Annotated in this window: 104 protein-coding genes, 2 tRNA genes, 1 pseudogene and 1 riboswitch (2 of these 108 cut by a window edge); of the genes and pseudogenes, 35 read left to right on the forward strand and 72 right to left on the reverse strand. The window is 64.9% G+C overall.

Translation table 11 applies throughout. The features are described from left to right. Positions 1-99 carry the 3' end of a 30S ribosomal protein S21 gene (gene rpsU, locus AC2IR1_RS21660; protein WP_005614280.1) on the forward strand. It extends 108 nt beyond the left edge of the window, so only the last 99 of its 207 coding nucleotides appear in the window; the start codon falls outside the window, past its left edge; its stop codon occupies positions 97-99. Between the two features lie 157 nt (positions 100-256). Here rpsU and AC2IR1_RS21665 read toward each other — a convergent pair whose 3' ends face one another. Together AC2IR1_RS21665 and AC2IR1_RS21670 are read right to left on the reverse strand one after the other, a co-directional pair. After that, the gene (locus AC2IR1_RS21665) at positions 257-730 is read right to left on the reverse strand and encodes a hypothetical protein (RefSeq protein ID WP_486474046.1); all 474 of its coding nucleotides are present in this window, start codon (positions 728-730) and stop codon (positions 257-259) included. Between the two features lie 239 nt (positions 731-969). Next, complete coding sequence (locus tag AC2IR1_RS21670; protein WP_486474047.1) at positions 970-1521, reverse strand: flavodoxin family protein; 552 nt, start codon at positions 1519-1521, stop codon at positions 970-972. Positions 1522-1728: 207 nt separating this feature from the next. Here AC2IR1_RS21670 and AC2IR1_RS21675 point away from each other — a divergent pair, with 207 nt between their 5' ends. After that, a complete protein-coding gene (locus AC2IR1_RS21675) occupies positions 1729-2454 on the forward strand; it encodes a hypothetical protein (protein ID WP_486474048.1) in 726 nt (241 codons plus the stop codon). Between the two features lie 184 nt (positions 2455-2638). Here AC2IR1_RS21675 and AC2IR1_RS21680 read toward each other — a convergent pair whose 3' ends face one another. Together AC2IR1_RS21680 and mscL are read right to left on the reverse strand one after the other, a co-directional pair. Next, positions 2639-3094: an Lrp/AsnC family transcriptional regulator gene (locus AC2IR1_RS21680; RefSeq protein ID WP_486474049.1), complete on the reverse strand. Its 456-nt coding sequence runs from the start codon at positions 3092-3094 to the stop codon at positions 2639-2641. Between the two features lie 111 nt (positions 3095-3205). Then, positions 3206-3643 carry a large conductance mechanosensitive channel protein MscL gene (mscL, locus tag AC2IR1_RS21685; RefSeq protein ID WP_486474050.1) on the reverse strand — a complete coding sequence of 146 codons (438 nt, stop codon included), beginning with the start codon at positions 3641-3643 and terminating at the stop codon, positions 3206-3208. Positions 3644-3809: 166 nt separating this feature from the next. Here mscL and AC2IR1_RS21690 point away from each other — a divergent pair, with 166 nt between their 5' ends. Then, entirely contained in the window at positions 3810-4499 is a 690-nt protein-coding gene (locus AC2IR1_RS21690; protein ID WP_486474051.1) for a glutathione S-transferase family protein, read from the forward strand. Positions 4500-4805: 306 nt separating this feature from the next. On the opposite strand, the gene AC2IR1_RS21695 is transcribed toward AC2IR1_RS21690, so the two are convergent. The 11 genes from AC2IR1_RS21695 to pyk form a co-directional block, all read right to left on the reverse strand. Further along, the gene (locus AC2IR1_RS21695; protein WP_486474052.1) at positions 4806-5252 is read right to left on the reverse strand and encodes a YtoQ family protein; all 447 of its coding nucleotides are present in this window, start codon (positions 5250-5252) and stop codon (positions 4806-4808) included. Between the two features lie 4 nt (positions 5253-5256). Continuing rightward, on the reverse strand, positions 5257-5550 hold the full coding sequence (locus AC2IR1_RS21700; RefSeq protein ID WP_486474053.1) for an alkylphosphonate utilization protein: 294 nt from the start codon (positions 5548-5550) through the stop codon (positions 5257-5259). Positions 5551-5746: 196 nt separating this feature from the next. Next, positions 5747-8146 carry a phenylalanine--tRNA ligase subunit beta gene (gene pheT / locus AC2IR1_RS21705; RefSeq protein WP_486474054.1) on the reverse strand — a complete coding sequence of 800 codons (2400 nt, stop codon included), beginning with the start codon at positions 8144-8146 and terminating at the stop codon, positions 5747-5749. Positions 8147-8245: 99 nt separating this feature from the next. Beyond that, positions 8246-9124 carry an ATP-grasp domain-containing protein gene (locus AC2IR1_RS21710; RefSeq protein ID WP_486474055.1) on the reverse strand — a complete coding sequence of 293 codons (879 nt, stop codon included), beginning with the start codon at positions 9122-9124 and terminating at the stop codon, positions 8246-8248. A gap of 256 nt (positions 9125-9380) precedes the next feature. Further along, positions 9381-9662 (reverse strand): YrhK family protein, encoded by a 282-nt coding sequence (locus tag AC2IR1_RS21715; protein ID WP_486474056.1) that lies wholly within the window; start codon positions 9660-9662, stop codon positions 9381-9383. A gap of 3 nt (positions 9663-9665) precedes the next feature. Continuing rightward, complete coding sequence (locus AC2IR1_RS21720; protein ID WP_486474057.1) at positions 9666-10142, reverse strand: hypothetical protein; 477 nt, start codon at positions 10140-10142, stop codon at positions 9666-9668. Further along, positions 10142-11206, reverse strand: a complete 1065-nt coding sequence (gene pheS / locus AC2IR1_RS21725; protein WP_486474058.1) for a phenylalanine--tRNA ligase subunit alpha — start codon at positions 11204-11206, stop codon at positions 10142-10144. The genes AC2IR1_RS21720 and pheS overlap by 1 nt, the downstream gene beginning before the upstream one ends. Before the next feature lie 272 nt (positions 11207-11478). Then, positions 11479-11844 (reverse strand): 50S ribosomal protein L20, encoded by a 366-nt coding sequence (gene rplT, locus AC2IR1_RS21730; RefSeq protein ID WP_486474059.1) that lies wholly within the window; start codon positions 11842-11844, stop codon positions 11479-11481. A gap of 12 nt (positions 11845-11856) precedes the next feature. Beyond that, positions 11857-12066 (reverse strand): 50S ribosomal protein L35, encoded by a 210-nt coding sequence (gene rpmI / locus AC2IR1_RS21735; protein ID WP_486474060.1) that lies wholly within the window; start codon positions 12064-12066, stop codon positions 11857-11859. A gap of 210 nt (positions 12067-12276) precedes the next feature. After that, positions 12277-12507 carry a hypothetical protein gene (locus tag AC2IR1_RS21740; protein ID WP_486474061.1) on the reverse strand — a complete coding sequence of 77 codons (231 nt, stop codon included), beginning with the start codon at positions 12505-12507 and terminating at the stop codon, positions 12277-12279. 39 nt (positions 12508-12546) lie between these two features. Further along, entirely contained in the window at positions 12547-13998 is a 1452-nt protein-coding gene (gene pyk, locus AC2IR1_RS21745; protein ID WP_486474062.1) for a pyruvate kinase, read from the reverse strand. A gap of 120 nt (positions 13999-14118) precedes the next feature. Between pyk and AC2IR1_RS21750 the strand changes: the two genes are divergently transcribed. The 4 genes from AC2IR1_RS21750 to nhaA all read left to right on the forward strand — a co-directional run bounded on the left by AC2IR1_RS21750 (position 14119) and on the right by nhaA (position 16936). Further along, positions 14119-14859 (forward strand): N-formylglutamate amidohydrolase, encoded by a 741-nt coding sequence (locus tag AC2IR1_RS21750; protein ID WP_486474063.1) that lies wholly within the window; start codon positions 14119-14121, stop codon positions 14857-14859. Between the two features lie 82 nt (positions 14860-14941). Next, a complete protein-coding gene (locus AC2IR1_RS21755; protein WP_486474064.1) occupies positions 14942-15283 on the forward strand; it encodes a 5-carboxymethyl-2-hydroxymuconate Delta-isomerase in 342 nt (113 codons plus the stop codon). A gap of 13 nt (positions 15284-15296) precedes the next feature. Beyond that, complete coding sequence (locus AC2IR1_RS21760) at positions 15297-15614, forward strand: DUF1244 domain-containing protein (protein ID WP_486474065.1); 318 nt, start codon at positions 15297-15299, stop codon at positions 15612-15614. Between the two features lie 125 nt (positions 15615-15739). Next, positions 15740-16936 carry a Na+/H+ antiporter NhaA gene (gene nhaA / locus AC2IR1_RS21765; protein ID WP_486474066.1) on the forward strand — a complete coding sequence of 399 codons (1197 nt, stop codon included), beginning with the start codon at positions 15740-15742 and terminating at the stop codon, positions 16934-16936. Between the two features lie 92 nt (positions 16937-17028). Here the strand turns inward: nhaA and AC2IR1_RS21770 are convergent, their stop codons facing one another. The 4 genes from AC2IR1_RS21770 to dgcN form a co-directional block, all read right to left on the reverse strand. Then, on the reverse strand, positions 17029-17772 hold the full coding sequence (locus AC2IR1_RS21770; RefSeq protein ID WP_486474067.1) for a hypothetical protein: 744 nt from the start codon (positions 17770-17772) through the stop codon (positions 17029-17031). Between the two features lie 318 nt (positions 17773-18090). Further along, positions 18091-18954 (reverse strand): D-amino-acid transaminase, encoded by an 864-nt coding sequence (locus AC2IR1_RS21775; RefSeq protein ID WP_486474068.1) that lies wholly within the window; start codon positions 18952-18954, stop codon positions 18091-18093. A 430-nt stretch (positions 18955-19384) separates the two neighbouring features. After that, positions 19385-20350, reverse strand: a complete 966-nt coding sequence (gene dgcA / locus AC2IR1_RS21780; RefSeq protein WP_486474069.1) for an N-acetyl-D-Glu racemase DgcA — start codon at positions 20348-20350, stop codon at positions 19385-19387. Positions 20351-20414: 64 nt separating this feature from the next. After that, on the reverse strand, positions 20415-21413 hold the full coding sequence (dgcN, locus tag AC2IR1_RS21785; RefSeq protein ID WP_486474070.1) for an N-acetyltransferase DgcN: 999 nt from the start codon (positions 21411-21413) through the stop codon (positions 20415-20417). A gap of 243 nt (positions 21414-21656) precedes the next feature. Here dgcN and AC2IR1_RS21790 point away from each other — a divergent pair, with 243 nt between their 5' ends. Both AC2IR1_RS21790 and AC2IR1_RS21795 read left to right on the forward strand, forming a co-directional pair. Continuing rightward, complete coding sequence (locus tag AC2IR1_RS21790; protein ID WP_486474071.1) at positions 21657-22619, forward strand: L-malyl-CoA/beta-methylmalyl-CoA lyase; 963 nt, start codon at positions 21657-21659, stop codon at positions 22617-22619. 272 nt (positions 22620-22891) lie between these two features. Continuing rightward, positions 22892-23476, forward strand: coding sequence for a hypothetical protein (locus AC2IR1_RS21795; RefSeq protein WP_486474072.1), 585 nt, complete (start codon positions 22892-22894; stop codon positions 23474-23476). Positions 23477-23534: 58 nt separating this feature from the next. Here AC2IR1_RS21795 and AC2IR1_RS21800 read toward each other — a convergent pair whose 3' ends face one another. Continuing rightward, positions 23535-23987 carry an Lrp/AsnC family transcriptional regulator gene (locus tag AC2IR1_RS21800; RefSeq protein ID WP_486474073.1) on the reverse strand — a complete coding sequence of 151 codons (453 nt, stop codon included), beginning with the start codon at positions 23985-23987 and terminating at the stop codon, positions 23535-23537. Positions 23988-24081: 94 nt separating this feature from the next. On the opposite strand from AC2IR1_RS21800, the gene AC2IR1_RS21805 reads away from it, so the two are divergent. Both AC2IR1_RS21805 and AC2IR1_RS21810 read left to right on the forward strand, forming a co-directional pair. After that, positions 24082-24675: a LysE family translocator gene (locus AC2IR1_RS21805; protein ID WP_486474074.1), complete on the forward strand. Its 594-nt coding sequence runs from the start codon at positions 24082-24084 to the stop codon at positions 24673-24675. 3 nt (positions 24676-24678) lie between these two features. Further along, on the forward strand, positions 24679-25275 hold the full coding sequence (locus AC2IR1_RS21810; protein WP_486474075.1) for a hypothetical protein: 597 nt from the start codon (positions 24679-24681) through the stop codon (positions 25273-25275). On the opposite strand, the gene AC2IR1_RS21815 is transcribed toward AC2IR1_RS21810, so the two are convergent. Next, positions 25272-26126: an AraC family transcriptional regulator gene (locus AC2IR1_RS21815; RefSeq protein ID WP_486474076.1), complete on the reverse strand. Its 855-nt coding sequence runs from the start codon at positions 26124-26126 to the stop codon at positions 25272-25274. The two genes, AC2IR1_RS21810 and AC2IR1_RS21815, sit on opposite strands and share 4 nt — an antisense overlap. Before the next feature lie 111 nt (positions 26127-26237). Here AC2IR1_RS21815 and AC2IR1_RS21820 point away from each other — a divergent pair, with 111 nt between their 5' ends. Together AC2IR1_RS21820 and AC2IR1_RS21825 are read left to right on the forward strand one after the other, a co-directional pair. Then, a complete protein-coding gene (locus tag AC2IR1_RS21820) occupies positions 26238-27200 on the forward strand; it encodes an acetyl-CoA carboxylase carboxyltransferase subunit alpha (RefSeq protein ID WP_486474077.1) in 963 nt (320 codons plus the stop codon). A gap of 234 nt (positions 27201-27434) precedes the next feature. Beyond that, positions 27435-29246, forward strand: a complete 1812-nt coding sequence (locus tag AC2IR1_RS21825) for a PHA/PHB synthase family protein (RefSeq protein WP_486474078.1) — start codon at positions 27435-27437, stop codon at positions 29244-29246. On the opposite strand, the gene AC2IR1_RS21830 is transcribed toward AC2IR1_RS21825, so the two are convergent. From AC2IR1_RS21830 to AC2IR1_RS21840, 3 genes are all read right to left on the reverse strand, one after another. Next, complete coding sequence (locus AC2IR1_RS21830) at positions 29130-30110, reverse strand: tyrosine-type recombinase/integrase (RefSeq protein WP_486474079.1); 981 nt, start codon at positions 30108-30110, stop codon at positions 29130-29132. The genes AC2IR1_RS21825 and AC2IR1_RS21830 overlap by 117 nt on opposite strands. Beyond that, complete coding sequence (locus tag AC2IR1_RS21835) at positions 30053-30466, reverse strand: hypothetical protein (protein WP_486474080.1); 414 nt, start codon at positions 30464-30466, stop codon at positions 30053-30055. Before AC2IR1_RS21835 ends, AC2IR1_RS21830 begins: the two co-directional genes overlap by 58 nt. Positions 30467-30731: 265 nt before the next feature. Then, positions 30732-30974, reverse strand: a complete 243-nt coding sequence (locus AC2IR1_RS21840) for a DNA-binding domain-containing protein (RefSeq protein WP_486474081.1) — start codon at positions 30972-30974, stop codon at positions 30732-30734. Positions 30975-31265: 291 nt separating this feature from the next. Here AC2IR1_RS21840 and AC2IR1_RS21845 point away from each other — a divergent pair, with 291 nt between their 5' ends. Continuing rightward, positions 31266-32198, forward strand: coding sequence for an IS5 family transposase (locus AC2IR1_RS21845; RefSeq protein WP_486474082.1), 933 nt, complete (start codon positions 31266-31268; stop codon positions 32196-32198). 274 nt (positions 32199-32472) lie between these two features. Continuing rightward, positions 32473-34329, forward strand: coding sequence for an endonuclease NucS domain-containing protein (locus AC2IR1_RS21850; RefSeq protein ID WP_486474083.1), 1857 nt, complete (start codon positions 32473-32475; stop codon positions 34327-34329). Between the two features lie 343 nt (positions 34330-34672). Here the strand turns inward: AC2IR1_RS21850 and AC2IR1_RS21855 are convergent, their stop codons facing one another. From AC2IR1_RS21855 to dcm, 3 genes are read right to left on the reverse strand one after another with little or no spacing between them, the layout of a single operon-like run. Further along, on the reverse strand, positions 34673-35917 hold the full coding sequence (locus tag AC2IR1_RS21855; RefSeq protein WP_486474084.1) for a type II restriction endonuclease: 1245 nt from the start codon (positions 35915-35917) through the stop codon (positions 34673-34675). 50 nt (positions 35918-35967) lie between these two features. After that, positions 35968-36438, reverse strand: a complete 471-nt coding sequence (locus AC2IR1_RS21860) for a very short patch repair endonuclease (protein WP_486474085.1) — start codon at positions 36436-36438, stop codon at positions 35968-35970. Further along, positions 36431-37657: a DNA (cytosine-5-)-methyltransferase gene (dcm, locus tag AC2IR1_RS21865; RefSeq protein WP_486474086.1), complete on the reverse strand. Its 1227-nt coding sequence runs from the start codon at positions 37655-37657 to the stop codon at positions 36431-36433. Before dcm ends, AC2IR1_RS21860 begins: the two co-directional genes overlap by 8 nt. 351 nt (positions 37658-38008) lie before the next feature. On the opposite strand from dcm, the pseudogene AC2IR1_RS21870 reads away from it, so the two are divergent. Then, positions 38009-38200 (forward strand): annotated as a pseudogene (locus AC2IR1_RS21870) (transposase); the annotation flags it as partial. Positions 38201-38332: 132 nt separating this feature from the next. On the opposite strand, the gene AC2IR1_RS21875 reads toward AC2IR1_RS21870, so the two are convergent. The 4 genes from AC2IR1_RS21875 to AC2IR1_RS21890 all read right to left on the reverse strand — a co-directional run bounded on the left by AC2IR1_RS21875 (position 38333) and on the right by AC2IR1_RS21890 (position 42051). Next, complete coding sequence (locus AC2IR1_RS21875; RefSeq protein ID WP_486474087.1) at positions 38333-39889, reverse strand: relaxase family protein; 1557 nt, start codon at positions 39887-39889, stop codon at positions 38333-38335. Beyond that, positions 39886-40230: a MobC family plasmid mobilization relaxosome protein gene (locus tag AC2IR1_RS21880; RefSeq protein ID WP_486474088.1), complete on the reverse strand. Its 345-nt coding sequence runs from the start codon at positions 40228-40230 to the stop codon at positions 39886-39888. The genes AC2IR1_RS21875 and AC2IR1_RS21880 overlap by 4 nt, the downstream gene beginning before the upstream one ends. 173 nt (positions 40231-40403) lie before the next feature. Beyond that, positions 40404-41672 (reverse strand): helix-turn-helix domain-containing protein, encoded by a 1269-nt coding sequence (locus AC2IR1_RS21885; protein ID WP_486474089.1) that lies wholly within the window; start codon positions 41670-41672, stop codon positions 40404-40406. A 302-nt stretch (positions 41673-41974) separates the two neighbouring features. Then, positions 41975-42051 (reverse strand) — tRNA-Arg (locus AC2IR1_RS21890). A 232-nt stretch (positions 42052-42283) separates the two neighbouring features. On the opposite strand from AC2IR1_RS21890, the gene AC2IR1_RS21895 reads away from it, so the two are divergent. The 3 genes from AC2IR1_RS21895 (at position 42284) to AC2IR1_RS21905 (ending at position 47160) form a co-directional block, all read left to right on the forward strand. After that, positions 42284-44647, forward strand: coding sequence for a methyl-accepting chemotaxis protein (locus tag AC2IR1_RS21895; RefSeq protein ID WP_486474090.1), 2364 nt, complete (start codon positions 42284-42286; stop codon positions 44645-44647). Between the two features lie 288 nt (positions 44648-44935). Further along, a complete protein-coding gene (locus AC2IR1_RS21900; protein ID WP_486474091.1) occupies positions 44936-45961 on the forward strand; it encodes a LacI family DNA-binding transcriptional regulator in 1026 nt (341 codons plus the stop codon). After that, the gene (locus AC2IR1_RS21905; RefSeq protein ID WP_486474092.1) at positions 45961-47160 is read left to right on the forward strand and encodes a winged helix-turn-helix domain-containing protein; all 1200 of its coding nucleotides are present in this window, start codon (positions 45961-45963) and stop codon (positions 47158-47160) included. Before AC2IR1_RS21900 ends, AC2IR1_RS21905 begins: the two co-directional genes overlap by 1 nt. Before the next feature lie 15 nt (positions 47161-47175). On the opposite strand, the gene AC2IR1_RS21910 is transcribed toward AC2IR1_RS21905, so the two are convergent. After that, entirely contained in the window at positions 47176-47967 is a 792-nt protein-coding gene (locus AC2IR1_RS21910; RefSeq protein ID WP_486474093.1) for an FAD binding domain-containing protein, read from the reverse strand. 422 nt (positions 47968-48389) lie between these two features. Between AC2IR1_RS21910 and AC2IR1_RS21915 the strand changes: the two genes are divergently transcribed. From AC2IR1_RS21915 to AC2IR1_RS21925, 3 genes are all read left to right on the forward strand, one after another. Then, entirely contained in the window at positions 48390-49070 is a 681-nt protein-coding gene (locus AC2IR1_RS21915; protein ID WP_486474094.1) for a response regulator, read from the forward strand. 96 nt (positions 49071-49166) lie between these two features. After that, the gene (locus AC2IR1_RS21920) at positions 49167-50309 is read left to right on the forward strand and encodes an FIST signal transduction protein (RefSeq protein WP_486474095.1); all 1143 of its coding nucleotides are present in this window, start codon (positions 49167-49169) and stop codon (positions 50307-50309) included. After that, positions 50296-52086, forward strand: coding sequence for a sensor histidine kinase (locus tag AC2IR1_RS21925; RefSeq protein WP_486474096.1), 1791 nt, complete (start codon positions 50296-50298; stop codon positions 52084-52086). Before AC2IR1_RS21920 ends, AC2IR1_RS21925 begins: the two co-directional genes overlap by 14 nt. Before the next feature lie 84 nt (positions 52087-52170). On the opposite strand, the gene AC2IR1_RS21930 is transcribed toward AC2IR1_RS21925, so the two are convergent. Together AC2IR1_RS21930 and AC2IR1_RS21935 are read right to left on the reverse strand one after the other, a co-directional pair. Beyond that, positions 52171-53481, reverse strand: a complete 1311-nt coding sequence (locus AC2IR1_RS21930) for a glycosyltransferase family 4 protein (protein WP_486474097.1) — start codon at positions 53479-53481, stop codon at positions 52171-52173. Beyond that, complete coding sequence (locus tag AC2IR1_RS21935; protein ID WP_486474098.1) at positions 53468-54439, reverse strand: glycosyltransferase; 972 nt, start codon at positions 54437-54439, stop codon at positions 53468-53470. Before AC2IR1_RS21935 ends, AC2IR1_RS21930 begins: the two co-directional genes overlap by 14 nt. Before the next feature lie 132 nt (positions 54440-54571). Here AC2IR1_RS21935 and AC2IR1_RS21940 point away from each other — a divergent pair, with 132 nt between their 5' ends. Both AC2IR1_RS21940 and AC2IR1_RS21945 read left to right on the forward strand, forming a co-directional pair. Then, positions 54572-55861, forward strand: a complete 1290-nt coding sequence (locus tag AC2IR1_RS21940; protein ID WP_486474099.1) for a glycosyltransferase — start codon at positions 54572-54574, stop codon at positions 55859-55861. Then, the gene (locus AC2IR1_RS21945; protein WP_486474100.1) at positions 55858-57126 is read left to right on the forward strand and encodes a glycosyltransferase; all 1269 of its coding nucleotides are present in this window, start codon (positions 55858-55860) and stop codon (positions 57124-57126) included. The genes AC2IR1_RS21940 and AC2IR1_RS21945 overlap by 4 nt, the downstream gene beginning before the upstream one ends. A gap of 23 nt (positions 57127-57149) precedes the next feature. Here AC2IR1_RS21945 and AC2IR1_RS21950 read toward each other — a convergent pair whose 3' ends face one another. Continuing rightward, entirely contained in the window at positions 57150-58031 is an 882-nt protein-coding gene (locus tag AC2IR1_RS21950; RefSeq protein WP_486474101.1) for a sulfotransferase family protein, read from the reverse strand. A 565-nt stretch (positions 58032-58596) separates the two neighbouring features. On the opposite strand from AC2IR1_RS21950, the gene AC2IR1_RS21955 reads away from it, so the two are divergent. After that, entirely contained in the window at positions 58597-61602 is a 3006-nt protein-coding gene (locus tag AC2IR1_RS21955; protein WP_486474102.1) for a S8 family serine peptidase, read from the forward strand. A gap of 7 nt (positions 61603-61609) precedes the next feature. Here AC2IR1_RS21955 and AC2IR1_RS21960 read toward each other — a convergent pair whose 3' ends face one another. After that, on the reverse strand, positions 61610-63790 hold the full coding sequence (locus AC2IR1_RS21960) for a CheR family methyltransferase (RefSeq protein ID WP_486474103.1): 2181 nt from the start codon (positions 63788-63790) through the stop codon (positions 61610-61612). Between the two features lie 84 nt (positions 63791-63874). On the opposite strand from AC2IR1_RS21960, the gene AC2IR1_RS21965 reads away from it, so the two are divergent. Continuing rightward, positions 63875-64267, forward strand: a complete 393-nt coding sequence (locus AC2IR1_RS21965; RefSeq protein ID WP_486474104.1) for a response regulator — start codon at positions 63875-63877, stop codon at positions 64265-64267. After that, on the forward strand, positions 64264-64860 hold the full coding sequence (locus AC2IR1_RS21970) for a response regulator (protein WP_486474105.1): 597 nt from the start codon (positions 64264-64266) through the stop codon (positions 64858-64860). Before AC2IR1_RS21965 ends, AC2IR1_RS21970 begins: the two co-directional genes overlap by 4 nt. On the opposite strand, the gene AC2IR1_RS21975 is transcribed toward AC2IR1_RS21970, so the two are convergent. The 12 genes from AC2IR1_RS21975 to AC2IR1_RS22030 all read right to left on the reverse strand — a co-directional run bounded on the left by AC2IR1_RS21975 (position 64857) and on the right by AC2IR1_RS22030 (position 78600). Continuing rightward, positions 64857-66812: a putative bifunctional diguanylate cyclase/phosphodiesterase gene (locus AC2IR1_RS21975; RefSeq protein WP_486474106.1), complete on the reverse strand. Its 1956-nt coding sequence runs from the start codon at positions 66810-66812 to the stop codon at positions 64857-64859. The genes AC2IR1_RS21970 and AC2IR1_RS21975 overlap by 4 nt on opposite strands. Before the next feature lie 281 nt (positions 66813-67093). Further along, positions 67094-68068, reverse strand: a complete 975-nt coding sequence (gene nrdF, locus AC2IR1_RS21980; RefSeq protein ID WP_486474107.1) for a class 1b ribonucleoside-diphosphate reductase subunit beta — start codon at positions 68066-68068, stop codon at positions 67094-67096. A 234-nt stretch (positions 68069-68302) separates the two neighbouring features. After that, positions 68303-70444, reverse strand: a complete 2142-nt coding sequence (nrdE, locus tag AC2IR1_RS21985; RefSeq protein ID WP_486474108.1) for a class 1b ribonucleoside-diphosphate reductase subunit alpha — start codon at positions 70442-70444, stop codon at positions 68303-68305. Then, a complete protein-coding gene (gene nrdI, locus AC2IR1_RS21990; protein WP_486474109.1) occupies positions 70420-70842 on the reverse strand; it encodes a class Ib ribonucleoside-diphosphate reductase assembly flavoprotein NrdI in 423 nt (140 codons plus the stop codon). The genes nrdE and nrdI overlap by 25 nt, the downstream gene beginning before the upstream one ends. A gap of 15 nt (positions 70843-70857) precedes the next feature. After that, the gene (nrdH, locus tag AC2IR1_RS21995; protein ID WP_486474110.1) at positions 70858-71079 is read right to left on the reverse strand and encodes a glutaredoxin-like protein NrdH; all 222 of its coding nucleotides are present in this window, start codon (positions 71077-71079) and stop codon (positions 70858-70860) included. Positions 71080-71173: 94 nt separating this feature from the next. Next, positions 71174-71364: riboswitch (cobalamin riboswitch) on the reverse strand. Between the two features lie 99 nt (positions 71365-71463). Then, positions 71464-72834 (reverse strand): FGGY-family carbohydrate kinase, encoded by a 1371-nt coding sequence (locus AC2IR1_RS22000; protein ID WP_486474111.1) that lies wholly within the window; start codon positions 72832-72834, stop codon positions 71464-71466. A 10-nt stretch (positions 72835-72844) separates the two neighbouring features. Continuing rightward, the gene (locus AC2IR1_RS22005; protein WP_486474112.1) at positions 72845-73159 is read right to left on the reverse strand and encodes an L-rhamnose mutarotase; all 315 of its coding nucleotides are present in this window, start codon (positions 73157-73159) and stop codon (positions 72845-72847) included. Next, complete coding sequence (locus AC2IR1_RS22010; RefSeq protein ID WP_486474113.1) at positions 73159-74187, reverse strand: ABC transporter permease; 1029 nt, start codon at positions 74185-74187, stop codon at positions 73159-73161. The genes AC2IR1_RS22005 and AC2IR1_RS22010 overlap by 1 nt, the downstream gene beginning before the upstream one ends. Next, the gene (locus tag AC2IR1_RS22015; RefSeq protein ID WP_486476453.1) at positions 74184-75161 is read right to left on the reverse strand and encodes an ABC transporter permease; all 978 of its coding nucleotides are present in this window, start codon (positions 75159-75161) and stop codon (positions 74184-74186) included. Before AC2IR1_RS22015 ends, AC2IR1_RS22010 begins: the two co-directional genes overlap by 4 nt. Then, complete coding sequence (locus tag AC2IR1_RS22020; protein WP_486474114.1) at positions 75161-76699, reverse strand: sugar ABC transporter ATP-binding protein; 1539 nt, start codon at positions 76697-76699, stop codon at positions 75161-75163. The genes AC2IR1_RS22015 and AC2IR1_RS22020 overlap by 1 nt, the downstream gene beginning before the upstream one ends. Before the next feature lie 68 nt (positions 76700-76767). Then, a complete protein-coding gene (gene rhaS / locus AC2IR1_RS22025; protein ID WP_486476454.1) occupies positions 76768-77739 on the reverse strand; it encodes a rhamnose ABC transporter substrate-binding protein in 972 nt (323 codons plus the stop codon). 57 nt (positions 77740-77796) lie between these two features. Then, positions 77797-78600, reverse strand: coding sequence for a DeoR/GlpR family DNA-binding transcription regulator (locus AC2IR1_RS22030; RefSeq protein WP_486474115.1), 804 nt, complete (start codon positions 78598-78600; stop codon positions 77797-77799). 182 nt (positions 78601-78782) lie between these two features. Here AC2IR1_RS22030 and AC2IR1_RS22035 point away from each other — a divergent pair, with 182 nt between their 5' ends. Both AC2IR1_RS22035 and rhaI read left to right on the forward strand, forming a co-directional pair. Then, entirely contained in the window at positions 78783-80891 is a 2109-nt protein-coding gene (locus AC2IR1_RS22035; protein ID WP_486474116.1) for a bifunctional rhamnulose-1-phosphate aldolase/short-chain dehydrogenase, read from the forward strand. Between the two features lie 150 nt (positions 80892-81041). Further along, on the forward strand, positions 81042-82310 hold the full coding sequence (rhaI, locus tag AC2IR1_RS22040) for an L-rhamnose catabolism isomerase (RefSeq protein WP_486474117.1): 1269 nt from the start codon (positions 81042-81044) through the stop codon (positions 82308-82310). 260 nt (positions 82311-82570) lie between these two features. Here rhaI and AC2IR1_RS22045 read toward each other — a convergent pair. Beyond that, a tRNA-Ala gene (locus AC2IR1_RS22045) sits at positions 82571-82646 on the reverse strand. A gap of 217 nt (positions 82647-82863) precedes the next feature. Continuing rightward, positions 82864-83190, reverse strand: coding sequence for a TIGR02300 family protein (locus AC2IR1_RS22050; RefSeq protein WP_486474118.1), 327 nt, complete (start codon positions 83188-83190; stop codon positions 82864-82866). 117 nt (positions 83191-83307) lie between these two features. On the opposite strand from AC2IR1_RS22050, the gene AC2IR1_RS22055 reads away from it, so the two are divergent. Both AC2IR1_RS22055 and AC2IR1_RS22060 read left to right on the forward strand, forming a co-directional pair. Further along, positions 83308-83994 (forward strand): M48 family metallopeptidase, encoded by a 687-nt coding sequence (locus AC2IR1_RS22055; protein ID WP_486474119.1) that lies wholly within the window; start codon positions 83308-83310, stop codon positions 83992-83994. A 71-nt stretch (positions 83995-84065) separates the two neighbouring features. Next, positions 84066-84713 (forward strand): GntR family transcriptional regulator, encoded by a 648-nt coding sequence (locus AC2IR1_RS22060; protein WP_486474120.1) that lies wholly within the window; start codon positions 84066-84068, stop codon positions 84711-84713. A gap of 6 nt (positions 84714-84719) precedes the next feature. Here the strand turns inward: AC2IR1_RS22060 and AC2IR1_RS22065 are convergent, their stop codons facing one another. From AC2IR1_RS22065 to AC2IR1_RS22115, 11 genes are all read right to left on the reverse strand, one after another. Beyond that, positions 84720-85994, reverse strand: coding sequence for a glycerate kinase type-2 family protein (locus tag AC2IR1_RS22065; protein WP_486474121.1), 1275 nt, complete (start codon positions 85992-85994; stop codon positions 84720-84722). Between the two features lie 480 nt (positions 85995-86474). Then, a complete protein-coding gene (locus tag AC2IR1_RS22070) occupies positions 86475-87314 on the reverse strand; it encodes a metallophosphoesterase family protein (RefSeq protein ID WP_486474122.1) in 840 nt (279 codons plus the stop codon). A gap of 46 nt (positions 87315-87360) precedes the next feature. After that, the gene (locus AC2IR1_RS22075; protein ID WP_486474123.1) at positions 87361-88329 is read right to left on the reverse strand and encodes a diacylglycerol/lipid kinase family protein; all 969 of its coding nucleotides are present in this window, start codon (positions 88327-88329) and stop codon (positions 87361-87363) included. A gap of 323 nt (positions 88330-88652) precedes the next feature. Next, the gene (locus AC2IR1_RS22080) at positions 88653-89282 is read right to left on the reverse strand and encodes a DUF1523 family protein (protein WP_486474124.1); all 630 of its coding nucleotides are present in this window, start codon (positions 89280-89282) and stop codon (positions 88653-88655) included. Between the two features lie 11 nt (positions 89283-89293). After that, a complete protein-coding gene (locus AC2IR1_RS22085; protein WP_486474125.1) occupies positions 89294-89563 on the reverse strand; it encodes a hypothetical protein in 270 nt (89 codons plus the stop codon). Position 89564: 1 nt separating this feature from the next. After that, a complete protein-coding gene (locus AC2IR1_RS22090) occupies positions 89565-90974 on the reverse strand; it encodes a DUF6638 family protein (RefSeq protein WP_486474126.1) in 1410 nt (469 codons plus the stop codon). Continuing rightward, positions 90971-91687 (reverse strand): hypothetical protein, encoded by a 717-nt coding sequence (locus tag AC2IR1_RS22095; protein WP_486474127.1) that lies wholly within the window; start codon positions 91685-91687, stop codon positions 90971-90973. Before AC2IR1_RS22095 ends, AC2IR1_RS22090 begins: the two co-directional genes overlap by 4 nt. 481 nt (positions 91688-92168) lie before the next feature. Next, positions 92169-92591 carry a hypothetical protein gene (locus AC2IR1_RS22100; protein WP_486474128.1) on the reverse strand — a complete coding sequence of 141 codons (423 nt, stop codon included), beginning with the start codon at positions 92589-92591 and terminating at the stop codon, positions 92169-92171. Continuing rightward, positions 92588-94534 (reverse strand): ATP-binding protein, encoded by a 1947-nt coding sequence (locus AC2IR1_RS22105; RefSeq protein ID WP_486474129.1) that lies wholly within the window; start codon positions 94532-94534, stop codon positions 92588-92590. The genes AC2IR1_RS22100 and AC2IR1_RS22105 overlap by 4 nt, the downstream gene beginning before the upstream one ends. 45 nt (positions 94535-94579) lie before the next feature. Beyond that, a complete protein-coding gene (locus tag AC2IR1_RS22110) occupies positions 94580-95716 on the reverse strand; it encodes a hypothetical protein (protein WP_486474130.1) in 1137 nt (378 codons plus the stop codon). 154 nt (positions 95717-95870) lie between these two features. Further along, positions 95871-96947 (reverse strand): hypothetical protein, encoded by a 1077-nt coding sequence (locus AC2IR1_RS22115; RefSeq protein WP_486474131.1) that lies wholly within the window; start codon positions 96945-96947, stop codon positions 95871-95873. 211 nt (positions 96948-97158) lie between these two features. On the opposite strand from AC2IR1_RS22115, the gene AC2IR1_RS22120 reads away from it, so the two are divergent. Further along, positions 97159-98139: a P1 family peptidase gene (locus AC2IR1_RS22120; protein WP_486474132.1), complete on the forward strand. Its 981-nt coding sequence runs from the start codon at positions 97159-97161 to the stop codon at positions 98137-98139. An 80-nt stretch (positions 98140-98219) separates the two neighbouring features. Here AC2IR1_RS22120 and AC2IR1_RS22125 read toward each other — a convergent pair whose 3' ends face one another. The 3 genes from AC2IR1_RS22125 to AC2IR1_RS22135 all read right to left on the reverse strand — a co-directional run bounded on the left by AC2IR1_RS22125 (position 98220) and on the right by AC2IR1_RS22135 (position 100994). Next, positions 98220-98783 carry an ester cyclase gene (locus tag AC2IR1_RS22125; RefSeq protein WP_486474133.1) on the reverse strand — a complete coding sequence of 188 codons (564 nt, stop codon included), beginning with the start codon at positions 98781-98783 and terminating at the stop codon, positions 98220-98222. A 337-nt stretch (positions 98784-99120) separates the two neighbouring features. Next, the gene (gene rlmN, locus AC2IR1_RS22130; RefSeq protein ID WP_486474134.1) at positions 99121-100311 is read right to left on the reverse strand and encodes a dual-specificity RNA methyltransferase RlmN; all 1191 of its coding nucleotides are present in this window, start codon (positions 100309-100311) and stop codon (positions 99121-99123) included. Between the two features lie 161 nt (positions 100312-100472). After that, positions 100473-100994 carry an invasion associated locus B family protein gene (locus AC2IR1_RS22135; protein WP_486474135.1) on the reverse strand — a complete coding sequence of 174 codons (522 nt, stop codon included), beginning with the start codon at positions 100992-100994 and terminating at the stop codon, positions 100473-100475. Between the two features lie 176 nt (positions 100995-101170). Between AC2IR1_RS22135 and AC2IR1_RS22140 the strand changes: the two genes are divergently transcribed. Continuing rightward, entirely contained in the window at positions 101171-102217 is a 1047-nt protein-coding gene (locus tag AC2IR1_RS22140) for an asparaginase (protein ID WP_486474136.1), read from the forward strand. 119 nt (positions 102218-102336) lie between these two features. Here AC2IR1_RS22140 and polA read toward each other — a convergent pair whose 3' ends face one another. From polA to AC2IR1_RS22160, 4 genes are all read right to left on the reverse strand, one after another. Next, the gene (polA, locus tag AC2IR1_RS22145) at positions 102337-105147 is read right to left on the reverse strand and encodes a DNA polymerase I (protein WP_486474137.1); all 2811 of its coding nucleotides are present in this window, start codon (positions 105145-105147) and stop codon (positions 102337-102339) included. 237 nt (positions 105148-105384) lie between these two features. Further along, positions 105385-105570 (reverse strand): zinc-finger domain-containing protein, encoded by a 186-nt coding sequence (locus AC2IR1_RS22150; protein WP_486474138.1) that lies wholly within the window; start codon positions 105568-105570, stop codon positions 105385-105387. Positions 105571-105676: 106 nt separating this feature from the next. Next, positions 105677-106057 (reverse strand): HIT domain-containing protein, encoded by a 381-nt coding sequence (locus AC2IR1_RS22155; RefSeq protein WP_486474139.1) that lies wholly within the window; start codon positions 106055-106057, stop codon positions 105677-105679. A gap of 8 nt (positions 106058-106065) precedes the next feature. Then, positions 106066-107643 carry a DUF5928 domain-containing protein gene (locus AC2IR1_RS22160; protein ID WP_486474140.1) on the reverse strand — a complete coding sequence of 526 codons (1578 nt, stop codon included), beginning with the start codon at positions 107641-107643 and terminating at the stop codon, positions 106066-106068. A gap of 158 nt (positions 107644-107801) precedes the next feature. On the opposite strand from AC2IR1_RS22160, the gene AC2IR1_RS22165 reads away from it, so the two are divergent. Then, a complete protein-coding gene (locus AC2IR1_RS22165) occupies positions 107802-108620 on the forward strand; it encodes a sulfotransferase family protein (RefSeq protein WP_486474141.1) in 819 nt (272 codons plus the stop codon). Position 108621: 1 nt separating this feature from the next. On the opposite strand, the gene AC2IR1_RS22170 is transcribed toward AC2IR1_RS22165, so the two are convergent. Then, complete coding sequence (locus AC2IR1_RS22170; protein WP_486474142.1) at positions 108622-109284, reverse strand: TetR/AcrR family transcriptional regulator; 663 nt, start codon at positions 109282-109284, stop codon at positions 108622-108624. A gap of 37 nt (positions 109285-109321) precedes the next feature. Here AC2IR1_RS22170 and AC2IR1_RS22175 point away from each other — a divergent pair, with 37 nt between their 5' ends. Then, positions 109322-109630 carry a darcynin family protein gene (locus AC2IR1_RS22175; protein WP_486474143.1) on the forward strand — a complete coding sequence of 103 codons (309 nt, stop codon included), beginning with the start codon at positions 109322-109324 and terminating at the stop codon, positions 109628-109630. Between the two features lie 62 nt (positions 109631-109692). Here the strand turns inward: AC2IR1_RS22175 and AC2IR1_RS22180 are convergent, their stop codons facing one another. The 3 genes from AC2IR1_RS22180 to AC2IR1_RS22190 all read right to left on the reverse strand — a co-directional run. Then, complete coding sequence (locus AC2IR1_RS22180) at positions 109693-110793, reverse strand: DNA methyltransferase (protein ID WP_486474144.1); 1101 nt, start codon at positions 110791-110793, stop codon at positions 109693-109695. Between the two features lie 100 nt (positions 110794-110893). Next, positions 110894-111520, reverse strand: a complete 627-nt coding sequence (locus tag AC2IR1_RS22185; RefSeq protein ID WP_486474145.1) for a ribonuclease HII — start codon at positions 111518-111520, stop codon at positions 110894-110896. 78 nt (positions 111521-111598) lie between these two features. After that, a protein-coding gene (locus tag AC2IR1_RS22190; protein WP_486474146.1) for a hypothetical protein crosses the window boundary here: on the reverse strand, positions 111599-111887 show its 3' portion. The gene runs 257 nt beyond the window's last position; 289 of the gene's 546 nt are visible here — the last part of the coding sequence; its start codon lies beyond the right edge, outside the window; its stop codon occupies positions 111599-111601.

Genomic DNA, 111887 nt, shown 5'->3' on the forward strand with positions numbered 1-111887 from the left:
GAGAAGCCGTCCGAGAAGAAAGCGCGCGAGAAGGCTGAAGCGATCCGCCGCGCCCGCAAGCTGGCGCGCAAGAAGGCGCAACGCGAAGGTCTCCTCTAAGAGGCTTTTCTTCCTCACGGAAGACCCGACACGAAAAGACGACCCCCGCGGCCCCGCCCCGGGGGTTTGTCGTTTTGGGGAGGTGCTGATGGTGCGGTGGGACCCCGCCTCTGCCCCCTGTAAGGCATTCGGGCCCTGCAAGGACTTCTGGCCGGCGTTACCAGGCAGCCCGGCCTTCCGGGGTCGCCGCCCCGTCCGGAGGCGAGGCCAGGGCGCCCGTGTTGCCGGAGGTATTGCCGGGCGCGACAGGGGCCGTGGCGCCCAGGCCCGGGGCGCGGGGCCCGCCGATGGCCATGCGATCAAGATAGCTGCGCCCGGATGTGAGGAAACTGTCCGCCGGGATCCGGCCAGACCGCCGCATCTGTTCCACCAGGGGGACCTGGCTGTCATCGAAGAGCCCCGCCGTCACCGCGTAGAACCCCGACCGGTCATGGAAGATCGACACATCCTCGAACCCCCTTTCGCGCAGCTGCCAGGCCTGCCGCCGGGCGAGGGTCAGCTCCGGCAGGGCGAAGACCTGCAGGTAGCGGGGGCCGTTGTCCTGAAGCGGTGGCGCAAGATCCGCACGGGCGAAACGGGGGGCAGAGACGGGTGCGGCCAGCAGGGCCAGGGCGGCGAGCCCGCGCAGCACAGCGCGGCGGCTGCGGGCAGGGTCTTGGTAACGGGAATGATCAGCAGCACTGTCATCGGGGAGAACGCCCCCGGGGCAGGCGGAACACGGGGGCTGATCTGGCTGGTGCGTGGGCATGAAAGCTCCTTCATCGGCGAATGGCTTTGCCGATGATAGAAGAGCCGCCCGCCCGGACCCCAGTGACGAAAGCCGTCATGGGAAGCCCCGGATATGCCCGGGGCGCCCTGCCCATCCAGCGGTCAGCCGCCCCAGCGGGCCAGCGCGGTCGCGAAGCGATCCCCGAACAGCCGGGCCGAGGCGGCATCGCCCGGGTCCAGCTGCCCGTCCACGGCGGAGCCGATCGCCAGCCCGAGGAAGGTGCCCGAGGCATTCAGCCCGGCGTTTTCAGGCAGGACCGGGGCGCCGATCACTTCCTGCCCGACCCAGATCATGCCGTGCTGTGCCGCGAAGACCACCATGGATTTCAGGCTCGCCAGCTTGTCCCCGGCCTGCTGGATCCCGCAGGTGAAACCGCCCGCCAGCTTGTCCTTCCAGCGCCGCGCCGTCCAGGTGTCGTGGCCGGTTTCATCCATGAAGGCCTTCATCCCCGCCGCGACGCCGCCCATGTAGGTCGGCGCCCCGAAGAGGATGCCGTCGGCCCGGTCGAGCAAGGCCCAGTCGACGTCTTCGGGATGCAGGACATCGACCAGGTAGACCTCTGCCCCGGCGGCAGCCGCCGCGCCTGAGATGGCCCGGGCCGCGAGGGTGATCGTGCCCGAACCGGACCAATAGGCGATTGCAAGAACGGCCATGTCTTTTCCCGCTGCTGATTGTGCAGGCGCAGAATGCCGCGCCCGGAAGCAGGTCGCAAGCACCCCACCGCCGGCCCCGCCGCCTGCAGGAAACCTGTTTGCGTAACGGATTTATGACGTATAGGTGTCGAATTGAACTGACGAGTTCAGATTCGCACACCGCAGCCAGCCCTCCGGCCCGCCAGCGGACCAGATCCGGAGTTCGAGATGTACAGCCAGACCCAAGCCCCCCAGAGCCATGCCGCCCGGTCGGCAGTGCCCGCCCGACAGGCGACACTGCCGCTTTACGCCCTGTTTATCCTGGGCCATGCCATCGCCCTGCCCTTCGCCTGGTTCGCCCCGGACTATTTCGCGACGGTGCTGATGATCGAGGATGGCCCCTACGAGTACCTGACGGCGCTGTTCCTGCTGATGGCGGGGATCGTGCTGATCTGGCGCGCGACGCAGCTGAAGCGGCTGGACCACCGGGCGCTGGCGGTGCTGACACTGGTCTATGCGGCGCTGTTCATCTTCGTCGCGGGCGAGGAGGTTTCCTGGGGTCAGCGGATCTTTGGCTGGCAGTCGGGGGAATATTTCATCGACAACAACTTCCAGGGTGAAACCAACGTGCACAACCTGGTGGTCGGCCACACGCAGCTGGCCACGTCGCTGTTCGGCAGCTGGCTGACCATCGTGCTTCTGCTCTACCTGCTGGTGCTGCCGCTGCTTTACCCGCGCACGGCCTGGGTGCGGCGCTTCTGCACCCTGCTGGCCGTGCCGGTCCCGCGCCCGCGCCACGCGGTCCTGGCCCTTGCGGCATCGGTGGCCCTGCTGCTGTGCGGAGAGGCCAACCGCCGGTTCGAGATGTACGAGTTCGCCTTCGGCATCATGGCCACGCTGATCTTCCTGGAGCCGCGCAACGGCACGCTTTACGGCGCGCGCGAAGAGGACTGACACGGAGAGGATCGGCTCCGACCGGATCAGGTGTTTCGAGGGCGGCGCGGGAAACCGGGCCGCCTTTTGCGTATTCCGGTCAGGGACGGCAATGCCGGGGCCTGCGAGGGGAGGCCGTGTGAGATCGGGGCCGTTTCAGACTGATGCGCGCTCAGACCGGCACCCTTCTCAGACTGGCCCCTTCTCAGACTGGCAGGGCCGTGGTCTTGAAGACGGTGCGCAGGGCGAAGGAGGATTGCATCCGCTGCACGCCGGGCAGGCGCGCCAGCGACTGGCGGTGGATGCGCGCGAAGTCTTCGGAGCTTTCGGCGATGACCTTCAGGATGTAGTCCGCCGTGCCGGCCATGAGGTGGCATTCCAGCACCTCCGGCACGCGGGAGACGGCGGTTTCGAATGCTTCGAGCAGTTCGTCCGCCTGCCCCGAGAGGCCGATTTCCACGAAGACCGTGGTGGAGAGCTGCATCTTGCGGGCATTGAGCAGGGCGACGTAGTCGCGGATGTAGCCCTCGGCCTCCAGCCGCTGGACGCGACGGTGACAGGCGGATTGCGACAGGCCGACCTTCTCCGCCAGCTCCGCGTTGGAGATGCGGCCCGTGCGCTGCAGCTGGCGCAGGATGGAACGGTCAAGCTGGTCGAGCATCGAAGAACCTCGCGTCATTCCGGCGGCATTTCGCAGAAATCACCGCCGGAAGCCAGAGTTTTCGCAGGTCCCGGTGGCCCGGCCCACAGGCCACCACCGCCGGGCGCGCGATCAGGACTTTTTCAGGGAGTCGCGGATTTCGAGCAGCACGTCGAGCTCGGTCGGGCCGGCGGGCTTTTCCTCGGCCGGGGTTTCGGGCGCTTCCTCTGCCATGATGCGTTCCTTGGCCTTGTTGACGTAGCGCACCAGGAGAAAGACCACGAAGGCGATGATCAGGAAGTTGATCACGGCGGAGAAGAAGGCGCCGTAGGCAAAGACGGCGGCGCCGGCGTCACGGGCGGCGGTCAGGCTGTCGTAGCTGGCATCGCCCGAGAGGACGAAGAAGTTGTTGGAGAAGTCCAGCCCGCCGGTGATCAGCCCGAGGATCGGGTTCAGCAGGTCGGAGACCATGGATTTGACGATGGCCGTGAAGGCCGCGCCGATGATGATGCCGACGGCCATGTCCATGACATTGCCCTTGGCGATGAAAGCCTGAAATTCCTTGAGCATTCCGATCCTGTCCTTCCGATTGCCCCCTGATGTTGTGCTTTTGACGGGGCAGAGCGGCCCCATTTTGCGCCTGTGCCGGAAGAAAGCCAGCCGCTTTCGGGGCCGGGCCGTTCATTTCATGCCCGCAGGGCGTATATCGGGGGCAACACGCAACAGGAGGTGACCCATGTTTCCCGAAGGCTACCTGATCAACGACAAATGGCCGGCCCAGAACCCCGAGATCATCCAGCTTTATTCCTTCCCGACGCCGAATGGTGTGAAGGTGTCCATCGCGCTGGAAGAGATGGGCCTGCCCTACGAGGCGCATCGCGTTCCGCTGGGGGACGAATTCGTCCGCAGCCCGGAATTCCTGTCGCTGTCGCCCAACAACAAGATCCCCGCGATCATCGACCCGAACGGGCCGGACGGCGAGGTGGTCGAACTGTTCGAGAGCGGCGCGATCCTGATCTACCTGGCCGAGAAGTCCGGCAAGCTGCTGCCGCAAGGCGCGGGCAAGTACGAGGTGATCAAGTGGCTGATGTGGCAGATGGGCGGGCTGGGCCCGATGCTGGGCCAGCTGGGCTATTTCTACAAGTTCGCCGGCAAGGAGATCGAGGACCCGCGCCCTGTGGAGCGTTTCATCAACGAGGGCAAGCGGCTGCTCAACGTGATCAACACCCGGCTTGAGGGCAGGGACTGGGTCACGGGCGAATTCTCCATCGCCGATATCGCCATCGCACCCTGGCTGAATGCGACCGAGTTCTACGGCGCCAAGGAAGTGCTGGAGTGGGAGAGCTTCGCCAACCTGCAGCCCTATGTCGACCGGTTCCATGCCCGTCCGGCGGTGGAGAAGGCCAAGAACATCCCGCCACGCTGAACGGCGCGCCCGGCCCCTGTCCAAAGGCCAGGGGCGGCGCGTCGCCGCCCTTGCCGCACCTTCGAACTCCCGGTCCGCGCCCGCCCTGCACCGGCACACGGGCGGAGAGCGTAGGCCAGGATGTTCGAAAAGGGGCTGGGTCAGCTCCGCCCCGCTGCCGGAGGCACGCCGCCCTTCCCCATTCGATGGCCGGAAATACTCCCGCCGGAGGCCCAGGCCATCCACCCGCGCATCGGCCCCCATTGCGGAGACCACGCAGGCAAAGTCAGGCCCGTACCATCAGGCGGTACCATCAGGCGGGCACTGTCAGGCGGGCAGCTTGCCCGTCAGCACGTAGCGCAGGATCTCGACCACCTGTTCCGGGGTTTCGGCCACGGCGAGGGCGGCGGCATCGACCTCTTTCAGGGCGTGGCGGTGATCGGGGCCGTGCAGCACGATCAGCGACTTGCCGAGCGCCGCCGCATAGCCCGCGTCGAAGGCCGCGTTCCACTGCTTGTACTTGTCCCCGAAGCGGACGACGACGACATCGGCCTGCTCGATCCCCATGCGGGTGCGGATCGCGTTGACCTTTGCGCCCTTGTTGTCATGCCAGAAGGGATTTTCCTCTGCCCCCAGGATCGCCACGCCGCAGTCGTCTGAAGCGCCGTGATCCGTCACCGGGGCGGAGAAGGCGATCGCGAGGTCCGAGGCGCCTTCGGTGATGCGTTCACGCCAGTCGGTGTGGATTTCACCGGAAAGATAGACGGAGAGCATGGGCTTACCTCTTCTTCACGAATTCGGTGCGCAGGACGAGGCCGCGGATCTCGGGGTGGCGGCAGTCGATCTCCTCGGGGTTGTCGGTGAGGCGGATCGTCTTGATCACCGTGCCCTGCTTGAGCGTGGTGCCGGCGCCCTTCACCTTCAGATCCTTCACGAGGACGACGGAATCGCCGTCGGCCAAGGGCGTGCCCTGGGCATCCACCACCTGCACCGCATTGCGCGCGGCCAGTTCGGAGGCGGGCATCCATTCGCCGCTTGCCTCGTCGTAGACGTATTCGTCATCATCGCTCATCGGGAGCCTCCTGAAAGCTGGTCCATACCGCCCCGGCGGTAGAGCATGCGCGCCGGAAAGGCAAACGGCGCGCCCGGGTCGTGACCCATGGACGCGCCGTCGTGGCAGGTAAATGCGGGACGCCACATATGGGACGCCACATATGGGACGGCGGGCGGGGCGTCTTCGCCCCCGGGGCGAAGCGCGCCGCGTGTCGTCAGCCGCGCAGGGTGCCGCCGGTGGCCTTCTGCACCTTCTCGACGATCTTGGCGGAGATCGCCTCGATCTCCTTTTCCTTCAGCGTCGCATCGGTGGGCTGCAGGCGCACGGTCACCGCCAGGCTCTTCTTGCCCTCACCCAGGGCGCCGCCGATGAACTCGTCGAACACCCGGACCTCTTCGATCAGCGCCTTGTCGGCACCGGCCGCGGCATTGACCAGGGTCAGCGCCTCGACCTGCGCATCGACGACGAAGGCGAAGTCGCGTTCGACCGCCTGCAGGTCATTGAGCGCCACCGCCCCGCGGGAGGCATCCTTGTTGCGCGGCAGCGGCACTTCGGCGGGCCAGATGGTGAAGCCCACGGCGGGGCCCTTCACATCCATGGCCGCCAGGACCTTGGGGTGGATTTCCCCGAAGACCGCCAGCATCTTCTTGGGACCCAGGCAGATGCGGCCATGACGGCCGGGGTGCCACCATTCGCGGGCCTCGCGCAGGATCTGCACCTTGGACGGGGCGCCGATGGCCGACAGGATCGCCTCGCAATCGGCCTTGGCATCGAAGACATCCACCGGGCGGGCCGCGCCATGCACGTCCTTGGGCCCGGTCTGGCCCACGAGGATCCCCGCGACCTGCAGGTGCTGCTGCCCCGGTTCGCCGCCCTGGAAGGCCGCGCCCACTTCGAAGAGCGCCATGTCGGACATGCCGCGCGCCTGGTTGCGCGAGGCCGCCTGTAGCAGGCCGGGCAGAAGCGCCGGGCGCAGGTGCGACATCTCGGAGGAGATCGGGTTGGCGACCATGGTCGCGTCATCGCCGCCACGGAAGAGCTCCGCACTGGCCTTGTCGATGAAGCTGTAGGTGACGCATTCGTTGTAGCCGAGCGCCGCCGCGGTGCGGCGCGCCACCTGTTCACGCTTCTGCATCGGGGTCAGCACGGGCTTGGGCACGCCGGGCTGGATGCGGGCCATGGGCTTGGGCTCCAGCTTGGTGAGGGAGGCGACGCGGGCCACCTCTTCCACCAGGTCGGCGCCGCCCTGCACATCGGGGCGCCAGGAGGGAACCCGGGCCATGTCGCCGTCCATCACGAAGCCCAGCCGTTCCAGCGTGGCGCGCTGTTCCGCCGCCGGGATGTCCATGCCCACGAGGGAGGAGCAGCGGTCGGTGTCGAGCTTGTAGGCGCGGGAGACGTCTGGGACCTCTCCGGCGACGACCACGTCGGACACTTCGCCGCCGCAGAGGTCGACGATCATGGCGCAGGCGCGATCCAGGGCTTCCATGTTGAAGCCCGGGTCGATGCCGCGTTCATTGCGGTAGCGCGCGTCCGAGTTGATCTTCAGCGCGCGGCCGCCGTGCGCGATGGAGATGAAATCCCAGAAGGCCGCCTCGACGAAGACGTCGGTGGTTGCCTCGGTGCAGCCCGACTCCTCGCCGCCCATGATGCCGCCGATCGATTCGACGCCCTTGTCGTCGGAGATGATCAGCACGCCTTCGGGCAGGGTGTAGCTCTTCTCGTCCAGCGCCAGCAGTTCCTCGCCGCCCTGAGAGCGGGAGATCTTCAGATCGCCGGTGATGGTGCCGGCGTCGAAGACGTGCAGCGGGCGGTTCATGTCGTAGGTGAAGTAGTTGGTCACATCGACCAGGGCAGAGATCGGGCGCAGGCCGATGGCGCGCAGCTTGTCCTGCATCCACTCGGGCGAGGGGCCGTTCTTCACGCCCTTGATGACGCGGCCGGCGAAGACCAGGCAGCCGTCCCTGGCGCTGTCGTCGATGGTCACGCCCACCGGGCAGGCGCCGGCGGTGGCATTCAGGGTGTAGTCGGGCAGCGGTTTGAGCGTGCCCAGCCCACGGGCCGCGAGGTCACGCGCCACGCCGTGCACGCCAAGCGCATCGGGGCGGTTGGGCGTGATCGCGATCTCGATCACCGGGTCGACCTTCACCGGGTTGTTCTTTGCCAGCCAGTCGGCGAATTCCTGTCCGACCTCGCCGTTCTCCAGCTCGATGATGCCGTTGTGTTCGTCCGACAGCTCCAGCTCCCGCTCGGAGGCCATCATGCCGTGGCTTTCGATGCCGCGGATCTTGCCGACGGAGATGGTGATGTCGAGGCCGGGGATGTACATGCCGGGCTTGGCCAGCACGGCGGTGATGCCCGCGCGCGCGTTCGGCGCGCCGCAGACGATCTGCGTCTCGCCCTCGTCCGTCAGGACCTTGCAGACGCGCAGCTTGTCGGCGTCGGGGTGCTGTTCGGCCTCCAGGACCTTGACCAGCTTGAAGCCCTTCAGCTTCGACGCCGGATCTTCGACCCCTTCGACTTCGAGGCCGAGGTCGGTCAGCGCCTCCAGGATCTCGTCCAGGGTCGCCTGGGTGTCGAGGTGTTCCTTGAGCCAGGAAAGCGTGAACTTCATCGGAGATCCCCTTCGTGCCTTGCGCGCATCAACGAAGGGCTTGTTGCGCATCGGGGCGGATTTGTCGAGGGGGCGGGCGGCCGGAAGCGGCCTGCGGGATCAGGCCGGGGCCCTTTGCCGCGTGAGCCGCGCGAGCCGCGCCATGAGGTCCCCCGTCAGGTTGCGCTGCGACACTGCGGCGGGCCAGTGGATCGGCGGCCAACCCGCCGTGAGCTCCGGACGCAGCGCGCGACAATAGGACAGGCCAAGCGCCCCCGGCATCCGCACGAGCGAACCACCGGGCCGCGCGTTCAGTTCAAGGACCTGCGGGCGGCCGTCCTCCACGAAGTAGTCGAAGCAGCAGAAGCCGCGATAGCCGATGGCGCGCAGCATGTTCGCGAAGACCGCCCGATGCGCGTGGGGGATGTCCACCGGCACGCCGGATCCGTCCCGCAGGCCGCGGCGCATGACCTCGGGCCCGTGGTCATATCGGATTGCCTTGCTCAGCATGATGTCGCCCCGGGCGTTCACCAGGAAATGCCCGGCGTATTCCGCATCCGCGCAAAGCCGCCGCTGGTAGATCCAGGAGCGCGAGAGCAGCGCCTGTTCCTCGGGGTCGGGCCAGGGTTCGGCCCGCACCATCGCCCCGCCATTGCCGACGCGCGGCTTGCGCACCACGTCTTCGCCGCTGCGGGGCAGCGGGATGTTCTCGCCAAACCCCTCCTGCAGGAGTCGCTGGAACAGCGCCTGCTTGTCCTCGCACAGGGCAAAGGTGGCGGGCCCGGGGGCCAGGTACTTCACATCGGCATACTGGGGATAGACGGTGTTCAGGTAGCAGGTGTCGTAGCCCGTGAGGGGCAGGACGATATCCGCCTCCTCCATCCGGACGGACCCGAAGGCCCCGATGCTGACCGATGCGCCGGCCTGTTCCAGGTAGCGGGCGATCTGGCGCGCCCTGCCCCGCCTCTGACCCGCGATCAGAACCTTCAATCGTGCCATATGCCGTCCCCGTGGTGCATGGCGCGTCCCCCGATGATCGGTAGGTGTCCCCCGAACCATGCGGGACCGTACTATTCCGCCAAGGTGCCATCGCGCAAAGGAAAAATCACGCGGCGACCCAAGGTCATGCGCATCGTGGCATCTGTGCCGATGACCGGACTGCAGAGGGCGCATCGCGGCCGGACCTGCGCCGGAACCGGATCTGCCCGGACCGGCAGGTGATCCGTGGCTGAGGCCGGCCTTTGCCCCGCCCGCGTCAGTCTTCGAGCCGTTTTGCGACGTCTTCGGCGTCACCCATCGAGACCAGCTTCACCTCCCGCACCAGGCGCAGGGTCGGCTTGACCGCGAAGAGCACCGAACCCACGAGGAAGAGCCAGGTGCCCGCGCGCATCAGACTGTCATAGAAGAAGAGCACGGAACCCGTCACGAAACAGATCGCCGCCCCGAAATCCACCAGGGTATGAGCGAGTTCGAAGGCCGCGTAGACGCGTTTCGTATCCTCGTTCAGATCCCGGTTTTCGTGGCGAAAGAGGGGCATCCGTCAGGCGGCGTCGCCCAGCCGGTTCTGGCCTTCGCCCTTGGAAAGGACGGCGTTCAGCACGGCGTCGACTTCCTTTTCGAACAGCGCCTTCCAGCCACCTTCGGGCGCGAAGCGCGATTCGAAGGGCTGGGCTTCGCCACCGGGCAGACCCTGGGCCATGCGGTGGCGCCGCTGTTCCTCGACCACGCCGCCGTAGATGACCGACAGCGCCTCGTTCGCGGCGACCAGGGTCTTTTGCTGCTTGCGGCGCAGCACCTTCTGCGAGGCCAGCGTATCCGCGGCCTCATGCGCCTGATCCAGGATCTTGCGCAGCCCGTCGATCACCCGCCGCTCCTCCGGAGAGAGCGCCGACCAGTTGGCGCGCAGACCCGAGAGCAGGAATTCTGCAGCCGCCGCATTCTGATAGAGCAGGCGAATCTGCAGCCTACGCTGCTTGTGCTCGATCTCGCGCACGGACTGGAGAAGGGATCGCAACATTAAACGCCTCCGCGGATGGTCGGAACCTGCAGCGCCGAGAAACCGTAGTGACGGAGCCAGCGAAGATCGCTGTCGAAGAAGGCGCGCAGGTCGGGAATGCCGTACTTTAGCATCGCGATGCGGTCGATCCCCATGCCGAATGCGAAACCCTGCCATTCGTCTGGGTCGATGCCGCCGGCCTGCAGAACCTTGGGGTGCACCATGCCGGAGCCCAGAACTTCGAGCCAACCGTCGCCTTCGCCGACCTTGACGGTGCCGTTTTCCCAGGAGCACTGGATGTCCACTTCGGCCGAGGGTTCGGTGAAGGGGAAGTGGGAGGCGCGGAAGCGGGTCTTCACCTTGGTGCCGAAATAGGCGGAGAAGAATTCCTCCAGCACCCACTTGAGGTTCGCCATGGAGATGTCGCGGTCGATGGCGAGGCCTTCGACCTGGTGGAACATCGGCGTGTGGGTCTGGTCGTAGTCGGCGCGGTAGACGCGGCCGGGGCAGATGATCCGCGTCGGCGCGCCGGTTGCCTCCATCGAGCGGATCTGCACGGGCGAGGTATGGGTGCGCAGCACGTGGGGCGGGCGATCGTCGCCTTCGGCCCGGTGCATGTAGAAGGTGTCCATCTCTGCCCGGGCGGGGTGGTGGCCGGGGATGTTCAGCGCATCGAAGTTGTACCAGTCGGTTTCCACCTGCGGCCCTTCGGCCACCGAAAAGCCCATGTCGGCGAAGATGGCGGTGCATTCTTCCCAGACCTGGGACACGGGGTGGATCGTGCCGGTGCGCTGCGGGCGGACAGGCAGCGTGACGTCGAGCCATTCGGCCTTCAGGCGTTCATCCAGGGCAGCATCGGCCAGGGCGGCCTTCTTGGCGGCGAGGGCGGCGTTGACCTCATCCTTCAGGGCGTTGAGCCGGGGGCCCATGACCTGGCGCTCTTCCGGGGTCATCTTGCCCAGTTCGCGCATCTTGAGGGAGATTTCGCCTTTCTTGCCGACGGCCTGCACGCGAAGTTCCTCGAGCGCGGCTTCGGAGCCTGCCCCGGAAATCAGTTCGAAATATTTCGCTTTCAGATCGTCCATTGCCGCCTCCGTTCGCAGACGGGCAGGGGTTACCACAGGTGCGACGGATTGCAAGCCGAAGCGGCCCGGAGGCCGCCATGCAAGGGCTGGAAGCCCCCCCTCCTGCTCCCCTGCCCGGGGCCGTCACGCCATGTCCCGTGCCCGCGCCGCTTCCGACGTTCACGCGCATGCGGGGCCAAACGCGCATGGGGGCCGGATGGGTCCACCCCTGAACGGAAAAACCCCGCTCCGGGTGGAGCGGGGTTCCAGAGGTCTTTCGGTGCTGGCTGCGATCAGGCGGCCAGTGCGGCCTTTGCCTGGTCGACGATGGCAGCGAAGGCTGCCGGCTCGTTGACGGCCAGGTCGGCCAGAACCTTGCGGTCCACTTCGATCCCGGCCAGCGACAGGCCGTTGATGAAGCGGGAGTAGGTCATCTGCTCGTCGTGAGCGCGCACACCTGCGTTGATCCGCTGGATCCACAGCGCGCGGAAATTGCGCTTGCGGGCCTTGCGGTCGCGGGTTGCGTACTGGTTGGCCTTGTCGACGGCCTGACGGGCAACCTTGAAGGTATTCTTGCGGCGGCCGTAGTAACCTTTGGCGGCCTTGATCACCTTCTTGTGGCGGGCGTGGGTCGTGGTACCACCTTTAACGCGGGACATTGTACGGCCTCCTTATTTCTTTTTCTTGGCGTAGGGCATCATCGGCATGATGATCTGCTCGTCCGCCTTGGACAGGGTGGTCGTGCCGCGCGCGTTGCGGATGAACTTGGTGGTCCGCTTGATCATACCGTGGCGCTTGCCGGCCTGGCCGGTAATGATCTTGCCGTTGGCCGAAACCTTGAAGCGCTTCTTGGCGCTCGATTTCGTCTTCATCTTGGGCATTTTCGTCTCCTCTTTGAGAGTTCACACGCGACTCGGCATGCCTCTACCGGCCGGCCGCGCAGGTCGAGTTGCGGCGTATAGGAGGGGAATCGCCATTTGGCAAGAGAAGAGTGCAGGCTTCGGTCGATGACGGCCTGATCCCTGCAAACACAGGGGCAACCACTGGGCCCGAACCGCCGCCCGGCGCATCGGCTGCGGCGGCGCCGGGTGTCAGATGACGCGCATGGCCTCCGCGAAGACGCGGATGAAGACGTGCGGCACTTCGGAGAAGGTGTAGCGCTGCGGATCGTTGACCCAGGCATAGATGCCCAGCGACAGCCCGCTGATCAGCGCGAAGACCGAGGCCGAGGGGACCCGGTGATCCGCCCAGGCGGAAACGAGGGCGGGAACGGCAAGGACGCATAAAAGGGCGCCGCACACGAAGATGACATCAAGGCTCATACCTCGGCCATACTCCGAAATGCGGCGCCCGCGAAGGGATTATTCGGGGTCAGCCGCGAAGATCAGGCGTTCTTCGCAGGGCGCGACCCGCAGGATGTTCGTGGTGCCGGTGGTGTTGAAGGGCACACCGGCGGTGACCACGATCGAATCCGTCTCGGTCGCGAGCCCGGTGGTGCGGGCGCCACGGGCAGCATTCACCACGGCCTGCTTGAAGCGCGACAGTTCCCCCGTCACCAGGCAGAGCACGCCCCAGCTGAGCGCCAGGCGCCGCGCCGTGCCACGCTGAGAGGACATGGCCAGGATCGGAACCCGGGGCTTTTCGCGGCTGATCAGCAGGGCGGTGTTGCCCGTCTGGGTGAAGCAGCAGATGGCGGCGATATCCGTCTTCTCCGCGATTTCGCGAGAGGCGGCCACGATCCCTTCGGCCACGGAACCCACGCCGGAGACGAAGGAGCGCTGCTGTTCGATGACTTCGCGGTAGAGCCGGTCGCCTTCGACTTCCTTGGCGACGTTGTCCATCGTCTGCACCGCCTCGATCGGGAAGGAGCCGGCGGCAGATTCGGCGGAAAGCATGACCGCGTCGGTGCCTTCGTAGATGGCGGCGGCGACGTCGGAGACCTCTGCCCGGGTGGGCATCGGGCTTTCGATCATCGATTCGAGCATCTGGGTGGCGACGATCACCGGCTTGGCGGCGGCGCGGCACTTGCGGATCAGGCGCTTCTGGATCGGCGGGACGGAGTGGACGGGCAGTTCGACGCCCAGGTCACCCCGGGCGACCATGATGCCGTCGGAAACCGCGAGGATGTCGTCAAAGGCCTTCACCGCGGCGGGCTTTTCGATCTTGGCGAGGACGGCCGCGCGGCCATCGACGAGGCTGCGCGCCTCTTCCATGTCGGCGGGACGCTGCACGAAGGAGAGCGCGATCCAGTCGACCCCCAGCTGGCAGGTGAATTCCAGGTCCTTGCGGTCCTTTTCCGACAGGGCGGCCAGCGGCAGCACCACGTCGGGCACGTTCACGCCCTTGCGGTTGGAGATGACGCCGCCGACGGTGACTTCGCAATCGGCGAAATCGTCGCCGCAGTCCTTTACCTTCAGGCGGATCTTGCCGTCGTTGACCAGCAGCGAGGCGCCGGGTTCGAGGGCGGCAAAGATTTCGGGGTGGGGCAGGTTCACGCGGGTGCTGTCGCCCGGCGTCGTATCGAGGTCGAGGCGGAAATCCTGACCGACGGAAAGTTCTTCGCTGTCGCCGGAGAAGACCCCCACGCGCAGTTTCGGCCCCTGCAGGTCGGCCAGGATGCCGATGACGGTGTCCATGTCGCGTTCGATGCGGCGGATGATGCGGTGCCGCTCGCGGATCTCGTCATGGCTGCCGTGGGACATGTTCAGGCGGAAGACATCCGCCCCGGCTTCGTAAAGCGCGCGGATCGTCTCGTAATCGGAGGACGCAGGTCCCAGGGTGGCGACGATTTTCGTGTTGCGCTGGCGTCTCATTAAGGTCATCCCCGTTGTCGCAGCCCGGAAATACCGGGATGTTAGCGTTCACATTTCACCTTAGGGCGCATTTCGGTGAATGCCAATGGCGCCCAGATGCCGAACAGAGGTGACACGGCGATGACATACGCCCCCTACCAGATCATCGGAGAGGACCGCCCGTCCCGCTGGCTTGTCACCTGCGATCATGCTGCGAACACCGTACCCAATTTCGTCGGCGGCGGTAGCCTCGGCTTGCCGGAAAGTGAAATGGCCCGGCATATCGCCTACGATCCCGGCGCCGCCGGGGTGACCCGCTTCCTGGGCGAGGCGCTGGATGCGCCCGCGATCCTGTCCAACTTCTCCCGCCTGGTGATCGACCCGAACCGGGGCGAAGACGACCCGACGCTGCTGATGAAGCTTTACGACGGGACGATCATCCCGGGGAACCGGCATGCGGGCCCGGCGGAGCTGGAGGCTCGGCTGGAGCAGTGCTATCGCCCCTATCACGCGGCCCTGGCGGGGCTGGTGGCGGCGCGGGCGGACCGGGCCGACCTGTCGATCCATTCCTACACGCCGCAGCTGAAGGGGCGCCCGCCCCGGCCCTGGCACATCGGCGTCCTGTTTGCGCGGGACGAGCGCCTGTCGGCACCGCTGATCGCACGGCTGGAGCAGGAGGAGGACCTGTGCGTGGGCGCCAACGAACCCTATGGCGGGCATCTGCCCGGCGACGCGGTGGACACCCACGCCATCGCCCATGGCCTGCCCAACGTGCTGATCGAGATCCGCAACGACCTGATCGCCACGGAAAACCAGCAGCGCGCCTGGGCCAGCCGGCTGGCCCCGATCCTGGAAGAGGTCCTGGCGGCGACCGGGCTGTAGGCCCCTGGGGCGCCGGCCTGGACATCGCCGGGACGTAGCGCCCACAAGACTGGCCCCCATACTGGCCTGAATAGGAGATCCCATGCCTCATATCGTCCTGGAATTCGGCGGGCTGACCCTGCCAGAGGCCCTGCCCGACGCGCTGACCGCGGCCATGGCCGCCCATCCGGCGATCCCCGAAAGCGGGGTGAAGCTGCGCGCCTACGAGGCAACGGCCTTTCGCCTGCTGTCGGGGGAACCTGCCTTCGTCAACGCCACGATCCGCCTGATGGACACCCGGCCCGAGTCCCAGCATGTCGAGCTGGCCGATACGGTCATGGCCGTGCTGGAGGCGCATCTGCCCGCCAGCTGCGCCATCGGGGTGGAAACCGCCCGCATCCCCAAACCTTCCTTCCGCAAGCGCAACGGCCTATCTGAAGGCTGAAGAGGAGCACGCCATGGACGACCAGACCCGTATCGAGCTTGAAGCTGCCGCCTTCCGCGCGCTGCAGAAGCACCTGATGGAAGAGCGCACGGACGTGCAGAACATCGACCTGATGAACCTGGCCGGTTTCTGCCGCAACTGCCTGAGCCGGTGGTACATGGAGGCCGCGCAGGCGCGGGGTATCGAGATGACCCAGTCCGAAGCGCGGGAGACCTTCTACGGCATGCCCTACGACCAGTGGAAGGCGCAGAACCAGGTCGAGGCCAGCCCGGAGCAGAAGGCCGCCTTCGACACCGCGTTTCGCGAGAACGTCGTCGAAAAGAAAAGCTGACGTTCATCTTTTGACAGGCAGCCTCTTGCGCGGCGGCGCAGGGTTCCCCATTTCGTTCACGATGCCTTGAGGTGCGCCCCCGAGGCCAAAAGCATGTTCAGAACCCAAGTAACGAGGAGACAGGTATGGGCCTAAGACGTGAATTGGACAAGTTTTTCTCGAGCGATGCCTCTGGCGGGATCTTCCTGATCCTGGCCACCGTGCTGGCCCTGATCGTCGCCAATTCAAGCCTGGGTCCTGCCTATGACGACTGGCTGCATACCTACCTGAAGATTTCCTTCGGGGAGAGCGAGCTGAAGAACAGCCTGCTGCACTGGATCAATGACGGGCTGATGGCGATCTTCTTCTTCCTCGTCGGGCTCGAGCTGAAGTACGAGCTGCTGGAAGGCAAGCTGAAGAACCCCAGCGACGTGCTGATGCCCGGCATGGCGGCGGTGGCGGGCATGGCCTGCCCGGCGATCGTCTATGTCGCGCTGAACTTCTCCAACCCGGAGACGATCAACGGCTGGGCGATCCCGGCGGCGACCGACATCGCCTTTGCCCTGGGCGTGCTGGCCCTGGTCGGGCCCAAGGTGCCGTCGTCGCTGAAGATCTTCCTGCTGACGCTGGCGATCCTGGACGACATGGGTGCCATCGTGGTGATCGCGCTGTTCTACACCGCCGACCTGCAGATCGATTACCTGTTCCTGTCGCTGATCCCGCTGGCCGCGATGTTCGTGCTGCACAAGCGCAAGACGCACCGCGTGGCGCCGATCCTTCTGCTGGGCGTGCTGCTGTGGTTCTTCGTGCTGAAGTCGGGCGTCCACGCGACCCTGGCCGGCGTGCTCACGGCCTTCTTCATCCCGATCAAGGACAAGTACGGCAAATCGCCCCTGCACGCGCTGGAACATGGCCTGTCGCCCTACGTGCTGTTCTTCATCGTGCCGCTGTTCGCCTTCGGCAACGCGGGCGTGAACCTGACCGGGCTGACCTTTGCCGACCTGCTGGATCCCCTCGCGCTTGGCATTGCGGGCGGGCTGGTGATCGGCAAGCAGGTGGGCGTCTTCGCCGTGGTCTGGATCATGGTGAAATCGGGCCTGGCCAAGATGCCGGCCGGCGCCAACTGGATGCATATCTACGGCATCGCCTGCCTCGCCGGGATCGGCTTCACCATGTCGCTCTTCATCGGGACGCTGAGCTTCACCAATGTCGAGCTGATGAATTCGGTCCGGCTGGGCGTGCTGACCGGCTCGGCCATCTCTGCCGTGCTGGGCTTCACGGTGCTGAAGATGGCCTCGCGCGGCGAGCCCCGGAAGGTGGAGGCCCCCGCCGAGGCGGCCTGACCGACACCGGAAATCGCGAAACGGCCCGGGCAGCGCCCGGGCCGTTTTCGTTTGGCCAACCGGCTCAGCCCACTCGTGTCAGCCCACCCGGGTCAATCTGCCGGGGAAGTCGTAAGGGGTGTTGCCTGGCCCTGCGTTGCCGCCTCGTCGGTGGTCTCTTCCGTCGCCTCATCCTCATCATCCGGCAGGGGGGCGACCTCCACCTCCGGCAGGGGGGCGGGGCCTTCGGGCACTTCGAGCAGGTGATCTTCGTCCGAGCGGATCAGCGTCTCTGCCGGCAGGCGGTAGGTGACCTTGCCGATCACCCGGTTGCGGCCCAGCCCGCGCTGGCGCAGCTCACCATCCACGATTTCCAACCGGGAGACATCGTAGTCGCGCGCGCCGCCCTGCCCGTCGCCGAGGCGGAGCACGGCCTGATCCGGCCCCTTGTCAGCATCCAGCACGGTGAAATAGGCCGGGTCGGCCTCTTCCGCCATGGCGACCAGCACATCCAGCACCGCCTCGCTGTCGGTCCGGCGGCCTTCGCGCAGGGAACAGAAGCCTTCGAAGGCGGTGATGCCCACGACACCGGCCGCGACGGAGACCGGCGCGGAAAAGGCCGCGACGACCACGCCCGAGACTTCCTTGATGCGGTTCTTGTCCTTCTCGGGGTTCAGCAGGTTCGCCCCCGACACGACATCGGAAAGGTCAAAGCCGAGACCGCTGTTGATGGCGTCCCCCAGAGCGGAATCGTCGACGTCCTTCAGCACCTTCTGGGGGCGCCAGCTGCAAAGATCGGCCGAGGCCGGCGCGGCGGCGCAGAGCGACAGGAGGGCGATGAGGACTGCGTGGCGCATGGGAGATCTCGGGGAAGGTGGCGCGAGAGATTGCGGAAGAGACTTCGGGGACAGCTCGGGCCGGGGCGGAAAACCGGGGGCGAATCGTGCCTTTGATCCCATGATCTGACACGGGCCGCGCCGTTTTCCCAGCCCCCGGCAGAAAGGCGGGTGCAACCGGCGAGGCGGCGCGGAACGCGCCCTGCCCCATGCGCCCTGCCCCGCCATGCGCCGACGGAAAAGGGCGCACCCCGACCGGGATGCGCCCTGAATGTAGTTGCTGCATGTGGTTCCGGATCCGCGCGATCACGCGGACCGGGCGCCGGGATCAGCCCGCGATCAGACGGCCAGCTTCTTCATCTCTTCCAGGTAGAGTTCGCGCAGGCGGGGCGCGACGGTGCCGGGGGTGCCATCGCCCAGCTTCACGCCGTCGATTTCCACGACGGGCATGACGAAGGCGGAGGCGGAGGTGGTGAAGGCCTCATCCGCTTCCTTGGCTTCCTCGATCGTGAAGTTGCGCTCCTCGACCTCGTACTGGGCCTCAGAGGCGAAGCGCAGGACGGCGGCACGGGTGATGCCGTGCAGGATGTCGTTGGACAGGGCGCGGGTGATGATCTTGTTGCCCTTGACGATATAGGCGTTGTTGGAGGAGCCCTCGGTCACGAAGCCGTCCTCGATCAGCCACGCGTCATCGGCACCGGCCTTCTTGGCCATCATCTTGGCCATGGAGGGGTAGAGCAGCTGGACGGTCTTGATGTCGCGGCGGTGCCAGCGGATGTCCGGCACGGAGATGACCTTGGTGCCCTTCTTGGCCTTGGGATCGACGTCGAGGCCCGGCTTGGACTGGGTGAAGAGGACCAGCGTGGGCTTCACCACCTCGGGATCGGGGAAGACGAAGTCGCGGTCGCCGGCGGAGCCGCGGGTGACCTGCAGGTAGACCAGACCGTCGGTGATCTCGTTCTTGGCGACCAGTTCGCGGTGGATCTCCAGAAGCTCGTCCATGGTGACGGGCTCTGCCATGTCCAGCTCGGACAGGGAGCGCGCGAGACGCTTGGCGTGGCCGTCGAAATCGATCAGCTTGCCGCCGAGGACCGAGGTCACCTCGTAAACGCCATCGCCCATCAGGAAGGCGCGGTCGAAGATCGAGACCTTTGCTTCTTCCTCGGGGAGGTATTCACCATTCAAGTAGACGATGCGGCTCATGGGCCATTCTCCTGTCTGTCGCGGGCGGGGCCCGCATAACCGTCAGGCGCTTCCTAGACCCGCGCGGGGGCGGAAGGCCAGAAATTTGAATGCCAGTCAGTCTGGTTGCCGGGATCCGGCCGCCCGCGCCGGCGCGGGGCAGTCAGGGGGGTGGCAGGCAGGCCGCCGGAAGGGAAGTCGGCGGCCTGCCGGGGATGCCGGGGCTCTGGCGGAATGTGCCCCGGCAAAACGATGTCGGGCGGCGCGAAGGGCCGCGGGAGCGGTGGGGGAAACCCCACCATACGGGGTGCGCCCGGTGGGGCGGTTGGGGCGGTGGATTGGCATCCACCCTACGCGGTTGGGCCGGGAGATGGGGGTTCATCCCACCGCCTTCCGGCGCGCCACCGACCGTAGGGTGGATGCAATCCACCTTCCGGAGCCCACCCGGACCTCAGCCCCAGAGGGCCGGGGTCGAAGGGTGCACACCCGCCTCGTCGTATTGCAGCGCGGCGTCGCGGTCCTTCGCCAGAAGCAGCGGGCCGTCCAGGTCGGTGACCATCGCCCCCTGTGCGACCAGCACCGCAGGCGCCATGGCAAGCGAGGACCCGACCATGCAGCCGACCATCACCTTGTAGCCTTCGGCCAGGGCCGCATCGCGCAGCAACAGCGCTTCGGTCAGGCCGCCGGTCTTGTCGAGCTTGATGTTCACCACGTCGTACTTGCCCTTCAGCTTGGGCAGGGAGGCGCGGTCGTGGCAGCTTTCGTCGGCGCAGACGGGCACCGGGCGATCCATGCCGATCAGCGCATCGTCGAGGCCTGCGGGCAGCGGCTGTTCCACCAGAGCCACGCCGAGGCGGACGAGGTGGGAGGCAAGCTCGGCATAGACCTCGGCCGACCAGCCCTCGTTGGCGTCGATGATGATCTTCGAGTTGGGCGCGCCACGGCGGACGGCCTCCAGCCGGGGCATGTCATCTGGGGTGCCCAGCTTGATCTTCAGCAGCGGGCGGAAGGCATTCTTGCGCGCCTGCTCTTCCATCGCGGCGGGTTCGTCCAGCGACAGGGTGTAGGCGGTGATTTCGGGTTTGGGCGCGGGCAGCCCGGCCAGTTCCCAGACCCGCTTGCCGGCCTTCTTCGCCTCCAGGTCCCAAAGCGCGCAGTCGACCGCGTTGCGGGCGGCGCCGGCTTCGAGGATGTCCTGCAGGCCCTTGCGGGTGATGTCCGGCGGAAGCGCCGCAATCTGCGCTTCAACCGAGGCGAGCGTTTCGTTGTAGCGGGCGTAGGGCACGCATTCGCCGGTGCCGGTATGGGTGCCATCCGTCACGGTGACGGTCAGCACTTCCGACTCGGTCCGGGCCCCGCGGCTGATGCGGAACACCTGGGCCAGCGGGAAGGTGTCACGGGTCACGTCGATCTTCACGTCGAACCCCTCCTCGTCTTCTCATGAGTGGTCCCGCCGGGGTTGCCCCCGGCGGGAGATCGGATCAGGCGATCAGCGCGTCGACCAGCTTGCCCGCGCCGTAGCGGTAGGGATCGGTGGCCGGCATGCCCATTTCGGCCTCGACCTTGGCGAGGTAGGCCTGTGCATCCTCTTCGGACATGTGCTGGGTGTTGACCGAGATGCCCACGACCTTGACGTCGGGGTTCACCCAGGAGGCGAGCGTCATGGCGACGTCACGGACGGCTTCCAGCGAGGGCAGCTGGTAGTCCGGCAGGCCGCGCATGTGGTCGCGGGTGGGCTCGTGGCAGATCACCAGGGCGTCGGGCTGACCGCCGTGGACCAGTGCCATGGTCACGCCGGAGTAGGAAGCGTGGAACAGGGAGCCCTGGCCTTCGATCATGTCCCAGTGGTCATCATCGTTGTCCGGGGTCAGATATTCGATGGAGCCTGCCATGAAGTCGGCGATGACGGCGTCCAGCGGCACACCGTCGCCGGTGATCAGGATGCCGGTCTGGCCGGTGGCGCGGAAGGAGGACTTCAGCCCGCGTTCCTTCATTTCCTTGTCCATGCACAGCGCGGTGTACATCTTGCCGACGGAGCAATCGGTGCCGACGGCCAGGCAACGCTTGCCCTTGCGCTTGACGCCCGAGGCGATCGGGTACTGGACGGAGGGGATGCGCACGTCATGCAGGGTGCGGCCGGTGGCCTTGGCCACGGCAGCCAGATCTTCTTCGTTGCGCAGCAGGTTGTGCAGGCCGGAGGCGATGTCGAAGCCTTCTTCCAGCGCTTCGATCAGGACCTTCTTCCAGGCGGGGGAGATCACGCCACCACGGTTGGCCACGCCGATGACCAGCGTCTTGGCGCCGGCGGCCTTGGCTTCTGCCAGGGTCATGTCCGACAGCTTCATGTCGGCCTTGCAGCCTTCCATGCGGAATTGGCCAACGCAGTTTTCCGGGCGCCAGTCCTTGATGCCCTGGGCCACCTTGGCCGCGAGGGGGTCGGGGGCGTCGCCGAGGAACAGAAGGTACGGGGTCTCGATCATGTCAGAAGATCTCCTGAAGAGTGTTTCCACCAGATTGAGCGTTTTCTACGTAAAGGTGTTTGCGAATTCGGCGCGCGAGACGTGTAATGCGCGCATCTCTCCCGGATTTTGCATTATTGTTCGAAGATCCTTCGATGCAGCCGCGAATCCATGCTGCAGCGCAAAATGCGGGTTGTAATTGATCGCGCAATTTTCTAACCATCACAGCAATGCAATCGTAATTTCATTACCCGGAGAACCGAGATGTCCTTCCGCGTCCAGCCTCAGCCCCCGGCCCGTCCGAATCGCTGCCAGCTCTTCGGTCCGGGATCGAACACCAAGCTCTTCGCCAAGATGGCGGCCTCTGCCGCCGACGTGATCAACCTGGACCTGGAAGATGCCGTCGCCCCCGACGACAAGGAGCAGGCCCGCGCCAACATCATCCAGGCGATCGGGGAGGTCGACTGGGGCAACAAGACCCTGTCGGTGCGAATCAACGGGCTGGATACGCCCTGGTGGTATCGCGATGTCGTGGACCTTCTGGAGCAATGCGGCGACCGGCTGGACCAGATCATGATTCCGAAAGTGGGCTGCGCCGGGGACATCTACGCGGTCGATGCGCTGGTCAGCGCGATCGAGGTCGCGAAGGGCCGGACGAAGCGGATCGGCTTCGAGGTGATCATCGAATCCGCGGCGGGCATTGCCCATGTCGAGGAGATCGCCGCGGCCTCCCCCAGGATGCAGGCGATGAGCCTTGGCGCGGCGGATTTCGCGGCCTCCATGGGGATGCAGACGACGGGGATCGGCGGCACCCAGGAAGACTACTACATGCTGCGGGAGGGCAATAAATACTGGTCCGATCCGTGGCATTGGGCCCAGACGGCCATTGTCGCCGCCTGCCGGACGCACGGCCTGCTGCCGGTTGACGGCCCCTTCGGAGACTTCTCGGACGACGAGGGATATCGCGCCCAGGCACTGCGGTCCGCGACGCTTGGCATGGTGGGCAAATGGGCCATCCACCCGAAGCAGATCGCCCTGGCGAACGAGGTCTTCACCCCCTCCGAAACCAAGGTCACGGAGGCCCGGGAAATCCTGGCGGCGATGGAAGAAGCGAAGCGTACGGGGGCCGGCGCGACGGTCTACAAGGGAAGACTTGTTGACATCGCATCTATTAAACAGGCAGAAGTAATCGTGAGACAAGCCGAGCTGATCGCTTCGGGGGTTTAAGCCCCGAAGTTCGCCCGGCAGAGCGCCCGCGTGAGGAGGACTCGCGGGCGCTTTCATTTTTCCAGGCACCGCGTTCCGACGTGACGGAGGATTTGATCCGTCTACGGACTATTCAATGCACCGGGCGCGCTGCGCGCACCATGCGACGGAACCACGCAGGGGAACCACTCGGGGGAGCCACGCTGGCCATCACGAGTTCGTCGCCCCTCTTGGCTTTCGCGAAAACCGGGATAGTTTTGCCCGAAATGACCCCGCACCGGAGCAGAAACGCGATGCGCACTTTCCTTGCCACCCCCCTTTCCGCCCTCGCCACCTGCGCGCTTTGCGCGACGCTGGGCCTGTCCGCCGTGAGCCTGTCCGCCGGCCCGCTGGCCGCGCAGGACGTGGTGGAGAACGACGTCGCGAAGGTGTTCAACGGCGCCTGGATGCAGAGCAAGGAAGCCGACAAGAACGGCATGCTCATGTACCTGACGCAGGAACGCGCGATGACCGGGGACTATTTCTCGATTCGCTGCGAGGGCCCCGCGCGGTCGGTTCGCCTGGGATTCGGGACGAAGCTGCCGGGCGTCGATGGCCCCGAAGGCCGCGGCGAGACCTACCAGGCCGAGGTCAGCTTCAGCATCGACGGCGCACCGCAGGCCTACCGCGTGGAATACACCGGAAAGACCCCGGACCCGGCGATTTCGGGCGGCGACATCCATGCCTACCGTGTGCTCTTCGCCGACGACGCGGCGCGCGACAGCTTCCTGGCGGCCCTGCGCAGCGGCAACGAGCTGCGCATTTCCGGCCAGGAGGAGCCGGTGAACCTGGCCGGGTCGGGCCAGGCGATCGAGGAACAGCTGGGCTACTGCAAGTAAGTAAGCCCGCGGCCTGCCTTAAAGTCCCGGCGTCGGACCCTGAAATCAGGCCCTGAAATCAGGCCCTGTCGTCCTTGGGGGAGCCCATGACCACGTAGGTGGTCAGGGCCGAGACATGGGGCAAGGTGCCCAGCACCTCCGTATGGAAGCGCTTGTAGGCGGCGAGGCTTTCGGCCTCGATCCGCAGCAGGTATTCGCGTGACCCGGTGATGTTGTGGCATTCCCGGCATTCGGGCGCCTGCTGCATCGCGGCCTCGAAGGCTTCCTGCGAGGCCTTGGTGTGTTCAGACAGACCGACGGAGGCATAGGCCACGAACCCTGCCCCCATGGCTTCGGGATCCAGCACTGCCCTGTAGCCGAGGATGACGCCCGCGCGCTCCAGCTCCTGCACGCGGCGCAGGCAGGCGGAGGGCGAAAGGCCCACGCGCTCGGCCAGGTCGAGATTCGACACGCGGCCATCGCGGCTCAGCTCCCGCAAGATCCTGCGGTTGATGTCATCCAGCTTCGCCATTTGTTGCAAAACCTCCCCTTGAGCGCGAAAGATCGCAACCTCTGACCGCATGATACCGCATAGGATTGTTCCTCATGCAAGCCATGGGTGCCACATGACCGTTCAATTCCTGACTGCCGTCTTCCTTTTCTGCTTCGTCTCCTCCGTCACGCCGGGGCCCAACAACCTGATGGTCATGGCCTCCGGCGCGAACTTCGGCTACCGGCGCACGGTGCCGCACATGCTGGGCATCGGGGTGGGCTTTTCCGTCATGGTGGCCCTGGTGGGGCTTGGCCTGATGGGGCTGTTCGACCTCTACCCGCTGGTGCGACAGGTGCTGATGGTGGCCTGCGCGATCTACCTCCTCTACCTCGCATGGAAGATCGCGACGGCGGCAGCCCCCGAGGGACGGGCGGCCTCCGGTCGGCCCATGTCCTTTTTGCAGGCGGCGGCCTTCCAGTGGGTGAATCCCAAGGCCTGGGTCATGGCGATGAGCGCGATCACCCTCTATGCGCCGGAGCGCAACCTTGGGGCGGTCCTGCTGATCGCCGCCATGTTCGGGCTGGTCTGCGTGCCGGCGAACTCCGTCTGGATCCTGCTGGGGCAGGAGCTGCGCCGGCTGATGCGGCGGCCCGGCCTGCTGCGCGCCTTCAACTGGACCATGGCGGTTCTGCTGGTGGCTTCGCTGGTGCCGGTCGTCTACCACTGAGGCATGACACCGCTGCTGCTGCACACCGCCGAGGCCCACGTGGCCACCTTCGACCGCCTGCGCGACGAGATCGCGCCGGGGCTGCCCCTGCGCCACGAGGTGCGGGAGGCCTGGCTGGAGGACGCGCGGGCGGGCGGAGACCTGCGGGCGCGCCTGGCGGAGCTGGCGGCAGAGGCGGAGGGGCCGTTCCTGTGCACCTGCACGACGCTCGGCCCGCTGGCGGAGGAGCTGGGCGGGCTGCGGGTGGACCGGCCGATGATGCGCGACGCGGCGCGGATCGGCGGGCGGGTCCTGATGGCCCATGCGCTGGAAAGCACGAAGGCCCCCAGCCGTGCCCTGTTCGAAGAGCTGGCCGATGACCGCGCCGACCTGCGGATGCTGGACGTGACCGGGGCCTGGCCCCTGTTCGAAGCGGGAGAGACGGCGCGTTTCCACAACTGGATCGCCGGAGCCATCCGCGCCGCCCTGGCGGAACGCGGCGCGGAGGTCGTCGTCCTGGCGCAGGCCAGCATGGCCGGTGCGGCGGAACTGTTGCAGGACTGCGGCGTGCCCGTCCTGAGCTCTCCGCGACAGGCGATGCTGGCCCTGGCGGCTGGTTAGGCCTGCAACCCGATGCAGATCTCCGTCAGCAGGTCGTCGGGCGCCGTGTCCATGGGCGAATTCAGGTAGACCTCGTAGGGCGGTTGATCCAGCAGATCACGGCCCGAGTCAGGCAGCCATGTCCGGTATATGTACTGGTAGGCCTCGTGCAGCCCTGCATAGGGCCCCTTGAAGGTCAGCACCGCGGTTTCGGCGGGTTCGAGGCGTTCTTCCTGCAGCCCCTCCGGCAGGGGCATGTCTTCGGGGATCTGGACCGCGGCGAAGCTGCGCAGCTGGTCTTCGGGCACGGCGCTGACGTCATCGTAGTAGAGCGCCACCATGGGCCCCACGAGGTGCCAGACCTCACGCGCGGCAAGGATGGACCCCAGCCGCGAATAGGCTTCGGAAATCGTGAAGTAGCTGCCGCGATGTGGCAAGCCTGCAAGCCTGCGGGCGGGGGTCCGGCGCAGGTCGACGGGATAGAGGGTGGTTTCGGTCGTCATCGGGTTCTCCTTCAGCAAGGGATCGAGTTTCGGACGAAAGGGTGCCTCATCCCGGAAGCGGTGCGGGGTGTGCCCGTATTGCGCGGCAAAGGCGCGGGCGAAGCTGTCCGGATCGGGGTAGCCGACAGAGGCCGCGATCTGCTCCACCGGGGTCTGGCCACGGGCGAGTTCGCAGGCGGCGAGGTGCATGCGGATGCGCCGCACCGCCTGTGCGCAGGTCTCCCCCGTCATTGCCCGGAAGACGCGGTGCCAGTGGAAACGGCTCATCGCCGCGACCTCTGCTAGGGCATCAAGGGACAGGTCCCCGGCCGGGTTGGCGTGAATGTGATCCATGACGCGCAGCAGCCGCGCTTCGTAAGGTCCGGTCATCAGGCATCCTTTCGCGCTTCTGTCTGCCGCAGGGGCGCCCGGCAAATCTTGCCTTATTGCACTTCGGCGCCGCGACCTTCATATAACGGCCAACCCTAGCGGAGGCGCCAGATGACGAATTACCTCGATTTCGAACGTCCCCTTGCCGAGATCGAAGGCAAGGCCGAGGAACTGCGGGCAATGGCCCGGCAGAACGACGAGATGGATATCGAGGCCGAAGCGGCGGCCTTGGACAAGAAGGCGGCCGATATGCTGGTCGACCTTTATGCCAAGCTGACGCCCTGGCGGAAGTGCCAGGTGGCGCGCCATCCCGACCGGCCCCATTGCAAAGACTACATCAGCGCGCTGTTCACCGAGTTCACGCCGCTGGCAGGCGACCGCAACTTTGCCGAGGACCTGGCCGTCATGGGCGGGTTGGCACGCCTGGGCGACCGCCCCGTCGTCGTGATCGGCCACGAGAAGGGCAATGACACCAAGTCCCGCATCGAGCGGAACTTCGGCATGGCCCGGCCCGAAGGCTACCGCAAGGCGATCCGCCTGATGGAGCTGGCCGACAAGTTCAACCTGCCCGTCATCAGCCTGGTCGATACCGCCGGCGCCTACCCCGGCAAGGGCGCGGAAGAACGCGGCCAGTCCGAGGCCATCGCGCGGTCGACCGAGAAATGCCTGCAGATCGGCGTTCCGATGATCTCCGTCGTGATCGGCGAAGGCGGCTCCGGCGGGGCTGTTGCCATCGCGGCGGCCAACAAGGTCGCCATGCTGGAGCATTCGATCTACTCCGTGATCTCCCCCGAGGGCTGCGCCTCGATCCTGTGGAAGAACGCCGAGAAGATGCGCGAGGCGGCCGAAGCCATGCGCCTGACCGCGCAGGACCTGCATTACCTGGGCGTGATCGACCGGATCATCAGCGAACCCACCGGCGGCGCGCACCGCGATGCGCCGGGTGCCATGGCCTCTGTCGGGCGGGCGCTGGAAGCGATGCTGCAGGACATGGACGGCATGGACCGCAAGGCACTGATCGACGCACGGCGCCGGAAGTTCCTCGACATGGGCGCACGCGGCCTAGCTGCCTGATCCGGGCTGCCTGATACGAGACCACCTGATCCAGGGCGGGCGGGCATTCCCGCCACACCCCCCGCGCCTCTGCCGCCGCGCTGCGGCAGAGAGACGCTCTTCCCCCACCCTGACCTCAAAAGAGCTTGCCCGGCGCGCGCCGGCGCGGTTCTGTACGGATAAGTCTGGTTCGGCCGGCAGGTCCGGCCACGACAGGGCCAGCCAATACAGGGCCGTCATCAGGTGGAGGACCGCATGGCATCCGATCGCAAGGTCATCGCACTGAAATCCGCAGACCGGACCGACGCGCCCCCCAAGGCCGCACCGGAGGCCCCCGGCCCGGCCGAAGCACACCCCTTTCAGGACCTTGACCGGCTGACCCGTGCGACCATTGCCGGGATGACCGGCGGCATGTCGCCCTTTTCGACCCTGCAGGCCTGGAGCGACTGGGCGATGAACCTGGCCGCCGCGCCCGGACGGCAGGCCGAACTGGCGCAGACCGCCGCGCAGAACACCGCCGCCGTGGCGGATTATGCCCTGCGACGCAATTCCGACGACGGGGCCGAACCGCCCTTCAGGCCCAGAGCCTACGATCACCGCTTCACCTACGAAGGCTGGCAGCGCATGCCCTGGACCCTGTGGGAACAGAGCTTCCTTGCCTGCCAGGACTGGTGGGATCACGCGACGGATGCGCTGCACGGGCTGAGCGGGGCAGAGAGCGACCGCGTGGGTTTCATGGTTCGCCAGACGCTGGACATGATGGCCCCCTCGAACTTCCCCGCGACCAACCCCGAAATCCTGGACGAGACGCTGAAGCGGCGGGGCGCGAACCTGACCGAGGGCGCCCGCCTTTTCGCCGATGACATGACCCGCGCCCTGACCGGCGCCGAGGCCGCGCCCGCCGAGGACATGCAGGTGGGCCGTGACCTGGCCTGCACGCCCGGGCAGGTGATCTTCCGCAACGACCTTTTCGAACTGATCCAGTACAGCCCGACGACCGAGACCGTGCAGGCAGAGCCGGTGCTGATCGTGCCGGCCTGGATCATGAAATACTACATCCTGGACCTGGCCCCGCAGCATTCGCTGATCCGCTACCTGGTTGGGCAGGGCTTCACCGTCTTCGCGATTTCCTGGGTAAACCCCCAGGCGGACCAGTCTGACCTTTCGCTGGAAGACTACCGCAAGCGGGGCGTGATGCAGGCCCTGGACATCCTGGGCACGGTCGTGCCCGATCAGAAGATCCACGCCGCCGGCTACTGCCTGGGCGGGACGATCCTGTCCATCGCCGCCGCGACGATGGCGCGGGACGGCGACACGCGCCTGGCCTCGATGACCCTCTTCGCCGCGCAGGTGGATTTCTCTGAGGCGGGGGAGCTTCTGCTTTTCGTGGATGAAAGCCAGGTCGCCTTCCTGGAAGACATGATGTGGGCGCGCGGGTACCTGGACAGCACCCAGATGGCGGGAACATTCCGGGCCATGCGGGCGGAGGACCTGATCCACAGCCGGGCCGTGCAGCGGTATTTCCTGGGCCGGCAGGACATGACCTCCGACATGACCGCGTGGAATGCCGACGCGACGCGCATGCCCGCCCGCATGCATTCGGAGTACCTGCGCGGGCTGTTTCTTGAAAACCGGCTGAGCGCGGGTCGTTTCGCCGTGGAAGGCCGGGTGATCGCCCTGAAGGATATCGCGGTGCCGGTCTTCGTCGTCGGCACCGAGAAGGACCATATCGCGCCCTGGAAATCGGTCTACAAGCTGCGCCTGTTCAGCGACTGCGATCTGACCTTCGTGCTGGCCAGCGGTGGCCACAACGGTGGCATCGTCAGCCCCCCGGGCCGCCCGCACGCGCGGTACCGCATTGGCCACCGCCCCGAGGGCGCCCACTACGAGGATCCCGACAGTTGGTTCGCCGGCCGGACGCCCCGGGACGGCAGCTGGTGGCCCGCCTGGTCAGGCTGGCTCGAGGAGCACTCCTCCGCACCGACCGCACCGCCGGAGATGGGCGCCGCCGCCAGGGGCATCACCCCCCTGGACCCGGCGCCGGGGCTTTACGTTCTGCAGCATTGAACGGAGGGCAGGCGACATTGCCCACGGCATGTTCCGGCATCTGCGCCCTGATGTCGTGAAAGTGGTGACCCCGGCAGGATTCGAACCTGCAACCTGCCCCTTAGGAGGGGGCTGCTCATCATCGCTTTCTCCTTTTTCTTTCAGATTGTTATCATCTTCCGATGCATCCGTCTGTACAGACCTTGTACGAAAACGCGCCCGGATGTCCGCCTCGTCGGCCTCCGGGTGGGCGTAGATGCTCATCGGCAGATTGGCATCTGACCACCGCCCCGCCCTCGCCGCCGTCACGGGATCCACGCCCTGACGGATGACCAGCTCGGTGAAGAAGCCATGCCGACCAGCGGCATGGGCCGAGAGGTATGGAATGCCGGCACGGCGGCAGATCGTCTTCCAACGACTGTTGTAGCCGGTCGAACTGGCATACCCGAATATCCGCGGCGGCAGGAGAGCACCAGTTCTGCGGTTGCGGGGGCGTTTGGGGCGCAGATCCAGCAGCTCCTGCATCATTTCTGGCGAAACCGTGATCCAGCTTTCCGGATGTCCCTTCTGAGCTTTCACGCGGACCCGGCATGCCTCCGGTTGCAGGTCGTCCTGCATCAGGGAAACAGCCTGATCGATCCTGGCGGCTGTTTCGAACATGAAGCGCACCATGGCAGCATTGTAGGGATCGGCTTCCGCACAGAAGGCCTCGATCCATTCCCGGGTTGCAGGAACACGCTCCTTCCGGCTGGCCTTGCCCCGGCGCTTGTCCTGGGCGTTGCGCTCGAACTGATCGTAGCGACGGACGCGCAGCAGTGGCGTCCCCTTCAGCTCGTGTGCATTGTTTTGATGACCGCCCGCGCGGGGGTGACGATTTCCCGCCACCAGGTGTCGGTGGACGCGTTCGGACGTAGTTTCGAGCCAAGGTTCTTCAGCAGGCGACCGGTGATCTCCGCGAGCGGCAGATGACCGATCTCGTCGAGGATCGGCAGCAACTGGCGGGCGGCTCTGGTGTCGGGCTGATAGAGCTCGATTGCATCCGCAAAGCGAAGCGCCCGCTCTTCCCCGACGATGTGCTTGCGGATCTGAAGATCGGTTTCCTCGTTTATCCAGTCCCGCGCGCCAGCTTCCGAAGACGCTCGCGAGCTTTGTCGATATGGGCCGGCGATCGGGCGGCCATTGTATTCGACCCAGCCTTTGACCCAGTAGACGTTGCCTCTGCGGTGCGGTTCGAGCGGCATGTCGGTGCCTCCATCAAGATCTGATCCATATGAGCGGGGGTGATGAGCGTGGCGTTGCCAAGCTTGCAGCAGGCGCCGATGCGGTTCGCCCGTTCCCGCAGCGTGCGTTCGCGGATTGCAATCCCGCGACCGGCCAGCCACGCACTCCACTCTGCCAGCGTCTTCCCGGTGTCGAGCACTTCCGATCCGGTCTTTCCCGTAGCTGCCATGCCCTGGCCTCCTTGTTTTGTCTCTCGTGCGCCGTACTCGGCGTGCTGCGTTGATTTCAGGCGGCGCCGCCTGGCCGCCGCGTCGAGCGCTCCGGCGTTACCTGGTTCCGCTCTGCTTCGAGCAGGAGGATCTCATCCATCTGGTCCGGAGTGATCAGCGTGGTGCGACCAAGTGAAAAGTACTGCCCATGTGTGCGCGCCTTCGCCCTCAGCATTCTTGCGGAGAGGGAGATGCCGCGTGCTCGCATGGCTTCCACCCATTCCTCCGGCGTTCGTCCCAGATCGAAGATTTTCGACATCTGCCGCCTCCTTCTGGTACCATTAGGCATCAGCCGCCATGCGCCAATCAAGCCATTGATAAAAAATAATATTCCAGAGGGTAGAAAGTGCAGGAAGTTGCACATTCCTAGGAAATCAGGGCCCTATGCGATGAATAAGGACGGATCCGAGCCGCGAATCGACATCCCTTTCGAGGAAGATGTGGACTGGTCTGCGTACCCAGAAGACCCGGTCGAGGACTATAGGCGGCCTTGTTGCACATATCAGTGCTGAGGATTCACTGCGCGAATCCAGAGCGTTAGTTCGGGGCCATGCCGAAGCCCACTCCCACCCGCTATCGTACGACGAACTGGTCCGAATATAATGCGGCGCTGCGCCAGCGGGGATCGCTCTCGATCTGGTTCGACCCAACGACGACTTGGCACGCCGGAAAGACCGGCAAACGGGGGCGGCCCGAGACGTTCTCGGATGCCGCGATCCAAACCTGCCTGACGCTGAAGGTCCTCTTCGGCCTTCCACTGCGGCAGACGGTCGGGCTGGTCGAGAGCCTGATCCGGATGGCGGGGCTCGACTGGCCAGCTCCGGACTATTCGACGCTGTGCCGACGGCAAGCGCGGATCGGGGTGCAGCTCCCCTATCGCCGCTCGGGCAAGCCCTTGAACCTGCTTATCGACAGCACGGGGGTGAAGTTCCGTGGCGATGGCGAATGGCTGGCCCGGAAGCATGGCTCCTCCCGCCGGAGGCAATGGCGCAAGGTTCACATCGCCATGGACACGGAGACCGGCGACATACGCGCGGTCGAGTTCACGTCAAGCCGCCAAGGCGACAGCCCCCTGCTGCCAGACCTGCTGTCGCAAATTCCCGAGGGCGAGGAGATCGCCACGGTCACCACCGATGGCGCATACGACACACGCCGATGCCACACCGCCATCATCGAGCGCGGCGCCGATGCCGTCATACCGATCCGCCGGAACGGCCGCGCCTGGAAAGAAGACTGCTCCGCAGCATTGGCGCGAAACGAGATCTTGCGCGCGACGCGTCACCTCGGCAGGGCACTCTGGAAGAAGTGGGCCGGCTACCATGTCCGAAGTCGGGTCGAGGCACAGATGAACCGGCTGAAGCTCTTCGGCGAACGGATCATGTCCCGAGACCCCGACCGCCAAACCGCCGAAATCCAGATCCGCATCGCCATCATGAACCGCTTCTCGGCCCTCGGCAGGGCCGAGATCAAAGCCGTGGTCTGAAGCCGGCGGGGAGAGGGGCTCCTCGTCAGGTCAGTCGAATAGCGCAACAAGCCCTCGTGTAGTACACACTGATGGTTGGCAAGATCGGCTTACGAAGCTGCTTCACGATAAGCTCTTCGAGCGTGGCCTACGGCGACGGCGGAGTGGCTATCGCTCGAAGCGTCGTCGTCGCTGATCTGTTGGAAGAAATGTGGCAGTTTTGAGCTTACCGGGGGCGCGACGCTCACCCTTTTTGACAACATTGGCTCGCGACAAGAGTGATAAATAGTCCAACATGAACAAGCCAAAGTACACTGAAGCGACTATCCGCAATCATATCGCTGCCCATCTCGACATGGTTGAACGAGGCTTGTTGCTGGTCGACATCGAATCTTATCTTCCGAACCAGCAGGGCGCTTCGGGCTTCCTCGACATCTTTGCGCGTGACGCGGCTGGCAAGCTCGTGATCATAGAGATTAAGCGGACCGACGCGGCAGCGCGCGAAGCGATCCAAGAGCTCTACAAATATGTGCCACTTCTGCGCGAGAAATTCTTAGTAAAAAACACTGATATCCGCCTTATTCTGCTATCTGTGGAGTGGCACGAACTCGGTACGCCCTATGCCGAGTTTGCCGCATCAGCTCCATTCGAGGTGACCGCCGGCGCGATCACTCTCGATGTGGACGGCATACCGTACGAGATCGAGCCCATGACGCAGGCCGCGCTCTCAAGCGAGCGTAAGATCGGGGTCCGACATTTTCGCTGGGGTTTTCCGGACGAAGCGACTGCTGCCAAGGCGGTAGCGGTTATTGCGCAGCGGGTGCAACGTTTCGGCCTCACCGATTTCGTGCTTATCCAGAGCCGCGCAACCAAGCCGGTCTTGGGCGGCCGCTCCTTTCTCTATTTCGCACAACGCGAGTTGCACTTCGAAGAGTATATGGCGCTGATCGAAGCCAGTTTCGACGAAGGCCAGCTCGAGGAATTCCGCGAGCACATTGCCGATCTCACCGAACTTGAAGATCGAGTAGCCGAGGCATCTGATGCAGTGTGGCACCTCCACGGCGGGGTGCCCTATCGCCACATCGGCGCCGACAACGCTGAAATCGCTCATCCTGAAAAGGGCGCTAGATGGTTTCAGGATGGCGCACAGGAAGATATCGTCGTCCATCGCTTCGGTCGGTTCGTCGATCCTTGGCTCGAGGACCAGACCATCATCGATGAAATTCGCGGTGAAGGCGGCGAATCTGATGTCCGACTGCGCTATTCAGCACATACGGATTCGCCGCCGCAGATGGCGGCGCTACGTCAGAGGATTGAGAATATCTTCTTCTACAACGAAGAGTGGCTCGGCGCCGTCACACAGCTCATTCGGTATGCCGAACGCAAGGGGGGACCTGTACGCATCACTCTCGTTGCCTACAGCCTGGAGGATATCCCGCGCACGATCGCTGCTTCCGCGTTTGGTTTTCCCGGCTATGTCCCGACTTTTAGGCTCGACATTGAGCACGATGGCGCAGTCGAGCGCTTCATTGGTTTGCCCGAATGGGATGGATCGCCTCCAGACTTCAACAAATTGATCGCCGATCATTTCTCAGGTAACAGCTTTTCCTATTTTCTCGCCTGCCACCTCGGCGAAAATAGGTCGATGAACCACGATATTATGACTGATTTGGGCATGCGGTACGCGGTGTTTCGTGAGAGCGAGTGTGGTCTCGAACGAGTCCGTGTCCAGGGGGCATCGATAATTCCAGTGAAAGGTGCCGTTCGTTCGATAAACCTTATGATCCATGAGCACCAAGAAGAGGTCGGTAAGCTCGTTGAGATTTTCATGACCACCGATCAGGGTTTTGCTGAAACGATCCGGGCCTTCCTCAATAGCGACCATAATATTGCCGAGCGGCAGCTTGCAAACATGCTCGAGAATGAAACCCCTCCTGCCGAAGAAGTGTATTGGTGTGGCGACATCACCGATTGCGATCTTTGCGGTCAGCCCTTCGCGCCGATGCATTTCATGATCGACGCCATCTTCCGGGGTGGTGTGGGCGCCAATGTCTGCGCGCTATGCTTCCTAAAGGAGGGGGCTGGCATGGGCACCGGGCGCGGTCAAATCTACCAGGCAGACGAGAAAGGCTGGCGACACATTGCGGGCTGATTGACCGCCGCGTTTGCCGCAAAGCTGACCTTGATGGCGTTCGCAGCGAATGTCTTCTCGCCGCCCCTAGCGCCAGGGTGGCCCCCTTGGCACTTCGAACACGTTTGGCCATTTCGGTCATTCGTCAGGCTGGGCGCGACTGCGGCGCAGCTTCCCGATACCAGATACAGTGCATGGTGCAGCATGGACTGACAGCCCAAAGTCAGCAGTGCGGAAGAACTCGCCATTCACCGTACGCGCTCGATTTGTGCTGCGGTCGCGACGGGCCCGAAAGCAGGGGCAACTTCGGCCAGTTGCATCCGCGCATATCGAGACGAAGGGAGAATGGATCCGACGGCTGAACTTATTCCCACTTCGCCTGCTTTGCCCTGACCTCGCTGACAAAATTCTTCACATCCATGAGCCATTCTTGCTGCATGCGAGTGAAGGAGCTGAAGATCGGATTTGGCACCACGAGTTGCAGGCGTTCGGTCTGCATTTCAGCGGTTTGCGTTTCTGATATGCTTGGCTGAAGCGTTATCAGGTGCTTTTCGGTGATTCGGTTTGCTTCTGCCAATACCTGCCGCCACCGGTCCTTGCAGCTTGTCTTGGCAGCAAGCATTGTCAGAATTTCGGGATCAGTGGTGTCATCATGATACTCAGCTTCACCCGGAAACAGAAAATCCGGACCATTACGTTTTTCGGTGGTTGCCTCTCGCTTATGCCTGATGTCGTGGGCTTGGAGGATGGTTTCAATGTGATGACCAAACGCCCATCCGGCCCGGGATTTCCTTCGGTTCTGGACGCCGAGTGAAAACTTGAGGAAGCCGTCAACATCGACTTCTGAGCCATCAGCAAAGCCTTTTCGCAGGCGGTCGGCAACTATGTGGCGTTCAAGATGCCGAAACAGAACCTCTTCGTGGTCCATCCATTCCGTGAGTGCGCGGTCTGGATCGTCGAGTGGGTGAGGTGCATCCGCAGTATCGCGCGCAAATTGCGAGAACTCGGCTGTGCGGGGAAAGCCCAGACCAAAGCGGTCGATGAGAAGCTCCAGGGCATCTGGTTCTGGTTCCTCCGGTTCTATTCCCAAACCTTCTAGAATTGCTCTCGCAGCGAAGCCGAGGCGAATGCTCTCTTCCGGGGCGAAAACCTTCGCGTTCGCGCGCGTTCCGACGAGGTCGAGACCAAAAAGCCAGAGCAGCTGATGTGCAATCGTTGTGTCGGCCGGGCACAGAATAAGAAGCAGGGAGTCATCATGCTTCTGTCTGGCGACGAGAAGGAGATCGCCGGCGTGCGCCTGATGCACAACCGCTTCAGATTCTGCGGCATAGTAAAGATGAAACTCAGCGGAGCGGGTAGGATTATTCCTGCGAACGTCACTCCAAGTGCAGAACGCTTCCACCGTCAGAGGTTCTTCGTCGTCTTCTCCTGTCAGCCAGAAGAAGGTTGCGTGATAGGTCTTCTTTTCGGCTGGCGTACCCAGGAAAGTACGAAATCCGCTGACGCCTTGGAATTCATGCTGATTTGATCGTGCCTTGTTGACCTCAACCTCAGTCAGATACTTGGCGCCGGCGCCTTCGAAGTGGTCTGCCAGTATTCCGAACTTCATGCCATCCCCTCAATTGCATGCTCGTCGCTGACGAGCAATTCAGGGCAGCTTCAGGTGTCTGCACCTGCTCTTTCGCCCTCGAGCGTTAGCTCTGCAGCGTCAGAACATATCCATGCGGCCAGTGAGTCAATGATCGCGTCCAGGGACAGCCTGCCGCGCCCTTTCAGCGCACATTCCCAGACTATTGCCACACGCCAGCCTGCCTCGAGGAGCGCGGCACTGTTGCGCGCATCCCGATCAGCATTCCCTAAGATTTTTTCACGCCAAAACGCCTGCCTTGTGGAAGGCCAGTGAAACAGCGCACAGTCGTGACCATGCCAGAAGCAGCCATTCACAAAGATCACTGCATGATATTTCGGCAAAACAAGGTCAGGTTTCCCGGGCAGGCTGCGGTTGTGCAGCCCATAGCGATACCCACGGGCATGCAGCCCACGGCGGATCTGCATCTCGGGTCTGGTGTCCCTGTGCCGGATCGCCGCCATGTTGCGGCTCCGGGTGCTTTTGTCGTGAACGTCAGCCAACTTTCCTGAAATTCTCGGCGTCGATAAGAGCCAGGATATGCGGCGCCATGGTCCTCGCGACTTCGGCGAAGACAGGCACAGCCACCGAGTTACCAAACTGTCTGTATGCCTGAGTATCTGACACAGGAATTTTGAAGTCGTCGGGATAGCCCATCAGGCGTGCGCACTCGCGCGGCGTAAGCCGGCGGGGGTTGTTTCCTTCGCCGCGGCTGACGAGGATTTCGGAACCATCTTTGTAATACCGGGCAGAAAGTGTGCGGGAGATACTGTCACCATCAACCATGCCAAAGCCGAACCCGTTCCCCTTGGCTTTGTGCTTTTTGGCGTAGTTCTGCAGATAGGCCCAGAGCTTGTCGGTCAGAGTATATTTGTCGCTGACCATGGCATCCGGCCCGACGGTGAAGTGCCCCTCTGGCTCCTCTGTGCCGTTTTCTGGATGCAGAATGTTCCGCATGCGTTTCGCCCCGTACGACGGGAGATGCATATCATCAAAACTGAAGCCGGTTTCCTCCCGAAAGCCAACCATTACAATCCGTTCACGGTGCTGGGGAACGAAATGCCCTGCATCGATGATCCGGGTGTCAAGGGTGTAGCCCAGCTCTTCTGTAAGCTTACGGCGTATCACGTCAAATGTACGACCTTTGTCGTGGCTTTTCAGGTTCTTCACGTTCTCCAGCAGGAACGCGGCTGGCCGGTGATGCTGGAGGATCCGCAGGACGTCGAAGAACAGCGTTCCCTGCGTTTCATCCTCGAAGCCATGCTTGCGGCCGAGGGCGTTCTTCTTCGATACACCGGCAATGGAGAACGGCTGGCAGGGGAACCCTGCGACCAGCACATCATGGTCGGGAATATCACCTGCATCGACTTCCCGAATGTCTCCCTCTGGCAGGCGGTTGTCAGGAAAGTTCGCCATGTAGGTTTTCTGTGAGTACTTGTCCCATTCGGACGTGAAGACACAGTGGCCGCCGACGCTTTCCATCGCGCGCCGGAGCCCGCCAATCCCGGCGAAGAGATCTATGAATTTGAAGGTCTTCCCGGGGACAGCATCATTGCGCCGCTTCTCAATTTCCATTTTCAGCAGGCGGACAACGCTCTCACGGGGGATTTCTTCTCCACGTTTCCAGCGATAGATGTGGCCTTCCGAATAGCCAAGAACACGCGCCGCCTCAGGTACGGTGTATCCGGCCTGCGCCAGAAGCGTGGAGAAGTCAGCCTGCATTTTTCGCTCATCCATCTGGGAATTTTTTTGACACATTGTCTGAGTGTGTCACGAAATTCAAGAACAAAAGGTGCATCTTCCAAGTTGACCAAGAAAAGTCATAGCCGGCTCACCCAGCCCGCCTCAACGAGTTTCAACACCTCACCTGTACCCGGACGCATCGGGCGCGGGCTGGCACCAGACCTATCGCGTATACGGTTAAGGACTGCTACATCCTGTCAGCGCATCGCTGTAATTGATGAGCCGCGCAGCGAACGCTCGGTTCCCGCCCATGCAGTTGAAAACTGTCTTTGTTGCGGAGCGGCAAGTCTTTCGTTTCACTCAACTTTGAGGGGATGGGCGGATTTCGCGATGATGGGCAGGCAGGAAGCACCGGCGCAGCTGTTTTACGACTTCGATCTGGAGCGGCACGCCCCAGCCAATCACATGCAGTGAGAGATCGATCTGTTCTTTGACGGTGACAGCTTTCGGGATGCGCTGCGCCCATTCTACAGCCACCTCGTCCGCCCCTCCATCGATCCCGAGTTAATCACTCGGATGCTGGGTCATGGCTGAGCACCTAAGCACCTAAGCACCTAAGCACCTAAGCACCTAAGCACCTAAGCACCTAAGCACCTAAGCACCTAAGCACCTAAGCACCTAAGCACCTAAGCACCTAGAATTGTGCTTCCCCCATCAAAGCGACAAGCCCTTCCCGCGTCGGGGGCGGTCGGAGCCCGATCGGCTCATGGTCTCCGGGACAGCCCCCTGAACTCGGCCCGCAAGAGCAGCAGCTCCTGCTCCAGCTTGCTCAATCGCTCGTCCAAGGAGATCGGCAAAGCGCTCCCGAAGTGCTGCAGATCTTCGGCCACAGAGGCGAGCGAGCGTTCCAAGTCGGTCGAGACGGCTTCTGCGTCCTTCGATATGCCCACCAACTCCTCGACGTACTTCAGCAATTCTTGCTCCAAAGGGGTCAGGCTGTTCATTGATCAGGGCCTCCAACTGGATGGGTATGCGGGCGCTGGCAACGCCCACGCTCTCGACGGCGCTACGCTTCTGCGCGAAAGGAGCGGCGCTGGCCGGGGGCTCCGAAGAATTGGACGCGGCACCGGGCTCAGGGGCGTCGACGATCCCTTCCCCCTCCCCTTCCGGCGAGTGCAGAAGGTCGCCTTCGGATTGATCCATCCGGGGCGAAGTCTGAAGACCCCGCGATGCAGTGTCCCCGGCCTTATCAGGGCCCGGCACCTCCACAGTCTCCTCCATGTCGCGGATGCGCCGTCCGTACCGCTCTCGGTTCGAGACAGCTCGCCGTTCGATGACCGAAGACAGATTCTGGCGCAGCGCAGCCACCTCTTCGCGACTCCTGGAGGCACCACCTGCCGGAGCAGATCCGTCGGCATGCGCCCCTGTCCCGAAATATTCCTCGGCGGTCCAGTCCTCGTGAAAGATCCGGTCCTCGAAACGATAGACCTCGCGGCTGTCTTTGGCCCCGACCCTGCGCAGGGTGATCCTCGTTGCAGGGCGCGACACCTTGCCGGCAGCGAGCTGCCTTTCCCGTCGCTCCCTCTGACGGTCGCTCTGCGGCTTGATCTCCAACCCGTACCGCCCAAGCCCGGCCAGGGCTGTCAGAACGTCATGGTGCGAACGGATCGTCCCCGCCTTGATCTCATCGAGCACGAAGGACTTGATCACCGCCTTCACCTCTGCCCGTTCGCCCTTCTCGATCACGGGACGCAGGTCCCTGCGGCGTGCGGGATCCCTCGGGTCGGCCCAACCCTTTCGTGCGTTCCAGTAGTCCCGGAATGCATTGAAGTAGCGCTCGGAGCCCGGAGGCGCCGGGTTGAAGGCGCGCCCCTGATGCAGCTCCGTCCTGGGGATGAGGAAGTGCAGCTCCACATTCCCCGCGTGCGTGCGGCGCACCCAGAGAATGTCCCGCTGATCCTCTTCGAGCCCCGCGAAGGCGGCCTCCTCGAAGCCGGCCCGCACCTCGGCCTGCTCGGTATCACTTGGCACATCGGAGGCGGCAAAGGCGATGACACCAGAGGTATAGCGCCATTTTCGCGGACTGGAGTCGATCAGCTGACGGGTGCGCTCCGGCTCTCCCCCAAGCACCTCGGGCAAGACGGCGCGGCGAACACGCTGCCCCGGCAGCGGGCGCCGATCCGCGTCGAAAGCGTTCACCTCGGCGGCGATCAGATACCCGACTGCCGAACCACCGTCCCCATCCCCGTGCGCGAAAAAGCGGATGATCATCGCCGATGCTCCCCCAGAACCGCGCGCAGGGTGCGGTCGATGGCAACCAGCTGCGCCAGCAGATGCAGCCTGTCGACCGGCTGCCCGATCCGGTTCGCCGCATTCAGCGCGCGGGCGATCTGGTTCAGGTTGTTCCCCGCCCGTGCGACCTGGACCAGCAGCTGATGATCGACCGGCGGAGGCGCGCGACGGCGACCGGAAGGCGCGCCATCCAGAGCCTGGCGGAGGTAATCCGACAGCGGCAATTGGTGCGCCGCCGCCTTCGCCTTCCATCGCGCACGATCCCCCTCCGAGCAGCGTACATGCAGCGAGCACATCGAATCCGTCGTTCTCTGTCTCATGCGCCTCCCCTTTTTTTCGATAGCGGGGTTGGGGTCGAGGGGAAGGGTATCCCTTCCCTCGCAAGGTGCGTTGGCGTAGCCAAAAGCGTAACCTTGCTTCCGGCACGCCGCGCAGGAGTAGTCTACGTTAGCCCAAAGTAGCCTACGGCAGGAGATGCTCTTCATAACGGCTTTCACCTCTGGCCAAGGGCTGGGAATGATCGACGCTCTGCGACCATCACTCCCTCCCCAGCCCATCCGGAAACGCCCCCAGTTCCCTCCGGGAGCCGCCGCTGGCGGCTGCGAAGCGGTGGCTCGCCTGCTGTGTGGAAGGCGATCTCACCACCACTCCGCGGCGCCTGACCGGAGGCGTCGGACGTCTTACCGCCGGCGTGCAATTGACGCCGCAAGCCTTGGAGCTCTCCGACCAAACCGTGAAGTGCGGAACCACGCGCAGCGGTGTTGCGCGCCAGGCCCAGGAACGCGCGGCGAAGGTCATCGACCTGATGCACACTGCCGACCCGCTCTGCATTTCGATCTGCGACGAGAAGACAGATGGCCGCCTTCTCCGGACCGAGGCAGTCGACCTGCCGCTGCCAGAGACCAACCGGGATGCCCCGTACCTGCGCCCAATCCTTTGCCGCGGCGGGGATCGTGCGCCAATCCGGCGGCGCACCGGGGGGCGCGTACTGTCGAACCGCATCTTCGAAGCCTGGGCTTGCGAGAATGCAGAACTGCGCCGGGGTCAGCCGGGGTTCGGGCTGCCCGCTGCTACTTCTTTTTGAGTTTGTTTTTCTACCTTCCCTGGGTGCGACATCCGCGTCGCACCGGTCGGACATTTCCACTGCCACAGACGCGTCGGTGAACGTCTCGATCAACGCCTCCAGCGCGTCGGCGATCTCCTTCAGCCGCGCATAGCGCCAGATGCGGGAGGGGCGGCGAGATGGCAGGATCACCTCCGCGGCCTCTTCGGCGGAAGCGTCTCCGGAGGTTCGGACCCGCTCCAACAGCTTGGGGATATGAAGGCGCAGGCGCTTGGCCTCTTCCTTCTCGAAGCAAACCTTCCGCGCGGCGGCCTCGATCTCGCGGGCCCGATCCACGAGCGGGGCGAGGTTGATGCCGAAAGCGTAGCGGATGACGTTTTCCGACCTGACGCCGTATCGGCGGCACCGTGCTGCGCTGGATTTCACGATGAAGCCCAGCTCCGCCAAGCGCGCCTCGGCCCGGGCAATCTGGCGCGGGTCCGCCTCCAGCTGCGATGCGGTTTCCGAGACCGAGGGCCACAAGGCGCAGATCCTGCCTGCGGCATAATCCTGATCCTGTGTTCGGGAGATCGCAAAGCGCAGGTACTTCAGCATCGTATCGGTCAGGCCGAAGTGCTTCGCCGCCTTGAGCAGGAGGCCGTAGAGGTCCCAGCGGGTCATCCCGTCCGGCAGACCGCGGTGCGTCAACACATGCGTCATGCGAACCTCCCATCGGGACAGTCGGCCCGCAGGATTTTCGTTGTGACAGGGCGGCTCGATGCGCTATACTTGGGGAAGCAGACTTTCGTGCCTGCTTTTGAATTTGCCTCGGTTTCGGTTGCCGCCGGACCGAGGTTTTTCTTTGCCCATCTCCCAGCTGAATCAGAGCCAGCCCGGTCCGATTGTACCGTTTTTGTACGGGATGCTCCCGATCCAGGGCCGAAAACCGCCGGAAAATCCTGCAAGAAGCTGCAGGATGCGCGCATCCAAGGCGCGCAAGTGTTTGATATAAAGATGAAAAGTGGTGACCCCGACAGGATTCGAACCTGTAACCTGCCCCTTAGGAGGGGGCTGCTCTATCCAGTTGAGCCACGGGGCCGCCAAGCCCCTCTTAGCCGCTTGCGGCGGGGTTGTCATGACCCGATTCGCGCGCCGATGCCGCGGCTGCCGATAGAAAACGAGGACAACTCGAAAGATGCAGAGCGGGCTTAAGCTGTCCTTAAAGTCGCGATGCCATAGCTTCTGTCGATTTCCCGAAGCCGGGCCTGTCGGACACGACCTGTCTCTGCCTGCTCGCTTGACGGACAACCGAGATCACAGAGGTTGACGACATGACCGCATTTGACCGCTTCGGCCCTGGAAGCCCCGCAAAAGGGCCTTCCTTCTCGATCCTGGGGAACCTTCGACTTTCGCTGAAGCTGCCCCTGATCCTGACGGTCTTCGGCCTTATCGTCGCCAGCGTGCTGACCTTCACCGCCTACCGCGATTCCCGTCGGATCGTCGAAGAGCAGCTGGAACAGACCTTCCTGATCGCGGCGCACAGCCGGGCGCGCCAGGTCGAAAGGCTGCTGCAGGAGACCGAGAGCCTTCTGGTGGCGATGTCGCACAACCCGACGGTCAATGCCTCGATGAACTCCTTCATGTTGGCCTGGTCGGCCATGCTGAACGGGCCGACCTTCCAACTGCAGAAATCCTACATCCATGACAGCCCCTTCGAGAGAGGCAGCCGGCAGAACCTGAACGAGGCCCCGGATGGGCGTCAGTACGACCTCGTCCATGCGAAATACCACCCCTACCTGCGGGAGTTCGCGCAGGCCCGCGGCCTGCAGGACCTCTACCTGATCGACCAGGAGGGGAACGTCATCTACTCGGTCAACAAGGAAAGCGATTTCGCAACCAACATCGAGACCGGCCCCTATAGCGACGCGGGACTTGCCGCCGCTTTCCGCGAAGCGATGAGCGGTGATGGCGAGGGGACCGGTTTCAGCGATTTCGCCGCCTATGCCCCCGCCAACGGCGATCCCGCCAGTTTCGTCGCACGGGCGGTAATGGGGCGGAACGGCAAGCCGATGGGCGTTCTGGTCTTCAACCTGCCCGCCTCGCGCATCAACATCCTCATGAACGATGCCCAGGGCCTTGGCGAAACGGGGGAGGCCTATCTGGTTGGCACCGACCGAGTGCTGCGCAGCAATTCCCGCTTCGCGGATGGCCCCAGGATGCTGGAGCAGGTGCCGGAAAACGACCGCCTGCGTGAGACCGTGGTCAGCGGTCAGGAAGAGATCATCAGCGGGATCGGCCTGCGGGGAACCGAAGTCGACATGCTGGGCGCCCTGCTGACCTACCATGATGCGACCTGGGCGGTTCTGGTCGAGCAATCGAGGGACGAACTGCATGCACCGGTGACGAAGTTGCGCAACCAGCTGCTGATGCAGGCTGGCGGGCTGATGCTGGTCCTGACGCTGATCGGTCTGCTGATTGCCAAGTCGATTTCCCGCCCATTCGAACGTATCGGCCAGTCGATCGCCCGCGTGGCAGACGGCGATCTGGCAACCGAAATCCCGATGACGGAACGCCGAGACGACGTGGGCGACCTTGCCACCCACCTCGAAAACCTGAGAGGCAAGCTGTCCGGGGCCGCTGACCTGCGCAAACGGCAGGAACGACAGGCCCAGGAGCAGCATGCCGTGGTCGAGCATCTGACCGGCGCCATTGCGCAGCTGGCAGAAGGCAACCTGACGGCGGTCATCCAGCAGGAGTTCGCGCAGGACTACGAGGGGCTGCGCCACGGGTTCAACGCGGCCATGCTGAAGCTGAACGAGTCGATTTCCGGGCTGGTCAACTCCTCCAGGGAGATCGACGGTTCCGCGCATGATGTGGAAAATGCTTCCAACGACCTGAGCCAGCGCGCAATTGAACAGGCCGCAAACCTGGAGCAGACAGCCGCAGCCATCACCCAGCTGTCCGCCTCGGTCCGGTCGACCGCCGACAGCGCGGGGGAGGCCGACAACATCATGAACCGCGCCAAGGAAGGTGCACAGAAGAGCGGACAGGTGGTGACGCAGGCCATGGTCGCCATGGACAAGATCGCAGGGTCGTCCCAGAAGATCACCCAGGTTACCTCGGTGATCGAGGATCTCGCCTTCCAGACAAACCTGCTTGCCCTGAACGCGGGGGTCGAGGCCGCCCGTGCCGGGGAAGCCGGGCGCGGATTTGCCGTGGTCGCCTCCGAGGTGCGCGCCCTGGCGCAGCGCAGCTCCGAGGCCGCGAAGGAGATCAACCTGCTGATCCAGGAAGCCGCGGAGAATGTCACCGGCGGCGTGGAAATGGTCGAACGGGCCGGCAACAGCTTCGAAGCGCTCATCGGTGAATTCGACAAGGTTTCCGCCTCCGTCTCCTCCATCGCGGCGGCGGCCCGCGAACAGTCAGTCGGCCTGGAAGAAATCAATACCGCGGTCGACCAGCTGGATCAGGTCACTCAGAAGAACGCGGCGGTCGCCTCCTCCGTGCATGGCACCGGCAAGCTGATGGTCGGGGAAGCGGCGAAGCTGAACCAGATCGCGGCGAGCTTCCGCGTCGACGACCGGCAAGTGCGACGCGCCATTCAGGAGCCGGTACAGCCGGTCGCCCAGGTGCGCGCTGTCGCCAACGCGCCGGCGCCCTCGGCCCACAGCGACGACGAATGGGCAGAATTCTGATCCCGCATGCGGCATGCGAGGATGCCTTTCGGAGGGGGCGACCCTCGCCAAAGTGAGGAGGCCGTTCAACGGAGCGGCAAACAGGCGGCAATTTTCGGGCCTTGGACGTTTCCCGCCCCGGAAGATCCCGAATAGCGCGGAAGTTTCGAAGTGGCCCGGAAATTCCCAAATAGCCGGAAATTCCCAAATAGATTGTCTTCTTGATGAGTGGCACGAGCCCGGGATAGTCTCGACCCACCAAGGTCGGGACCCTGACGGCTACCCGGCACGAGAGACAGGATCCCGCCCGTGACCAGACCAACGAACCGCCCGCTGACCCTTCGCGATGTATCCGAGGCGTCCGGCGTTTCGGAAATGACGGTCAGCCGGGTGCTGAGGAACCGGGGCGATGTATCCGAAGCGACGCGGCAAAAGGTGCTGCTGGCCGCAAAACGGATGGGCTACGTGCCCAACAAGATCGCCGGCGCGCTTGCCAGTCAGCGGGTCAATCTTGTCGCGGTGATCATTCCCTCAATGTCCAACATGGTCTTCCCCGAAGTGATGACCGGGATTTCCAAGGTGCTGGAAACCTCTCCGCTTCAGCCGGTGGTCGGCGTCACCGATTACCAGCCGGAGAAAGAAGAGAAGGTCCTTTACGAGATGCTGTCCTGGCGTCCGTCCGGCGTGATCATCGCAGGGCTGGAACATTCCGACCCCTCTCGGGCCATGCTGAAGGCTTCGGGCATCCCGGTGGTCGAGATCATGGATACCGACGGCACCCCGATCGACAGTGCGGTCGGCATTTCCCACCGTCGCGCAGGGCGCGAAATGGGCCGCGCGATCCTGCGCGCAGGCTATCGCAAGATCGGGTTCCTGGGCACCAAGCTGGGCGCGGACCACCGCGCACGCAAACGGTTCGAAGGCTTCACCGAAGCGCTGGCCAAGACCGGGATCGAAATCTCGGATACCGAATTCTATTCCCAGGGCTCCGGCCTCGGCAAAGGGCGCGAGATGACCGAAGCCATGCTGGCGCGCCGCCCGGATCTGGATTGTCTCTATTATTCCAATGACATCGTCGGGGCCGGTGGCCTTCTTTGGATGATGGAACAGGGCTACGACATTCCCGGCCGCATCGGCCTGGCCGGCTTCAACGATGTCGAGTTGCTGAAAGGGCTGCCGAAAAAGCTGGCCACGATGGACTCCTGCCGGGAGGAGATTGGGCGCCGCGCAGCGGAGATCATCCTGGATAGGGTCGAAGCCCCCGACTCCCCGCCTGCCGGGAAGGTGGAGCTCAGCCCGAAAATCAACTTCGGCGATACGCTGCGGATGGGCTGATGCCCCTCCCCATCCTGACGAACCAGGCCGCACGGCGGATCTTCCTGCACCGGCATGCGCTTGGCGACATGCCGAAAGGGACGGCGACGGGGGCGGACCTGTTGGGTCTGATCCGCAGGATCGGTTTCGTCCAGGTCGACTCCATCAACACGCTCGGCCGCGCGCATGACATGATCCTTCGCGCCAGGCGCCCGGCCTATCGTCCCGCGAATCTGTCCCGCCTGCTGGAACGTGACCGCAGCCTCTTCGAACACTGGACCCATGACGCATCGGTCATCCCGACCGAATACCTGCCGCACTGGCAATTGCGTTTCGCCCGCGACGCAAAGCGTTTGCGCGCAGGCTGGCCACGCTGGCAGGGCGATGCCTTCCTGTCCGAACTCAGACAGGTACGCGACCATGTGGAAGCCCATGGGGAAGTCTGTTCCGCAGACCTCAAGTCCGCGGAGGCAGAAAAATCGACAGGCTGGTGGGACTGGCATCCATCAAAGGCAGCGCTGGAATACCTGTGGCGCAGTGGAGAGCTGGCGATTTCCCGCAGGCAGGGATTCCGGAAGTACTATGACCTTTCCCACCGCGTCCTGGGGCAGCCCGCATGCCCGGCCCCGGAAGAGACACTGACCTGGCTGATGAATGGCGCGCTTGACCGGCTAGGTTTTGCGACGAGCGGAGAGTTGGCCGCGTTCTGGGATATCGCCACGCCCGCAGAGGCAGCGCATTGGGTCCGGGCAGAGCTGAAGGCCGGGCGGGTTGAAGAGATCCAGGTCACCGGGGCGAATGGCGCCCTTCGACGCAGCATTGCCCGGCCGGGACTGACGCAGGAGGCCACCGACCTTGCGCCCGCGCCCCGGCGCCTGCGGGTCCTTAGCCCCTTCGACCCCGCACTTCGCGATCGCAAGCGGGCTGAACGGCTGTTTGGATTTCACTACCGGATCGAGATCTTCGTCCCCGCCCCGAAGCGCATCTACGGGTACTATGTCTTCCCCCTGCTGGAGGGGGAGGCCCTGGTTGGCCGGATCGACATGAAAGCGGAGCGGGACAGCGGGACCCTGCAGGTCACGCGCCTTTGGCCCGAACGCGGTGTGCGGTTCGGAAAGGGACGGATCAGCCTGCTGGAGGCGGAACTGGACCGGATCGCTCGCTTTGCCGCACTGGACAGGGTGACCTTCGGGCCGGACTGGCTGTCAGAGCCGAAGTAGCCCTTAGGACAGCCCCTAGGACAGGGCCGCCTTGACCGCCCGCCCCGCCAGAACACCGACCAGATGCGCACGGTAGTCTGCCCCGGCGTGCAGATCCGACATGACGCCCTCCGGATCCAGCGACAGGCCAGAGAGCGCGGCGACGGAGAACGCCTCCGACAGGGCAGATCCGGCCTCTTCCCACAGGAAAACACCGTCTTCCGACACGCCGGTCACCGCCACCCGCGCCTCGGCGGGATACTTCGCGACGAAGACCCCAGCCAGTGCGAAGCGGGACGCGGGCTGTTCGAACTTGATGTATGCGGCCGCTTCGGGGATCGGGAAACGCACTGCGGTAATGACTTCGCCTTCTTCCAGAGCGGTCGCGAACATGCCTTCGAAGAATTCGGCGGCCGGGATCTCCCTCCCGTTGGTGATGATCGTTGCGCCACAGGCCAGGGCGGCCGCGGGGTAGCAGGCCGCGGGGTCGTTGTTGGCGAGGCTGCCACCGATGGTCCCGCGATTGCGCACTGCGGGATCTCCGATTCCACCGGCCAGCGCCGACAGGGCGGGGAAGGCTTCGGCAGTCTCTGCCGCCACGATTGCATGGGTGGTCGCCGCTCCGATGGTCACCTGTCCTGCCTCGACAGTGACACCTTTCAGCGCGTCCAGCCCCAGCAGGCTGACGAGCGTGGAGGGCGCATTGAGGCGCTGCTTCATCGAGGGGATCAGGGTCTGCCCACCGGAAAGCGGCTGAGCCTCCTCATCGGCGAGAAGCGCGAGCGCCTCTTCCAGCGTCGCAGGCTTGGCGAATTCGAAATTGTACATGGGCGCGCTCCTCCCTGGTTGGCACGGGCCTCATTGGCACGGGTAAATTGCCCCGATGGCCCAGCCGTGCTGCTACCGCAGACTCTGGCGGGACGGAGCGCCGTGTCAACCTTTCGCTGGATCCAGGCTTTGACCGTGGCAGAGAGTGTCAGCCAGGCCCTTCCTGCCCACAACCAGACGATGGACGCATCGGTATACAGTTTGAATGCGACGTCATGAAATCCGCTCACCTTCCGGACGCCGAAATAACAGGCGCTGACCAGTGAAATGGCACTCCATCTACGACCAAGGTCGTATTGGCCAATCGACGATCCGCTGAGACCCACGCTGTTGCGTATGGGTTCCCGTCGCGAGGAACGGCTTTCATTTCGCGACGGGGCGTTTTCATGTAAGCTTTGGTCATTAGGGCGGAGGGACACGCCATGGATCATTTCAGGATGGAGACAGCGCTTGTTGTCGATGATCATCCCCTATTTTGCGACGCGCTGACACTGACCTTGCGAAGCGTGGCAGGGATTGCCGAGGTCCGACAGGCCGCCACCTTGCAGGATGCGCTTGAGAACGTTCAGGCGAAAGGTTCACCCGATATCGTCGTCCTTGACCTCAATCTGCCGGATGTGACGGGGCTCGACGGGCTGATCCGCATGCGCAATCAATCGGGGGCGCCGGTGGTCATCGTGTCTTCCATGTCGGAAGAACGTCTGGTTTCATCGGCATTGCAGGCCGGGGCCGCAGGTTACATCCCCAAGCACAGCGAGCGGGAGGTTTTTCGCACCGCCTTCGCAACCATGCGCCGCGGAGAGGTCTTCGTGCCCGAGGGCTGCCTGACCGGCGGCGACGGGTTCGATGACAGCGGATCCCTGGAACGGGATGAGGCGCTTGCCCGCATGTCGACCCTGACAAACCAGCAGGCGCGGATCCTGGACCTGATCAAGGCGGGCAAGCTGAACAAGCAGATCGCCTTCGAACTGTCGATCGCGGAAACCACGGTAAAGGCACATGTCACCGCGATCATGCGCAAGCTGGGCGTCCAGAGCCGGACCCAGGCGGCGCTTCTCGCCAGCGAGGCGAGCTTTGGACATGTCTTGATGAAGGAGCGCTGACGCAGCGTGAAAGTCAGGAAGCGGACACTGGACGATCTGTCGTCACGGCCCTTGGCAAAAGCGCTTTCAAGAGGGGCCCCGCCGTCGCGACCGCTGGTGCCCCATGCCTTTGTCCGGGTCGATGATCCCCATGCGGCCGACACCCTCGCAGCCGCCCTGCCCCCCGCGGAACTGGATTGCGCCCTGTTTTTCGTCACGCCGGAAACCGCAGACGCAGACCTGCCGCCAGAGCTGCTGGCACCTTTCAGCGGGACCCGTTACCTGGGATCCCTTGCCTGCAGCGAAATCGGCCAGATGCGCAAGGATGACCGCAGGCTTCTTGGCATCGGCCTGCCGCGCCGGCACTTCCGCAGCCGGGTCGTTTCCTTCACCACCGAGGAAACCCGCTCGACCAAGACATTGGCCCGCAAGCTACTGGCGACGCGAAAGTCGCTGGCGCGGGAGGTTCCGGACTGGCCCCACGAGTTTGCGATCCTGCTGCTGAATGCCGCGATGCTGCAGGAAGAGACGACGACGGGCCGCATCAGCTCTGCCCTGGGTACCACCGTGATCGCAGGCGGCGCCCTGTGCCTGCCGCACGACAATGCCGAAAACACCCTGTTCGGAAGTCACGGAACACAGACCGCCGCCGCGTTGCTTGTCCAGGTTCGCAGCCAGTGCCCGGTTGCCGACCTGCGACTGGACAATTTCACCCCGGGGCCGCAACGCATGATCGTCACCGAAGCCGATCCATCCCGCAGGCTGGTGATGGCGCTGAATGGAGCGCCCGCCGCGCAGGAGTACCGCCGAATACTCGCCTCGGAGGAGACCGACCCGACCCCGACCGATTTCGCGGCCCATCCCCTGCTGACCCGCGTGGGTCAGGATCACTGCGTCCAGTCGATCAACGCGGAAACCCCGGACGGCGCGCTGCAGTTTCAGGCCGCGATCAGCACCGGCACCGTGCTTCGCAAGGCCGAGCGCCTGGACATGCTATCGCACCTGGACCAATCGCTTGCCCAGCTGTCAATGCCTGCCGCGCCGGAGGTGATCATCGGTTTCAACTCCCACCTCCGCCAGGCAGCCGCGATCAGCGCGGGACACCAGGCCGCCATTGCACAGACGCTCTCCCGCCGGAACGTGATCGGCATCACCACATGGGGAGAGGTCCAGGGAAGCCTCTATCTGCACAACACGCTGACAGGTCTGGCGATCTACCCCCCCGATATGACGGACGGAGGACAAGATGCCGGTCAGTGACCTTATCGACGGCTCCATCCCCGAGGCGCAGCAGATCATGCGGCTCGTCGCGATTGCCGAAGCCCTGATCGAACGGTCGGAGCAACCGCCCGAAAGCTCTGCCGCGCTGGCGCAGTTTCAGAGAGCGGCCCTGCTGGAGCAGGAGATCCAGAACCGCACGAGCGAGCTGGAACAGACGCTTGATCTGCTGAATGCCTCGAACGAACGACTGGCCGCCGCCTATCGGGAGAAGGAGTCGGCCCGCGCCAACCTGATCAATGCCATCGAGGCGGTTCAGGGGGGATTTGCCCTGTTCAGCCGCGATGACGAACTCATCCTGTGCAACTCCCGGTTCGGCATGCACATGCCCGACCTGCGCGCGGCCCTTGTTCCCGGGCTGTCCTATGACGAATACGTGGACCAGGTCAGCCGCTCCCCCCATCTGACCCTGCCGCCCGGTGACACGCGCGAAGAATGGCGGCGCCGGCGGCTTGCACGACATCAGGACAAGAACGTCCTGCTGAACGTCCGACTGAACTGGAACCGTTGGGTGCAGATCAGCGAACATCGCACCCCGGACGGTGGCGTGGTGATCCTGCAGACCGATGTCACCGACATCATGCGGATCGAACGCCAGGAACGCGAACGCATGCTGGACGACCAGGCCCGGCTGATCCGCGCGACGCTGGAACACCTGGACCAGGGTGTCTGCATCTTCGACCGCCAATCGCGTCTTGTCGGCTGGAACCGCCGCGTGGGGGAGATGCTCGCCTTCCCCCTGCGCATGTTCTACATGGGCATCCACGCCGAAAAGCTGGTCGACTGGATGACCGACAGTTTCACCTTCCGGCAGGATATAGACGGCGACGCCCTACGGGACTGGACGCGCAGGCAGGACGGCCGGCCACCCCTGAACTTCGAACTGACCCGGGATGCAGAGGTGACCCTTTCGGTCTCCGCGCAGGAGATGCCGGACCGAGGCTTCGTCATAAGTTTCGCCGACATCAGCAACGAAAGATCCGCGGTCCGGGCCCTCAGCCTGCTGAACGAGGAGCTGGAAGCGCGGGTGTCCGAACGAACAGAGGAACTGGAGGCCGCGCTGGAAGAAGCCGCACTGGCCAATGCGACCAAATCCCGCTTTGTCGCCGCCGCCAGTCATGACCTTCTGCAGCCGCTCTCTGCCGCGAAGCTGTTCCTCGCATCGGCGGAGGACGAAGCCACAGGGGAAGCGGCGCCGATCCTGGGCAAGGCACGGCGGGCACTGGAAAGCGTCGAACACCTGATGGATGCGCTGGTCGATATCTCCCGCCTCGATTCCGGGCGGACAGAGGTGCACGTCGGCAGTGTCACCCTATCCCGGCTGATGCGGCAACTGGCAGATGAACTGACCCCGGAAGCGCGCAACAAGGGGCTGCGCCTGCGGGTCCTTCCATCCTCCGCCATCGTGGCCAGCGACCCGACCTACCTGCGCAGGATCCTGCAGAACCTTCTGACGAATGCGGTGCGCTACACCGAAAAGGGGACCGTGCTGATGGGCGCGCGGCGACGGGGCAACAAGATCCATGTACAGGTGATCGATACCGGGCCCGGCATTCCGGCGGACCGAATGCGCGATGTCTTTCGGGAATTCCAGCGGCTGGACAATTCGGCCAGCCCGTCACACGGGATGGGCCTGGGCCTTGCCATTGTCGAAAGAGCCTGCACCCTGCTCGATCACGAGCTTTCGGTAACGTCCGTCGTCGGCAAGGGAACCCAGTTTTCCGTCTCCCTCCCGGTCGTGCGGTTCCAGCCCAAGTAAGCGCATACCGTCGTCACGCGCGCATCGTGACATGCGCATCATGAAAAGCGCATCGCCACAGGGCACGCCGCCACTTGGCTCGCGTCATGCACGATTTTCCGGTGTCGTGTCAGAGGTGCCCCTTTCTGCTCGTGCCGGGAAAGGGATCACGGGGTCGGGGTTCTGCACTCGGGGCCGGTCTTCGGGGACTGCCGCGGGGATGTTTTCGGCCACGGCCCGCTGCCCAAGGAGGTCCGCCAGGAGCGCCGACATGCGCCCCGACCAGGCCGAGAACCCGTGATGCCTTGCCCAGCTTGCGTTTATCTCCTCCCGCTGGCGACGGCGTCGGCGCGCATGCGCTTCGGCCAGCGCGATCAGCCGCAAGGCGTCCTCCACCGCACCGTCCCGCCCCTGCGATGCATCGGTCAGCGCAGACGCATGTGGATGCGTCGCCAGGAGAGAGCGACACCCCGCGATGTCTGGCAACAGCAACGGCAGGCCAGCTTCGTAGGCCTCCAGCGCGCCAATCGGCTCCCCCTCGTAGCGCGACGTCAGAAGGTAGCAGTCGGCTTTTGCCATCCAGGGCCCAAGGTCTTCGATCTCTCCTGCGAAATCGACGCGGCGCAGGGCCTGATCGCCAAGGATCCGCCGTGCCCGCCGTCGGAACTCATGCCGGTCGGTGCCAGCCCCTGCCAGCAGAAGCCGATAGGTGCCGGGAAGTTCGGCGAAAATTCTGAGAGCCCGGGAGAGATTCTTTTGCCGCGCATCCCGCGCGGTCATCAGAACGAAGCGTTCGGTTGTCTGCTCCTGTGCCAGGGGCACGGGGCCAAACGCGGAACTGTTCGGCAGCACGACCATGTCGTGCCTTGCGCAGGGCCGATGGCCAACCGCCGACCGGAAACGGGCCATCGCCTCCACCGACAGGAAGACAAGGCACCGTGCAGGACCGCGCGCCAGTGCCCTCCGCTCGACCCAGAGGGTGATCACGGAGAGCAGCTTCCGGTGACCCGGACCAAAGGGAAGACCGTGGTAGGTGACCGCGATCGAAGGCGCCTGCCCCCGAGGCCAGCCGGCAAGAATGAGAAGCTGGAGGAGCAGGATCGCCATGCGCGAATGTGCCCAGATCAGAGCGGGCCGTTCGCGCCCCACCAATCGGCCAAGACGCCGCGCCGCCATGAGGATCTGCAGGGGACGTAAGCGTGAGGTAAGACCGGGCAGGCAGATGTGACGCGCGTCACTGCGCGCGACGAAGCCATAGCCACCGCGATCCCGATCCGACAGGACGATGAAGCGGGCCTGGCTCGAACAGGCGCGCAGCAGATGTTCGATGTGCCGTGGAACGCCAGAGCGGCCGCCATCCCCGCCCAGCAGCATGACCTTTGGGCTCTGCCCCCTCTCTTCCTCAAATCTTGCCAAGAACCGCCGCCCCCCAGAACCCGAGATCCCCCGACGCCCGCTGGCGATAGACACCCGCATGGCGCAGTTTCTTCAGCCGCCGCAGCAGCCGAGCCTCCCGCGCGGCGATGAAATGCTTCAAAATGGCACGGTTTTCCGGAAGCAACATATCCTCGCACCGGGTAAGCGCCTGAAGCTGCGCACCGATCCGCAGGGCATAGAGCCCCTGCAGAACCTGCCACTTGCGCTGTGCCCAGGCGCCCGCACCGGAAGCAGCGCCGATCACGTTCTGCCCGTGTTGCCGGTACAAAAGAGCGGGTTTCTCCTCACGCAGGCACAGGGCACCGGCGCCGGTCAGCACCTGGTAGAGGAACCAGTCATGAGCGTAGATGCCCCTGGCCCGCTGCGCGGCGGCGCGGGCGATCCGGGCCGCCGCCGGGTTCATGACGATGGTATTGCCGTAGGCCACGTTCTCCACCAGGGCATTGGCGAAAGTCGGGCGGCGACGCAGGGGGCGTGTCGGGACCATGCGACCGGTTTCCGGGTTCCAGTCCAGCCGGCGGGCGCAGGTGAAGGCAGGAACGGTACCCGGTACCCGTTTCAGCAACCTGTCTGCGGCTGCCAGCCGGTCGGGCAGCCAGATGTCATCCTGGTCCGCAAGGGCAACGTGGCCGGTGAGGTCCGGCAAATCTGCGATCAATTTCATGTAGTTTGCCGCAAACCCGCGGCGCGGACCGTCGGAAACCTGCACGCGGCGGGGGCCCTGCGCCCGGGCGGCCGCGAAACGTTCGACAATCTTCAAGCTATCGTCAGAGGAACCGTCGTCGCTGATCCGAAGCTCCCACGCCCCCAAACCGCACTCGCAAAGGCTGTCCAGCTGAGCTTGTAGATGGCGTGCCCCATTGAACACCCCCATGAGGATCAACATTGCCGCCTGCCTCCGCCCTCGATCACCCCGTGTCACCCGAATCCCGGCCATCGTGCAGGCCCTCTCGTTAATATGGCGTAATCACGCACGAAGCCCGGCCCCAGGCCCGGCAGAAGCCATACACGCTTCCTTCACCGTCCTCCCGTTAAGACCGGCGGAATGATCCAGAAGGGACGGGGCCGAATGCGAAACCTTGTACTATGCCTGCGCCTGGCGCAGCGCTTCGCCTACTTCCTGCGGGAAGAGGGGGCTTGGGCGACCCTGCGGCGCAGCCGTGCCTGGCTGCATCGGCAATGGCAGCAGCCCGAAGCCGTCGGCACGCCGCCCGTCGGCCCCGGTGGCTGGGACGTCCAGTCCTTCTGGGCCGAAAGTGCTCGCCAGTCCGCCTTTCGGGTCGCCACACCGCCGCGCCTGACGCAGCGGCGCAAGGTGGCCATGATCGGTGATCTGAACCTGCCCCAATGTCGCAAGTACCGCGTCGAACAGCTGTCAGAGATCCTGCGCGAAGCCGGAATCGACTACGCGTTTTCGCATTACGAGGACCTGCCACGCTGCATGGACATCCTGCAGGACGCGACGCACCTTTTCCTGTATCGGCTGCGCAGCACCCCCGCCGTCACCCGGCACCTGTACGAGGCGCACCGGCTGCGCCTGCCGATCCTCTACGACATCGATGACCCGCTCTTTTCGGTACCGGCCTATGCCGGCTACCAGAACATGACCGCCCTGCCCCCCGAACTGCAGCAGCATTTCATGAACGAGGCCCCGTTTTTCGCGGACGTCATGAACCAGGCCGACGTGGTCTCCGTTTCCACCCCGGGGCTGCGGGATCATGCGCAGGGCTTCACCTCTCGCCCTGTCTTCCTGCGCCGGAATTTCGCCGATGAAACAACCCTTGCGGTCCGGGGCGCCGACAAAAGCGCGAACCGCCCCGGTTTCCGGGTCTGTTTTGCAAGCGGCTCCCGGGGGCACGAGGTCGACTTTGCAATGATCGAACGGGATGTCCTGCACTTCCTCGAACGCGACCCCGGGCGCAGGCTGGTGATCCTGGGGCACTTCGACAAGGCGCGCCTGCCCGAAGCCCTGCACCAACAGGTAGAGACCCATCCGTTTACCGACTATCGCGGCTACCTGGACCTGCTGGCTGCCTGCGACGTGGCGCTGATGCCGCTGGTCGATGACCTTTTCAATCGCTGCAAGAGCGGGGTGCGTGTGATCGATGCCGCCTCTGTTTCCGTGCCCAGTATCGTGGGCACGGTGTCGGACATGCCCGCACTTGTGCGCAACGACGAGACCGGGCGGGTCCTGCCCGAATGCGCCAGCTGGGGCCAGGCGCTTGAAGACATGGCTAGCTCCACCGGCGGGGCGCAGGCTATGGGGCGTCAGGCCCGGCTGGAGCTGGAGCAACACTGGACTGCGCGGCTGGATGATCCCGTCGTGGATCCGGAACTGATCCGTTGGGTGACCGCATGAACGGTCCGCACGTCCTTGTCGCCAACGTACACTTTGCCCCCTACACCTACGGCGGCGCGACCATCGTCGCCGAGCAGGTCGCGCGCGCCCTTCAGGCACACCATGGCTGGCAGGTCAGCGCCCTCTCCGCGATCTGCAGGCCGGATCTTCCGCCCTATGCCCTGCGCAGACTGCAGGCGGGCGAGGTCAGCAGCTACGTGGTGAACCTGCCTGCGGAACGGGCCTATGCGGAGCGCTACTCGAACCCCCATGTGACGGAGGTCGCCGACAGGCTCTTGCAACAGCTGCAACCGGACCTGCTGCACCTGCATTGCATGCAGGACCTTGGCATCGGCCTGATCGGCGCCGCCCGGGAACGCGGCGTGCCGACGGTTCTTTCGGTGCATGACTTCTGGTGGCTGTGCGAGCGACAATTCATGGTCCGGCCGGATGGCCGCTACTGCGGTCAGTTCCCTGTCCGGGTAGAAGCCTGCGGAAGCTGCGTACTGGACCACAACCGGGCACGCACGCGGGCAAACCAACTGGCGGATATGCTTGGCCGGGCGGATCTGGTGACCTACCCGTCGCAATTCGCCCGCAGCCTGTCACGCGCCTCGGGCCTGATCGCACCGAACGACCGCGTCTGGCATAATGGTGTCACCCTGCCCCGGCCCTCCTTCTTCGACGAGCAGGCGCGCCGCCGCAGGGAGGATGGCACATTGGTCTTCGCCTATTGCGGAGGTCCGTCCGACATCAAGGGCTGGCCCCTTTTGAAACGGGCCCTGGAGGGGTTCGGCCCTCAGGACTTCCGCCTGCTGCTGGTCGATGGCGCCATGGAGGCCGGATGGTGGAGCAGGACGGACCTGACCTCCCTCGGCGGCGATTGTCGCATCGTCCCGCGCTTCGCTCAGGACGAGATGGACCGTTTCTGGGCCGGGGTCGACGTTCTGCTGTTTCCCTCCCAGTGGAAGGAAACCTTCGGCCTGACAATCCGGGAGGCGCTTTGTCGAGGTATCCGCGTCATTCAGACCGACAGCGGCGGCACAATCGAACATGACGGGCCAGATCGCGAAAGGGCCTTCCCCATCGGGGCCGGGCCCGATGTCCTGCACCAGGAATTGCAGCACGCCATCGACCGGGCCGACAGATATGCGCCCCCGGTGGCCGTTTCGAGTTTCCTGGATCAGGCGGCTGCGTTCGTCACGATGACGGAGCCCCTCATCGAACCGAGGGTAACCTGGTCGCGGGCGTCCCGGCAGGGCACCACCCTGCCCCGGCGCGCCTAGGACAAGGCCGGTTCGCACACGCGTCAGAGGTTCCAGCTGTCCGGAAGCGTCAGGCCCGTGGCGCGCAGCTCCGCACAGATCCGCGCAACGTCGTCTGCGACCAGATCCGGGAAGTAGGACGGCATCGGAAGCGCGGCAGAAGCATTGATCTTTCGGCTGATCAGGCCCTCGGGATAAGAGGCCGGATCAAGCCCCAGGAAGGCCTCGACCCGGCGCAGGCTACCGATCGGATCCGTGCGCATGTCTTCGTAGAAGATCGGAAGCAGGCAGTCCTTCGGCAGAGCCGAACGCATGCGCGCCCAGATGGCACCGTATTCGGCATTGGACCAGATGAACTCCTGCTTGAGGAACCTATGCAGTTCCGCCGGTGTCCAGGTTTCGAGCTTCGATAGTTGCCCAGTGACCTGCAGGTGAAACTTCACATGGCTCCAAAGCCGCTTGACCGGATCGCGCATGGTGTAAACCACGCGCAATCGCCCGCAGTCAGTTTCGATCCTTTGCCAGGCTTCTTTGGGCAGATGCGCATTCAGGTTGGAGAAGTCACAGGCGTAAAGAGCGCCGGGAGGCTTGTTGAACAAGCCCCGAAACCAGAGGTCATCGACAGGTCGCGAGAGGTAGGCAACCACCCACTGCAGGTTCAGACGAACCCGATCCGGATTTGCCTGGGCGGGATCGAATTTTTCCAGGTAGCGGTCCCTGGCCAGACGCAACCGGTTCCGATCCGACAGCTGCCGGTCGTCAACGTAGCGATGATAGAAGTAATGCAGTTCCTTCTCGGGGGAGAAGTGCAGCTGCGGGTGTCTTTCCAGCACAGAATAGAGCCACGTCGTGCCGGCTTTCATTGCCCCGGCACTGAGGAAAAGATCCCCGAACAGGGTCGGGCCTTCTGTCCCGCTCATGCGCATGCCTCCTTCGGACCATGTGCAGACGGTCTAGTGGTATTTCCTCTAGCAATGGTTTATCCGCGTCAGCTGCTTCGCCCCACCCCGGGTCTGGAAGCAGGATATCGTTCACCACGTGGAACGGCGCGCAGGTCCAGAAATTGCGAGCGATTGTCCGAGATTTGAATGCTTTCAGTCTACCCCGGTTCGTGTCGGCCGATGGAATTGCCCCCCAAGCGGACGGGGGATCCGTGCTTGTCCAAATGACTGTTGGGGCGGATTGCACCGCAGCGGATAAGGACCGCGAGAGACAGGGCAACGTCAACTCTCTGTCTTCGTGAACAAAAAACAGCAAGTTCCCTGCGCCGAACTCCTCACCCCAAGGGGTGTTTTGGCGGAAAGACCTACGGCCGAGAGGTGGCGGATACAGGGCATTTCCCCAGCATTCGGGACAAATCACCGGCAAGATTCCGAAAAGGTAAACCAAGCCACTAAAGGGCTTCGCATCGAACACCTGCAGATTAACCACCCGGTTTGACGGCGCGCTCTATCCCGACGGCGTTTCTCCCGCCTGACAGAGGTGCACCCGATGCCGATCACCCCAGTTTCGCAACCCTTCGACAGCCTTCCAATCGCGCCCGGCGACACCGGTCCGGAAAACATCGGAATGAGCGGGGAGAAGCCCGGAACGAACACCGGCCAGTCCGGGGGCACCCTGCCGATTGCCCCCAACCCCGTCACCCCCGGTGACGACCCGCTCTATTCCTCCCAATGGCATCTGGGCCTGATCGGCGATCTTTTCGCGGTCTGGGAAGACTACACCGGGGAGGGCATCGCCGTTGCGGTCTACGACGACGGGGTGGAGGCTGCTCATCCCGACTTGCAGGCCAACTATGATGCCGCCAGCGAGCTGCAGTTGGTCGACGGGGCCCCCAACAGCTCCGGCGATGGTCATGGCACCTCCGTTGCGGGCCTGATCGCCGGCTCGGACAACGCCGTGGGCGGTGTCGGCGTGGCCTATGGCGCGTGGATCACGGGGGTCGATTACCTCAACGACGCCTTCCAGCTGAGCTATTCGGACTACCTCGGCGTGCTGGAAGCCGGGGCCAACTTCGACATCATCAACAACTCCTGGGGCAGCATTCCCGTCTTCAACGAGTACACCGACGTGGGCGAAGCCAACCTGCAGGCCGGCAAGGAACGGGAGGCCATCGCCTACACCGCCGAAGAGGGGCGGGACGGGTTGGGTACGGTCTGGGTCAAGGCGGCCGGCAACTATGCCAATGACGAGGAATCCCAGTCGATGAACATCATGGGCAATGCCCATGGCGACGGGTTGAACAACCTGCATGAGATGATCACGGTCGCCGCGACCGGATCCACCGGGTTCGTAGCCTCCTACTCCAACTGGGGTCACTGCCTGCTGATCGCCGCACCAGCCGGGTCCGTTACCACGGACAGGACCAGCAGCGCGGGCTACGACAGTGGCGATTACACCTACAGCTTCGGCGGCACCTCCGCCGCGACACCGATCGTGACCGGCGTGATCGCCCTGATGCTGGAGGCGAACCCGGATCTGCATTGGCGCGATGTACAGAACATCCTTGCGGCTTCGGCCGCGCAGACCGGCTCGACCTTTGGCGACAATGCCTCTGGCTACGAGATGTCGACCTGGGAGGCAAATGACGCGCACAGCTGGAACGGAGGGGGAATGTCCTACTCCATGAGCTACGGCTACGGCATGGTCGATGCACGCGCCGCCGTCCGCATGGCGGAGCTCTGGACGCGCATCCACCCGGATACCGCCAACCAGCTGATCAGCCGCAGCGCCTCCAACACGACGGCCGTGGCCATCGCGGATGAAGCCACCACCGACATGACCGTCACGCTGGACGGTGACAGCATGCTGATCGACCACCTCTACGTCACTATCGACTATGACCATAGCTGGGACACCGACCTGACGCTTTCCGTCGTGACCCCCGACGGCATGGTGATCCCGCTGAAAATCAACGATGGGTTTGGCTACTACGATGCTGACTGGACCTACGGCATCAGCTCCCTTCGCGGCATGTCCGATGGCGGCACCTGGACCCTGCGGCTAGTCGATGACGCCGAAGCCGACGTAGGCACGCTGCGCAGCGTCCGGTTCGACTTCGAAGGGCAGAGCCTGGGCCTGGATGATGTCTACACCTTCACCGACGATTTCCTGGAGCTCGCCTCTGCCGAAAGTGCGCGTACGCAGGTCACCGACGGGAACGGTGGCACCGACTGGATCAACGCAGCGGCCCTGACCGGCTCCGCCTTGATCGACCTGCGCAGCAGCACCGCGACGATGCGCGTGGACGGCACCCGGTGGCTCAGCTTCGACGGGACGCTGGAAAACGTCGCGGGGGGCGACGGGGACGACACCATAAGCGGCAACATGGCAGCCAACCTGCTGCTCGGCGCCCGGGGGGATGACATCATCGGCGGCGAAGCCGGCGCCGATACGCTGGAAGGGGGACGCGGCAACGACGATCTGACGGGGGACTCGGGTGATGACTCCCTCTTGGGCGGCTCCGGCGATGACGTGATCAGTGGGGGCACCGGCGCAGACACCCTCCGTGGCGCCGAGGGTAGCGACACGATCTGGGGGAATTCCGGCGATGACATCATAGGCGCCAGCTTCGGTGACGACATTGCCTACGGTGGCGCGGGCGTGGACCTGATCACCAGCGACTCCGGCTTCGACACCATCTATGGCGGCGCAGGCAACGACGTTCTGAACGGCGGCGGGAATGCCGATGAAGTCTTCGGGGACAGCGGTGACGACCTGTTGGTCGGGGAGCTGGGCACGGATCACCTGCACGGCGACGGCGGTGCGGACCGACTGCGCGGGAATGCGCAGAACGACTACCTCTACGGCGGCAGCGGCGATGACGAACTGGTCGGGGGCACGGAGGAAGATCGCCTGTTTGGCGGGATTGGCAGCGACACGCTCCTTGGCGAAGGCGGTTTCGACCGGCTGGAGGGGGACGCGGGAAATGACCTGCTGTACGGGGGAAGGCAGGCGGACAACCTTTATGGCGGGACCGGTGTCGATACCCTGATCGGAGAAGACGGGCTGGACCGGCTGTTCGGCGGTTCCGGGGATGACCTGCTTTACGGGGGGAAGATTGGCGATGGCCTCTTCGGGGGCGCCGGGGCAGACCATTGTCAAAGTGACAGTGGCGACGACCGGATTTTCGGCGGATCAGGCGATGATGTGATCTACGCCGGAAGCGGTACCGACACGATCTATGGCAACTCGGGGTTCGACACCATCGACTCCGGCGCCGGGAATGACTGGATCCACGGAGGCTTCAACGCAGATACCTTCGTGTTCGAAGGCGCCTTCGGCAATGACACCATCGCCGACTTCGACGCCAACAACGACCTGGAGGTGATCCGCCTGCAGACAGGTGGCGCAATCGGGAGCTATGCCGACCTCATGGCGTCTCATGCAAACCAGGCTGGATCGGATGTCCTGATCGACGACCTGCAGGGAAATTCGATCCTGCTGGCGGGTGTCGCCCTGGCGGATCTGCACGAGGTCGACTTCATCTTTGCCTGACCTGCGGTCAGTCCGCCGATCCCCCTTCGACCGAAAGAACCAGAATGGCACCGCCCCGTCGCCCGGTTTGCGTGGCAGTGGACTGGGATGGCAACGCCCGGATCGTCAGGGCAGCCCCCTCGTAAACGCGCGTCCGTTCCTCCGGCGCGCACCGCTGCGACACCCGATCCGCAAGCTCTGCCAGGTCGGGCAGGTCCAGACGCGCACCGATGTCTTCGACGCGGGAATAGATATCCTGTCGCTTCAGGCCCAGCATCCTTGCGCCCAAAGGGCTGAAACGGCAAAGGCGCAGATCCTCATCCAGGACCAGAAGCCCGACCTGCAGACCTCCCAAGGCCTGGTCCAGTTCCCGGTTGAGCTCCGACAGCGTCTCGATCCGCCGCTCATGCTCCGCCGTGACCGCAACGAGCTCCTGATTGACCGCGTGCAGGTCCTGGTTCGTGCGGGTCAGATCCAGGTTCATCGCCCGCAGTTCGGCACTCGCACCGCGATGGCCGTCCCGTTGCGGGGAAGGCGAAGCCATGTCAGACGGCAGGCCCGCTCCCGTCTGATTGCCCGTATCGTCCGGCCCGCTCTCCTCGGTTGCGGGAGCAGGTCTTCGCGTCAGAAGGACCTGCAATGTCTGACCTTCCGCGCGCGGATCAAGGGGTTCCATCCTGAGGGACAGGACCTGTCGTGCCCCGGATGGCAAGGGCACTTCGGCCACCCCTTCCCAGCTTTCCCGCCCCTCTGAAAGGATCGCCGAAAGCCCCTCCCTCAACGGGGCATGCAGCGCGGGGTGCAACCCCTGCTCCAATGGCGTGCCCGGCCCCGGGACGAGCGCGTTCACATAAGCCTCCGCTGCTCCGAACCAGCGCAGGACACCGCCGCGGGCATCCAGGACAAATGAGGGCGGCATATGCCGCTGCAACAGGGTTTCGTAGAGGTCCTGCAACCTGTCGCTCGACGGCTCCTTGGGTTCGGCAAGCGCGCCCTTTCTGCGCGATGACACTCCGCCATCAGCCCGGTCGCCAAGCGGCGGCGACGCCGGAGTGACCTTGCGATACAGTCCACCCCTGGCATCCAGCACTTCGAACCCGGGGGCCTGCCTGCCCAGTTCAACAGGCACGCCAAGCAGCAATCCACCCCCGGCGCGCAGGGCGAAGAGAAACATCGAGATCACACGCGACCGCGCTTCTTCGTCCAGACCGGAAAACAACCTGCGGCAAGAGATCAGATCCAGATGCAGGAACGGCGGATCCCGAAGTACATCGTGCCTTGAAAAGATCAGGTTCCTCCTCAGCGCGGGATCCACGATGTAGCGGTCTCCCGAGCGCAGGAAGTAGCGGTCGCGACGCTCTGCCGTGAAGGATGTCAGCGACTTGGCGGAAAATACCCCTGCAGAGGCGGATTCGATCGCCTCAAGCCGGAGGTCTGTCGCGATGACCCGGAACTTGCGGTCGATCCCCTTCTCCCGCAGGATTTCCGACAGTTCGATCGCGATCCTGTAGGCCTCGTCCCCGCTGTCGCAGCCGGGCACCCAGATGCGTAGGGACCGGTCAACAGGCAGCTCTGTCACGAGGGGGCGCAAGACGTCCCGGGAGAGGGCCGCGAAAAGGGCGCCATCATCCCCGGGTGGCGGAGGTCCCGCGCCCGGCCATTGCTCCAGCACGGCAAGGATGGAGGATGGGATGCGTGCCGGCGGTAGCTGCCGGTCTTCCGGCGACCCTGCCGACAGCTGCAACCCGACCCGTCCGGCGGCCTGCGCTCCCGCTGACCTTGCCCGGAAAACCACACCTCCGGCCGCTTCGAATGCCCGCGCCTCTGCCATACCGGACAGCACCACCCCGACCGGGCGCAACCGCGCGTCTTCCAGAAGCGACAGCAGAAAAGCGTCGACAGGGCTGTCCCCGTCACTTTCCCCTGTCAGGCAGAAGACACCATCCCGCATACGGAGGCCCTGCCCGAGAGCCGCGAGGTAGACCGTGCCAGGTCGTGCCAGCTCCCCGCCCTGCACGGGACGGACCTCAAGTGCGCTGTTCAGCTGATCGGCGGGGACGGCGGAAAGGATGGCAAAGGCCCAGTCCACACCGGCAGGAACCGCCTGCAGGAAACGGTTCAGATCATCCCAATCTGAAGGCCTGTCGCCGACCGCCAACACGACCATCGGCGTGGCAGGATCGGCTCCACCCGGCTCGTCCGTACCCATAATACCACTACCACTAATCTCACGTTCATCTAAGTCCGTTTACAGTCAGGACGCAACCATCGCGGGAATGCCGGAGGGAACGTTTTGGCACGCATACTGATCGTTGATGATGACCCGGATTACATCTCCGCCTTTCGCGATGCGCTGCGTTCCCTCGGGCATGAGGTCACCACCTGCACTGTCGGGGACGGCCTGGGCCCCGCGCTGGAAAAGAACGGTTACGACATTGTTTTTCTGGATATTTTCATGGACGGCGGGGGCGCAATCACCTTGATCGACACGGTCATCGGACATGACCCCACCCTGCCCGTCATCGTCATCACCGGACAGGCCGGCGCTGTCACCTCTCCGATACTTGCGGAGCAGCTGAAAAGGGCACGGGCTGTCATACTAAAGTCGTCCACCCTGAGGGAGATAGAACGCCACGTGATCGAGCTGACGGGCGGCATCGTACCGACGGAGGATACCGGCAGGTGACCATCAAGCCGCAAGCGACCGCGCTGCCGGACATCGCGCATGAGCTTTGCAATCGGCTCGGCTCCATACGCCTGCGCGCGGAATTGCTCCTTGCAGATTTGGATGGTGCCGGTCGTGAAAGAAACCTCCTTGCCCTGATCGAAGCCTGTGACCGTGCGCTACAGCTGACGGAAGACATCTCTGCGGGTCCGCCGCCGGAACCCATTGCCCCGCCCCCGACAGACAGCACAGGCCTGTCAGGTCTCCACTTGCTGCTGATCGAGGATGATCCCTTGCTGGCAGAGGTCCTGTGCGAAACCCTGCGCGGCCTTGGCGCCATCACGATCCCCGCGACAACGCAGGAACACGCACTGTCTCACCTGCAACGGGGTACCGCGTTCGATCTGGTGCTGGTGGATCTGGGCATGACAACGGGTGATGGCGGCGCAGGCCTCCAACGGCATCTGTCGGCCCGGGCAGACAGTTTGCCGACGCTCTACATGTCCGGCCGTCCGGTTGCAGAACAGAACAGCGCAATCCCAGTTCTTCATAAGCCCGTAGCCCTGAACATCCTGATCTCGGAAATCTCTCGGCAGGTAGGGCGCGCGCCCTAGCTGTCCTGCGAACCGCCGACCCCCGCCATGAAGCGGACAGGACTGCGCGCCTTCATGTCATGCGCCTCCCCCGGTGGGGACTTCTGCAACAGGAGGGCGGGCCACTCGGCAGAGGCCGCTGCAGCCGCCTCCAGCAGGGATTGCGGCGTCATTGGCCGACCGAGCCCATAGCCCTGTCCCAGATCACACCCCATGTCCGACAACAGCTGCGCCTGCTCCGCATTCTCGACCCCTTCTGCCACCACCCTGAAGCCAAGATCCTGGGAAAGCTGCAGGATGGAGCTGACGATCGCCCGGTCTCTCTGCTCGGTGCAGATATTCTCCACGAAGGCGCGATCAATCTTCAGCATGTCGACCGGCCAGTTGCGCAGGTGTTTCAGCGCCGCAAAGCCCGTACCGTAGTCATCCAGCGCAATTTCCGCCCCTCTGCGCCGCAGCTCCGAAAGGGACCGGAAGACCTGGCCGTTGTCTTCATCCATCGCGACGGTTTCCTGCACCTCCAGCACGATTTCCCCCCATTCGACCCGACATTCCGTCATCATGGTCTGCAGATCGAAAACGAACTCCCGATCCATCAGGTCGAAGTAGGTCAGGTTCAGAGAAAGCTTGGCACCATGGGCCAGACCGGGCCGCGCCTCGGTGAAGACCTTCAGCGACTCCCGCGCCATGTGGCGTGTCAGATGCGTCGCGAATTCATGGTCGGAGAAGATCGAAGAGAAGGTCTCGGGCGCCATGAGGCCATGCCTGGGATTGTCCCAACGGCAGAGCACCTCGTAGACAAGGGCCTGACCGCTTTCCAGATCCACCATGGGCTGGAAGAAAGGCACGACCTGCCCCGCCTCACAGGCAGCGCGGAAATTCTTCGCCAGTTCGGAGTAGTCGTATCGTTCCCCCACTGCGGCACTGTAGAGGGTCGCCGCCCCGCGCCCCGATGACTTGGAAGCATAAAGGGCCAGATCGGCGCAATTGTGCAGGCGCTGGTAGTCCGTCGCATCCTGGGGATAGCGCGCGGCACCGATGCTGACCCGCCCCAGGTCCGGTTTGTTCAGTGGCGCGGTGGCCTGCAGGATGAGGTTGCTGATCTGGGTCATCAGCACCTGCAGCCCCTCGTCGTGCAGGGGCGCGGGCAATTCGATCAGCACCCCGAATTCGTCCCCTCCCAACCGGCCCGCAACCGCGTCTTCCGAGGCACTGTCCTGGACGGCCTGGGCAATCGTCCGCAGGTAAAGATCCCCGAATTGATGCCCGTAGAGATCATTGATCGCCTTGAAATGATCGATATCCAGCATGACCAGAAGGGCATTCTGCCCCGGCATCGAAAGCGACTTTCGGCTGCGCCGTTCGAAGGCGGCAACATTGGCGAGGCCCGTCAGGGGGTCGCGTTCGCTGATCCGGCGCAAGGTCTGCGCCTGGGCGCGACTGTCGGACAGTTCCTGTTGCAGGTCGATCTGACCCAATCGCTGGTTCAGCAAGGCTTCTATCGCCTGTCCCAGCATATCCAACCCCTGCAGGATACGCCCGTCCGCAATGATGGTTTCTGCGCTGCTTGACCCCAGTGGCAGGCAAAAGCTGAAGGCACCGATGCATTCGCCGGTTCGAAGGAAGAGCGCACGCGCCACCGCCGGCTTGCCGTCCGGCCCGACCTTGCCAAGGCTGACCGGCTGCTCCGTCACGGGCTGCGCGGCATCGCCGGTTGCCTCGGTGAAGGGCATCAGGCAGCGGCGGGACAGAACAAGAAGCGCCGCGATCTCCGCATGGTTTCCGATGAGGCAATCCCGCAGATCCATCTGCCGCGCGCGATCTGTCTGAAGGTGCAGCACGACGGAAGACGCCCCGACAAGCTTCTCTGCCAGCAGGGCAACGTTGCGCATCGCCCGGGCCAGGTGGCGGGAGCCATCTGCCAGGGCATCGCTGTCATAAAATCCCGGGTCGGAGGAATCGAGCGGGATCACGGCGATAGCCCCCCGCCGCGGCAGACAGGCCCCTGCCTTGCGCCCATGGTGATCGAGGCACCGTCCCGTGCCCCTGAAGTCGCCGCCCGTATCATCTCATTCCCCGATGCGAGCCTGCGCCCGCCATGTCAGGCCCGAGAACCCGATCCAATGAAGCAACCGGGCCCAACAATCAGGCCCGGCGCACCGTGAGGATCCGCAGGAATTGTTAACAAGGTGTTAACCGGCACCGGGAAGCGGCCTTGGCAAGCCAGCAGCAAGGGGAAAACGGCAAGGCTGCTTCAGAAATCCCAGTCTTCGTCTTCTGTCGCGACGGCGCGGCCGATCACATAGCTCGACCCGGAACCCGAGAAGAAGTCATGGTTTTCGCTGTCCGGGCTGAGCGCGGCAAGGATCGCGGGGTTCACTTCACAGGCTTCCGGCGGGAAGAGCGCCTCGAATCCGAGGTTCTGCAGCGCCTTGTTCGCATTGTAATGCAGGAAGCTCTTCACCTCCTCGGTCAGACCGGGACCGTCGTAGAGCTCTTCGGTGTATTTCGACTCGATCTCGTAGAGTTCGAAGAGCAGACCGAAGGCATAATCCTTGAGTTCCTGGCGGCGTTCGGGGGTTTCGCGCTCCAGCCCGCGCTGGAACTTGTAGCCGATGTAGTAGCCATGCACCGCTTCGTCGCGGATGATCAGGCGGATCAGGTCGGCGGTGTTGGTCAGCTTGGCGCGGCTGGACCAGTACATCGGCAGGTAGAAGCCCGAGTAGAACAGGAAGCTTTCCAGGAACACGCTGGCGATCTTGCGCTTCAGCGGGTCGGCACCGGGGGCGTAGGTCTCCAGCACGGCGCGGGCCTTGGCCTGCAGATGCGGGTTCTCTTCGGACCAGCGGAAGGCCTCGTCCACCTCCTTGGTAGAGCAAAGCGTTGAAAAGATGGAGGAATAGCTACGCGCGTGCACGGCCTCCATGAAGGCCACGTTGGTCAGCACCGCCTCTTCGTGGGGGGTCAGCGCATCGGGCATCATCGAGGGCGCACCGACCGCGTTCTGGATCGTGTCCAGCAGGGTCAGCCCGGTGAAGACGCGGATGGTCAGCTGCTGTTCATCCGGCGTCAGCGTCGCCCAGGACTGCACGTCGTTGGACAGCGGCACCTTCTCGGGCAGCCAGAAGTTCACCGTCAGGCGGTTCCAGACCTCGAGGTCCTTGTCATCCTGCAGCCGGTTCCAGTTGATGGCACGCGGAACGGAGACCCGTTGCAACTCGTCCTTCATCGTTTCAGATCCTCGGATTTTCGACGTCGGTATCACGTCGGTATCATGTCGGTATCGCGTCGGTGCGACAGGCGGGCGGCGCTGCGCCCGGTTGAGATCGGGTCGGGGGCGCTGCCCCCGTCTCCGTGCCGGAGACTCCCCCGGAGTATTTTGCGCCGTCGAATGAACAGGGCGCCGGGCCCTTCCCATTCGATGGCCGGAAATACTCCGGGGTGCGGGGCAGAGCCCCGCGGATCAGAGGGTGCAGCTGACGCAGCCCTCAACCTCCGTGCCTTCCAGCGCGGCCTGGCGCAGGCGGACGTAGTAGATCGTCTTGATGCCCTTCTTCCAGGCCAGGATCTGGGCGCGGTTGATGTCCCGTGTGGTGGCCTCTGCCGGGAAGAACAGCGTCAGCGACAGGCCCTGGTCCACGTGTTCGGTGGCCGCCGCGTAGGTCTCGATCAGGGCCTCGGGCCCGATCTCGTAGGCGTCGCGGTAGTATTCCAGGTTGTCGTTGGTCATGTAGGGCGCGGGGTAGTAGACGCGGCCCAGCTTGCCTTCCTTGCGGATCTCCACCTTGGACACGATCGGGTGAATCGAGGAGGTGGAGTTGTTGATGTAGCTGATCGAGCCCGTCGGCGGCACCGCCTGGAGGTTCCGGTTGTAGAGGCCGTGCTGCATCACCGCCTCCTTCAGCTCCGCCCAGTCGGCGCGGGTCGGCAGTTCCTGCCCGAAGCGCTTGAACAGACCACGGACCTCTTCGCTTTCGGGCAGCCAGTCGCGGGTCACGTATTTGTCGAAGAAGGTGCCGTCGGCATAGGTCGAGGTTTCGAAGCCCTTGAACCGGATGCCGGTTTCCTTCGCGAGGGCGCAGGAGGCGCGGATCGCGTGGAAGGCCACGGCGGCGAAATAGGCGGAGGTGAATTCCACCCCTTCCGGGCTGCCGTAGTGGATGCGTTCGCGCGCCAGGAAGCCGTGCAGGTTCATCTGGCCCAGGCCGATGGCATGACTTTCGTCATTGCCGCGCCGGATCGAGGGCACGGAGTCGATCGAGGACATTTCCGACACTGCCGTCAGGGCGCGGATCGCGGCCTCCACCGTCTGGCCCAGGTCGGGGCCGTCCATGGTGCGCGCGATGTTCAGCGAGCCGAGGTTGCAGGAAATATCGGTGCCCAGGTGATCGTAGGAAAGGTCATCCTTGAAGGTCGACGCCTCGCTCACCTGCAGGATTTCCGAGCAGAGGTTGGACATGGTGATGCGGCCCGCAATGGGGTTCGCGGCATTCACCGTGTCTTCGAACATGATGTAGGGATAGCCGCTTTCGAACTGGATCTCCGCCAGGGTCTGGAAGAATTCCCGCGCGTTGATCTTCTTCTTGCGGATGCGCTTGTCCTCGACCATCTCGTCATATTTCTCGGTCACCGAGATTTCCGAGAAGGGCTTGCCGTAGACCTTTTCCACGTCGTGCGGCGAGAAGAGGTACATCGGTGCGTTCTTCTTCGCCAGTTCGAAGGTCACGTCGGGGATGACCACGCCGAGGGAGAGCGTCTTGATGCGGATCTTCTCATCCGCGTTCTCGCGCTTGGTGTCGAGGAAGCGCAGGATGTCGGGGTGGTGGGCGTTGAGGTACACGGCCCCTGCCCCTTGGCGCGCGCCAAGCTGGTTGGCGTAGGAGAAGCTGTCTTCGAGCAGTTTCATGATCGGGATGACGCCGGAGGACTGGTTCTCGATACCCTTGATCGGCGCACCGTGTTCCCGGATGTTGGTCAGCATCAAGGCCACGCCGCCGCCGCGCTTGGACAGCTGCAGGGCCGAGTTGATGCCGCGCCCGATGCTTTCCATGTTGTCTTCGAGGCGGAGCAGGAAGCAGGAGACCAGCTCGCCCCGGCTCTTCTTGCCGGCGTTGAGGAAGGTGGGGGTGGCAGGCTGGAAGCGGCCCGACAGGATCTCTTCCATCATCGACATGGCGAGCTTCTGATCGCCGCGCGCCAGCGCGAGGGAGACCATCACCACGCGGTCCTCGTAGCGTTCAAGGTAGCGTTGCCCGTCGCGGGTCTTCAGCGTGTAGCTGGTGTAGTACTTGAAGGCGCCGAGGAAGGTCGGGAAGCGGAACTTCTTCTTGTAGGCGGCATCCCAGATCGCGGCCAGGAAATCACGGGGGTAGGCCGCCAGGACCTCTGCCTCGTAATAGCCCTCGTCGACCAGGTATTCGAGCTTCTCGTCCAGCGAATGGAAGAAGACGGTGTTCTGGTTCACATGGGTCAGGAAGTACTGCCGCGCCGCCATGCGATCGGCGTCGAAGCGGATCTGCCCCTCGCCGTCGTAGAGGTTCAGCATGGCGTTCAGCGCGTGGTAGTCGAGGCCGGACTCGGTCAGGCTGTCGTGGCGGTCAAGCATTGGGTCCCCCAGAATGCGTCGAGCCCGTCACGGATGCGGGCAAAATCCCTGGCCGTGCCGGCCAGTTCGAACTTGGTGAGCAGCGGAACTTGGCACTTGCGGGAAATCACGTCCCCCGCAAGGCCGTAGGTGGTGCCGAAGTTGCGGTTGCCGGTGCCGATGACGCCGCGGATGCCCGCCCGGTTGGCCGGGTCGTTCAGGAAGCGGATCACCTGTTTCGGCACCGCGCCGCGCCCCTCGCCATCGGCATAGGTGGGGCAGATCAGCACGTATTCGGCAGGCACGGGCGGAAGCGCCTCCTTCGGCGAGACGGGGATACGCAGCGCGGGCCGCCCGAGAGAGGCGATGAAGCGCAGGGTATTCCCGCTGGCGGAAGAGAAGAAGAGCAGCCCGGGCATGGGAAGATCCCCGGATCAGGAGGCGAGGCGGCCGATCATGTCAGGGCGGAAACCGGACCAGTGTTCACCGTCCGCGATCACCACCGGCGCCTGACGGTAGCCGAGCTCGGTCACGCGCGCCATGGCATCCGCGTCCTGCGTCAGGTCGACGACATCGTAGGGCAGGCCCTTGGCGTCGAGCGCGCGGGTGGTGGCGGTGCACTGCACGCAGGCGGGTTTGCTGTAGACGGTGATCATGCTCTGCATCCTCGTTATCACCAGCGGGCAGGGACGCAGAGGCACGGGCCTGCTGGCCCGCTTGCCGATACGCCCCGAACCCACCGTTCGCGGTCAAAATCCAGTGCCTCGGGCAGGTTTCCTGACTCCACGGGTCATCGCGTTTTCCGACCTTCCCGGACCGGGGCCCAGTGGCGATTTCGGAAACGCTCACCGCTTACAGTTGCGGGGGCAGCGCCGGATTTGCACCGGCTTCCCTCTTCGTCGGCGGCAAGGCCACCGGACACCTGAAGCACCCATATCTAGACCATGAGAGGTCGGGGGCGTCAATATGCTGATTTGAAAACCGTCATTCCCGGCGGCCTCGCGGATCGCCAAAGCCTGCAGGGCAGGCAGCGGAGGAGGTCAGGCGTAGTGCATTTCCCGGACCAGTGCCAGCCAGTTTTCCGCGTAATCGCGCAGGGGGGCCGGATCGGCGCAACGGACCTGAGTCGTCCGGGGCAGCGGCGCATCTGCCCCCGCCAGCAGCGCCGCGCCGACACTGGTGCCCGTGGCGGAGGCCGCGATGCGGACCTCGCCCCGCAGCGCCGCCAGCATTGCCGTGAAATCCGCGTTGCGGGCGAAGGGCCCCTCGACGATCACCGGGCCTTCGGCGGCGACCAGGGACAGGCAGGTGTCGGTGACCAACGCGAGATACCACGACAGCGCCAGCATGCGTGCCCCCTCGCCCGAAGGCTGCCGTGTCCAGGCATGGGTGCGCCCCTTGAAGGGCCCGCTGTCGGTGACGACGGAGGGAAGAAGGGCCACGCCGGACAGCACCTCTGCCATGTCGGCCGCCGTCGGGCGCGCGTCGGAGCCGTCCCGGATGACCTCGTAGGCGCGTCCGCCCATGAACCGGGCAGAGGGGACGGGCTGCCCCAGGGCGTTGACATTGACCAGCGTATCGCGCGCGGGATCCATGGTCGGGGTGCGTCCTCCCATGGCCATGGCCACCACCCAGGTTCCGGTGGAAACCACCGAGAAGGGCGCAGGCTGCGCCAGGATATGGGGGTAGAGCGAGGCATTGCTGTCATGTATTCCGCAAAACACCGGCGTGCGCGGCGAAAGCCCGCTCTGCGCCGCGATCCCGGCACTGACATGACCCAGCATGTCGTCGGCGCGATGCGCCGGCGCCATCTTCCCCGCAAGGCCAAGCCGCGCCACGAGGGAGGAGAATTCACCACGGTAGGGGTTCCACAGGTCGGTGTGGCATCCCAGAGAGGTCACATCCGTCGCCATCCGTCCCGTCAGGCGATAACCCCAGTACTGCGGATAGGTCAGGATATGCGCCACCCGGTCGCGCAGCGCGGGATCGGTTTCGAACTGCCAGAAGAGCTGCGCGCCCAGGTTCAGCCCAAGCGGCAGCCTGGGCGATCCGGTTTCGGCAAAGCCCGGACGAATTGCATCGTAATCGCGCGCCAACGTGTCGGGGCCGTCGTGTTCATAGTCCAGCATCGGTGCCGCCAGCCCGCCCGCCGCATCCAGCAGGACCGCACTGGCACCATGGGTCGTGACCGAAATCGCATCGACGCCATGTTCCGCCTGGAACCGCGCCAGGCCATCCAGGAAAAAGGCCCAGTGCCCTTCCAGGTCGACCTGCGGCCAAGGCGGGCCGGGCAGCACGTGATTGGGCCGCGTCAGCACCGCGATTTCTTCCAGGGTGGAACCATCGACCAGGGCCAGCTTGGCGTTGGTCTTGCCCACGTCGATCACGGCGATATGGCGATGCGCGTTCATCCCGCCCCCCTCAGGCCATCAAGAAGACGGTTTCAAGCGCCGTCTCCACCGGGCGGTTGTCCGGATGGGTTTCCATGATGTCGGCCATGTGGGCCCACCAGCGCTGCATGACCGGGTGATCGGGAAGGGCCGCCATGCCGTGATCCGGCGCCCGCCAGAGCACACCGAAGAGCGCGCGCGTTTCGGGATCGTAGTGGATCGAGTAATCCTGCACGCCCGCCTCCTTCAGCAGGGTGACCAGCTCCGGCCAGATCTCGTCGTGGCGGCGGCGGTATTCCTGCAGGCAGCCGGGGTTCAGGACCATGCGGAAGGCGTGCTTTTCCATCAGCCCCTCCGCAGCCGCGACCAGAGCCTGGGCAGGGCAATGACCCCGATGAGCAGCAGGCCGATGAAGATCGACATGACGATGCCCGGCACGTTCAGCAGCCCCAGGCCGAAGGTCACCAGCCCCATGACGAAGGCCGCGATGACAACGCCCCCGATGGTGCCGGAGCCCCCCAGGATGTTGACCCCGCCCAGGACGACCATGGTCACCACCTCCAGCTCCATCCCCGTGGCGATGGAGGGACGGGTGGAGCCGAGCCGGGACGTCAGGCAGACGGCCGCCAGGCCGGACATGAGGCCCGTCAGCAGGAACAGGATCAACTTCACCCGCGCCACCCGGATCCCGGAGAAGAGCGCGGCGGTGGGGTTGTTGCCCACGGCATAGACCGCCCGGCCGAAGTTGGTCTTGTGCAGGACCACCGCATAGATCACCGCCAGTGCGGCGAAGATGGCGAATTCCACCGTGACCACCCAGAAGACGTAGCCCTGACCGAAGACGGCGAAATCGGCGGGGTAACCCCGGAAGGCACCGTCGCCCAGAACGATGTAGCTGATGCCGCGAAACAGGCTCATCGTGCCGATCGTGACGACGATGGACGGCAGGCCGAGACGCGTCACCAGCACACCGTTGAAGGCGCCGCAGGCCAGCCCGGTCAGCAGCCCGACAGCGACCAGCGCGGGCGTTCCGAACCCGGCCTGCATCGCCAGCCCCATGGCGGTGGAGGCAAGCGCGATGATCGAGGCGACGCTCAGGTCGATTTCCCCCGCGACGATCAGCAGGGCCATGGCAAAGGCGATCATCGCCTTTTCGGTGAAGTTGAAGGTCGCGTCGGAGAGGTTCCAGGCATCAAGGAAGTAGGGAGAGGCGAAGCTGTTGAGGATGAAGATCCCGACGGCCACCAGCAGGAGCAGGCTTTCCCAGCTTTTCAGGGCCCGCATCGCGGGGGTCGAAAGCTGATCGGGAATTCTGCGGCCGCGGGCCTCTGCCGGGGCAGCTTCGCCGGAATGGTCGGTGCTGAAGGTGCTCATGTCGCGTGCTCCGCCGATTTCAGGATCACCCGGCCGCGGGACCGGCCGGAACGGGAGTTGAAGGTGACGGCAACGAGGATCGCCGCGCCGGAAATGGCGAGCTGCCAGAAGGGCGAAATGTCGACCACAGGCAGGGCGTTCTTGATCACCCCCAGGAACAGCGCGCCCAGGATCGTGCCGGTCACCGTGCCGACGCCCCCCGCGATGGAGATGCCGCCGATCACGCAGGCCGCGACCACGTCCAGTTCGAACCCCCCGGCGATATCCACGTAGGCAACCGCATAGCGGGAGATCCAGAGATAGCCGGCAAGCCCCGCAAGGGTGCCGGAGATGACGAAGGCGCGGAACTGGGCCCGGCCCACGTCGATGCCCGTGTAGACTGCCGCATGGGGGTTGTTGCCGGTGGCGTAGAAGCTGCGCCCCATGGGGGTGCGGGTCATGACCAGCGCCATGATCACGGCCACGAGGATCGCCAGCCAGCTGAGGACGGGCAGCCCCAGGAGGTGGCTGCGCGGGAAGCCGGTGAAGGCGGCCGACATCTCGTGGCTGTTGACCCATGCGCCGTCCGACAGAAGGAAGATCGTGCCGCGATAGATGGTCATGGTGCCAAGGGTCACGACGATGGGCGGGATCGCCAGCTTCCAGACCAGCAGGCCGTTGATGGCACCCATGACCGCCCCGCACAGCAGGGCCACGACCAGGATCACCGGCACGGGCAGCCCGGGATAGGCCACGTTCAGCATGGCGCAGACCATCCCGGTCAGGGCCAGGTTGGCCGCCACCGACAGGTCAATGCAGCGGGTCAGGATCACCACCATCTGCCCCAGGGCCAGGATGATCAGGGGGGAGGTGTCATTGAAGACCGCCAGCAGGTTGGCGGGTTCGATGAAGGCCGGGAAACGGGTGGCCACGAGGGCCAGAAGCAGGACGATGGCCCCGGTCAGGATCGCCTCGCGGGATTTCAACGCGGTCATCATGCGGCCTCTCCCTTTGCGGTCTCGGTGATGCCCGCGGCGTGGCGGACAAGGGTTTCGGGGGTCAGGGCATCCCCTTCCAGCTCCGCCGCGATGCGCCCTTCGCGCATCACGATCACGCGGTCCGACATGCCCAGGATCTCCGGTATCTCGGAGGAGATCATGATGACCGACAGGCCTTCGGCGGCCAGCTCCGACATGAAGTCGTGCACGGCGGCCTTCGACCCGATGTCGATCCCCTTGGTCGGCTCGTCCAGGATGATGACCTTGGGCTGGGTGGCCAGCCACTTGGCGATCACCACCTTCTGCTGGTTGCCCCCCGAGAGAGCGCCCACATGGGTATCGAGCGACGCCGCCCGCAGGTCGAGCCGTTCGGTGTACTGCCGCGCCAGGGCGAATTCCTCTGCCATCCGGGTGAAGCCCGAACGGGAGGTCCGGCCAAGCGACGGCAGGGTGACGTTCTGGAAGATCGGCATGTCGAGGATCGCCCCCTGCTTGCCGCGATCTTCGGGGACGTAGACGATGCCGGCGTCGATCGCATCCGCCGGAGACCGGATGATCGTGATCCGATCCTCCAGCCGTGCCACACCCTTCGACGGTCGGGTGATGCCGATCAGGCTCTGCATGAACTCCGACCGGCCGGCGCCGACAAGGCCGTAGAAGCCCAGGATCTCTCCGCGGCGCAGGCTGAAGTTGATGTCCTCGAATTCGGTGGGGTGAGAGTAGCCGACGACCTTCAGCACCTCATCGCCGATCCGCGCCTCCCGCTTGGGGAAGATCTGATCGACGGAACGGCCGACCATCATGCGCACCAGAGCAGCCTCATCAACCTCCGACATCAGGCCCTGGCCGACGAACTGGCCGTCGCGAAAGACGGTCCAGCGGTCGGCGATCCGGAATATCTCGTCGAACTTGTGGGAGATGAAGAGGATCGCCTTGCCCTGCGACTTCAGCGCCTCGACAAGCTCGTAGAGCTCCTCGATCTCCTTCTGGCTGAGAGCGGCAGTGGGTTCGTCCATGATGACCACCCGCGCCTCGACCGACAGGGCACGCGCGATGGCCACAAGGTGCCGCGATGCGATACCGAGATCCTTGAGCTTTACCCCCGGGTCGATCTTCGCCCCGATGCCGTCCAGCAGCGCCTGCGCCCTGGACCGCATGGCGCGGGTGTCGATCAGGCCGAACCGGGTCCGGGGGGCATGACCAAGAAAGATGTTCTCCGCCACCGAAAGCTCATCGAAAAGGACGGTTTCCTGGTGGATCGCCGTCACCCCGTGATCAGAGGCATCCTGCGCGGTGGGAAAGCTGACCGGCGCGCCATCCATCAGGATCTGGCCACCATCGGGCTGATAGATCCCCGTGAGGGTCTTCACCACGGTCGACTTGCCCGCGCCGTTCTCTCCGATCAGCGCCGTGACCTCGCCCGCGTGCAGTTCAAGCCGCACGCCGTCCAGCGCCTTCACACCGGGAAATGTCTTGGTGATGCCGTCAAGCGCGAGCACTGGTTGCCCGCCCGCGGCCGCGGATTGCATGTCCATCTTGGCCTCGCCAGTCGTCGTGAAAGGGGAAGGGCGGCGCATATCCGCGCGCCGCCGCAACCAAGGGTTCAGAAGATGCTCTTGAACTCTTCGATGTTGCTCTCGTCGTAGACGAAGGGATCCGCCATCGGGGCCGAGTTCGTCTCATCCAGGGTGATCATGCCCATGCGCCCGATGGAGATCTCCGCCCCAGGCGCAGCCTCCGCATCGCCCTGCGACAGGTGATAGGCCATCATCGCGGCGGAATAGCCCAGGTCGACCGGGTTCCAGATCGCGAAGCTTTTCGAGGCACCGCTTTCGATCGCGCCGGCCATTTCCGACGGCAGGCCCAGGCCGGTCACGTTGACCTCACCCACCTTGCCTGCGTCCACGACCGCCTGCGCGGCGGCGACAATGCCGACCGACGTGGGCGCGATGATCGCATCCAGATCCGGATAGGACTGCATCAGGCCCTGCGCTTCGCGATAGGACTTGTCCGCCAGGTCATCGCCATAGACCGTCGCAACGACGTCGATGCCGGGATAGTCGCCCATCACCTTGTTCATCTCGTCGATCCAGATGTTCTGGTTGGTCGAGGTGGTGGTGGCCGAGAGCACGGCGACCTCTCCGCCATCGGGCAGCTCATCCGCGGCGAGCTTGATGATCATGTTGCCGATCAGCTCGTTCGAGGACGGGTTGAGGTGGGCCATGCGACCTTCCTCTGCCACACCGCTGTCCCAGCTGATGACGGTAATGCCACGCTGCATCGCCTTCTTCAGGGTCGGCACCAGGGCGTCGGTATCATTGGCGGAAATCGCGATGGCATCGACCCGCTGCGCGATGAGCGAGTTGATCACCTCGATCTGGCCTTCGGCGGTGGTGTCGGTCGGGCCGGTGTAGATGATCTCCACGTTTCCGAGTTCATCCGCGGCCTCCTCTGCGCCGCGGGCGGCGGCCTCGAAGAAGCCGATGCCCAGGGCCTTCACCACAAGGGCGATGCGCACGTCCTCCGCGCTTGCGCTTTGCGCCATCAGCCCGGTGGCCATGGCGGCCGTCATCATCAGTCCTGCAATTCGGTTCATGTCTTCCTCCCTTTGAACCTCCCGACAGTTGGCCGGCTACCCGGCCGTCGCCTCCCCCCTCGTGGCGGTCGGGGTCGCCACGATGAGCTTCACGTCCGCGCTTTCCACCATGGAAGCCGCGCGGTCGCTGATCCCGTCATCGGTGATCAGCACGTCGATACGCTCCAACCCGCACAGGACGAGCGAGGAGCGGTTGTCGAATTTCGTCGAATCGACCAGCAGGATCAGCTCATCCGCCTGGCCGATCAGCTTCTGCTCGGCCTGGATCAGCAGCGGATCCGCCTCCATCAGGCCGAGCGGGCCGACGCCCTGGGCGCCCATGAACATGCGCCGCGCGTAGAAATTGCGGGTCACGTCGTTGTCGAAGGGCGACAGGATGATGTTCTGTTCGCGATAGATCGCCCCGCCCGACAGCATGATCGTGTTCTTCGAATGCTTCAGCAGGTGTTCCGCGATCGGGAATGAATTGGTGAAGACCTGCATCCGGCGGGTGGCCAGCGGATGCACCATCTGGAAGGTCGTCGTGCCACCGTTGATGATGATCGGATCGCCTTCCTCGCACAGGTCGACGGCCGCACGCGCGATTGCGCGCTTCTGTTCGATCATGATCGTTTCATTGATCGCGAAGGGACGCCCTGCGAGCCCCGGGAAGGCGTTCGGATTCAGCGCCTCGGCCCCGCCGCGCACCCGGCGCAGCTTTTTCTGAACGTGCAGCGCGGCGATGTCACGGCGGATGGTCGCCTCGGAAGCCCCTGTCAGCGCACAGAGATCCGCCACCGTGACGACGGGGCGCTCCTGTACCGCGGACAGGATGATCCTATGGCGTTCCTTTTCGTGCATTTCGCTCCTCCTCCGGTAACTCTGTGAAACTCGTCACTCATTGTCAATCAAATTCGATCATAAATTCTATCTCTGCGCCGCAGCATGATCGATATTGATTGAAAATGATTGACATGGCCGCCCTGCAGCGGCAGCTTTGCATCAAGTAGACCTATCGAACGTCGACCGGGAGGAGAATACCGATGACGACCGTTGATCAACGGCTGCACACGCGGCTGCAATCGCTGTGGGACGATGACCGCGCGGCCAGCATGAGCGAGCCGGAGAAGCTGCTCTATCGTTCCAATCTGCTGGGATCGGACAAGCGGATCACCAACTACGGTGGCGGCAACACCTCTGCCAAGGTGTTCCAGGCCGATCCGCTGACCGGCGAGGAGGTCGAGGTTCTTTGGGTCAAGGGGTCGGGCGGGGATGTCGGCTCCATCAAGATGGACGGCTTCGCGACGCTCTACATGGACAAGCTGCGGGCGCTGAAGGGCAAGTATCGCGGGCTGGCCTTCGAGGACGAGATGGTGGGCTACCTGCCCCATTGCACCTTCAACCTGAACCCGCGCGCGGCCTCCATCGACACGCCTTTGCATGCCTATGTGCCCAGGGCGCACGTCGATCACATGCACCCGGATGCGATCATCGCCATCGCCGCGTCGAAGAACTCCAAGGAACTGACGGCGGAAATCTTCGGGGAGGAGATCGGCTGGCTGCCCTGGAAGAAACCCGGGTACGAACTGGGCCTCTGGCTGGAGAAATTCTGCCTTGAGAACCCCGATGCGAAGGGCGTCGTGCTGGAAAGCCACGGGCTCTTCACCTGGGCGGATGACGCCAAGGACTGCTATGAACTGACGCTGGAGATCATCAACAAGGCGATCACCTTCTTCGACGCCAGGACCAAGGGACAGGCGGCCTTCGGCGGTGCGGTTCATGAGAGCCTGGAACCGGAAGCCCGCCGTGCGGTGGCTGCCAAACTGATGCCGGCGATCCGCGGTTTCGTTTCCGGAAACCAGCACATGGTCGGCCATTTCGATGACAGCGATGCGGTGCTGGAATTCGTAAATGCCAAGGAGATGCAGCCCCTGGCCGCCCTTGGCACCAGCTGCCCCGACCACTTCCTGCGCACCAAGATCCGCCCCCTGGTCGTCGCCTTCGACCCGGCGAAGGGCAACCTGGACGAGGTGCTGGAGGGCCTGGCCGATCAGATCGCCGCCTACCGCGACGACTACGCCGCCTATTACGAGCGCTGCAAGCACGACGACAGCCCCGCTCTGCGCGACCCGAACGCGGTCGTCTATCTGGTGCCCGGCGTGGGCATGATCACCTTTGCCAAGGACAAGGCCACGGCCCGGATCTCTGCCGAGTTCTACGTCAATGCGATCAACGTGATGCGCGGCGCCTCCGCCGTGTCGGAATACTGCGGCCTGCCCGAGCAGGAAGCCTTCGACATCGAATACTGGCTCCTGGAAGAAGCCAAGCTGCAGCGCATGCCCAAGCCAAAGTCGCTGGCGGGTCGCGTGGCGCTGGTCACCGGCGGGGCGGGCGGCATCGGCATGGCGACGGCCAGCCGCTACCTGGCCGAGGGCGCCTGCGTGATGCTGGCCGATATCGACGAAAGCGCGCTGGAAAGCTCCGTCGCCTCGCTGTCGAAGGCCTACGGCACCGATGTCGTCCGCTCCGTTCCGATGAATGTCACCGACGAGGGCGCCGTTGCGGCGGCCTATGACAGCCTCGCGGTGGAATTCGGCGGGATCGACATCCTGGTGTCGAACGCCGGTATCGCGTCCTCCGCCCCGGTGGAGGAAACCACGCTGGAGCTGTGGAACCGCAACATGTCGATCCTGTCGACGGGCTACTTCCTGGTCTCCCGCGCGGCCTTCGGGGTGCTGCGGACCCAGGGGATCGGCGGTGCGATCGTCTTCGTCGCCTCCAAGAACGGCCTGGCGGCCAGCCCCAATGCCTCTGCCTACTGCACCGCCAAGGCGTCGGAGATCCACCTGGCCCGCTGTCTGGCCCTGGAAGGAGCCGAGGCCGGGATTCGCGTCAACGTGGTGAACCCCGATGCCGTTCTGCGTGGCAGCCGGATCTGGGAAGGGGAATGGCTGGATCAGCGCGCCTCGACCTACGGCACCGACAAGGGCGGGCTGGAAGAGATGTATCGCCAGCGCTCGATGCTGAAACGCTCGGTCCTGCCGGAAGACATCGCGGAGGCGGCCTATTTCCTTGCCTCCGACCAGTCGGCCAAGTCCACTGGCAACATCATCAACGTCGATGCGGGCAACAAGGAAGCCTTCACCCGCTGACGGGATCGCGGGGCGGCCACCTCGCCCCGCCAGCCTGCCCGGCCCCGTCGCCCCGGCGGCGCGCAGCCCGGCAGGCAGGCCGCCAGAACGCGGCACGGACAAAGGCACGCGGGCGGCGCCCCCGGATCCAAGGCGCCACGGGAGGACCCAATGATTTCCAAGGACACCATCGCCGCGCAGAATGCCGCGCGGGAGGCCGACCTGGCCGCCGACTACGACGCCCTGGGCGCGAAACTGGCCCGCAAGGGACAGGACATAGAGGCGCTTTGCGCCCGCGCGGCCAGCTTTGCCGTGGCCGTGCCCAGCTGGGGCACCGGCACCGGCGGCACCCGCTTTGCCCGCTTCCCCGGAGAGGGCGAACCCGCCTCGATCTTCGACAAGCTGGACGACTGCGGCGTCATCCAGCAACTGACCCGGGCCACGCCCTCCGTCTCGTTGCACATCCCATGGGACAAGGCCGATCCGGCCGACCTGCTGGCCAAGGCGGAAGAAACCGGGCTGACCTTCGACGCCATGAATTCAAACACCTTTTCCGACAATGGCGATGCCCATAGCTACAAGTTCGGATCGCTGTCGCATGTGTCCGCCGAAACTCGCGCGCAGGCGGTGGCCCACAACCTGGACTGTATCGAGATCGGCGCAAAGCTGGGATCGAAGGCCCTGACGGTCTGGATCGGTGACGGTTCCAACTTCCCCGGCCAGACGCACATGGGGCGACAGTTCGACCGCTACCTCGCATCCATGAAGGAGATCTACGCCGGCCTGCCCGACGACTGGCGCATCTTCTCGGAGCACAAGATCTACGAACCCGCCTTCTATTCCACCGTGGTGCAGGACTGGGGCACCTCCCTGCTGACGGCGCAGGAACTGGGGGAGAAGGCCATGTGCCTGGTCGACCTCGGCCACCACGCGCCCAACGTGAACATCGAAATGATCGTCAGCCGCCTGATCCACGCGGGCAAGCTGGGCGGGTTCCACTTCAACGATTCGAAGTACGGCGACGACGACCTCGACAGTGGCACGATCGAACCCTACCGCCTCTTCCTCGTCTGGAACGAGCTGGTGGATGCCGAACCCAAAGGCCTGGACCTGGCGCACATGATCGACCAGTCGCACAACGTGACCGACCCGATCGAGAGCCTGATGATCTCTGCCATGGAGATCCAGCGCGCCTTCGTGCAGGCCTCCCTGGTGGACAGGGAGGCCCTGGCGGGGTTCCAGCAGGACAATGACGCGTTGATGGCATCGGCCACGCTGCGGGCGGCCTTCCGGACGGATGTGGAGCCTATCCTTGCCATGGCGCGCGCCCGGGCGGGTGGCGCCATCGACCCGGTCAGCTGCTATCGTGCGGCAGGCTACCGCGCGGCGGTGGCCGCGAAACGGCCGAAGGTGATGGGCGGCGGTGGCGGCATCGTCTGACCCGGAACCATCGCAAACCGCTATAGCGGCCCCGCTGAAGCCCGGCGGGGCCGTTTTGCATGGATCAGGGGGGGACGGCCCCTTCCCGCCCTGCACCGCACCGGACGCGCGCGCAGGGCCGCCAAGGACCTGCAGGACGCGACGTGGATCAATCACCCGGCAAGGGCACGTGACCACATGATTTTCCATGAGAATGAAGAACAGGCGAAGACATGGCAGGGGCGTGGGCCCGCGTGCAGTCATCAACCTGAAGGGGGAAATGGTGGAGCCTAGGGGGATCGAACCCCTGACCTCTTGCATGCCATGCAAGCGCTCTCCCAGCTGAGCTAAGGCCCCATTCCGAGAGGCCGTTCAGCCTCTGTGCGGCGCTGTCTATGGGATGCCCGGGGCGGGATCAAGCGAAAAATCGCGCCGCGGGTTGGATTTTTTCGGCGGTCCGGAATTGCCCTTTAAGGGGCTGCCGGGCGACCGTTTCGCCGGTCCTTGCACCAGCCCCTTCAAAGGCCCCTACACGGGCCTTTCGCGGGCTTTTCAAGGACCGACCAGGCGCAGATCAGCTGTCGTCGTCGTCGCCGGGAACGTCGGCCAGATCGTCGAGGGAGACGTTATCGTCATCATCCTCGTCATCCAGCAGATCGTCATCCAGATCCACGTCGACATCATCATCCTCGAGGACATCATCCTCGTTGGTGTTCTCCCGGGCGGAGGCCTTCTTCGAAGCGGCGTCGGCGGCATCGGCGGCAATCATGCTGCGTTTACCGGTTTCCACTTCGACGATCTCCCCGGTATAGGGGCTGACGATCGGGTTCTGGTTCAGGTCGTAGAACCGCTTGCCGGTGGTCGGGCAGACGCGCTTCGTGCCCCATTCTTCCTTGGGCATTATGGGTTCCTTCTTGGCTGACATCTCTTGTCCACGATCTGCGCCACCTGCCATAACGGGTCCGATCTATCAAGACCTTTCCCGCGCAGAGGCGCGCAACCGTCATCGAGGAGCCATATGGGCCAGCACGTCCTTCCGGGCAACCCCCCGATCCCGCTTTCCCTGCGACGCTCCGCCCGGGCGCGGCGGATCTCGCTCAGGGTTTCATCGCTGGACGGGCGCGTGACCCTGACCCTGCCGCAGAAAGTGCCCGAGCAGGAGGCCCTGGCCTTTGCCGCCGAAAAGGAGGAATGGCTGCGCGGTCACCTGGCCCGCAATGCCGCGCCGGAGGTCGTCGACCTGGGGATGCGCCTGCCGATCGAAGGGGTGCCGCGCCTGGTCTGCATGGGCAGCGGACGGCGCGTGCGGATGACCGGAGACCGGCTGGAAGTGCCCGACAACCGCATCGGCGCACGGCTGGCCGCCTGGGCCCGGGAACTGGCCCGCGACCGCCTGACCGAGGCCTGTGATCGCCACGCCGCCCGCCTGGGGCGCCCCTACAGCCGCATCACCCTGCGCGACACCCGATCCCGGTGGGGCAGCTGCACGGCCGAAGGCGCGCTGATGTTTTCCTGGCGCCTGGTCCTGGCGCCGCCCGAGGTGCTGGACTACGTTGCGGCCCACGAGGTGGCGCACCTGGAAGAAATGAACCATTCCAGCGCCTTCTGGGATGTGGTCACAACGCTCTACGGTGATCACAAACCACCGCGCCGCTGGCTGAAGACCAAGGGTTCGGTCCTGCATCGCTACCGTTTCGAGAGCTGACCCACCCTGTTTCGCCCGCGAAACCCCAAGGGATCTTGACCCCCGGGGATTTCGTGATCACAAGCTTTGCCATGCTGATACAGACCCGCCCGGACCCTTCGCCATCCGCCCATGACCGCGTCTATCGCGGGCTTCGGACGCGGATCATGCATGGCGAGATCCCCCCGGGCCAGGCCCTGACCCTGCGGGGCATCGGCAAGGAATTCGGCGTCTCCATGACCCCCGCGCGGGAGGCTGTCCGGCGGCTGGTGGCAGAGGGCGCGCTGCTGCTTTCCTCCTCCGGCCGGGTATCCACGCCGGACCTGTCGAACGAACGGATCGAGGAACTGGCGGCGCTGCGGGCGCTGATCGAGGTGGAGCTTGCCTCCCGCGCCCTGCCGCGGGCCCACATGGCGCTGATCGACCGGCTGCAGCTGATCAACAGCTCGATCACCGAAGCGGTGCGGGCGCATGACCCGGTGGGCTACATCCGCACCAACCTGGAGTTCCACCGCACGCTTTACCTGCGCGCCCAGGCGCCCGCCATGCTGGCCATGACGGAGACGGTCTGGCTGCAACTGGGGCCGACGATGTGCAAGCTCTACGGGCGGATGCGCCGGACCGAAGCACCGCGTTTCCACCTGCTGATGATCGCGGCCCTGAAGGCCGGAGACGAGCCCGGATTGCGTCTGGCCGTACGCTCCGACGTCACCCAGGGGCTGCGGATGCTAACGACCTGAGCGGCGTCACTTCACCCAGATCGCCCTGAAATCATTGACATTCGTCCCGGTCGGCCCGGGCGCGAAAATCAGACCGGCCCGGTCGAAGGCGGTAAAGGCATCATTGTCGCCCAGGGCATCCGCAGGATCCATGCCCGCCGCCCGGATCGCGGCGGCGGAGGCGCCATCGGCGAAGGCGCCCGCGTTGTCTTCGGACCCGTCGATGCCGTCCGTGTCGGCGGCCAGCGCGGCGATGCCGTCACAGCCTTCCAGCGCCAGGGCGAGGGAAAGCAGGAATTCCGTGTTGCGCCCGCCTCGCCCACGGCCCCGAAGGGTCACCGTGGTCTCCCCGCCCGACAGGATCAGCACCGGCGCACGGAAGGGGCGGTCCCGGCGGCGCACTTCGCGCACCATCGCGGCCTGCACGCGGGCGACTTCGCGGGCTTCGCCCTCCATCGCGTCCGAGAGGATGACGGCGGGCAGCCCCTCTGCCTCTGCCAGGGCTGCCGCAGCTTCGAGAGAGCGCGCGGCCGAGGCGATCACATGCACCTCGTTGCCTGCAAAACAGGCCGCCCCGGGGGCGGGCGCATCTTCGGCCGCGGTTGCGAGGAAATCGAGAATCCTGCGCGGAATCTGGATGTTATGGGCGCGGATCGCCGCCATCGCCTGGGCCCGGCCCTTGGCGCAGGGCACCGTCGGCCCCGAGGCGACCTCTGCCGGGTCATCGCCCGGCACATCCGACACGATCAGGGATACCACGCGCGCCGGGGCCGCCGCCGCAGCCAGGCGCCCGCCCTTCACCCGCGACACCTGCTTGCGGATCGCATTCATCGCCCCGATTGGCGCACCGGAGGCCAGCAGCGCCGTGTTCAGCGCCTGCTCATCTTCGAGGCTGAGCCCCTCCGGCGGCGCGGCCAACAGGGCAGACCCCCCACCGGTGATCAGCGCCACCACGAGGTCATCTTCGGTAAGCCCTTCCAGAAGCTTGAAAATCTGCGTCGTCGCAACCTCTCCCGCGGCGTCGGGCACGGGGTGCGATGCCTCCAGCACCTGGAGGTGACGACAGGGGGCGGCATAGCCGTAGCGGGTGACGATCACCCCCTCGGGCGCGGGGTTGCCGGCGGCCTCCCAGGCGTCCTCGAAGGCGCAGGCGAGCTGGGCTGCCCCCTTGCCCGCGCCGATGACCACGGTGCGACCGGCGGGCCTGGCGGGCAGATGCCCCTTCAGCGCCTCTGCGGGATCGGCGGCGGCGACGGCGGCGTCGAACAGGCGGGTCAGGAAGGCGCGGTCTGCAGGGTCCATGGGGGTCTCCGGTAGCTTGCAGGAAGAGTAGCAGGCCCGGGCGCCGGGACCACCCCAGAAACTCGGCCCTAGAAACTCGGCCCCAGAAACTGGTCCTGAAAAATCTGTAAAGGCGGCGAACACGACGTCGGTACTGCAATGCGGCGAATCACCGGCCCGGAGCGCGGGTTAACAGGGGTTTCGGGGCCAAATCGGCACGTCGGTATCACGTCGGTATTGCGTCGGTATCGCGGCGGTGCAGCATGGCGGAACGCCCCGGAATTAACGCAGCGTACGCAGGGAACCGAGAGAGCGCACAGCCTGCCACCGGCGTGCCGGACGTCTGGGATGAGGGCTTGGCCGCCCTGTCTTGCGGATGCCCCCCGCATCGGGTGCGCCCCGCCCCTCCCATTTTTTGGCCAGAAATATCCTGGGGGGAGTCGCGCATCGCGCGGCGGGGGCAAAGCCCCCCCTTCAACCCGCCTCCCCTTTAAGCCCCCTTCAGCCCGCCCTGCGCGACAGCGCATCGGCCCCCGGCGCATGGGGTTCGCGGGCCCAGGTCCCCTCCCGCCTGCGAAAGAGCTGTGCCTCCTCCGGGGCGAAGACCGGCCCGCCCCGGCCCTGCCGCGCAGCCCAGGTGGTGACCCGCAAGGCACCGCTTTCCTGCCAGTCGAGCAGGTTGAAGGTGTTCTCCTCCCCCCGCTGGCGGGTCGAGAGCCCGGTGCCCGCCTGCACGAACAACAGGCCCGGCGCGGCGCGGAAGGGTTCGGCGGAGGCCCGGTGGAGGTGCCCCGACAGCACCACCTGGGCGCCGCAGTCCGACAGCGCCGCCAGCCCCGCCCGCGCCCCGCGCATCAGGCGCTTGTCCGTCCCGGGGCCGTGTTCAAGCGGGTGATGCAGGGCCACCACGCGCAGCTCTGCCGGGTGGGCCTCGAAGGCGCGCGCCACGCGGTCGCGCGCGCGGGAGGAAAAGCGCCCCTGCTGCCAGGCCCAGGGGTTCACGGTGTTCACGCCCACCACGGTCATGGCGGCATCGGTGAAGACGGGTTCGGTCACACGGTCGATGTAGCGGCGGTAACGGGCAAAGGGAGTCAGGAAGCGCTGCGCGGGATTGTCGAGCGGCGTGTCATGGTTGCCCGGCACCGAGAGCACGGGCGCGGGCACCTGCGACAGGAAGCGCTGTGCCCGGGCGAATTGCACATGGCGGGCCCGCTGGGTGAAATCGCCCGAGATCACCACCAGGTCGGGCCGGTTGCGGGCAATGGCGGCCAGCAGCGGCAGTTCCAGTTCCGGCCGGGCGCGGCCGAAGTGCAGGTCGGAGAGGTGAAGGATACGTCGCATGCGGGTCTCGGCTGGTCTTGGCTGGTGCATCGGGCAGGCGGAGCGGTCAGGACGGGGTTTCCGGCGCGGCGGGCAGCAGGATGTCGAGCGGTTCGCGCGACATCTCGAAATCGAAGGGGCTCTGTTCCCGGCGCTTTTCGCCGTCGAAGGCCAGCAGGGGCTGCGCCCGGCGGGTTTCGACGCGGACGCGCTCCGCCTCGACCAGGTCGTAGTCGCGGCCCTGCTGCATGCGCCGCGTGACCAGCCGCCAGGCGAGGCGGAAGAGCTCCGCCCGGCTTTGCCCGCGCCCCAGCAGCAAGGCCATGCGATCGCGGGAGATCGCCTCCTCCCCCGCCAGGCCGAAGCGCTGCAGCTGGTAGGCCGACCGCGCGACGAAGAGAAGCGGCGTGCGGGCCTCCTGCCGGGTGCCGTCCGGCAGGGTCAGGGTCAGGTGCATCGGGTGCTGGAAGCGCCAGAAGGTGCGGAGGACGGACCAGTGGGCCATCAGGCGGCGGCGGCCCCAGCGGCGGTAGACGTCCTCCCGCTCCTTCAGGATCGAGGGATAGATGCCCAGGGAGGCATTGTTGAGGAAGGCCTGGCCGTTGACCGTGCCGATGCGGATCGGGCGGCGTTCGGCGCCCAGAAGCGCGCGGGCGGCCTGCTGCGGGTCCTCCGACAGGCCCAGCCCGCGGGCAAAGTAGTTGAAGGTCCCCAGGGGCAGCACGGCCAGCGCCGCATCCCGGCCGCGCATCTCCTGCGCCACGGCCATGGCGGTGCCATCGCCCCCGGCCGCCACGACGGTGCGCGCGCCTGCCGCGATTTCCTCATCCAGGATGCGGCCCAGGTCGGTCTTTGGATCCCAGCGGCGCAGTTTCACGCCCGCTTCCACCAGTTCCGCCATGGCACGCCGGATTGCCTCGCTGTCGCGGGCATTGGTGCCTGAACGGGCATTGGCAATCACCAGGAAGGGCCCGTTGGGCGAGGGCTGTGCCTCTTCCGGGGTCGGATCGTCGAGGAAGGCTGTCTGGGCGGCCATGGCCAGTCTCCGGCTGCGGTATCCGTGGACAACGCCGGAGCGCGGAAATGGTTCAGTGGGTGGGGCCGGCCTTGCGGCCGGTCGCCTCCGGCGGGAGTATTCGTGGCCCAGTGAAAGAGCGGGGGTGGTCGCCGGTAAGGAGGCGTCCTTCTCCTTCTCTCGCGAGCCACGCGCAGGGCCGAAGGGAGGTCGCATCGGGGGCGAAGGCCCGCTCTCTCACTGGGCCCGCTCTTTCACTGGGCCGGCAATACTCCGGGGGGAGGCTCCGGGACGGAGACGGGGGGCGGAGCCCCCTCCCTGCCCCGAGGGTCAGCGCGGCCCCGTCACTTCTTGCGCTTCCAGCTCAGGAGCCAGCTGGAAATGCGACCGCGGCCTTCGTCCCAGCTGTCCTCCACGTTTTCCATCACCGGATCGATACGGGCCTCGCGGAAGCGGATCCAGCGGACGCGGATCGCCCAGAAGATCGCGGCCAGCACGATCAGCAGGATGATGTTGAACCAGGGGATGATGCGCACGTCCGGCCCGTCCACCGCCTTGATCCCGACAGCATTGGGGAAGATCGACAGGAATTCGTTGCGCCAGCCGTAATGGGTGACGGAAACCCACTGCGGATCGGCGGAGGTCGATTTCAGGTCTGCCGCTTCGGTCTGCAGGTTGTTGGTGTCGAACTTGAAGTAGGGCGGCCAGCCCCAGCCAGTATCCTCGTTGCGGTAGACCATCGGCTTGCCGTTGGCGCGGATGGTCTGGATGAAGAAGACGTCGCGGTTGGCTGTCCCCACGGCGTTGCCGGTATTGGCCTTCGCCCAGAAGATCGAGTTCTCTCCGCCGTAGTCGACGCGCCGTTCGAAGGTATCGGTGACGCGGACGATGTCGTGCTGCGGCAGGGTGTAGTGGAGGAAGGAGGCGACGAGCACCCAGAAGATGCCCCAGAGGGCCCATTTGACGTAGCGCATGGCGGTCTCCCTTACATGAAGTTCACGAGATAGATGATGAAGGCCACGATCACCACCGGCAGGATGTAGATAAGCAGGATGAGCTTGCGACGGAAGGAGTCGTCGTAATCATCCAGGCCTTTCTCGACGTAGTCCGCCCGGTCGCCCTGTCTGCCCTCTTCTTCCCACTGCCGGATCAGTTTCCGCCGCCGGGTCTGGCGCGACCAGATCGACAGCGCCACGTAGGCGATGGTCATGGCGATGAAGGCGATGAAGGCCAGGCGGAGGAAGGCAAAGACCATGTCAGTCCCTTTCGCGGATCACGGCGCCCCAGGGGCCGACGATGGAGATGGGATCCGGATCGGGCCGGCTGCGGGCCGCGCGGGACCAGGGGCCGGTGACGGGCCCGTTGCGGGTGCGGGTGTCGCGGGCGGGCGCGGGTTCGGCCATCGGCTCCTCCGCGCCGAAGAGCGCATCGCGGGCACCGGCCTTGTCGGCCAGGTATTCACGCTGCAGGAAGTCCACCACGTAGCTCTTCTTGGTCTCTCCCCAGCCCTGGTAGAGATCGTAGAACAGCTCCTTGTGGCAGATGAAGAGCTGCCGCAGGTCCTTGGGCGCCAGTTCCGACAGGAGCCTGTTGACCAGGTCGCGGTCAGGGGTGGCCGCGGCGCGGAGCAGGTAGAAATAGGCCGGATCCTCTGGCGAGTAGCGGGGGCGGCGGCCGCCTTCTTCCAGCCAGGCGACGACATGGCGCAGCTGGTGGTATTCCTCGGGCAGGCGGGCGGCATTGTCGCGGGCGATGGCGCGCATGTCGCGGCGGGTCGCCCCCGACAGGTCGATGCCGCTGTCCTGCGCCGTGTCGACGGTGATGAAATCCATCTTCTGGCGCAGCACCGCCGCCGCGTCGATCCCCCGGGCGGAGACCAGCGGTTGCACCAGCCCGTTGAGGTGGAGCCAGGCGGCGACGTCGCGCGCCTCGCCCATGTCGGTCACGGGCAGCCGCGCGCCGTCCAGACGGGCCGGGTCGCGCGCGACGATGCCGGGGCTTTCGACGCCGGAGAAGAGGTAGAGCCCGCCCAGGTGCGACGTCCAGTAGTTGTCCTGGGTGAAGGCCGTCTGTTTCAGGGTCACCGGGTTGCGGGTGACATCGCCGGTCTTCTTCGCCAGGTCGATCATCTCGGCGATCAGCCCGTCGTCGAACCAGGCGTCTTCCTCCGTCAGGAAGCGGTCGGCCCGTTCGGCCAGGGTGGCCGCGTCGCGCAGGGTGCCGGTGGTCGTGTCGGCCTCCACCTGCACCCGGCGGATGTCCATCAGCTTGGCCGCCTGGTCGAGGTCGAAGACGGAGTTCACCAGTTCGCCCGCCACGGCATCCCGGGCGGTGAGGGCAAAGAGCTGTGCCTCGTTGCCGTCGATGAACTGCCGCAGGATGGAGCGCGAGGTGGAGAAGCGCGCGTTCAGCAGCGGCGCGGATTTCTGGCGGGTGGTCAGCAGGATGAACTGCCGGTTGACGCCGTTGTGGTTGAGGTAGAGCGGATCGCCCAGTTCATCGCCCACCTCGGGCGAGAAGCCGGAGATGTCGATGTGGAATTCGCCGAGCCCGGTGCGCTTGCGGGTGAGATGTTCGAGCGCCCGGTTGTAGCGGTCCACCAGCGCGGGCGTGTCGACGCGGATGAGGTTGCCGTACATGAGGCCGGCTTGGATGAGGCGGTTCATTGGGTCAGCCCTCGCAACATACGTCTTAGATAATCTTCCAAAGGCGTAAGCGCGTCTCGCACATTTCTCCCAAATTCATCCGTTTCAGGGTTTAAAGTATCGTAGATGATGTCCCTCTCCTTCCGCAAGAAATCGGTAGCAATTCCCTTGGTCTCGGGATCATTTCCTGGATGCAAAGAATCCACTGTGTAGCGCACCACTCGGAACAGCTCATTTTCCAAATGCCTGTAAGGTTCGTAGAGCCCTTCTACCTCATCACCCCAAATTGCTCTTGCTTCCAGCTTTACAGCATCAAGCGTGTTCCGCTCCGTAGAATAGGCTTCCCATCGCGAGATGTAGACTTTTGCGGTGTTCAGAGAACTCTGCTCCACAGGATCAGGAAACCGGGCGATTTCTTCTTCTGACAGTTTCGCTTCGCTGGACCAGATCGCCGGGTGCCGAACCGCTTCTAGCTTTGCTTTAACTCGATAGAGCGAAACCAAGTACCGGCGCGCAACATCGTAGTCATGGGAAAATCTTTTCTCGTCTCTCCAAGAATGCAAGCCGCGCCATGCTACAAATGCACCTAGACCTGCAGCCCCTGCGGTGAGCAAACTACCGAATGACGCCAAATCATCCGCTATGCTAGGGGGTAAGCCATCCGCACCCAAGAGAAGTGCGAGGCATGCGAACAAGAACGTGGCAGGGATCCAAAGAACATTAGCTGTGCGCATCGCTTTTTCCTGTTTTCGTCAACCCATCCATACGTCCCGCCCGGCGGGCACCGCCGGGCAGCGCCCGACCCGCCCCCCAGGGCGGGCGCTACACGCCCACCCTCGGGCCGGGCGCTGCCCTCGGTTCTGTTGTCCAGAGGTTTCAACTTGTCGGTCATGATGCACGCCCCCGGGGCTTTGCCTGCTTCGGGCGGAAATCTTGCCCAAGATCGGTTCTGATCGCCCGCTGCCCCTTGGGGCCGGTGCGATGCCCCGCGTCACGCATGGGCTGCGCCTCAGGACCTGGGTGCGATGGGTGCGGGTCGTGTCTCATGTCGGGGCCCTCTGTGAGGAACCATACCACTGCGCATAGCAAGGGATGCAAGAGGGTCGGGCGTGGTGGGAGGTCGCGGGGGATGCTGTGGGCGGGGTGGTGGATTTCATCCACCCTACGGGCGCTCCCCTCGTAGGGTGGATGCAATCCACCGTGCGACGCCCCGCCTCAGGCATCCGCCCCGGCCCTTTGCCAGTTGAAGGTCAGAACCGCGGTCATCAGGGCCAGGACCGCCAGCCCCACCAGGGCCGCGTAGAACAGCAGTTCGGCCGGTGCCGCCAGCAGGAAGACCGAGAAGAAGAACATGACCGAGAAGGCGACCTCGACCCCGTTGTCCGGGTCCGGCGCAGGCACCTCGATGCCCACCAGCCAGCCCGTCAGCGAGGGCGAGAGCAGGAAGCCCCCGACCCCCAGCAGCAGCGGCAGCGCCACCGCGCCCGCGCGTTTCCAGTTCCGCCCCGCCCGCGTGCGCGGCACATGCCGGGCCAGCCTGCGGCAGGCCCGGATCCCGCCCGCCACCAGCACCGCCAGCAGCAGGAGACCGGGCAGCGCCTCCGCGAAGGTCATGTCCACGAGGGGGCGGGAGGTCATCCGTCGCGCTCCGCCAGGTAGCGGCGCTTTGCCTCTTCCGTCCGACCCATGTCGCGGACCATGGCGTCGATCGCCGCCGCATCGGACTTGTCGGCGTAGCGGAATTCGCTGTCGGCGTAGCGGTTGATTTCCTGCACCACCATCTCGACCGTGATGGGGCGGCGCAGTTCCTCGATCATGGCGCGCTTGGTGTCGTAATCCTTCGCGAGGAAGAGCGCGGGGTCCTCCATCCAGTCATCCGGCAGTTCGAAGTCCATGGCGCGGACCTTCACCGCGTCGGTGATGTTCTTGATGGCCCGGCCGGTGAAGCGGGGGTCGGCCTGTTGGATGGCCTTCAGGTAGGTGCCGAGCTTCGCGATGGTGTCGAGCGGGCCCAGCTGGCGCTGCACCGTGTCGTAGACCTCCGCCAGCGGCGCTTCCTTCGGGCGCGCGTGGGAAGCGAAACTTTCGGCCACGGCGCGCTGGATCTGCTGGGCGGCGTAGAGCTCATGATCGCCGAGCGGGATGTCGTGCCGCTTGCCCAGCAGCAGGGCGAGGATGTCGATGTAGTCGTCCCGGGTCTGCGGCCCGTCGACGAGGAAGCGGGCGCCGGCGCGCTGACGCAGGGCATCGTCGACGTTTTCGGGATAGTTGGAGAACATGCCGAAGGTGCAGTTGCCGCGCACCACGGTGTTGGCCCCGGCGAAGGCCTCCATGAAGACCGCCGTGACCTCCTGCTGGCCGGCCGAGCTTTGGCGGTCACCGCGTTTGCCGGCGATCTGGTCGATGTCGTCGATGGTGCCGAAGCCGATGACGGAGGGATCCAGGACGTTCTGGATGAAGGCCTTGGCGTTCTGGCCGGACTTGCCCTGGTAGCTGTCGATATTGTCGACGCCGAAGTTCTGGTAGCGGAACGGGTAGCCCGCCGCCTGGCAGTAGTCGTTCAGGAGACCCGCCATCATCTGGATCAGGGTGGTCTTGCCGGTGCCGGGCATGCCGTCGCCCATGAAGGTGAAGATGAAGCCGCCGAGTTCCGCGAAGGGGTTCATCTTGCGGGTGAAATCATAGGCCATCAGCATCTTGGCCAGCCGCATCGCCTGGTACTTTGCGATGTGGTTGCCCACCACCTCGTGCGGCTTGCGGAAGGTCATCACCAGGGAGGAGGATTTCGCGTGGCTGGCCGGCGTGAAGCCGCGGATCGTCAGCCCGTCCGCCTCGATCCGCCAGGCAGCGCCGGTGAAGGCGCCGAGGTGGGGATGCTCGGCGGCGCGCAGGGCCACGACCTCCATCAGCTGGGCACAATGGGCGGTGATCGTCGGGACGAGCTTTTCCTCGTCCCCCTCTGCGAAGGTGGCGAGCTTGCGGTCCAGTTCCCACAGGGTGCCCTGCAGGGCGAGGGGGGCGTTGTCCGTCAGGATCTCCTCCGCCTCGCCCGCGTCGACCGTCAGCTCCCCCATCTGGGAAGACAGCAGGTAGGAGAGCGCATTGGCGAAGACGTGGAGCTGCAGCAGGGAGGCGGCGGCGAGCAGTTCGGAGAACTCCGCCGCGCGGTCCCGGGGCAGGCTGCCGGCGAGGTTGGCGGCCTTCAGCTCCCCCAGGGCGGAGGTGGCGGCGAAGCTTTCCCCCAGGGCCATGGCGATGGCCAGCGCGCGGCGGATGGCGCGGGCCACGGCGGCCTGGCGGGGCGAGGTCAGGGGATCGTCGCCGTCGCAGGCCGCGATCCGGTCCAGCAGGTGGATGCCGCCCGCAGGCCCGGTGCGGCGCGTGGCCAGCCCCGGCGTGGTCGAGCGGAAGCGGCGCCGCGTCGTGCCGAGGCCGGGCGAGCGTTCCTCCACCCTGGCCGGGGCCGTGTCGCGGGCGATGCGCGGGGCGTGGTCGAAGCCCTCCAGCAGCGCCTCGGCGCCGGGGTAGTGCTTGCGGATCTCGTCCTCCCGCAGCTCCATCAGGTCACCGGTGAGGCTCATCGCGGGCTCCTCTCATCTTGCCTATGTTGCGTCCGCCGGGGCGGATCAGTAGCGCAGCACGCGGTCGCTGGCGCCGACGACGTACTTGCGGACACGGGAAAAGCCCGGGGGGTTCTGTTCCGACAGCACCTGGAAGGGGCGCGCGGGCAGGATCAGCGAACGGTCCTGGCGGGTCGCGCCGGTCTCCGTTCCGCCGGACAGGGGATCGAGGGCGAAGATCTCCCGCTCCACCTGGCCGAACCAGCCGTTCTTCTCGGTCTTGACCCGGTCGGAGACCAGCTCCTCATCCGTCCAGGCCAGCGCCCAGTCGTCACCCTCGTCGCCGCCCGCGCCGGCCAGCACGTCGCGGATCGGTCCGGACTGGCGGGTGTAGGCATGGGAGTACATCGGCCCGATGTGGAACCGGCGCAGGCGTTTGGGGTGCAGGTCTGCGAAATCCTCGTCAAACCCCTTGGCAATGGTCAGCAGCTTCAGCGCGCCCAGGCTCTGCGCCATCAGGTGGGCCTGGACCTGCGGCCAGCGCGACTGGTCCTTGGGCAGGCCGGTGCGGCCCGTGTCCTCCACCTCCATCACGTAGACGATGGGCAGGTTGACCTGGGTGTCGTAGACCGACCAGTGCAGCAGGAAGGCGCGGCGGCCACGGCCGACATCGCGCAGCCAGATCGCCTCCGGGTCGTTGCGCGGCCAGAAGAGCTGCCCCCGCGCAAGTTCCTCGTAGTAGAGCCTTTGGGAGAGGGCGAACTGGGTCTTCGTCGGTACGCTGTGATCGCCCAGGATCTCTTCCAGCATCTGGCGCTTCATGTCTGCGGTCGAGGGCATGGCGGCCAGATGCTTGGCCGCCTGGCCGGCGTCATTGGCCATCACCATAAGCTCCTGCGCCGTGGGGAAGCCGCTTTCGTGGTTGTCGATGGTCAGGGAACCGAAGAAGCGCCCGGTGTCGCGCCCCGAGAGCAGGTATTTCATCGAGAGCGCGCGGAAGGTGTAGGTCAGGGCCGAGACCTGGCGGGCGAGGATCTCCGTCTCGCGGTCAGAGAGGGTGCCTTCGGCGCGCATGGTGGCGGCGACCCGGGCGAGGTGGCCCATGATCGCCTCGAACTTGCGGAAATAGCGGCGGGAAGCGTGGAAATCGGAGATCCCCACGCGGTCGCTGGGCGCGGTATCGCTCTGCCCGGTTCCGGTCATCTGGTCCCTGTCCTTGGTCGGGTGTCAGCCCCGGCCGGTCGTTCCTGTCCTGCACCCCTTGCCCTGCCCGCCCCGGGCCAGCCCGGCCCCGGGGACGGCGGGCGGGGCGAGGCTCCCCCGGAGGGGAGCCAGCGCCGTACCGTCCGGCCCGGCGTCACGCGCCGTAGAGGTTCTTGTCGTGCTTCTCGACGATCTTCTGGAAGCGGCGGGCAAAGCGTTCGTCCGCCTTGACCTTGGCCTCCAGCACGGAGCGGGCAAAGACCATCTGGCCCTCGTGCGCTTCCATCATGTCGGCCATGCGGGAGTTGGTCGCCGCCCCGATCTGCGCCATGGCCTGCTGCGCCTGCTTGTCGGTTTCAACCCCGATCTCGTTGATCCGGTGGGCCACTTCCTGCTGCTGCGCGGTCTTCAGCGACTTGGTCAGCGCATCATAGAGCACGACCCGTTGCGAGGTATCCGTCTTCAGCTTGTTGATCAGCACCATCTGCGTCGCCGCCTGGTTCTGCAGGCTGTCGATCCAGGTCTTGCCCTTCTCGATGTAGCGTTCCAGCGTCTGGGACCGGGCGATGCGGACCTGTTCGTCCTGCACCAGCGCGTTGTAGCTGGTGTTCAGCACCGCCAGCGCCGTTTCCAGCTTGGTCCGCGCCGCCGCGTCCTGTTCCACCGCGATCTTGTTTTCCAGCTCGATGATCCGGGGATCCATGTCGGTGATCTGGGACCGCACGTCTTCCAGGCCCTGCACCGTTTCCTCGCGTTCGTCGAGGGTGCCGGTCAGGTTGCTTTCGACCTTCTGCTTCTGCTCCTCCAGCACCGCCAGCTGCCCCTCCAGCAGCTTGGTGATCGTGTCGGACTTGGCGATCAGATCCTGCAGCTTGTCGTCGATGGAGGCAGTGCGCACGCGCTCCTGGCGCATGTTGTCGGCCTTCACCTTGGAGAAGATGCCGACGAAGCTTTCCCAGGCGGTCTTGCCGCGCATCTCGTCGAAGTCCTTGGAGAACTGCGCCGTCACGTCGTCGAGGCCCATGATCAGCTCCGCGATATTCGCGTTCATCTGCTCGGTATGGGCGTGGACGTCATCCAGCGTGGCATTCTCGATCTCGATGGAGACATCTTCGCCGGTGGCCATCTTTTCCCGGGCGGTCTCGATCCGCGAGGTCAGCTCCGAAATCTTCGATTGCGCTTCGGCAACCTCTTTCTGGCTCTGCTCAAGCTGGGCCTCGAATGTCGACATGTCAGTCCTCCGTCGGAAACATCCGTAAGAATATGGGGAGAGTTAAGCCGATTTACATGGGCTTGTCTCCGGTTTTCCCGGCATGGCACGGGCAAATGACCTGCGCAAGACAGAGGCCCGCGCGCGCGCCAAAGCGGAGGCGCTTTGCCGTTGCGACCCGTTCGGAGGCGCGATTTAGTGCGTGGCGAAAGCGACTTGAAGAGAGGCCGGCATGCGCAACACGATCACGGATGTAGAGGGGCTGCTGGTCGGCCAGAGCCGGGACGAGGCGGTGAAGACCGGGGTGACGGTGCTGACCGCCGATGCCCCCTTCACGGCGGCGGTGCATGTCATGGGCGGCGCCCCCGGCACGCGGGAAACCGACCTGCTGGCGCCCGACAAGACGGTGCAGAAGGTCGATGCGCTGGTGCTGTCGGGCGGGTCCGCCTTCGGGCTGGATGCCGCGGGCGGCGTGGCCGATGCCCTGCGCGAGGCCGGGCGCGGCTACCAGGCGGGGCCGGTGCGGGTACCGATCGTGCCCTCCGCCATCCTCTTCGACCTGGTGAACGGCGGCGACAAGGGCTGGACCGAGAACCCCTACAAGGCGCTTGGCCGGGCGGCCTATGCGGCCCGCGGCCAGCAGGTGGAGCTGGGAACGGCGGGCGCAGGCACCGGCGCCATGACGGCGGGGCTGAAGGGCGGGCTGGGCAGTGCCTCCGTCCGGCTGCCCTCGGGCCATGTGGTGGGCGCGCTGGTGGCCGTGAACGCCCTTGGCACCGCGACGGTCGGCGCGGGGCGGCAGTTCTGGGCGGCGCCGTGGGAGATGGGCGACGAATTCGGCGGGCTGGGCCTGCCCGGGCACTTCCCCGATCCGCACCACGCCCTGACCAAGGCGGAGCTGATGGGAATCACCAAGGGCAACACCACGATCGGCATCGTCGCCACCGATGCCGACCTGACCCAGGCCCAGACAAAGCGGCTGGCCACGGCGGCGCATGACGGCTTCGCCCGCGCGCTGGTACCCAGTCATACCCCCGCCGACGGCGACCTGATCTTTGGCGCGGCGACCGGGGCGAAGCCGCTGACCGGCGAATTCGACATGCTGGCGCTCTGCCATGCCGCAGCCGTCACCATGACCCGCGCCATCGCGCGGGGCGTCCACGCCGCCACGCCCGCGCCGGGCGATCCCTTCCCCTGCTGGTCCACGCTCTGACCGCATGAAAAGCCGCACCGTGCGGGGCACGGTGCGGTGAGGTCGGGAAACAGGCGAGAGGCGGAGGTTACTGACCCAGTTTACTGGCCCAGGCCGATCTGCGCGTAGAAGGCAGCGTTGTCCCAGAAGAGGTATTCCTCATCCATCACACCGGCCTCGGTCCAGTGGCCCACGGTGGCCATGGTCAGCTTGTAGGCCTTGCCGGTGGGCGCGATGGTGGAGCCGTCGGCCAGGGGCATCGGTTCGGTGAAGGTACCTTCGATCACGCCCACCACGCCGGTCCATTCGCCCTGACCGATGCGCACCGGGTGCTTTTCGATCCGGGTGTCGGGGGCAAAGGTGAAGAAGTAGGAGAGGCTTGCGATATGGGTGTCGAGGCCTTCTTCCACGTGGCCGTCGGGCCAGTGGACCTTGATGTCCTCGGCATGGCTTTCATGCAGCCGGTCCCATTTCTGGTTGGTGAAGACATCGAAATCGAGCGTGTCGAAAGTGTCGAGGTTGCCGGCGATGCGGGCGTCGTCGGCCTGCCGGGTGGCCAGTTCGGCGAAGGCGGCGGCCGCGGCTGCGTTGTTGTCCTCGGCCATGGCCGGAACGACGGGGCTTGCGGCGATGAGAGCGGCGGAAATCAGGTGAAACGGTTTCATGTCGAAGTCCTTTCGAGCTGTTGGGTCGCATCCATCCGATGCGTTGAGCCAAAGCTACGACAGGTCATTTACGCATGAAATGTTCCCTTTGATGGAACACATTCCATGAATTGTTCCTTGTCGGAGGGCGTGGACGAGGCGGATTCGCCCGGGGTCCGACGTGGCCAAGCTTCGGAAAGACGAAACCCGCCCCCTTGCGGGTGCGGGCCTTGCGGATCGGATCGGGCGACGCGCCTGCCCGGCCCGCTTGCCTGTCCATTTGCTGGCTTGAAATATCCGCGGGGGTGAATGGAGCCGCAGGCTCCAGAGGGGGCAAAGCCCCCTCCCCCCTGGCCTGTCAGAGGCCGCTTTCGGCGGCGATCTGGGCGCGGGACTTCCGGGCGCGTTCGGTCGCGGACTTCAGCTGGCCGCAGGCGGCCATGATGTCTTCGCCGCGCGGCGTCCGGATCGGCGAGGCATAGCCGGCCTTGTGGACGATATCCGCGAAGGCCTCGATCCGGGACCAGTCGGAGCGCTGGTAGGGGGCGCCGGGCCATTCGTTGAAGGGGATCAGGTTGATCTTGGCCGGGATGCCGGAAATCAGCCGGACCAGCCGCCGGGCGTCCTCGTCACTGTCGTTCACGTCCTTCAGCATCACGTATTCGAAGGTGATCCGTTCGGAGTTCGACAGGCGCGGGTATTCCTTCAGCGTGGCCAGCAGTTCCTCGATGTTCCAGCGCTTGTTGATCGGCACCAGCTTGTTGCGCACCTCGTCGGTGGTGGCGTGGAAGGAGACCGCCAGCAGGCAGCCGATTTCCTCGGCGCACTTGGCGATTTCCGGCACGACGCCGGAGGTCGAGAGCGTGATGCGGCGGCGCGACAGGGCGATGCCCTCGCCGTCCATGGCGATCTTCATCGCGTCGCGGACGTTCTCGAAGTTGTAGAGCGGCTCGCCCATGCCCATCAGCACGATGTTGGACAGGAGGCGCGGCCCGTTTTCGCCGGTGCCGGTGCCGGGTTCGGGCCATTCGCCCAGGTCGTCGCGCACCAGCATGACCTGGCCGATGATTTCACCGGGCGTCAGGTTGCGGACCAGCTTCTGCGTGCCGGTGTGGCAGAAGGAGCAGGTCAGGGTGCAGCCCACCTGGGAGGAGATGCAGAGCGTGCCGCGGTCGGTTTCGGGGATGTAGACCACCTCGACCTCGTGGCCGCCTGCGATCTTCACCAGGTACTTGCGCGTGCCGTCGGCGGAAACGTTCTTCGACACGATCTCCGGCAGCTCGATCACGAAATTTTCGGCCAGCTTTGCGCGGAAGTCCTTGGCCAGGTTGGTCATGACCGAAAAATCGCGCACGCCCCAGTGGTAGATCCACTGCCAGAGCTGGTTGACCCGCATCTTGGCCTGCTTTTCCGGCGTGCCGACCTCGATCAGCGCGTCGCGCAGCTGCGGACGGGTGAGACCCACGAGGTTCCTGGCGCCCTCCGGCAGTTTCCGGGGGATGGTCAGGACGTCCTGGGTGATCGGCGCGGCAGGGGTTTGCTGGCTCATGGCGGCCTCGGGGCTCTGGCTTGGGGCGGTTGTGCGCGGCTGGGTGGAAGTCCGGCTCTATAGCTCATTCCACGGAACATGAAAAGCCGGGCCGCGACGAACGGGGCCCGGGCCTTTTGAGCAGGGTTGGCCGGGGCGGGTGCCCCAAGGCCGGCAGGGGATCACTTGCAGCGGCGTTCGCTGTCTTCGACGGCTGCGGTGAAGCCCATGAGGGAGAAGGTGTCCTTCGTCACCGTGCCACGGCTGGACCGGCCGGTCAGCACCGCTTCGGACCCGCCTTTCAGCGCGGCCAGGATGCGGCCGTCATCATTGGGCAGCGGCCAGGCCCATTCGCCTTCGGTCCCGAGGTCGAAGCTGGTGCCGTCGATCTCCATCGAGACGGTGGAGCCATCCGCGAAGGGATAGCCGCCGGTGAAGGCGATCTGGCCGGTGACCGAGGCGCCAGGCCGGTAGAAGGCCATCAGCTGAATCTCGCTCCGGCGCACGGAGACGACTTCGCCGTCACGGGTGTTCACGGTTTCCTTCGGGACCGACACCGCCCAGCATTCGCGGGGATCGCTGTCTTCGAACACGGACCAGTCGGTTTTCGCACCGACCTGGTTCTCGCTCACGCTTTGCTGTGCGACTGCGGTGCTGGCCGCGCAGGCCAGCATGGCCGCGGCGGTGAGTACCCGGGATTTCATCTGTACAGTCTCCAAGCCGTCTGCCTCTGTTCGTGCCCCTGCGCCTGACCGGCGTCTGCGGGGATCTGCTTCGCTCGACATTGCAATATTAGACGGATTTCTGCCACATGCGAAAGGCTGATTGGCGGGTTTTCGCGGATCTTTGAACAGCGGAACGGGCAGCGAAGGAGAGCCGGATGAACGCAGAGGGCGGTGGTTTCGAAACGGGGCCGATCGGGCCGCAGGATGCAGGCGCGGTGCCGGTCGCCGAGGTCTGGCGGGGCGGGCTGTGTGAAAGCCTGCATTTCGGCCATGCGGTGGTCGTGAACGCGGCCGGAGAGGTGGTGGAGGCCTGGGGCAACCCGGGCGCGGTGATCTACCCGCGGTCGTCCTGCAAGATGATCCAGGCGCTGCCGCTGGTGGAAAGCGGTGCTGCGGATGCCGTGGGGCTGACCCCGGCGCAGCTGGCACTGTCCTGCGCGTCGCACAACGGGGCGGCGATCCATTCCGACGCGGTGACGGCGTGGCTGTCGGGGCTGGGCCTGGGCGAGGGCGACCTGCGCTGTGGCGCGCAGGAGCCCTCGGACATCCCGGCGCGGGATGGGCTGATCCGGGCCGGGGAAAGCCCCTGCCAGATCCACAACAACTGCTCCGGCAAGCATTCCGGGTTCCTGACGCTGAACCGGCATATCGGCGGCGGGACGGAGTATCACGAGGTCGACCACCCGGTGCAGCGCGCCGTGCGCGCGGCCTTCGAGGAGGTGACGGGCGAGGCGGTGCGCGGCTGGGGCACCGACGGCTGTTCGGCGCCCAATTTCGCTACTTCGCTGCAGGGGCTGGCGCGGGCGATGGCGGGCTTTGCCGCCGCGCGCGAGGGCCGGGCCACGCGGGAGAGCGCCATGGTGCGGCTGCGCGACGCGATGATGGCGCATCCGGAGATGGTGGCGGGTGAGGGCCGGGCCTGTACCGAGCTGATGCGCGCCATGGGCGGCCGGGCGGCGGTGAAGACCGGCGCCGAGGCGGTTTTCGTCGCGATCCTGCCGGAACAGGGTCTGGGCATGGCGGTGAAGGTGCTGGACGGCGGCACCCGGGCCAGCGAAGCGGCGATCACGCAGTTGCTGGTGAAATACGGCGTGCTGGAGGCGGATCATCCGGCAGCGCGGAAGCGGATGCGGGCGGAATTGCGCAACCGGCGCGGAGTCACGGCGGCGGAGGTGCGCGTCGCGGATGGGTTTGGGGTGTAGGGCGGTGGGGGCGGCGGGGTGAACCCCGCCCTACGACCGGCTTTCGGCATCCCGGGTGATGCTGGGCGCCGTAGGGTGGATGAAATCCACCATCGGCCGCCGATCCATCCCCGGCCCGGTCAGTGCGCCTCGGCCCAGTTCCTGCCCTGCCCCGCGTCGACGACCAGCGGCACGTCGAGCTTCACTGCCGGGTTGGCGGCGCTTTCCATGACCTCTTTTGCCACGGCGATCACCTGATCCTCGGCGCCCTCATCCACTTCGAACACCAGTTCATCGTGCACCTGCAGCAGCATCTTCACCGGCAGGTCGGCAATCGCCTCGGGCATGCGGATCATGGCGCGGCGGATGATGTCCGCCGCCGTCCCCTGGATCGGGGCGTTGATCGCCGCGCGCTTGGCGAAACCGGCGCGAGGGCCCTTGGCCGCGATCTCTGGCGTGTGGATCTTCCGGCCGAAGAGCGTTTCGACGTAGAGGTGCTCCTTCGCGAACTGGGTCGTCGCATCCATGTATTCACGGATGCCGGGGAAGCGTTCGAAGTAGCGGTCGATGAAGCCCTGCGCCTCTGCCCGCGGGATCCGCAGGTTGCGCGCCAGGCCGAAGCCCGAGATACCGTAGATGACGCCGAAGTTGATCGCCTTGGCCTGACGGCGGACTTCCGAGGTCATCTCCTCCAGCGGCACGCCGAACATCTCTGACGCCGTGGCGGCGTGAATGTCCTGACCTTCGTGGAAGGCCTGTTTCAGCGCGTCGATGCCCGCGACATGGGCGAGGATGCGCAGTTCGATCTGGGAATAGTCGAGCGAGAGCAGGGTCTTGCCCTCGGGCGCGACGAAGGCTTCGCGGATGCGGCGGCCTTCTTCGGAGCGGACGGGGATGTTCTGCAGGTTCGGATCGGTCGAGGCGAGGCGCCCGGTGTTGGCGCCGGTCTGCACGTAGGAGGTGTGCACGCGGCCGGTTTCGGCGTTGATATGTTCCTGCAGGGCATCGGTGTAGGTCGATTTCAGCTTGCTGAGCTGGCGCCAGTCCAGCACCCGCGCGGGCAGGTCATGTTCGGTCGCCAGGTCTTCGAGGATGTCCGCGCCGGTGGCATAGGCGCCGGTCTTGCCCTTCTTGCCGCCCTCGAGCCCCATCTTGTCGAAGAGGATTTCCCCCAGCTGCTTGGGCGAACCGACGTTGAAGGTTTCCCCGGCCAGTTCGTGAATCTCGGCCTCCAGCTGCGCCATCTTCTGCGAAAAGGCGTTGGACATGCGCGAAAGCGTGTCGCGGTCGACCTGCACGCCATGCATTTCCATCTGCGCCAGCACGGGCGAGAGCGGGCGTTCCAGCGTTTCGTAGACCGTGGTGACCTTTTCCAGGTGCAGGCGCGGTTTCAGCACTTGCCACAGGCGCAGGGTGACATCGGCATCTTCGGCGGCATAGCGGGTGGCCTTGTCGATCGGCACGCGGTCGAAGGTGATCATCGACTTGCCCGAACCGATGATCTCCTTGATCGGGATCGGCGTGTGGTCAAGGTAACGCTCCGCCAGCGCATCCATGCCATGGCCGTGCAGCCCGGCGTTGAGCGCGTAGGAGATCAGCATGGTGTCGTCGAAGGGCGCCACCGTCACGCCGTAGCGTTTCAGGATCTTGGCGTCGTATTTCATGTTCTGCCCGATCTTGAGGATCGAGGCGTCCTCCAGCACGGGTTTGAGCATGTCGAGCGCGGTGTTCAGCGGGATCTGCCCGGGGGCGAGGTCATCATTGCCGAAGAGACCATCGGACTCGCCTTCGGCCTTGTGGGTCAGGGGGATGTAGCAGGCGGTGCCGGCATCGACGCAGAGGCAGATGCCGACCAGATCCACGACCATTTCATCAAGACCGGTGGTTTCCGTATCGACGGCCACGTAGCCGCGTTCGCGGATGCGGTCGATCCAACGCGCCAGGGCATCGGTGTCGGTCACGGTTTCGTAGGCATCGGGGTCGATGGCCGGCGCATCGGGCACCGCGTCACCGGTGACGCCGGTGCCTGCGGGCGCCTCCGGCTCCTTCACCTCGGGCGCCTCGACCCCCATGCCTTCGGCGATGCGCTTGGTCAGCGTGCGGAATTCCATCTGGGCCAGGAAGGGCAGCAGGACCTCGGGGTCGGGGTCCTTCACCTCCAGGTCGTCCAGGGTGAAATCGAGCGGCGTGCTGCAATCCAGCGTGACCAGCTTCTTCGACAGTTCGATCTGGTCGCGCTTCTCGATCAGGGTCTGGCGGCGCTTGGGCTGCTTGATCTTCTCGGCATTGTCGAGAAGCGTTTCCAGGTCGCCCCATTCGTTGATCAGCAGGGCGGCGGTCTTGATGCCGATGCCGGGCGCGCCGGGCACGTTGTCGACCGAGTCGCCTGCCAGCGCCTGCACGTCGATCACCCGGTTGGGGCCGACGCCGAACTTTGCCTCCACCCCTTCGCTGTCGATGCGGAGGTTCTTCATCGCATCCAGCATTTCGACCCCGTCGCCCACCAGCTGCATCAGGTCCTTGTCGGAGGAGATGATGGTGACGCGTCCGCCCGCGTCCCGCGCCTGGCAGGACAGCGTGGCGATGATGTCGTCCGCCTCGTAGCCTTCCAGCTCCTTGCAGGCGATGTTGAAGGCACGGGTGGCTTCGCGGGTCAGCGGCATCTGGGGCCGCAGGTCTTCCGGCATCGCCTCCCGGTTGGCCTTGTAGAGGTCGTAGAGGTCATTGCGGAAGGTGTGGGAGCCCTTGTCGAAGATGACGGCCACGTGGGTGGGCGCATCGGGGCCGGTGTTCCCCTCGACGTAGCGGTGCAGCATGTTGCAGAAGCCGGAAACGGCGCCGATGGGCAGGCCATCGGATTTCCGGGTCAGGGGCGGCAGCGCGTGGTAGGCGCGGAAGATGAAGGCCGATCCGTCGATCAGGTGAAGATGGCAGCCCTTGCCGAAACTCATGGTGTACCCCCGGTGTGCATCTGGCCCTCAGATGTGCCACGAAGCCGGGTTGGGGGAAAGCAGGTTTGGGCCCGCAGGTCGCCCGAAGGCGGTGATCGGCGGAGGGGGCCATCTGCCCTGGCGCCCCCGGTCGCGGGCGGGGCCCCTGCCCCATCGTGGCAGGTTGCGGACCGCAGGCTTGTTTTCAGCCGGAAAATGCCGAAAGCGCGGCGCCGGGTGGCGCGGCGCGCGGGCCGATCAGCCGGTGGTGTCGGCGGCGGAGCCCTTCAGGATGTACTTCGCATCGCAGTAGGGGCATTCCACGAAGCCGGTGTCTTCGGGGATGTGCAGCCAGACGCGGGGGTGACCCAGGGCGCCCTGACCGCCGTCACAGGCGATCTTTACAGTGTCCACGACCTTGGTTTCAGGAGCTTCGATCGCCATTGGGATCCCTCGTAGCTGCGTTTGCCTGACAGGTTTGCCTGCAGAGGAGATAGCGTGAAAGGACCGGCGCGCGCAAGGCACGCCGCGTCCCAGCGTTTAGAAGAGCTTAGCCCGCAGGAGCCAGCATCCGGCCGAGCATGGCGCCGCCAACCACATGCATGTGGAAATGCGGCACTTCCTGCACGCCATCCTCACCCGCGTTGGAAATGAAACGGGTGCCCTTGCCCTTGTCGGCACCGATGCCCGTCATCTCGACCACTTTTGCCAGGGTCCGGTGGAAATCCACGATTTCCGCATCGGTCGCATTGGCGGCGAAGTCGTCATAGGTGACATAGGCGCCCTTGGGGATCACAAGCACATGGACCGGGGCCTGGGGGCGGATATCCTCGAAGGCGAGGGTGTGATCGGTTTCCAGCACCGTCTTGTTCGGGATCTCGCCGCGCAGGATCTTGGCGAAGATGTTCTGGTCGTCGTAGCTGTAGGCCATGGGTTCTCTCAGTCGGTGAAGAGGTGGGGCAGGGAGACGATCTCCTCCGCCTGTTCCTCGCCGATGGAGAGGAAACGGGCAAGGGCCGGGGCGTTCTGTGCCGGGCTTTGCGACTGGCGGATCCGTTCGAGGTTCTCGAAATCGGAATCGCGGATCTGGTCGCTTTCGAAGGCGATGTCATGGCGGATGGTCGGCAGCAGCCTTTCCAGCGTTTCCTGCGTGGTATGTTCGCCTGCAAGTCCCACCCGCTTGGCATGGCCGATCAGGTAGTCGTCGGGGAAATCGCACTCGATCTCCAGCAGGCAGGTGCGGGCGCGGTCGCTGCAGAAATCCTGCAGCAGGTCGATGGCGGAGGGATCGAGGCAGATCACCATCCGGTCGGTCTGGTAATAGTCGAAGAGCATCCGCATCAGCGCGCGGCGGTGGCGGGTGCGTTTTTCCAGCGTCGACTGGATGCCGCCAAGATCGGGCAGCGGGGTGCTTTCCTCGTGGAAGAGGTATTCGATCGTGCGCAGATCGGTCTTTTCCGCGATCTGTTCCACCAGCCGCTTGGCCACGTGCCACTTCTTGCAGATCACGATCAGAAGCTCGCGTTCCCGGCCGAGAGAGCTTTCGGTTTCCCAGAAGCGGGTGGCGAAGCGCCGGCCGATGCGGCCGCGGCCGGTGAGGAACTTGAAAAGCGACCAGCCTTCGTTGGAAATCTGGAACTCGACCCCCTTGGCCGCGTAGAGCTGCCCCAGGCGGCGCTTCACCTCATGCGCTTCGGGGGAGAGTTTGCGCGCGAAGAGGAAATCCTGGCTGAGCAGCAGATCGTAGTGATCGTTGTAGAAGGTCACCGGCATGCCGTAGTCGGTGAACATCAGGAAGGTCAGCGTGCGGGAGCGGATCTCCTTCGATGGCACGAGGTGGCGCACCAGGGTCTGGAAGAAGGTTTCATCCGGGATCCAGGTGGTGCGGAAGAAGCGCATCACGTCCCTGCGGGTCCGGGTGAAATCCAGGATCGCCTCGACCGTGCGGCGGCGCAGGCACCACCACTGGGATCCGATCATGATCTGCAGATCATCGGGAATGGGCCGCGAAAATCCGAATTTCTGCTGCAGTTCCAGGGATTTGTAGAACCAGAACTTGTGCCGCCGTTCATTGAACCAGTGACGGTAGATCAGCCGTTCTTCCTTGATCCCCGTCTTGATCCAGCCGGAGGTGAAGAAATCGAAGCTTTCGCAGTAGTCGACATCATCCCGGTCCAGGAATTCATGCGCGTATTCGGCCGTCTTGATCGACATGCAGTCGCCCGACAGCATGTAGAAATGGGTGGCACGGGGAAAGGCATCGACCGCCGCCTCGACCGCATGCAGCGTCGCCTCCACCAGGGACCATTCGCCCCAGCCGCACTTGCAGCGCTTGCGGGCGAAGGTGACGCGGGGGTTGTCCTTCAGCGCCTCGCGGATCCTGTCGTAATCGTTGGGATTGGCCCGGGCGTCGAAATGGATCGACATGTAGTCGCCGACCGCCGTCAGCCGGTTCGCCTGGTCGATGATCCCCTCGGGATCCTTGTGACACAACAATATGAAAGCGATGGTGGCCATTCGTGGCGTCGCATCTCCGATTTTGCAGGCGCTCGACAAGACATACGCGCCAAGACGGATTGATAAAACAGGGTTTCTTTGCTTTTTTGTGCCACGCAGGCGCCAGAGCCAAAAAACGGGCGGCCCGGCAGGGTGGCGCACCTCGGAAGGACGAGCAGATGGGGTTTCCAGGGACATGGATGACGGAAAGCGAGAGCCTGGTGTACAGGGTGGTGCCGAAATGCGCCTGCTCCACCATCGGGCAGATCATGTTCTACTCGGACCATGGCCGCTTCTTCGACGGTGACATCCACGATTCGACCGAGGGGCTGCACAAGTGGTCCCAGGCAGAGAGCCAGCCGCTGATCCAGGCGAATGCCAAGGATCACAAGTCCTATGCCTTTACCTGTGTGCGCAATCCCTACACCCGTATCCTGTCGTCCTTCTTCGACAAGATCTGCGGGATCCAGCGCAATGGCCGCCGCTATCGCGGCAACCTGGTGCCCCTGCTGATCCAGAAATACGGCATCGAGGTCGGCGGTGAGGACGGCAAGCAGGAGTTCGACCAGATCGAAAGCTTCCGCCGGTTCCTGCTGTTCGCCCGCGACACCATCCGCTGGCGCCGCCCGATGGAGCCCGACATCCACTGGTCCGCCATGTCGGGCCATGTGTCGACCTTCATCGTGAACGGCGGGCGCTACGACAAGATCTTCTGGACGGAACAGTTCAACGACGGGATGCAGCAGGTGCTGGACAAGGTCGAAACGCCCCATGCCGTCGACCTCGCCTCGATCCCGCGCTTCAACGAGAGCGAAGGGCATGGGCCCAAGCGGGCGCATCCGGTCGAGGATTACTTCGACGACCTGTCGATGCACCTGGTCTACGAGATCTACAAGAAGGACTTCGATCTGTTCCGCTATGATTTCGAGAACCCGGGCAACAAGATGCCCCTGGGCGAGATCGACCTGGACGAGGTCCACGCCAAGCTGGGCGAATAGGTCAGCCCCCGAAGGACCCCAGCCCGAGGTAGCCTGCCGCCGCGCGTTCCAGCCGGGCCAGGATGGCGTCCTGATCCACCTCCCCCGCCTGCCATGCAGCATCCGTCAGCGCGCGGGTCATCGCGGCGAGGTCACGGGCCGCGACCTCCGGCGCGGGGACGCGGTGGGTCGCCAGGACCTCCACCACCAGCCCCGCGATCTGACGGTTCAGCGCGGCGGTTTCCTCTGCCAGCGGCAAGTGCACCTCCACCGCTTCGATGGCGGCGGCGCGGCCCGGGTCGGCCCGCTGATGCGCGACGGAGGCCGCCAGCAGGAGGTGCACCGCCTCGCGCAGCGAACGCCCCTCGCAGAGCACGGCCGCTTCGGTCAGGTCCGACAACATGCGGGCGCGCATGTCACGCACCAGTTCGGCCAGGATCGCCTCCTTTCCCGGGAAGTACTGGTAGAGCGACCCGATGGAGATCCCGGCCAGTTCCGCCACGGCGTTCGTCGTCACCCCGGCGATCCCCTTTCGCTGCAGAATCCGAGCCGCCGCTTCCAACGCGGCATCGCAGGTCGCCCGCGCCCGCGCCTGACGAGGTTTTTTGCGAACTTTTACAGTCTCTTGTCCAGACACGCCGTGAACCCTTCCGGATGCGAGTTTGAAAGGTGAGTAATTGCTCACATTCTGAAGGCATCCAACCCAGATGCAAGAGGCCAATATGACCCAGACCTATTTCCTGCTGATGACCGCCCTGCCCGCCTTCCTGTCGATCCCCAGAACGGAGCGCGACAGCCTGGCCCGGGCGGAGCTTTCCCGTGCCGGGCTGGGCGGCGCCCGGTTCTTCGACGCGGAGGCATTCTGCGCCAGCTCCTCCGACGTGATGATGGTGGAAGGCATGACGCCCGAGGCCTTTCACCGCGCGATCGAACACCTGCGCGACGGCCCGGTCTTCACCACCCCCTGGTTCCGGCTGGACGCGGTGATCCCGACGCTGGAAAACGGCCACCACATGATGCGCGCCGCCTGATCAATGCAGAAGGCCCCGCCGGATGACCGGCGGGGCCTTTGCAATCTCGCACATGGGCGACGTCAGCGCATTTCGGAACGGATCTGCTGCCGCATCACGTCGATCGGGATGTTCTGGCCGTCCCGCTTGTAGCACCAGTAGGTCCAGCCATTGCAGGAGGGCGCGCCTTCGAGCTTGGCTCCGACCTGGTGGATGGAGCCCTTCACATCGGCGCCGATCAGCGTGCCGTCTGCGCGGACCTTGGCGGTGTAGCGACCATTGAGGGAGTAGAGCTCCTCCCCCGGGCGCAGCATGCCGCGTTCGACCAGCTGGCCGAAGGGCACACGCGGTTCGGCACGCTTGGCGCGGGTGACTTCCAGCGCTTCGTTGTCGAACTTGCGCACGCGCTTCAGCCGCGCCTCTGCGACCTTGATGTAGGCCTCTTCACGTTCGATGCCGATGAAATCGCGGCCCAGCATCTTGGCGACAGCGCCGGTGGTGCCGGTTCCGAAGAACGGGTCGAGCACCACGTCGCCGGGGTTGGTGGAGCCCACCAGCACGCGATGCAGCAGCGATTGCGGCTTCTGCGTCGGATGGGCCTTTTCGCCGTTGGCATCCTTCAGACGCTCACCGCCATTGCAGATCGGCAGGACCCAGTCGGAGCGCATCTGCGTGCCCTCGTTCAGTTCCTTCAGCGCCTCGTAGTTGAAGGTGTACCGGGCCTTTTCCGACTTGGACGCCCAGATCATGGTTTCATGGGCATTGGTCAGCCGCTTGCCGCGGAAGTTCGGCATCGGGTTGGCCTTGCGCCAGACCACGTCGTTCAGGATCCAGTAGCCTTCGTTCTGAAGCTGGGCCCCGACGCGGAAGATGTTGTGGTAGCTGCCAATGACCCAGATGGCGCCATTGGGTTTCAGGATCCGGCGTGCGGCCTTCAGCCAGTCGCGGGTGAAGCGATCATAGGCTTCGAAGCTGGCGAACTGGTCCCATTCATCGTCGACCGCATCCACCTTGGAGTTGTCGGGGCGATGAAGATCGCCGCGCAGCTGAAGGTTATAGGGCGGATCGGCAAAGATCAGGTCCACGGAATTCTCGGGAAGCGAGTTCATCACCTCCACGCAATCGCCGGACAAAATGGTATTGAGAGGGAGCTCGGAAGCCCCTTTTGCTTTGGTTTTCATCATGTACTGCCTCAATGCACGGCGCGATTTTTGCGCTCGTTGTTGTGGACAAATGATGAGTCAAACTGGAATCGAGGTCAATTTATTTATCTGAATCAGGGGCTTAGTTTTCGTCTCGACACAAGATATTGCGCACGGGTGCGAAAGAACGCCTATGATGTGGGGTCACGCCGAGATCTAGGAGCGCCGCCTTGTGCACCGGAGTCGGGTATCCGGCGTTCGATTCCCACCCGTAGCCGGGGTACTGTTGCGCCAAAGCCTCCATCCGCTTGTCGCGGGCGATCTTGGCCATGATCGAGGCCGCAGCGATGGAGAGCGACTTGGCATCGCCCTTCACCACGGCGGTCGCGGGCAGAACCAGGGCCTTCGGCAGACGGTTTCCGTCGACCAGGACGTGGTCGGGCCGGACCGGCAGCGCCTCCAGCGCGCGCATCATGGCGAGGTGACTGGCCTGCAGGATGTTGATCTCGTCGATCTCCTCGACCGAGGCTTCGGCCACGGCCACATGGGCGCAGGCGGTGATCGCCTCGAACAGGGTTTCGCGGGCAGTGACGGAGAGCTTCTTGGAGTCGTTGATGCCCGCGGGGATCGCGGTGGGGTCGAGGATGACGGCAGCGGCCATGACGGGCCCGGCGAGGGGACCGCGGCCGACCTCGTCCACGCCTGCGACAAGGGGGGCGCCCTGCGCGATCAGGGCCTCTTCGAGGGAATAGTCGGGGGTGGTTTTCATCCCCCCATTTGAACGCGAAACCCGCCCGGAGCAAGGGCTCCGGACGGGTCGACGAGGGGCTGGGCTGGGTCTGGGCGATCAGGTGGAGGACCAGCCGTTCTTCTGCATGCAGGCCTTGCGGTAGATATATTCCGGGCCCTGCTGCGGGCGGCCCTGGTGGCGGTCGTCACCGCCCCAGTGGGCGCCGTGCTGGCCCTGGTACTGGCCATGGTATTGGCCCTGCGGACGGCCGTAACGGACGGGATCGGTGCGCTGGATGCACTGCTGCGGCAGACGCTGCGGCGCAGAGGCGCTGCGACGGGCGCAGGAGACGTCGTAGCCGATCGCGGTGTAGCCGTTCACCCGGGTGCGCACCTGGCAGGCGTCG

Source organism: Pseudooceanicola sp. NS-SX8 (assembly GCF_057380755.1).

Excerpts from the sequence above, each read along its gene's own strand:
- AC2IR1_RS21875 (WP_486474087.1), bottom strand. The coding sequence starts at position 39,889 with ATGATCATCCGCTTTTTCGCGCACGGGGATGGGGACGGTGGTTCGGCA.
- AC2IR1_RS21795 (WP_486474072.1), top strand. The coding sequence starts at position 22,892 with ATGCGCACTTTCCTTGCCACCCCCCTTTCCGCCCTCGCCACCTGCGCG.
- AC2IR1_RS21915 (WP_486474094.1), top strand. The coding sequence starts at position 48,390 with ATGGATCATTTCAGGATGGAGACAGCGCTTGTTGTCGATGATCATCCC.
- AC2IR1_RS22065 (WP_486474121.1), bottom strand. The coding sequence starts at position 85,994 with ATGGACCCTGCAGACCGCGCCTTCCTGACCCGCCTGTTCGACGCCGCC.
- AC2IR1_RS22090 (WP_486474126.1), bottom strand. The coding sequence starts at position 90,974 with ATGAACCGCCTCATCCAAGCCGGCCTCATGTACGGCAACCTCATCCGC.
- AC2IR1_RS22110 (WP_486474130.1), bottom strand. The coding sequence starts at position 95,716 with ATGACCGGAACCGGGCAGAGCGATACCGCGCCCAGCGACCGCGTGGGG.
- rhaS (WP_486476454.1), bottom strand. The coding sequence starts at position 77,739 with ATGATGACGGCCGCCATGGCCACCGGGCTGATGGCGCAAAGCGCAAGC.
- AC2IR1_RS21895 (WP_486474090.1), top strand. The coding sequence starts at position 42,284 with ATGACCGCATTTGACCGCTTCGGCCCTGGAAGCCCCGCAAAAGGGCCT.
- AC2IR1_RS21885 (WP_486474089.1), bottom strand. The coding sequence starts at position 41,672 with ATGACGCATGTGTTGACGCACCGCGGTCTGCCGGACGGGATGACCCGC.
- AC2IR1_RS22120 (WP_486474132.1), top strand. The coding sequence starts at position 97,159 with ATGCGCAACACGATCACGGATGTAGAGGGGCTGCTGGTCGGCCAGAGC.
- AC2IR1_RS21945 (WP_486474100.1), top strand. The coding sequence starts at position 55,858 with ATGAACGGTCCGCACGTCCTTGTCGCCAACGTACACTTTGCCCCCTAC.
- rplT (WP_486474059.1), bottom strand. The coding sequence starts at position 11,844 with ATGTCCCGCGTTAAAGGTGGTACCACGACCCACGCCCGCCACAAGAAG.
- nrdE (WP_486474108.1), bottom strand. The coding sequence starts at position 70,444 with ATGCTTGACCGCCACGACAGCCTGACCGAGTCCGGCCTCGACTACCAC.
- AC2IR1_RS21800 (WP_486474073.1), bottom strand. The coding sequence starts at position 23,987 with ATGGCGAAGCTGGATGACATCAACCGCAGGATCTTGCGGGAGCTGAGC.
- AC2IR1_RS21775 (WP_486474068.1), bottom strand. The coding sequence starts at position 18,954 with ATGAGCCGCATCGTCTACTTGAATGGTGAATACCTCCCCGAGGAAGAA.
- AC2IR1_RS21750 (WP_486474063.1), top strand. The coding sequence starts at position 14,119 with ATGACATACGCCCCCTACCAGATCATCGGAGAGGACCGCCCGTCCCGC.
- AC2IR1_RS22175 (WP_486474143.1), top strand. The coding sequence starts at position 109,322 with ATGACCCAGACCTATTTCCTGCTGATGACCGCCCTGCCCGCCTTCCTG.
- AC2IR1_RS21815 (WP_486474076.1), bottom strand. The coding sequence starts at position 26,126 with ATGACCGGACCTTACGAAGCGCGGCTGCTGCGCGTCATGGATCACATT.
- AC2IR1_RS21840 (WP_486474081.1), bottom strand. The coding sequence starts at position 30,974 with ATGTCGAAAATCTTCGATCTGGGACGAACGCCGGAGGAATGGGTGGAA.
- AC2IR1_RS21820 (WP_486474077.1), top strand. The coding sequence starts at position 26,238 with ATGACGAATTACCTCGATTTCGAACGTCCCCTTGCCGAGATCGAAGGC.
- pheS (WP_486474058.1), bottom strand. The coding sequence starts at position 11,206 with ATGGACGATCTGAAAGCGAAATATTTCGAACTGATTTCCGGGGCAGGC.
- nhaA (WP_486474066.1), top strand. The coding sequence starts at position 15,740 with ATGGGCCTAAGACGTGAATTGGACAAGTTTTTCTCGAGCGATGCCTCT.
- AC2IR1_RS22000 (WP_486474111.1), bottom strand. The coding sequence starts at position 72,834 with ATGAACGCGCATCGCCATATCGCCGTGATCGACGTGGGCAAGACCAAC.
- nrdI (WP_486474109.1), bottom strand. The coding sequence starts at position 70,842 with ATGCCCGGGCTGCTCTTCTTCTCTTCCGCCAGCGGGAATACCCTGCGC.
- AC2IR1_RS22180 (WP_486474144.1), bottom strand. The coding sequence starts at position 110,793 with ATGATGAAAACCAAAGCAAAAGGGGCTTCCGAGCTCCCTCTCAATACC.
- rlmN (WP_486474134.1), bottom strand. The coding sequence starts at position 100,311 with ATGAGCCAGCAAACCCCTGCCGCGCCGATCACCCAGGACGTCCTGACC.
- AC2IR1_RS22135 (WP_486474135.1), bottom strand. The coding sequence starts at position 100,994 with ATGAAATCCCGGGTACTCACCGCCGCGGCCATGCTGGCCTGCGCGGCC.
- AC2IR1_RS21925 (WP_486474096.1), top strand. The coding sequence starts at position 50,296 with ATGCCGGTCAGTGACCTTATCGACGGCTCCATCCCCGAGGCGCAGCAG.
- AC2IR1_RS21910 (WP_486474093.1), bottom strand. The coding sequence starts at position 47,967 with ATGTACAATTTCGAATTCGCCAAGCCTGCGACGCTGGAAGAGGCGCTC.
- AC2IR1_RS21940 (WP_486474099.1), top strand. The coding sequence starts at position 54,572 with ATGCGAAACCTTGTACTATGCCTGCGCCTGGCGCAGCGCTTCGCCTAC.
- AC2IR1_RS21675 (WP_486474048.1), top strand. The coding sequence starts at position 1,729 with ATGTACAGCCAGACCCAAGCCCCCCAGAGCCATGCCGCCCGGTCGGCA.
- AC2IR1_RS22060 (WP_486474120.1), top strand. The coding sequence starts at position 84,066 with ATGCTGATACAGACCCGCCCGGACCCTTCGCCATCCGCCCATGACCGC.
- AC2IR1_RS21825 (WP_486474078.1), top strand. The coding sequence starts at position 27,435 with ATGGCATCCGATCGCAAGGTCATCGCACTGAAATCCGCAGACCGGACC.
- AC2IR1_RS22020 (WP_486474114.1), bottom strand. The coding sequence starts at position 76,699 with ATGGACATGCAATCCGCGGCCGCGGGCGGGCAACCAGTGCTCGCGCTT.
- AC2IR1_RS21670 (WP_486474047.1), bottom strand. The coding sequence starts at position 1,521 with ATGGCCGTTCTTGCAATCGCCTATTGGTCCGGTTCGGGCACGATCACC.
- AC2IR1_RS22010 (WP_486474113.1), bottom strand. The coding sequence starts at position 74,187 with ATGAGCACCTTCAGCACCGACCATTCCGGCGAAGCTGCCCCGGCAGAG.
- AC2IR1_RS21810 (WP_486474075.1), top strand. The coding sequence starts at position 24,679 with ATGACACCGCTGCTGCTGCACACCGCCGAGGCCCACGTGGCCACCTTC.
- polA (WP_486474137.1), bottom strand. The coding sequence starts at position 105,147 with ATGAGTTTCGGCAAGGGCTGCCATCTTCACCTGATCGACGGATCGGCC.
- AC2IR1_RS22105 (WP_486474129.1), bottom strand. The coding sequence starts at position 94,534 with ATGAGCCTCACCGGTGACCTGATGGAGCTGCGGGAGGACGAGATCCGC.
- AC2IR1_RS21805 (WP_486474074.1), top strand. The coding sequence starts at position 24,082 with ATGACCGTTCAATTCCTGACTGCCGTCTTCCTTTTCTGCTTCGTCTCC.
- dgcN (WP_486474070.1), bottom strand. The coding sequence starts at position 21,413 with ATGATCGAGACCCCGTACCTTCTGTTCCTCGGCGACGCCCCCGACCCC.
- AC2IR1_RS22070 (WP_486474122.1), bottom strand. The coding sequence starts at position 87,314 with ATGCGACGTATCCTTCACCTCTCCGACCTGCACTTCGGCCGCGCCCGG.
- AC2IR1_RS22095 (WP_486474127.1), bottom strand. The coding sequence starts at position 91,687 with ATGCGCACAGCTAATGTTCTTTGGATCCCTGCCACGTTCTTGTTCGCA.
- AC2IR1_RS21720 (WP_486474057.1), bottom strand. The coding sequence starts at position 10,142 with ATGTTGCGATCCCTTCTCCAGTCCGTGCGCGAGATCGAGCACAAGCAG.
- AC2IR1_RS21760 (WP_486474065.1), top strand. The coding sequence starts at position 15,297 with ATGGACGACCAGACCCGTATCGAGCTTGAAGCTGCCGCCTTCCGCGCG.
- AC2IR1_RS21855 (WP_486474084.1), bottom strand. The coding sequence starts at position 35,917 with ATGAAGTTCGGAATACTGGCAGACCACTTCGAAGGCGCCGGCGCCAAG.
- AC2IR1_RS21700 (WP_486474053.1), bottom strand. The coding sequence starts at position 5,550 with ATGAGCGATGATGACGAATACGTCTACGACGAGGCAAGCGGCGAATGG.
- AC2IR1_RS21835 (WP_486474080.1), bottom strand. The coding sequence starts at position 30,466 with ATGCCGCTCGAACCGCACCGCAGAGGCAACGTCTACTGGGTCAAAGGC.
- rhaI (WP_486474117.1), top strand. The coding sequence starts at position 81,042 with ATGATTTCCAAGGACACCATCGCCGCGCAGAATGCCGCGCGGGAGGCC.
- AC2IR1_RS21710 (WP_486474055.1), bottom strand. The coding sequence starts at position 9,124 with ATGGCACGATTGAAGGTTCTGATCGCGGGTCAGAGGCGGGGCAGGGCG.
- AC2IR1_RS21680 (WP_486474049.1), bottom strand. The coding sequence starts at position 3,094 with ATGCTCGACCAGCTTGACCGTTCCATCCTGCGCCAGCTGCAGCGCACG.
- nrdH (WP_486474110.1), bottom strand. The coding sequence starts at position 71,079 with ATGATCACCGTCTACAGCAAACCCGCCTGCGTGCAGTGCACCGCCACC.
- AC2IR1_RS22030 (WP_486474115.1), bottom strand. The coding sequence starts at position 78,600 with ATGCACGAAAAGGAACGCCATAGGATCATCCTGTCCGCGGTACAGGAG.
- AC2IR1_RS22115 (WP_486474131.1), bottom strand. The coding sequence starts at position 96,947 with ATGTCGACATTCGAGGCCCAGCTTGAGCAGAGCCAGAAAGAGGTTGCC.
- rpmI (WP_486474060.1), bottom strand. The coding sequence starts at position 12,066 with ATGCCCAAGATGAAGACGAAATCGAGCGCCAAGAAGCGCTTCAAGGTT.
- AC2IR1_RS22125 (WP_486474133.1), bottom strand. The coding sequence starts at position 98,783 with ATGAAACCGTTTCACCTGATTTCCGCCGCTCTCATCGCCGCAAGCCCC.
- AC2IR1_RS21695 (WP_486474052.1), bottom strand. The coding sequence starts at position 5,252 with ATGCTCTCCGTCTATCTTTCCGGTGAAATCCACACCGACTGGCGTGAA.
- AC2IR1_RS22155 (WP_486474139.1), bottom strand. The coding sequence starts at position 106,057 with ATGGCCTACAGCTACGACGACCAGAACATCTTCGCCAAGATCCTGCGC.
- AC2IR1_RS22185 (WP_486474145.1), bottom strand. The coding sequence starts at position 111,520 with ATGAAAACCACCCCCGACTATTCCCTCGAAGAGGCCCTGATCGCGCAG.
- AC2IR1_RS22050 (WP_486474118.1), bottom strand. The coding sequence starts at position 83,190 with ATGCCCAAGGAAGAATGGGGCACGAAGCGCGTCTGCCCGACCACCGGC.
- AC2IR1_RS22100 (WP_486474128.1), bottom strand. The coding sequence starts at position 92,591 with ATGACCTCCCGCCCCCTCGTGGACATGACCTTCGCGGAGGCGCTGCCC.
- AC2IR1_RS22080 (WP_486474124.1), bottom strand. The coding sequence starts at position 89,282 with ATGCGCTACGTCAAATGGGCCCTCTGGGGCATCTTCTGGGTGCTCGTC.
- pyk (WP_486474062.1), bottom strand. The coding sequence starts at position 13,998 with ATGAGACGCCAGCGCAACACGAAAATCGTCGCCACCCTGGGACCTGCG.
- AC2IR1_RS21845 (WP_486474082.1), top strand. The coding sequence starts at position 31,266 with ATGCCGAAGCCCACTCCCACCCGCTATCGTACGACGAACTGGTCCGAA.
- AC2IR1_RS22005 (WP_486474112.1), bottom strand. The coding sequence starts at position 73,159 with ATGGAAAAGCACGCCTTCCGCATGGTCCTGAACCCCGGCTGCCTGCAG.
- mscL (WP_486474050.1), bottom strand. The coding sequence starts at position 3,643 with ATGCTCAAGGAATTTCAGGCTTTCATCGCCAAGGGCAATGTCATGGAC.
- pheT (WP_486474054.1), bottom strand. The coding sequence starts at position 8,146 with ATGAAGTTCACGCTTTCCTGGCTCAAGGAACACCTCGACACCCAGGCG.
- AC2IR1_RS21715 (WP_486474056.1), bottom strand. The coding sequence starts at position 9,662 with ATGCCCCTCTTTCGCCACGAAAACCGGGATCTGAACGAGGATACGAAA.
- AC2IR1_RS22085 (WP_486474125.1), bottom strand. The coding sequence starts at position 89,563 with ATGGTCTTTGCCTTCCTCCGCCTGGCCTTCATCGCCTTCATCGCCATG.
- AC2IR1_RS21850 (WP_486474083.1), top strand. The coding sequence starts at position 32,473 with ATGAACAAGCCAAAGTACACTGAAGCGACTATCCGCAATCATATCGCT.
- AC2IR1_RS21755 (WP_486474064.1), top strand. The coding sequence starts at position 14,942 with ATGCCTCATATCGTCCTGGAATTCGGCGGGCTGACCCTGCCAGAGGCC.
- AC2IR1_RS21905 (WP_486474092.1), top strand. The coding sequence starts at position 45,961 with ATGCCCCTCCCCATCCTGACGAACCAGGCCGCACGGCGGATCTTCCTG.
- AC2IR1_RS21690 (WP_486474051.1), top strand. The coding sequence starts at position 3,810 with ATGTTTCCCGAAGGCTACCTGATCAACGACAAATGGCCGGCCCAGAAC.
- dcm (WP_486474086.1), bottom strand. The coding sequence starts at position 37,657 with ATGCAGGCTGACTTCTCCACGCTTCTGGCGCAGGCCGGATACACCGTA.
- AC2IR1_RS21955 (WP_486474102.1), top strand. The coding sequence starts at position 58,597 with ATGCCGATCACCCCAGTTTCGCAACCCTTCGACAGCCTTCCAATCGCG.
- AC2IR1_RS21960 (WP_486474103.1), bottom strand. The coding sequence starts at position 63,790 with ATGGGTACGGACGAGCCGGGTGGAGCCGATCCTGCCACGCCGATGGTC.
- AC2IR1_RS21950 (WP_486474101.1), bottom strand. The coding sequence starts at position 58,031 with ATGCGCATGAGCGGGACAGAAGGCCCGACCCTGTTCGGGGATCTTTTC.
- AC2IR1_RS21770 (WP_486474067.1), bottom strand. The coding sequence starts at position 17,772 with ATGCGCCACGCAGTCCTCATCGCCCTCCTGTCGCTCTGCGCCGCCGCG.
- AC2IR1_RS22035 (WP_486474116.1), top strand. The coding sequence starts at position 78,783 with ATGACGACCGTTGATCAACGGCTGCACACGCGGCTGCAATCGCTGTGG.
- AC2IR1_RS22150 (WP_486474138.1), bottom strand. The coding sequence starts at position 105,570 with ATGGCGATCGAAGCTCCTGAAACCAAGGTCGTGGACACTGTAAAGATC.
- AC2IR1_RS21935 (WP_486474098.1), bottom strand. The coding sequence starts at position 54,439 with ATGGCCGGGATTCGGGTGACACGGGGTGATCGAGGGCGGAGGCAGGCG.
- AC2IR1_RS22075 (WP_486474123.1), bottom strand. The coding sequence starts at position 88,329 with ATGGCCGCCCAGACAGCCTTCCTCGACGATCCGACCCCGGAAGAGGCA.
- AC2IR1_RS22015 (WP_486476453.1), bottom strand. The coding sequence starts at position 75,161 with ATGACCGCGTTGAAATCCCGCGAGGCGATCCTGACCGGGGCCATCGTC.
- AC2IR1_RS22165 (WP_486474141.1), top strand. The coding sequence starts at position 107,802 with ATGGGGTTTCCAGGGACATGGATGACGGAAAGCGAGAGCCTGGTGTAC.
- nrdF (WP_486474107.1), bottom strand. The coding sequence starts at position 68,068 with ATGAAGGACGAGTTGCAACGGGTCTCCGTTCCGCGTGCCATCAACTGG.
- AC2IR1_RS21880 (WP_486474088.1), bottom strand. The coding sequence starts at position 40,230 with ATGAGACAGAGAACGACGGATTCGATGTGCTCGCTGCATGTACGCTGC.
- AC2IR1_RS22140 (WP_486474136.1), top strand. The coding sequence starts at position 101,171 with ATGAACGCAGAGGGCGGTGGTTTCGAAACGGGGCCGATCGGGCCGCAG.
- AC2IR1_RS22160 (WP_486474140.1), bottom strand. The coding sequence starts at position 107,643 with ATGGCCACCATCGCTTTCATATTGTTGTGTCACAAGGATCCCGAGGGG.
- AC2IR1_RS21790 (WP_486474071.1), top strand. The coding sequence starts at position 21,657 with ATGTCCTTCCGCGTCCAGCCTCAGCCCCCGGCCCGTCCGAATCGCTGC.
- AC2IR1_RS21740 (WP_486474061.1), bottom strand. The coding sequence starts at position 12,507 with ATGAGCCTTGATGTCATCTTCGTGTGCGGCGCCCTTTTATGCGTCCTT.
- AC2IR1_RS22055 (WP_486474119.1), top strand. The coding sequence starts at position 83,308 with ATGGGCCAGCACGTCCTTCCGGGCAACCCCCCGATCCCGCTTTCCCTG.